Source organism: Oryzomonas japonica (assembly GCF_008802365.1).
Classification (GTDB): Bacteria; Desulfobacterota; Desulfuromonadia; order Geobacterales; family Pseudopelobacteraceae; genus Oryzomonas; species Oryzomonas japonica.
In genome coordinates, this window is the sequence record NZ_VZQZ01000002.1 from 346,028 (window position 1) to 459,804 (window position 113,777).

At 56.5% G+C, this 113,777-nt stretch carries 115 protein-coding genes (2 of these 115 running past the window's edge); 49 read left to right on the forward strand and 66 right to left on the reverse strand.

The window, feature by feature from the left end; translation table 11 throughout:
• A protein-coding gene (gene amrB, locus F6V25_RS04835; RefSeq protein WP_151127486.1) for an AmmeMemoRadiSam system protein B crosses the window boundary here: on the forward strand, positions 1–742 show its 3' portion. It extends 62 nt beyond the left edge of the window; the window shows 742 of its 804 coding nt (coding positions 63–804); the start codon falls outside the window, past its left edge; it ends in the stop codon at positions 740–742.
• Here amrB and F6V25_RS04840 read toward each other — a convergent pair whose 3' ends face one another.
• Entirely contained in the window at positions 743–1,363 is a 621-nt protein-coding gene (locus F6V25_RS04840; RefSeq protein WP_191966077.1) for a DUF2269 family protein, read from the reverse strand.
• Between the two features lie 430 nt (positions 1,364–1,793).
• Here F6V25_RS04840 and F6V25_RS04845 point away from each other — a divergent pair, with 430 nt between their 5' ends.
• Positions 1,794–4,331, forward strand: coding sequence for a bifunctional aconitate hydratase 2/2-methylisocitrate dehydratase (locus tag F6V25_RS04845; protein ID WP_151127488.1), 2,538 nt, complete (start codon positions 1,794–1,796; stop codon positions 4,329–4,331).
• 129 nt (positions 4,332–4,460) lie between these two features.
• On the opposite strand, the gene F6V25_RS16930 is transcribed toward F6V25_RS04845, so the two are convergent.
• Positions 4,461–4,625: a hypothetical protein gene (locus tag F6V25_RS16930; RefSeq protein ID WP_191966078.1), complete on the reverse strand. Its 165-nt coding sequence runs from the start codon at positions 4,623–4,625 to the stop codon at positions 4,461–4,463.
• A 112-nt stretch (positions 4,626–4,737) separates the two neighbouring features.
• Between F6V25_RS16930 and F6V25_RS04850 the strand changes: the two genes are divergently transcribed.
• The 8 genes from F6V25_RS04850 (at position 4,738) to F6V25_RS04885 (ending at position 10,168) form a co-directional block, all read left to right on the forward strand.
• The gene (locus F6V25_RS04850; RefSeq protein ID WP_151127489.1) at positions 4,738–4,986 is read left to right on the forward strand and encodes a TIGR03905 family TSCPD domain-containing protein; all 249 of its coding nucleotides are present in this window, start codon (positions 4,738–4,740) and stop codon (positions 4,984–4,986) included.
• A 208-nt stretch (positions 4,987–5,194) separates the two neighbouring features.
• Positions 5,195–6,466: an Hsp70 family protein gene (locus F6V25_RS04855; protein ID WP_151127490.1), complete on the forward strand. Its 1,272-nt coding sequence runs from the start codon at positions 5,195–5,197 to the stop codon at positions 6,464–6,466.
• A 46-nt stretch (positions 6,467–6,512) separates the two neighbouring features.
• Positions 6,513–7,103 (forward strand): RNase H family protein, encoded by a 591-nt coding sequence (locus F6V25_RS04860; RefSeq protein ID WP_151127491.1) that lies wholly within the window; start codon positions 6,513–6,515, stop codon positions 7,101–7,103.
• Positions 7,087–7,272, forward strand: coding sequence for a hypothetical protein (locus F6V25_RS04865; RefSeq protein ID WP_151127492.1), 186 nt, complete (start codon positions 7,087–7,089; stop codon positions 7,270–7,272). The genes F6V25_RS04860 and F6V25_RS04865 overlap by 17 nt, the downstream gene beginning before the upstream one ends.
• A 5-nt stretch (positions 7,273–7,277) precedes the next feature.
• Entirely contained in the window at positions 7,278–7,538 is a 261-nt protein-coding gene (locus tag F6V25_RS04870; protein WP_151127493.1) for a GIY-YIG nuclease family protein, read from the forward strand.
• 103 nt (positions 7,539–7,641) lie between these two features.
• Positions 7,642–9,081 (forward strand): glyceraldehyde-3-phosphate dehydrogenase, encoded by a 1,440-nt coding sequence (locus F6V25_RS04875; RefSeq protein ID WP_151127494.1) that lies wholly within the window; start codon positions 7,642–7,644, stop codon positions 9,079–9,081.
• 109 nt (positions 9,082–9,190) lie between these two features.
• Complete coding sequence (locus F6V25_RS04880) at positions 9,191–9,556, forward strand: hypothetical protein (protein WP_151127495.1); 366 nt, start codon at positions 9,191–9,193, stop codon at positions 9,554–9,556.
• Positions 9,557–9,844: 288 nt separating this feature from the next.
• The gene (locus F6V25_RS04885) at positions 9,845–10,168 is read left to right on the forward strand and encodes a c-type cytochrome (RefSeq protein ID WP_151127496.1); all 324 of its coding nucleotides are present in this window, start codon (positions 9,845–9,847) and stop codon (positions 10,166–10,168) included.
• Positions 10,169–10,265: 97 nt separating this feature from the next.
• Here the strand turns inward: F6V25_RS04885 and F6V25_RS04890 are convergent, their stop codons facing one another.
• Complete coding sequence (locus F6V25_RS04890; protein WP_151127497.1) at positions 10,266–11,204, reverse strand: cation diffusion facilitator family transporter; 939 nt, start codon at positions 11,202–11,204, stop codon at positions 10,266–10,268.
• A 243-nt stretch (positions 11,205–11,447) separates the two neighbouring features.
• Between F6V25_RS04890 and F6V25_RS04895 the strand changes: the two genes are divergently transcribed.
• From F6V25_RS04895 to F6V25_RS04910, 4 genes are all read left to right on the forward strand, one after another.
• Positions 11,448–12,236, forward strand: a complete 789-nt coding sequence (locus tag F6V25_RS04895) for a dienelactone hydrolase family protein (RefSeq protein WP_151127498.1) — start codon at positions 11,448–11,450, stop codon at positions 12,234–12,236.
• A 61-nt stretch (positions 12,237–12,297) separates the two neighbouring features.
• Positions 12,298–13,236, forward strand: coding sequence for an NADP-dependent oxidoreductase (locus F6V25_RS04900; protein WP_246166963.1), 939 nt, complete (start codon positions 12,298–12,300; stop codon positions 13,234–13,236).
• 18 nt (positions 13,237–13,254) lie between these two features.
• Positions 13,255–13,635, forward strand: a complete 381-nt coding sequence (locus tag F6V25_RS04905) for an HIT family protein (protein ID WP_151127499.1) — start codon at positions 13,255–13,257, stop codon at positions 13,633–13,635.
• A 177-nt stretch (positions 13,636–13,812) separates the two neighbouring features.
• The gene (locus F6V25_RS04910; RefSeq protein ID WP_151127500.1) at positions 13,813–14,991 is read left to right on the forward strand and encodes a methyl-accepting chemotaxis protein; all 1,179 of its coding nucleotides are present in this window, start codon (positions 13,813–13,815) and stop codon (positions 14,989–14,991) included.
• Between the two features lie 78 nt (positions 14,992–15,069).
• Here the strand turns inward: F6V25_RS04910 and F6V25_RS04915 are convergent, their stop codons facing one another.
• From F6V25_RS04915 to F6V25_RS04925, 3 genes are all read right to left on the reverse strand, one after another.
• Complete coding sequence (locus tag F6V25_RS04915; protein ID WP_151127501.1) at positions 15,070–16,017, reverse strand: AEC family transporter; 948 nt, start codon at positions 16,015–16,017, stop codon at positions 15,070–15,072.
• A gap of 177 nt (positions 16,018–16,194) precedes the next feature.
• A complete protein-coding gene (locus F6V25_RS04920) occupies positions 16,195–17,964 on the reverse strand; it encodes a M3 family oligoendopeptidase (protein WP_151127502.1) in 1,770 nt (589 codons plus the stop codon).
• Positions 17,965–18,066: 102 nt separating this feature from the next.
• Positions 18,067–18,708, reverse strand: coding sequence for a DUF3047 domain-containing protein (locus tag F6V25_RS04925; protein WP_246166964.1), 642 nt, complete (start codon positions 18,706–18,708; stop codon positions 18,067–18,069).
• A 116-nt stretch (positions 18,709–18,824) separates the two neighbouring features.
• On the opposite strand from F6V25_RS04925, the gene F6V25_RS04930 reads away from it, so the two are divergent.
• Positions 18,825–19,721 carry a selenium metabolism-associated LysR family transcriptional regulator gene (locus F6V25_RS04930; protein ID WP_151127503.1) on the forward strand — a complete coding sequence of 299 codons (897 nt, stop codon included), beginning with the start codon at positions 18,825–18,827 and terminating at the stop codon, positions 19,719–19,721.
• A 139-nt stretch (positions 19,722–19,860) separates the two neighbouring features.
• Here F6V25_RS04930 and F6V25_RS17365 read toward each other — a convergent pair whose 3' ends face one another.
• Complete coding sequence (locus F6V25_RS17365) at positions 19,861–19,965, reverse strand: RCKP-type rubredoxin-like domain-containing protein (protein ID WP_149305731.1); 105 nt, start codon at positions 19,963–19,965, stop codon at positions 19,861–19,863.
• Between the two features lie 135 nt (positions 19,966–20,100).
• Between F6V25_RS17365 and F6V25_RS04940 the strand changes: the two genes are divergently transcribed.
• From F6V25_RS04940 to F6V25_RS04975, 8 genes are all read left to right on the forward strand, one after another.
• Positions 20,101–20,280, forward strand: coding sequence for a YrzE family protein (locus F6V25_RS04940; protein ID WP_151127504.1), 180 nt, complete (start codon positions 20,101–20,103; stop codon positions 20,278–20,280).
• Between the two features lie 475 nt (positions 20,281–20,755).
• Positions 20,756–21,133 (forward strand): hypothetical protein, encoded by a 378-nt coding sequence (locus F6V25_RS04945; protein ID WP_149305733.1) that lies wholly within the window; start codon positions 20,756–20,758, stop codon positions 21,131–21,133.
• A 266-nt stretch (positions 21,134–21,399) separates the two neighbouring features.
• Complete coding sequence (locus F6V25_RS04950; protein WP_151127505.1) at positions 21,400–22,158, forward strand: 3',5'-cyclic-nucleotide phosphodiesterase; 759 nt, start codon at positions 21,400–21,402, stop codon at positions 22,156–22,158.
• A 17-nt stretch (positions 22,159–22,175) separates the two neighbouring features.
• On the forward strand, positions 22,176–22,943 hold the full coding sequence (locus F6V25_RS04955; RefSeq protein ID WP_151127506.1) for an ABC transporter permease: 768 nt from the start codon (positions 22,176–22,178) through the stop codon (positions 22,941–22,943).
• Between the two features lie 80 nt (positions 22,944–23,023).
• Positions 23,024–23,530 carry a nitrous oxide reductase accessory protein NosL gene (locus F6V25_RS04960; RefSeq protein ID WP_151127507.1) on the forward strand — a complete coding sequence of 169 codons (507 nt, stop codon included), beginning with the start codon at positions 23,024–23,026 and terminating at the stop codon, positions 23,528–23,530.
• A 102-nt stretch (positions 23,531–23,632) separates the two neighbouring features.
• A complete protein-coding gene (locus tag F6V25_RS04965; protein WP_246166965.1) occupies positions 23,633–24,214 on the forward strand; it encodes an SCO family protein in 582 nt (193 codons plus the stop codon).
• The gene (locus tag F6V25_RS04970; RefSeq protein ID WP_191966079.1) at positions 24,211–25,938 is read left to right on the forward strand and encodes an ABC transporter substrate-binding protein; all 1,728 of its coding nucleotides are present in this window, start codon (positions 24,211–24,213) and stop codon (positions 25,936–25,938) included. The genes F6V25_RS04965 and F6V25_RS04970 overlap by 4 nt, the downstream gene beginning before the upstream one ends.
• A 25-nt stretch (positions 25,939–25,963) precedes the next feature.
• Entirely contained in the window at positions 25,964–26,446 is a 483-nt protein-coding gene (locus tag F6V25_RS04975) for a nitrous oxide reductase accessory protein NosL (RefSeq protein ID WP_246166966.1), read from the forward strand.
• Between the two features lie 35 nt (positions 26,447–26,481).
• On the opposite strand, the gene F6V25_RS17470 is transcribed toward F6V25_RS04975, so the two are convergent.
• On the reverse strand, positions 26,482–26,709 hold the full coding sequence (locus F6V25_RS17470; protein WP_191966080.1) for a hypothetical protein: 228 nt from the start codon (positions 26,707–26,709) through the stop codon (positions 26,482–26,484).
• 49 nt (positions 26,710–26,758) lie between these two features.
• On the opposite strand from F6V25_RS17470, the gene F6V25_RS04985 reads away from it, so the two are divergent.
• The 5 genes from F6V25_RS04985 to F6V25_RS05005 all read left to right on the forward strand — a co-directional run bounded on the left by F6V25_RS04985 (position 26,759) and on the right by F6V25_RS05005 (position 31,035).
• Positions 26,759–27,895: an ABC transporter permease gene (locus F6V25_RS04985; RefSeq protein ID WP_151127510.1), complete on the forward strand. Its 1,137-nt coding sequence runs from the start codon at positions 26,759–26,761 to the stop codon at positions 27,893–27,895.
• A gap of 2 nt (positions 27,896–27,897) precedes the next feature.
• Entirely contained in the window at positions 27,898–28,626 is a 729-nt protein-coding gene (locus F6V25_RS04990; protein WP_151127511.1) for an ABC transporter ATP-binding protein, read from the forward strand.
• Complete coding sequence (locus F6V25_RS04995; RefSeq protein WP_151127512.1) at positions 28,623–29,624, forward strand: hypothetical protein; 1,002 nt, start codon at positions 28,623–28,625, stop codon at positions 29,622–29,624. The genes F6V25_RS04990 and F6V25_RS04995 overlap by 4 nt, the downstream gene beginning before the upstream one ends.
• Before the next feature lie 119 nt (positions 29,625–29,743).
• A complete protein-coding gene (locus tag F6V25_RS05000; protein ID WP_151127513.1) occupies positions 29,744–30,688 on the forward strand; it encodes a class 1 fructose-bisphosphatase in 945 nt (314 codons plus the stop codon).
• 32 nt (positions 30,689–30,720) lie between these two features.
• The gene (locus F6V25_RS05005) at positions 30,721–31,035 is read left to right on the forward strand and encodes a hypothetical protein (RefSeq protein ID WP_246166967.1); all 315 of its coding nucleotides are present in this window, start codon (positions 30,721–30,723) and stop codon (positions 31,033–31,035) included.
• 79 nt (positions 31,036–31,114) lie between these two features.
• Here the strand turns inward: F6V25_RS05005 and F6V25_RS05010 are convergent, their stop codons facing one another.
• A complete protein-coding gene (locus tag F6V25_RS05010; protein WP_151127514.1) occupies positions 31,115–32,161 on the reverse strand; it encodes an HD-GYP domain-containing protein in 1,047 nt (348 codons plus the stop codon).
• Entirely contained in the window at positions 32,158–32,349 is a 192-nt protein-coding gene (locus F6V25_RS05015) for a hypothetical protein (RefSeq protein WP_151127515.1), read from the reverse strand. Before F6V25_RS05015 ends, F6V25_RS05010 begins: the two co-directional genes overlap by 4 nt.
• A 446-nt stretch (positions 32,350–32,795) precedes the next feature.
• Between F6V25_RS05015 and F6V25_RS05020 the strand changes: the two genes are divergently transcribed.
• The 3 genes from F6V25_RS05020 to hisS all read left to right on the forward strand — a co-directional run bounded on the left by F6V25_RS05020 (position 32,796) and on the right by hisS (position 37,911).
• Positions 32,796–35,168 carry a DNA internalization-related competence protein ComEC/Rec2 gene (locus F6V25_RS05020; protein ID WP_246166976.1) on the forward strand — a complete coding sequence of 791 codons (2,373 nt, stop codon included), beginning with the start codon at positions 32,796–32,798 and terminating at the stop codon, positions 35,166–35,168.
• 93 nt (positions 35,169–35,261) lie between these two features.
• Entirely contained in the window at positions 35,262–36,623 is a 1,362-nt protein-coding gene (locus tag F6V25_RS05025) for a GGDEF domain-containing response regulator (RefSeq protein WP_151127517.1), read from the forward strand.
• A gap of 43 nt (positions 36,624–36,666) precedes the next feature.
• A complete protein-coding gene (gene hisS / locus F6V25_RS05030) occupies positions 36,667–37,911 on the forward strand; it encodes a histidine--tRNA ligase (protein WP_151127518.1) in 1,245 nt (414 codons plus the stop codon).
• Between the two features lie 36 nt (positions 37,912–37,947).
• On the opposite strand, the gene F6V25_RS05035 is transcribed toward hisS, so the two are convergent.
• From F6V25_RS05035 to F6V25_RS05065, 7 genes are all read right to left on the reverse strand, one after another.
• Positions 37,948–38,157, reverse strand: a complete 210-nt coding sequence (locus F6V25_RS05035; RefSeq protein ID WP_151127519.1) for a hypothetical protein — start codon at positions 38,155–38,157, stop codon at positions 37,948–37,950.
• Between the two features lie 76 nt (positions 38,158–38,233).
• On the reverse strand, positions 38,234–38,515 hold the full coding sequence (locus F6V25_RS05040) for a chorismate mutase (RefSeq protein WP_149305744.1): 282 nt from the start codon (positions 38,513–38,515) through the stop codon (positions 38,234–38,236).
• A gap of 51 nt (positions 38,516–38,566) precedes the next feature.
• Complete coding sequence (gene nadB, locus F6V25_RS05045) at positions 38,567–40,168, reverse strand: L-aspartate oxidase (RefSeq protein ID WP_151127520.1); 1,602 nt, start codon at positions 40,166–40,168, stop codon at positions 38,567–38,569.
• A gap of 175 nt (positions 40,169–40,343) precedes the next feature.
• Positions 40,344–42,377, reverse strand: coding sequence for a bacteriohemerythrin (locus F6V25_RS05050; protein ID WP_151127521.1), 2,034 nt, complete (start codon positions 42,375–42,377; stop codon positions 40,344–40,346).
• A gap of 86 nt (positions 42,378–42,463) precedes the next feature.
• A complete protein-coding gene (gene clpB, locus F6V25_RS05055; protein ID WP_151127522.1) occupies positions 42,464–45,091 on the reverse strand; it encodes an ATP-dependent chaperone ClpB in 2,628 nt (875 codons plus the stop codon).
• A gap of 92 nt (positions 45,092–45,183) precedes the next feature.
• Positions 45,184–46,344, reverse strand: coding sequence for an HD-GYP domain-containing protein (locus F6V25_RS05060; protein ID WP_151127523.1), 1,161 nt, complete (start codon positions 46,342–46,344; stop codon positions 45,184–45,186).
• On the reverse strand, positions 46,334–48,505 hold the full coding sequence (locus tag F6V25_RS05065) for a HEAT repeat domain-containing protein (RefSeq protein WP_151127524.1): 2,172 nt from the start codon (positions 48,503–48,505) through the stop codon (positions 46,334–46,336). The genes F6V25_RS05060 and F6V25_RS05065 overlap by 11 nt, the downstream gene beginning before the upstream one ends.
• Before the next feature lie 180 nt (positions 48,506–48,685).
• Between F6V25_RS05065 and malQ the strand changes: the two genes are divergently transcribed.
• The 3 genes from malQ to pgsA all read left to right on the forward strand — a co-directional run bounded on the left by malQ (position 48,686) and on the right by pgsA (position 51,466).
• Positions 48,686–50,182, forward strand: coding sequence for a 4-alpha-glucanotransferase (malQ, locus tag F6V25_RS05070; protein WP_151127525.1), 1,497 nt, complete (start codon positions 48,686–48,688; stop codon positions 50,180–50,182).
• A gap of 140 nt (positions 50,183–50,322) precedes the next feature.
• On the forward strand, positions 50,323–50,868 hold the full coding sequence (locus F6V25_RS05075) for a lytic transglycosylase domain-containing protein (protein WP_151127664.1): 546 nt from the start codon (positions 50,323–50,325) through the stop codon (positions 50,866–50,868).
• Between the two features lie 4 nt (positions 50,869–50,872).
• The gene (gene pgsA / locus F6V25_RS05080; protein ID WP_151127526.1) at positions 50,873–51,466 is read left to right on the forward strand and encodes a CDP-diacylglycerol--glycerol-3-phosphate 3-phosphatidyltransferase; all 594 of its coding nucleotides are present in this window, start codon (positions 50,873–50,875) and stop codon (positions 51,464–51,466) included.
• A 130-nt stretch (positions 51,467–51,596) separates the two neighbouring features.
• Here the strand turns inward: pgsA and F6V25_RS05085 are convergent, their stop codons facing one another.
• Both F6V25_RS05085 and F6V25_RS05090 read right to left on the reverse strand, forming a co-directional pair.
• On the reverse strand, positions 51,597–52,256 hold the full coding sequence (locus F6V25_RS05085; RefSeq protein WP_151127527.1) for a general secretion pathway protein GspB: 660 nt from the start codon (positions 52,254–52,256) through the stop codon (positions 51,597–51,599).
• A 12-nt stretch (positions 52,257–52,268) separates the two neighbouring features.
• Positions 52,269–53,960 (reverse strand): ExeA family protein, encoded by a 1,692-nt coding sequence (locus F6V25_RS05090; RefSeq protein ID WP_151127528.1) that lies wholly within the window; start codon positions 53,958–53,960, stop codon positions 52,269–52,271.
• Positions 53,961–54,105: 145 nt separating this feature from the next.
• Here F6V25_RS05090 and F6V25_RS05095 point away from each other — a divergent pair, with 145 nt between their 5' ends.
• On the forward strand, positions 54,106–55,143 hold the full coding sequence (locus tag F6V25_RS05095; protein ID WP_151127529.1) for a KamA family radical SAM protein: 1,038 nt from the start codon (positions 54,106–54,108) through the stop codon (positions 55,141–55,143).
• On the opposite strand, the gene epmA is transcribed toward F6V25_RS05095, so the two are convergent.
• The gene (epmA, locus tag F6V25_RS05100) at positions 55,124–56,032 is read right to left on the reverse strand and encodes an EF-P lysine aminoacylase EpmA (RefSeq protein ID WP_151127530.1); all 909 of its coding nucleotides are present in this window, start codon (positions 56,030–56,032) and stop codon (positions 55,124–55,126) included. The two genes, F6V25_RS05095 and epmA, sit on opposite strands and share 20 nt — an antisense overlap.
• A 218-nt stretch (positions 56,033–56,250) precedes the next feature.
• On the opposite strand from epmA, the gene F6V25_RS05105 reads away from it, so the two are divergent.
• Together F6V25_RS05105 and F6V25_RS05110 are read left to right on the forward strand one after the other, a co-directional pair.
• The gene (locus F6V25_RS05105) at positions 56,251–57,015 is read left to right on the forward strand and encodes a substrate-binding domain-containing protein (RefSeq protein WP_151127531.1); all 765 of its coding nucleotides are present in this window, start codon (positions 56,251–56,253) and stop codon (positions 57,013–57,015) included.
• 164 nt (positions 57,016–57,179) lie between these two features.
• Positions 57,180–59,630 carry a methyl-accepting chemotaxis protein gene (locus F6V25_RS05110; protein WP_191966082.1) on the forward strand — a complete coding sequence of 817 codons (2,451 nt, stop codon included), beginning with the start codon at positions 57,180–57,182 and terminating at the stop codon, positions 59,628–59,630.
• A 97-nt stretch (positions 59,631–59,727) separates the two neighbouring features.
• On the opposite strand, the gene efp is transcribed toward F6V25_RS05110, so the two are convergent.
• The 5 genes from efp to F6V25_RS05135 all read right to left on the reverse strand — a co-directional run bounded on the left by efp (position 59,728) and on the right by F6V25_RS05135 (position 63,655).
• Entirely contained in the window at positions 59,728–60,291 is a 564-nt protein-coding gene (gene efp, locus F6V25_RS05115) for an elongation factor P (protein ID WP_149305757.1), read from the reverse strand.
• Positions 60,292–60,381: 90 nt separating this feature from the next.
• A complete protein-coding gene (gene infA / locus F6V25_RS05120; RefSeq protein WP_149210216.1) occupies positions 60,382–60,600 on the reverse strand; it encodes a translation initiation factor IF-1 in 219 nt (72 codons plus the stop codon).
• 121 nt (positions 60,601–60,721) lie between these two features.
• Entirely contained in the window at positions 60,722–61,558 is an 837-nt protein-coding gene (locus F6V25_RS05125; RefSeq protein WP_246166968.1) for a hypothetical protein, read from the reverse strand.
• Positions 61,536–62,879 (reverse strand): MFS transporter, encoded by a 1,344-nt coding sequence (locus F6V25_RS05130; protein WP_151127533.1) that lies wholly within the window; start codon positions 62,877–62,879, stop codon positions 61,536–61,538. Before F6V25_RS05130 ends, F6V25_RS05125 begins: the two co-directional genes overlap by 23 nt.
• Before the next feature lie 59 nt (positions 62,880–62,938).
• Complete coding sequence (locus tag F6V25_RS05135) at positions 62,939–63,655, reverse strand: hypothetical protein (protein WP_151127534.1); 717 nt, start codon at positions 63,653–63,655, stop codon at positions 62,939–62,941.
• A 219-nt stretch (positions 63,656–63,874) separates the two neighbouring features.
• On the opposite strand from F6V25_RS05135, the gene F6V25_RS05140 reads away from it, so the two are divergent.
• The 9 genes from F6V25_RS05140 to F6V25_RS05180 all read left to right on the forward strand — a co-directional run bounded on the left by F6V25_RS05140 (position 63,875) and on the right by F6V25_RS05180 (position 70,214).
• Positions 63,875–64,264 carry a hypothetical protein gene (locus F6V25_RS05140; RefSeq protein WP_151127535.1) on the forward strand — a complete coding sequence of 130 codons (390 nt, stop codon included), beginning with the start codon at positions 63,875–63,877 and terminating at the stop codon, positions 64,262–64,264.
• Between the two features lie 130 nt (positions 64,265–64,394).
• Positions 64,395–64,682: an AP2/ERF family transcription factor gene (locus F6V25_RS05145; protein WP_151127536.1), complete on the forward strand. Its 288-nt coding sequence runs from the start codon at positions 64,395–64,397 to the stop codon at positions 64,680–64,682.
• A complete protein-coding gene (locus F6V25_RS05150; protein ID WP_151127537.1) occupies positions 64,679–65,716 on the forward strand; it encodes a replication initiation factor domain-containing protein in 1,038 nt (345 codons plus the stop codon). Before F6V25_RS05145 ends, F6V25_RS05150 begins: the two co-directional genes overlap by 4 nt.
• Positions 65,717–65,792: 76 nt before the next feature.
• Entirely contained in the window at positions 65,793–66,035 is a 243-nt protein-coding gene (locus tag F6V25_RS05155; protein WP_151127538.1) for a hypothetical protein, read from the forward strand.
• 152 nt (positions 66,036–66,187) lie between these two features.
• On the forward strand, positions 66,188–66,451 hold the full coding sequence (locus F6V25_RS05160) for a hypothetical protein (protein WP_151127539.1): 264 nt from the start codon (positions 66,188–66,190) through the stop codon (positions 66,449–66,451).
• A 532-nt stretch (positions 66,452–66,983) separates the two neighbouring features.
• Positions 66,984–67,199 (forward strand): major capsid protein, encoded by a 216-nt coding sequence (locus F6V25_RS05165; RefSeq protein ID WP_191966083.1) that lies wholly within the window; start codon positions 66,984–66,986, stop codon positions 67,197–67,199.
• A gap of 71 nt (positions 67,200–67,270) precedes the next feature.
• A complete protein-coding gene (locus F6V25_RS05170) occupies positions 67,271–68,632 on the forward strand; it encodes a hypothetical protein (RefSeq protein ID WP_151127541.1) in 1,362 nt (453 codons plus the stop codon).
• A gap of 1 nt (position 68,633) precedes the next feature.
• Positions 68,634–68,975, forward strand: coding sequence for a hypothetical protein (locus tag F6V25_RS05175; protein ID WP_151127542.1), 342 nt, complete (start codon positions 68,634–68,636; stop codon positions 68,973–68,975).
• Positions 68,976–68,987: 12 nt separating this feature from the next.
• Positions 68,988–70,214 (forward strand): zonular occludens toxin domain-containing protein, encoded by a 1,227-nt coding sequence (locus F6V25_RS05180; RefSeq protein WP_151127543.1) that lies wholly within the window; start codon positions 68,988–68,990, stop codon positions 70,212–70,214.
• Positions 70,215–70,783: 569 nt separating this feature from the next.
• Here the strand turns inward: F6V25_RS05180 and F6V25_RS05185 are convergent.
• Together F6V25_RS05185 and F6V25_RS05190 are read right to left on the reverse strand one after the other, a co-directional pair.
• Entirely contained in the window at positions 70,784–71,290 is a 507-nt protein-coding gene (locus F6V25_RS05185) for a DUF2726 domain-containing protein (protein ID WP_151127544.1), read from the reverse strand.
• Positions 71,291–71,299: 9 nt separating this feature from the next.
• On the reverse strand, positions 71,300–71,626 hold the full coding sequence (locus F6V25_RS05190) for a helix-turn-helix domain-containing protein (protein ID WP_191966084.1): 327 nt from the start codon (positions 71,624–71,626) through the stop codon (positions 71,300–71,302).
• Positions 71,627–71,876: 250 nt separating this feature from the next.
• On the opposite strand from F6V25_RS05190, the gene F6V25_RS05195 reads away from it, so the two are divergent.
• Positions 71,877–72,230 (forward strand): hypothetical protein, encoded by a 354-nt coding sequence (locus F6V25_RS05195; protein WP_151127546.1) that lies wholly within the window; start codon positions 71,877–71,879, stop codon positions 72,228–72,230.
• Positions 72,231–72,400: 170 nt separating this feature from the next.
• Here F6V25_RS05195 and F6V25_RS05200 read toward each other — a convergent pair whose 3' ends face one another.
• Positions 72,401–73,840: a sensor histidine kinase gene (locus F6V25_RS05200; RefSeq protein ID WP_151127547.1), complete on the reverse strand. Its 1,440-nt coding sequence runs from the start codon at positions 73,838–73,840 to the stop codon at positions 72,401–72,403.
• A 191-nt stretch (positions 73,841–74,031) separates the two neighbouring features.
• On the opposite strand from F6V25_RS05200, the gene F6V25_RS05205 reads away from it, so the two are divergent.
• Positions 74,032–74,511 (forward strand): methylglyoxal synthase, encoded by a 480-nt coding sequence (locus tag F6V25_RS05205; protein WP_151127548.1) that lies wholly within the window; start codon positions 74,032–74,034, stop codon positions 74,509–74,511.
• A 99-nt stretch (positions 74,512–74,610) separates the two neighbouring features.
• On the opposite strand, the gene F6V25_RS05210 is transcribed toward F6V25_RS05205, so the two are convergent.
• From F6V25_RS05210 to F6V25_RS05380, 35 genes are all read right to left on the reverse strand, one after another.
• Entirely contained in the window at positions 74,611–75,918 is a 1,308-nt protein-coding gene (locus F6V25_RS05210) for a phenylacetate--CoA ligase family protein (protein WP_151127549.1), read from the reverse strand.
• Between the two features lie 23 nt (positions 75,919–75,941).
• Positions 75,942–77,663, reverse strand: a complete 1,722-nt coding sequence (locus F6V25_RS05215) for a proline--tRNA ligase (RefSeq protein ID WP_151127550.1) — start codon at positions 77,661–77,663, stop codon at positions 75,942–75,944.
• A gap of 105 nt (positions 77,664–77,768) precedes the next feature.
• The gene (gene ispG / locus F6V25_RS05220) at positions 77,769–78,815 is read right to left on the reverse strand and encodes a flavodoxin-dependent (E)-4-hydroxy-3-methylbut-2-enyl-diphosphate synthase (RefSeq protein ID WP_151127551.1); all 1,047 of its coding nucleotides are present in this window, start codon (positions 78,813–78,815) and stop codon (positions 77,769–77,771) included.
• A 138-nt stretch (positions 78,816–78,953) separates the two neighbouring features.
• A complete protein-coding gene (gene glyA / locus F6V25_RS05225) occupies positions 78,954–80,201 on the reverse strand; it encodes a serine hydroxymethyltransferase (RefSeq protein ID WP_151127552.1) in 1,248 nt (415 codons plus the stop codon).
• A gap of 118 nt (positions 80,202–80,319) precedes the next feature.
• Complete coding sequence (rpiB, locus tag F6V25_RS05230) at positions 80,320–80,772, reverse strand: ribose 5-phosphate isomerase B (protein WP_151127553.1); 453 nt, start codon at positions 80,770–80,772, stop codon at positions 80,320–80,322.
• A gap of 1 nt (position 80,773) precedes the next feature.
• Entirely contained in the window at positions 80,774–82,006 is a 1,233-nt protein-coding gene (fabF, locus tag F6V25_RS05235; RefSeq protein WP_151127554.1) for a beta-ketoacyl-ACP synthase II, read from the reverse strand.
• Between the two features lie 96 nt (positions 82,007–82,102).
• A complete protein-coding gene (acpP, locus tag F6V25_RS05240) occupies positions 82,103–82,336 on the reverse strand; it encodes an acyl carrier protein (protein WP_149305771.1) in 234 nt (77 codons plus the stop codon).
• A 101-nt stretch (positions 82,337–82,437) separates the two neighbouring features.
• Entirely contained in the window at positions 82,438–83,175 is a 738-nt protein-coding gene (fabG, locus tag F6V25_RS05245; RefSeq protein ID WP_149305772.1) for a 3-oxoacyl-[acyl-carrier-protein] reductase, read from the reverse strand.
• Positions 83,176–83,233: 58 nt separating this feature from the next.
• Positions 83,234–83,668 carry a 3-hydroxyacyl-ACP dehydratase FabZ gene (fabZ, locus tag F6V25_RS05250; protein ID WP_151127555.1) on the reverse strand — a complete coding sequence of 145 codons (435 nt, stop codon included), beginning with the start codon at positions 83,666–83,668 and terminating at the stop codon, positions 83,234–83,236.
• Positions 83,669–83,690: 22 nt separating this feature from the next.
• Positions 83,691–84,617: an ACP S-malonyltransferase gene (fabD, locus tag F6V25_RS05255; RefSeq protein WP_151127556.1), complete on the reverse strand. Its 927-nt coding sequence runs from the start codon at positions 84,615–84,617 to the stop codon at positions 83,691–83,693.
• A gap of 69 nt (positions 84,618–84,686) precedes the next feature.
• Positions 84,687–85,670 (reverse strand): beta-ketoacyl-ACP synthase III, encoded by a 984-nt coding sequence (locus F6V25_RS05260; protein ID WP_151127557.1) that lies wholly within the window; start codon positions 85,668–85,670, stop codon positions 84,687–84,689.
• 11 nt (positions 85,671–85,681) lie between these two features.
• On the reverse strand, positions 85,682–86,719 hold the full coding sequence (gene plsX, locus F6V25_RS05265) for a phosphate acyltransferase PlsX (protein WP_151127666.1): 1,038 nt from the start codon (positions 86,717–86,719) through the stop codon (positions 85,682–85,684).
• Positions 86,720–86,747: 28 nt separating this feature from the next.
• Positions 86,748–86,933: a 50S ribosomal protein L32 gene (gene rpmF / locus F6V25_RS05270; RefSeq protein WP_149305776.1), complete on the reverse strand. Its 186-nt coding sequence runs from the start codon at positions 86,931–86,933 to the stop codon at positions 86,748–86,750.
• Positions 86,934–86,981: 48 nt separating this feature from the next.
• Positions 86,982–87,524, reverse strand: a complete 543-nt coding sequence (locus F6V25_RS05275) for a YceD family protein (RefSeq protein ID WP_151127558.1) — start codon at positions 87,522–87,524, stop codon at positions 86,982–86,984.
• A gap of 102 nt (positions 87,525–87,626) precedes the next feature.
• Complete coding sequence (aroE, locus tag F6V25_RS05280; protein WP_151127559.1) at positions 87,627–88,490, reverse strand: shikimate dehydrogenase; 864 nt, start codon at positions 88,488–88,490, stop codon at positions 87,627–87,629.
• A 4-nt stretch (positions 88,491–88,494) separates the two neighbouring features.
• A complete protein-coding gene (locus F6V25_RS05285) occupies positions 88,495–90,384 on the reverse strand; it encodes a glycosyltransferase family 117 protein (protein WP_151127560.1) in 1,890 nt (629 codons plus the stop codon).
• Positions 90,381–91,391, reverse strand: coding sequence for a lysylphosphatidylglycerol synthase transmembrane domain-containing protein (locus F6V25_RS05290; protein WP_151127561.1), 1,011 nt, complete (start codon positions 91,389–91,391; stop codon positions 90,381–90,383). The genes F6V25_RS05285 and F6V25_RS05290 overlap by 4 nt, the downstream gene beginning before the upstream one ends.
• Position 91,392: 1 nt before the next feature.
• Complete coding sequence (locus tag F6V25_RS05295) at positions 91,393–92,367, reverse strand: bifunctional riboflavin kinase/FAD synthetase (RefSeq protein WP_151127562.1); 975 nt, start codon at positions 92,365–92,367, stop codon at positions 91,393–91,395.
• A 36-nt stretch (positions 92,368–92,403) separates the two neighbouring features.
• Entirely contained in the window at positions 92,404–94,767 is a 2,364-nt protein-coding gene (gene recG / locus F6V25_RS05300) for an ATP-dependent DNA helicase RecG (protein ID WP_151127563.1), read from the reverse strand.
• Between the two features lie 272 nt (positions 94,768–95,039).
• Positions 95,040–95,609, reverse strand: a complete 570-nt coding sequence (gene thpR, locus F6V25_RS05305) for an RNA 2',3'-cyclic phosphodiesterase (protein ID WP_151127564.1) — start codon at positions 95,607–95,609, stop codon at positions 95,040–95,042.
• Positions 95,610–95,729: 120 nt separating this feature from the next.
• Complete coding sequence (locus tag F6V25_RS05310) at positions 95,730–95,930, reverse strand: DUF1858 domain-containing protein (RefSeq protein WP_151127565.1); 201 nt, start codon at positions 95,928–95,930, stop codon at positions 95,730–95,732.
• 38 nt (positions 95,931–95,968) lie between these two features.
• Positions 95,969–96,445 (reverse strand): transcription elongation factor GreA, encoded by a 477-nt coding sequence (greA, locus tag F6V25_RS05315; protein WP_149305785.1) that lies wholly within the window; start codon positions 96,443–96,445, stop codon positions 95,969–95,971.
• An 87-nt stretch (positions 96,446–96,532) separates the two neighbouring features.
• A complete protein-coding gene (carB, locus tag F6V25_RS05320) occupies positions 96,533–99,784 on the reverse strand; it encodes a carbamoyl-phosphate synthase large subunit (RefSeq protein ID WP_151127566.1) in 3,252 nt (1,083 codons plus the stop codon).
• Between the two features lie 23 nt (positions 99,785–99,807).
• On the reverse strand, positions 99,808–100,134 hold the full coding sequence (locus tag F6V25_RS05325; RefSeq protein ID WP_151127567.1) for a DMT family protein: 327 nt from the start codon (positions 100,132–100,134) through the stop codon (positions 99,808–99,810).
• Positions 100,131–100,628: a hypothetical protein gene (locus F6V25_RS05330; protein WP_151127568.1), complete on the reverse strand. Its 498-nt coding sequence runs from the start codon at positions 100,626–100,628 to the stop codon at positions 100,131–100,133. Before F6V25_RS05330 ends, F6V25_RS05325 begins: the two co-directional genes overlap by 4 nt.
• A gap of 20 nt (positions 100,629–100,648) precedes the next feature.
• Positions 100,649–101,551 carry a radical SAM protein gene (locus F6V25_RS05335; protein WP_151127569.1) on the reverse strand — a complete coding sequence of 301 codons (903 nt, stop codon included), beginning with the start codon at positions 101,549–101,551 and terminating at the stop codon, positions 100,649–100,651.
• Between the two features lie 168 nt (positions 101,552–101,719).
• Complete coding sequence (carA, locus tag F6V25_RS05340; protein ID WP_151127570.1) at positions 101,720–102,841, reverse strand: glutamine-hydrolyzing carbamoyl-phosphate synthase small subunit; 1,122 nt, start codon at positions 102,839–102,841, stop codon at positions 101,720–101,722.
• Positions 102,838–103,200, reverse strand: coding sequence for a DUF488 domain-containing protein (locus F6V25_RS05345; RefSeq protein WP_151127571.1), 363 nt, complete (start codon positions 103,198–103,200; stop codon positions 102,838–102,840). Before F6V25_RS05345 ends, carA begins: the two co-directional genes overlap by 4 nt.
• A gap of 18 nt (positions 103,201–103,218) precedes the next feature.
• The gene (locus F6V25_RS05350) at positions 103,219–104,493 is read right to left on the reverse strand and encodes a dihydroorotase (protein WP_151127572.1); all 1,275 of its coding nucleotides are present in this window, start codon (positions 104,491–104,493) and stop codon (positions 103,219–103,221) included.
• Positions 104,494–104,651: 158 nt separating this feature from the next.
• A complete protein-coding gene (locus F6V25_RS05355) occupies positions 104,652–105,584 on the reverse strand; it encodes an aspartate carbamoyltransferase catalytic subunit (RefSeq protein WP_151127573.1) in 933 nt (310 codons plus the stop codon).
• 12 nt (positions 105,585–105,596) lie between these two features.
• The gene (gene pyrR, locus F6V25_RS05360) at positions 105,597–106,133 is read right to left on the reverse strand and encodes a bifunctional pyr operon transcriptional regulator/uracil phosphoribosyltransferase PyrR (RefSeq protein ID WP_151127574.1); all 537 of its coding nucleotides are present in this window, start codon (positions 106,131–106,133) and stop codon (positions 105,597–105,599) included.
• Between the two features lie 203 nt (positions 106,134–106,336).
• On the reverse strand, positions 106,337–106,768 hold the full coding sequence (locus F6V25_RS05365) for a VOC family protein (RefSeq protein WP_246166969.1): 432 nt from the start codon (positions 106,766–106,768) through the stop codon (positions 106,337–106,339).
• The gene (locus F6V25_RS05370; protein WP_151127575.1) at positions 106,765–107,496 is read right to left on the reverse strand and encodes a cytochrome c biogenesis CcdA family protein; all 732 of its coding nucleotides are present in this window, start codon (positions 107,494–107,496) and stop codon (positions 106,765–106,767) included. The genes F6V25_RS05365 and F6V25_RS05370 overlap by 4 nt, the downstream gene beginning before the upstream one ends.
• Before the next feature lie 10 nt (positions 107,497–107,506).
• A complete protein-coding gene (locus F6V25_RS05375; RefSeq protein WP_151127576.1) occupies positions 107,507–108,025 on the reverse strand; it encodes a TlpA disulfide reductase family protein in 519 nt (172 codons plus the stop codon).
• A 43-nt stretch (positions 108,026–108,068) separates the two neighbouring features.
• The gene (locus tag F6V25_RS05380; protein ID WP_151127577.1) at positions 108,069–109,037 is read right to left on the reverse strand and encodes a polyprenyl synthetase family protein; all 969 of its coding nucleotides are present in this window, start codon (positions 109,035–109,037) and stop codon (positions 108,069–108,071) included.
• Positions 109,038–109,220: 183 nt separating this feature from the next.
• Between F6V25_RS05380 and F6V25_RS05385 the strand changes: the two genes are divergently transcribed.
• Positions 109,221–110,627: a DEAD/DEAH box helicase gene (locus F6V25_RS05385; protein WP_151127578.1), complete on the forward strand. Its 1,407-nt coding sequence runs from the start codon at positions 109,221–109,223 to the stop codon at positions 110,625–110,627.
• Positions 110,628–110,861: 234 nt separating this feature from the next.
• Here the strand turns inward: F6V25_RS05385 and F6V25_RS05390 are convergent, their stop codons facing one another.
• The 3 genes from F6V25_RS05390 to recQ all read right to left on the reverse strand — a co-directional run.
• Entirely contained in the window at positions 110,862–111,698 is an 837-nt protein-coding gene (locus F6V25_RS05390; RefSeq protein WP_151127579.1) for a zinc-ribbon domain-containing protein, read from the reverse strand.
• A 62-nt stretch (positions 111,699–111,760) separates the two neighbouring features.
• On the reverse strand, positions 111,761–112,186 hold the full coding sequence (locus F6V25_RS05395) for a thiol-disulfide oxidoreductase DCC family protein (protein ID WP_151127580.1): 426 nt from the start codon (positions 112,184–112,186) through the stop codon (positions 111,761–111,763).
• Positions 112,187–112,218: 32 nt separating this feature from the next.
• Positions 112,219–113,777, reverse strand: the 3' portion of a protein-coding gene (recQ, locus tag F6V25_RS05400) for a DNA helicase RecQ (RefSeq protein WP_151127581.1). It continues 247 nt past the right edge of the window; 1,559 of the gene's 1,806 nt are visible here — the last part of the coding sequence; its start codon lies off the right edge, out of view; its stop codon occupies positions 112,219–112,221.

Here is a 113,777-nt window from a genome sequence, read left to right on the forward strand (position 1 = left end):
TATTTTGGCCGAGTTGGTCCCGCATGTGTCAAAAAAACGGCGCGTCTTGGGCATCGTCGCGCCCCATGCCGGTTACATTTACTCCGGGGCCATTGCCGGCAAAGTCTATGGCCGGATCGCCATACCCTCCACCGTCGTGATCATAGGCCCCAACCACCACGGCGCGGGAGCGGCCGCCGCCCTCTATCCCGAGGGGGAATGGCTGACACCCCTCGGCTCCATCGCCATCAACCCGCGTCTCAATGCGCTGTTGCAGCGCCATGTCCCCTTTGTGGAGACCGACAGCAGCGCCCATCGTTTCGAACATTCCCTTGAGGTTCAGGTCCCCTTTATTCAACATGCGCGTTCCGACGCCACCATGGCGGCGCTTTGCCTTGGCCATGGCGATTTTCCGGCAGTGCAGGCGATCGGCAAGGGGATTGCTGCGGCAGTACGGGAGTATGGCGGGGACGTGCTGATTGTGGCCAGTTCGGACATGACCCATTACGAATCGGCCGATTCGGCTCGGCGCAAGGACGAGTTGGCGTTGGCGCGTGTCCTCGCCTTTGATCCGGAAGGTTTGCTGAAGATCTGCCACAGTGAGCACATTACCATGTGCGGCGTGGTTCCGGCGGCGGTCATGCTGGTGGCGAGCCGCGAATTGGGGGCCACTCAGGGCGAACTGGCTGCCTATGGAAACAGCGGCGATATTACCGGAGACAACAATCAGGTGGTGGGGTATGCGGCGGTTTCGGTGTGGTAGTCAGGGGGACTGATTGGCATTGAGCGAGCGTCGCGCATTGGCTGCGATCCTGGCGCGCAGGCGTATGGCCTTTTTGGTGGTACCAAGAGGCATGAGATGCTGCAGGTCGTGTTCGCCCGTCAAAAGTTCCAGATCAGGCTTGAAGATCGATACGATCACCAGCAGGACCAGGGCTGCTATCTGCAGGGAAACCGCAACGATTCCTTTGTGGAAAAGCTGCTGGTAATCGACGCTCTGTGTCACGTCGTCCCGAAGGATGTCCGAAAAGTGCGCCAGATCCCTCATCCAGGGATTGAGGTAGGCTATCCCCACATAGATGACAGCCAAGGTTCCGACCCACTTCATGATTACCCAACCATGCTTGAAGAAACCCCATTTTGATGTAAGGCAGAGGAATGCGCCGCTCAGAAGCGACAGGGCGGCCGCCGGTCCTATGAGCACATCGTCGATGGTCGTGATGGCGGAATTGAAAGCGAACAACTCGTCGCCATTAATGGTGCGCCGGTCGTTGTTGAGGATTATCACAACGGCCGATACGCCGCCGACCCAGGCACATGAAGCAAAGGTATGAAGGGTTCTCAGCAGGAGCTTTGCCCTATGACTGTACAGAAGCTGCATCATGCAGTGTGTTCCTTCCCGGGTGCAAACAGCGGATATGTCCATTCAGGGTTACTAATGAGCAAGGACAGTGCCCATATTGAAGGTATGCGGTTTACGTTTTAACTGTCCATTATTGCTAGATATTTAATTATTATATAAGTATTCCGTTTTCATTATAAAGAGACTATAGTGGCACACTAATGACTGCAAAGCTTGCCTCGAAGATTGGTAATGCGTGCCTCAAGGTGGTGGTCTGGCTGGTTTTTGTTGCTTGCAATAATTTGTGAGACGTGAGTGGCACACTAATCTTTGGAGTGATATTTGAAACGATATGGGGCTGTAACCAATTGACATTGGCCAATTTGAAGTGTATACAGTATGCATTTTACGAATGAAACGTGATGCAAAGACAAATAACGACCGAAGTATATATCCCAAAGGAGGATGTCAGATGATCGAAGCCTATTTAGCTCACGAAAAAGAACGGGCGGCTCAGGGAATCCCCGCCTTGCCGCTCACTCCCGAACAGACCGCCGAGCTGTGCAAGTTGCTGGTCAAGCCCCCCAAGGGAAAAGAACAGTTCCTGCTCAACCTGATCACCAACCGCGTTTCCCCGGGCGTTGACCCGGCTGCCAAGGTCAAGGCCGAATTCTTGGCCGAGGTCGTCAGCGGCAAGAAAAAATCTTCCCTGATCGATCCGGTTGCCGCCATCAAACTGCTCGGCACCATGATCGGCGGCTACAACGTGGCACCACTGGTAGAGGCCCTGAAAGACAAAAAACTGGCCGGCGAGGCCGCCAAGGCGCTCTCCCACATCACCTTGGTGTATGACGCCTTCGACGAGGTAGCGGCAATGGCCAAGGCCAAAAACGCCGCAGCCGCCACGGTGCTCAAATCCTGGGCCGATGCCGAGTGGTTCACCAGCCGTAAAGGCGTGCCCGATACCATCAAGGTCAAGGTCTACAAGGTGGACGGCGAAATCAATACCGACGACTTCTCGCCTGCCGGCGACGCCTGGAGCCGCCCCGACATCCCGCTGCACTCCCTGGCCATGGGCAAGACCCGCTTCAAGGACGGCCTTGCCACCATCGCCAAGTTCCGCAAGGAAGGCTTTCAAGTCGCCTTCGTGGGCGATGTGGTCGGCACCGGCTCGTCCCGCAAGTCGGCCTGCAACAGCGTGCTCTGGGCCATCGGTGACGAGATTCCCTGCGTGCCCAACAAGAAGACCGCCGGCGTGATCATCGGCGGCGTCATCGCCCCGATCTTCTTCAACACCGCCCAGGACTCCGGCGCCCTGCCGCTCAAGGCCGACGTGACCGGCATGAAAACCGGCGACGTGATCGTGATTGACACCAAGAAAGGGGTCATCACCGACGAAAAGGGGAAGAAAGTCCTCTCCAAACTGACCATCACCCCCAACACCGTGCCCGACGAATTCCGCGCCGGCGGCCGCATTCCGCTTATCATCGGCCGCGCCGTGACCGACAAGGCCAGGAAGGCCTTAGGCCTCAAACCGACCACGGCCTTCACGCTGCCGGATAACCCCAAACCCAAGGCAAAACAGGCGTACTCACTGGCCCAAAAGATGGTAGGCCAAGCCTGCGGCGTGGACGGCATCCTGCCCGGTACCGCCTGCGAGCCCAAGATGACCACTGTCGGTTCCCAGGACACCACCGGCCCCATGACCGCCGACGAGTTGAAGGAACTGGCCTGCCTCAAGTTCCAGGCCCCTCTGTATATGCAGTCCTTCTGCCACACCGCTGCCTACCCGAAGCCGGCCGACGTCAAGATGCACAAGACCCTGCCCGGTTTCACGGCAGAGCGCGGCGGCGTAGCCCTGCGTCCCGGTGACGGCGTGATCCACTCCTGGCTGAATCGCCTGCTCCTGCCCGATACGGTCGGCACCGGCGGTGACTCCCATACCCGCTTCCCCATCGGCATCTCCTTCCCGGCCGGTTCGGGCCTGGTGGCCTTTGCCGGTGCCATGGGCTTCATGCCGCTGGATATGCCCGAATCGGTCCTGGTACGCTTCAAGGGTAAGCTCAACCCCGGCATCACCCTGCGCGATGCGGTGAACGCCATTCCCTACTGGGCCATCAAACAGGGGCTTCTGACCGTGCCCAAGAAGAACAAGGTCAACATCTTCAACGGCCGTATCCTGGAGATGGAAGGGCTGCCCGACCTGACCGTTGAGCAGGCTTTCGAGCTGACCGACGCCGCTGCCGAGCGTTCGGCCGCCGCAGGCTGCATCCAGCTCTCCGAAAAGTCCATAGCCACCTACCTGAAATCCAATGTGGCCTTGATGAAGAAGCTGATCGCCGACGGCTATCAGGATAAGAAAACCTTGCAAAACCGCATCAAGGCTGTTGAGGCATGGCTCAAGAAGCCGAGCCTGTTGAAAGCCGACAAGGGGGCCGAGTACGCGGCGGTAATCGAGATCAACCTGGCGGATATCACGGAGCCGATCCTGGCCTGCCCGAACGACCCGGATGACGTCAAACTGCTCTCCGAGGTGGCCGGCGACAAGATCCAGGACGTGTTCCTCGGCTCCTGCATGACCAACATCGGCCATTTCCGTGCCGCCGCCGAGATCTGGCGCGGCAGCAAGTTCAACCCGGATGTGCGCACCTGGATCTGCCCGCCGACCCGTATGGATCAGCAGCAGCTCAAAGACGAGGCCTACTTCTCGGTCTTCAGCGCCTTCGGCGCCCGCATCGAGATCGCCGGCTGCTCGCTCTGCATGGGCAACCAGGCCCGCGTGCCGGACAAGTCCCACGTCTACTCCACTTCGACCCGCAACTTCGACGACCGCATGGGTGACGGCGCGCGCGTCTACTTAGGCTCCGCCGAACTGGGAGCAGTAACGGCGCTCATGGGCAAGTTGCCCAAACCTTCGGAATATATGAAGATTTACAAGGAAAAGATCGAGCCGAACAAGGAGAAGATCTATCGGTATCTGCAGTTCGACGAGATGCCCGAATACAAGTAGGGTAGTGTGAGGAAATGCTTGAGGCTGAAAGGCCGATGGCGTACTATGACCCCCCGTTCCGGCTTGCCGGGGCGGGGGGTCATGTTTCCTTTTGTCCTAAATTTAACCGTGAGCCGGCAGGATTAAAAATCAGTCCTGGTTACGCCGCAATCTCAACACGAACAGATAGGTGATGAGCAGAACCGGGAAGGTCGAAAAGGAAGCCGCCAGGTTGCCCGCAAAGAGCTGCCAGGTGGCAAAGCCCACCAAGCAAAGGACAAAAACAAGAAGGATGATCATGCTGATTTTATTCATTGGGGTCCGCCGGTAGTTAGAATGACAGGCACGGCTAGTGATAGCACACCACCGGCAGAAGCACAAAGAGATACAACAAAACAATCCATTCGATGACAGGAGATGTGCAGTAATGAAATTCAGCTATAAAACGGACGGCACCTGCAGCAAGCGGATCGATATTGAGGTGGAATCAGGCATTCTCGTCAGCGCCGATTTCATCGGCGGTTGTTCCGGCAATTCCCAGGGGGTGGCTGCCCTGGTCAAGGAAATGCCGGTGGCGGAAGTGGTGCGCCGCCTGAAGGGGATCGCCTGCCAAGGGGATACGTCGTGCCCCGACCAACTGGCGCGGGCCTTGGAAGCGTCTGAGCAGATGAAATAGCGGCGTAATCGTCAATCCGTTGTTGCGCTGTAGAAAAAAGTCGGTGTGGAACCTCTGTCCCCATACACCTCCGCTCCAACACCTCCTCCTTACCTTTTTTTACGTAGTGCATCGCAAAAGTGCTTGAAGCTGAAAAGATGATGGCGTAATGTGCGTACCCCCGCGGCTTGCCGGGTGGAGGGTACGTTTGACGGTGAGGAGTTTACAAGTGCAGATCGTATTCGGTATCGACTTTGGCACCACCAATTCAGCGCTTTCGGTGTACCGGAACGGCTCGGTCGAGGTGGTTGCCGTCGATGGCACCGACCGTAGCGGAGAGTTGATGCGGTCGGTACTCTATTTTAACGAGGAACACGAGATCTATGTCGGGCAGGAAGCCATTCGCCAGTATGTGAGCGACGGGGCCTGCGGGCGCTTCATGCAGTCGATCAAGACCTTTCTGCCGAACACCAGTTTCGACAGCACCGAGGTGTTCGGCAGACGCTATGCCATCGATGACTTGGTGGCGATCATCTTGAGGAAGATCAAGGCCCGGGGCGAGGAGCATGTGGGCTGCCCCGTGGAGAGCGTGGTGCTGGGACGGCCGGTGGTGTTTTCCGCGGACCCGGAGAAAGACGCCGTGGCCGAGCAGCGCCTTGAGCGGGCCGCCCGCAAAGCCGGCTTCAAGAACATCTGGTTCCAGTACGAACCGGTGGCGGCGGCGCTGGCCTTTGAAGAGACGTTACAGGCCGGACAGGAGCGGATCGTATTCATCGGCGATTTCGGCGGCGGCACGTCGGACTTCTCGGTGATCCGCGTCAAGGGGGGCGCCTTTGCCCGCTCCGACCGGCGCAGCGATGTGCTCTCCCTAGGAGGCGTCTATGTGGCCGGGGACAAGTTCGATTCCCAGATCATGTGGGACAAGGTGGCGCACCATTTCGGGCGCTATGCCCGCTACAAGACCATGGGCAAGGATGAGTGGGTCACTGTCCCCAAGAGCATCATCTACACCCTATGCCAGTGGCACCGCATCCCGCTGTTGCGGTCGCGCAAGACCAGGGAACATATCCGGGTGATCAAGGGCACCACCGATGACCGCCAGGCAATAGAACACCTGGAGAACATCATCGGCGACAATTACGGTTTTTTCCTGTTCCAGGCCATCGAAAAGGCCAAGTGCGAGCTTTCCGACCGGGAACAGACCCTGATCAGCTTCCGGGAACGCGATCTGTGCATCGACGAGAAAATCGGCAAAGGGGAGTTCGAGGCGATCAATGCAGAAAATATTCAGCAGATTTCCGACTGCATCGATGAGGTCGTGGCTCGATCCGGGCTGGCGCCGGCCCAGATGGATACGGTCTTTCTGACGGGGGGGACCTCGCGGATTCCCCGCATCCAGGCCCTCTTTGCCGAGCGGTTCGGCCGGGAGAAGCTGGACAACCGGGACGCCTTCACCAGTGTCGTCCATGGCCTGGGGTCCAGTGTGCCGCTGTTTGTCTGATATAATTGACCGTGTTGAAGCACGGCCATTGGGGGTGCTCCGTTTGATGAACAGTTGTGCCCTTTTTACGGATGTGAGCCTGAACCCCCAGCGTAAACTGGGCGTCGGAGGCTATCTGCTCGTTCCCGCATCGTTTTTGGAAAACGAACCGTACGGCATCGGGCAGGACGATGTGTCAGCGCAGCTCAAAATAAAGAGATTTGCGGAGACGTCATCCACCACCCTTGAGGTCCAGACCGTCCTGTGGGCGCTGGAACAGGTGTCGGATGGTCTCATTGACCCGGCTGGCGGAAAGCTGGAGATCTATACCGACTCCCAGTGTGTTGCCGGGCTGTTGGGGAGAAGGGCCGCCCTGGAACAGAACGATTTTATTGCGAAACGCTCGGGGCGGCTGTTACGCAATGCAGCTCTTTATCGCGCATTTTACGCTGCGCACGACCGGATGGGGTTTCGGGTGAACAAGGTATCCGGGCACGCTCCTGCCTACTCCCACAATACTATCCACCGGATCTTTTCCCATGTCGATCAAGGGGTGCGGAGAGCGCTGGGCCTTTGGCTGGATTCCCCTGCGCTCCCCGGTCCATCAGCATCCCGGCACGGCGAATACGAGGTGGCACATCATGGCAATGACCGTTGAAATCAAGAACAACAAGCTCTGTATCGAGATCGACCTGGAGAAACCAACTCCGTCGTCATCCGGCAAGACCCTTGTGGTGGCCAGTACCCGCGGCAACGCCGTCACCACCGCCTACGTGGACGGCAAACCGATCACCATCGGGCTGAACGCATACATCAACAAACAATAAGCCTTGTGGAATGGCACGTCTACATCATCCTCTGTTCCGACAACTCTCTCTACACCGGGGTTACCACGGATATGGAGCGGAGGTTCCGCCAGCACGCGGCGGGGAAGGGCGCCAAGTATTTTCGGGGGCGGCAGCCGGTGCGGGTGGTCTATCTCGAGGGTAACCACAGTCGCTCTTCCGCCGCCAGCCGGGAACTCCGGATCAAGGCCATGGATCGGACAGAAAAATTGAGTCTGATATCCGGATTTACTGCGATTCCCCTGTGACTAAATGCTTGAGACTGCGCGCTCGATGTCGTAAAATGACCCTGCCCGGGCCTGCACGGGCGGTTTTTTGTAACCTATTTCAACCAGCAAAGGTGCATATTCCATGAATCGACAAAAACCCGAAATCCACCTCAAAGAATGGCAGAGGCAGGAAGCCGTTGCCGAGGGCATGTTACCGGTCATCGGCCGGCTGTACCGCGAACACAACATCGTGTTGACCGTCTATGGCCGCTCGCTGGTGCACGGAACGGTGATCGACCTGCTCAAGGCCCACCGCTTTGCCCGGCTCACCCTGGACGGCGAGCTGACGGTACTGGATACTCAACCGGTGCTGGAGGCCATAGCCAAACTCGATCTGGCTCCGGCCCGTATCGATCTGGGCAAACTCACCGTGCGCTTTTGCGCCTCGGGCATGCCGGTGGATGCCTTTGTGGCTCAGGAGCTCGCCTCCGTCAATACCGGCAGGACCTCGCTCCTGGCCGAACCCCAGGATATCGTGCTCTACGGCTTCGGCCGCATTGGCCGGCTCTTGGCCCGCATCCTGGTCGACAAGGCCGGCAGCGGCGAGAAACTGCGCCTGCGGGCGGCCGTGGTGCGCAAGGGGGGGGACGACGATCTGGTCAAGCGTGCCAGCTTGCTGCGCCGCGATTCGATCCACGGCCAGTTCAACGGCATCATCACCGTGGATGAGGAAGAGAACGCCATCATCGCCAACGGCAACATGATCCGCATCATCTATTCCGACGCGCCCGATTCGGTGGATTACACCCAGTACGGCATCAGCAACGCCATCCTGATCGACAACACCGGCAAGTGGCGTGACCGGGAGGGGTTGTCCCGCCATCTCAAGTCCCCCGGTATCGAGAAGGTCATCCTCACCGCACCGGGCAAGGGGGATATTCCCAACGTGGTGGCCGGGGTCAACAACGAACTGATTACCCCCCAGGAACGGGTGTTCTCCGCCGCCAGCTGTACCACCAACGCCATCGTGCCGGTCATGAAGGCGATCAACGACCGCTTCGGCATCGTGCACGGCCACATGGAGACCTGCCACTCCTACACCAACGACCAGAACCTGATCGACAACTACCACAAGGCTTCGCGCCGTGGCCGCAGCGCTCCGCTGAACATGGTCATCACCGAAACCGGGGCGGCTAAGGCGGTGGCCAAGGTCATTCCCGATCTGGCCGGCAAACTTACCGGCAACGCCATCCGGGTGCCGACCCCCAACGTTTCCCTGGCCATTCTCAACCTTGAACTGGGGCAACAGGTCACCGTTGCGGAGATCAACGACTACCTGCGCGGTATCTCGCTGGACTCACCCTTGCAGAACCAGATCGATTTCACCAATTCCCCGGAGGTGGTCTCCAGCGACTTTGTCGGCTCACGTCATGCCGGCGTAGTGGATTCCCTGGCCACCATTGCCGAGGGGAACCGTTGCGTCCTCTATGTGTGGTACGACAACGAATTCGGCTACAGCCGCCAGGTGGTCCGCATGGTGCAGAAGATGGCCGGCCTGGAACTGCCGACTATGCCGTGCTGATCCCGGTAATGGTTACCCTTCGCCATTGCTGAATGGACAGAGGGGGCAGGTCGCTTTTTTCGGGGGGCCTGCCCCCATCTGGTTACGAGCGGGAAAAACGGGTGCACACATGAAACGCCTCAGGCTGGAACAGAGAACGTCACCGTTGCTTCCCCGGAGGGATTTTCTGGTACGCCTGGGGTGGTATTGGTTGTTTGGCTGCCTGTTTTTGGCGTTTTCGTTGGGTATTGGCACCATCGGCTATCACATTACCGCTCATCTGAACTGGGTCGATGCCTTTCTGAACGCCTCGATGATCCTTACCGGCATGGGACCGGTCGATAAGCTCGAAAGTGCCGGCGCCAAACTTTTTGCATCCTTCTACGCCATCTTCAGCGGGGTTTCATTCCTGACGTTCTGCGGCGTTCTCTTTACCCCCATCTACCATCGTTTCATACACCGCTTCCATCTCGACCTTGGTGATAGGAACCTTTGACGGCGTCGGGGCCTTTTTTTCAGCAGGCCCATAATCAGTGGCAGCCCCTAAACCCTCCCCGACGTTCAAAAGCCGTCGACGACTACAGGCCGGCAGCATCCCTCCGTTTGCCACATGTCAAGTATCTCTACGACGGACCATACTTCCTACCCACCAAGACAGGCTTATACCATCGCTCTCCAGGTCAATTTTAAAAGGAGCGAGGACCTTGAGATATGAGTATATTGTGCTATCGTCAATCTATGGTTTGATGGAATATCGCTAAGTAAGCACAAGGAGATATCGCCTATGAAAAAGAGTCTCGTAACAGTGGTACTACTCTCGGCCGGAGCCTTAGCCATAAGCGCGCAGGCGGACATGGAGGGGAAGCTGGATGCCAAGACGGAGTTTGAAAAACACTGCGCCGTATGCCATCCCGGGGGCGGCAATACCATTAACCAGGCAAAGCCGTTGAAAAAGGCAGCTCTTAATAAAAATGGCATCAAGAGTTGGAAGGACATTGTGGCAAAGATACGCAACCCCGGGCCGGGCATGACCAAGTTTGGCAAAAAGGAGATGCCCGATAAGGAAGCGAAGGTAATTGCCGAGTACGTTTTAAAAACCTTCAAGTAGCGAAATTAGGGCAGAAACCGCCGGGGGAACGGCCAAAATCGGTTCGTTTCCCCGGCGATTGAGGAAGACACCATGGGTGGCGTGTAACCCGCTGGAATTATACTATTGAGGACGTGTCAATCTTCGGACACGCCACGGCGCATCGTTCACACCCGCCGGGGCAGGGTTCGATATGCACCAGGGTATGGCTGTAGGGCAGGCATCGCTCGATGTCTGCCGTGATCTGATGGGCAAGAGTATGCCCTGCTTCCACGGTCATCTGTTTCGGCACGACCAGATGCATGTCGATATGGCGAATATGACCGGCCTTGCGGGTGCGCAGCTTGTGATACTCGATAAAACGACCTTCGTAGCGATCCATAACGTCGTGAATCCTGGCCTCCTCGTCATCGGGAAGCTTGACGTCAAGGATGTGGAAGAAGGCTGTCTTGGTGAGATCCCAAGCGGCTTTGATAATCAGGAACGCCACGGCGATGGCAACGATCGGGTCAAGCATGGCGATGCCGGTGAGTTTGATGGCGGCCAGCCCCCCCAGTACGCCGACAGAGGTGTACACGTCGGTCCTCAGGTGCAAGGCATCGGCTTCAAGTGCCACTGAATCGGTCTTGGCCGCCACGCTCAGCAGATGCCGGGAGACCAGGTAGTTTGCCAGGGCAGACACAGCCATCACAGCAGCACCCATTCCCAGACTCTCGATCTCTACGGTCCCCGTTTTCAGCTTATGCACCGCCTCCAAAATGATATAGACGCCAGCGCCGAAGATCAGGACCGCTTCGATGGTTCCGGCCACGTTTTCGATCTTGCCGTGACCGAAGCGGTGATCGTCATCGGCAGGTTTGCCCGCCTCCCTGACCGAAAACCAGGCAATGATTGCGGCAATCAGGTCAATGCCGGAATGTACCGCTTCCGAGATAACGCTGACCGACTGCATCGCGATGCCGACGATCAGTTTCAACAGGATCAGTATCGTATTGGAGGCTATGGACAAGGCCGCGGCTCTGTTTTTCGCCGCCAGGACTTCGGGGGATTGAATCATTGTGGTACTCCGGCTTGCAAGTATGGATTGGTGTTTTTCAGCGGTTCCGTGGGAGGATTAATGCTTCTTGTGACTTATTAGCATAATTTCGTTGACGAGATCAATCCGTGGATAACGATTTTGATGCGGAAACGTATGGCCAGGCCGGGTGCCAAGATGGGAAAGCACCGCAATTGACCAAGCCGCCGCATGGTATATAATAAGAGCGAATGATCGATAATCAACGCAGTAAAGGAGAATACCATGTTGAAACAGATCATAGTTGCAGCGGCTCTCACCTGTTGTGCAGCCTCTGCCGAGGCTGCCGTCAAGACCAAGGTCATAGAATATAAGCAGGGAGACACCGTGTTGGAGGGATACCTGGCCTGGGACAACGCCAAGGTCGGTAAACGCCCCGGGGTGCTGGTGGTGCATGAGTGGACCGGGCTTGGCCCTTATGTGAAGAAACGGGCCGAGATGCTGGCAAAGCTGGGGTATGTGGCCTTTGCGGCCGACATCTACGGCAAGGGGGTGCGCCCCGCAACTCCCGCCGATGCCGCCAAGGTCGCTGCCATCTATAAGGATGACCGGCCTTTGATGCGTGCCCGCGCCAGGGCCGGGTTGGAGGTTTTGAAAAGCCAGAAATTGGTTGATCAGAAACGCCTTGCTGCCATCGGGTATTGCTTTGGCGGCACTACCGTGCTGGAACTGGCCCGTGATGGTGCCGACCTGAGAGGCGTTGCCAGCTTCCATGGCGGTCTGGCTACGCCCAAGCCCGAGGATGCCAGGAACATTAAGGCCAAGATCCTGGCGATGCATGGCGCCGATGATCCCTTTGTAAAGGCGGATGAGGTCGCATCCTTCCAACAGGAGTTGCGCGCCGCCAAGGTGGACTGGCAGTTCATCAGCTATGCCAATGCGGTACACAGCTTTACCAATCCCGAGGCCGGAAACGACAACAGCAAAGGTGCCGCCTACAACGAAAAGGCCGACAAACGATCATGGGAGGCGATGAAGCTGTTCTTCTCGGAGATTTTCAAAGAGGGTAGATGAACTTTCCGCCAGTCGGATGGTGACATTTTTCACGAATGGGGCGCTCAGGAGGAAAAAAGATATGGAAACCATGAAATCGGTGCGCATTCACGCATACGGCGGCCCCGAGGCACTTGTGTATGAAGATGCGCCACTGCCGCAGCTGGGAAAGGACGAGATCCTGGTTCGCGTCCATGCCGCCGCGGTCAACCCCGTGGATTGGAAAATCCGCGAGGGGCACCTCAAGGGGATGCTCGACAGCCGCCTGCCGTTGATCCTGGGCTGGGATGTGTCCGGGACGGTGGAGGCGGTGGGCCCGGAGGTGGTCCGCTTCAAGGCGGGGGATGAGGTATTCAGCCGCCCGGATATCGCGCGGGACGGGGCGTATGCCGAGTTCATCGTCATCAGGGAGAATGAGGCGGCGTTCAAGCCGCAATCCATCGACCACCTGCACGCTGCCGCCATCCCCCTTGCCGGTCTGACGGCGTGCAAGTCGCTCTTTGCCGCCGCCAAACTCTCAGCCGGGCAGACCATACTCATCCATGGCGCGGCAGGAGGGGTGGGAACCTATGCCGTGCAGTTGGCGAAATGGAAGGGCGCCCATGTCATAGCCACCGCTTCCGAACGCAATCACGACTACCTGCGCGAACTGGGCGCCGACGAGGTTATTGCCTATCAGAACGTGCGCTTTGAGGACAAGGTCCGGGATGTTGACGTGGTCTTTGACACCATTGGCGGAGAGACCCAGACCCGCTCCTGGAACGTGGTGAAGCAAGGGGGCGTCCTGGTCTCCATCGTCAGTCCCCCGTCGCAGGAAGAGGCAGTGGCCCGCGGCGTGCGACCGGAGTTTGTCTTTATCCAGCCCGATGCGGCGGAGTTGTCGGCGCTTGCCAAGCTGGTGGATTCGGGAAAGCTCAGGGTCATGGTGGAGGCGGTACTGCCCCTCGCCGAAGCGCGACGCGCCCAGGAGCTGAGCCAGAACGGCCATACGCGGGGCAAGATTGTCCTGAAGGTGCGATAATCTCGAAACGGATCGAATATGCTGGGATTTGAGAAGAAATGCCCATTCTGTTCCGATGAAATACAACACCGCATCCTGATGGAGCAGGGGACGGTGTTTGCCATTGAAGACCTCTACCCGGTCACCCAGGGGCACCTGCTCGTCGTTCCCCGCCGCCACACCCTTGATTACTTCACCATGACCGACGAGGAACGTTTCGACGCGCAACAGATGTTGCTTGCACTCAGGGAGCAGATCATGCGGTATGACTCCACCGTCCAGGGGTTCAACATCGGCGTAAACTGCGGCCCGGTCGCCGGCCAATCCATTCTGCACGCCCATATTCACCTGATCCCGCGTCGTGAAGGAATCGAATTGTTCAACAAACATTTCGATTATCTCAGAACAAGTCATTCATAACTCCTCCCACGGCCATGTCGGCCATCAAATTTCCTTCAGATTGCGGTGTAAGTCCAGGAGGCATACTCTCGTCATATAATTGTATGAATTTTTTTTAACATATTGAAATTGCTGTTGAATATCAAACGGTTTTGATGTAAACATGATAAAAAATAAAAATTGCGAGAGAAGACGTTTATGAATGCTCTTCAGGATTATTATTTTCGCCTCTCCATCAAGATGCGAATTGCCCTGCTCTGCTCGTGTTACAGCATCTGTATGATCGCCTTGACCGTTCTGGCCCGTTCCGACTCCTGGATGGTGCGCTGGGGGGCGCTGGGGCTCTTTATCGTTCTGGGTGCTTTCTTCGGCTTACTGAATATCCTGGGCATCGGAAGCTCCATTGACCGGGTTATTGCCTACCTTCAAACCATGGCCAACGGCGATCTGTCCCAGAATATCGCCGCCAAGCGCAATAATGAGATCAGCCTGATCATCAAGACCATAGGCGAGTTGCAGCGGAATATGCGCTCGATGATTTCCGCGATTCAATCCACTTCGGAAGGGTTAAACAAGGCGGCCGGCGATCTGCGCCGGACCTCCGAGGGGATGGCGGTCGGCGCTGAACAGGCGGTGGGGCAGTCGGCTTCGGTGGTGAATGCGGTTGAAGACCTGACATCGGTCAGCTCGGATATTGCCCGGAATTGTCAATTGATGTCCAGTAAAGCGACGGAGACAAAGGAATCCACCCGGGATGGCGAGCGGACCATCGACGCCATGTCCCGGATGATGACGGAGATCGGCTCGCTGGTGAGCGACACGACCCGTGCAGTGGAGTCGTTGGGTAACAATTCCCATCAGATCGGTGAGATCGTGGGTACGATCGAGGATATTGCGGACCAGACCAACCTGCTGGCCCTGAACGCGGCCATCGAGGCGGCCCGCGCCGGCGAACAGGGGCGCGGGTTCGCCGTGGTGGCGGACGAAGTAAGAAGCCTGGCGGTGCGCACGACAACGGCAACGCAAGAAATTCAGAAGATCATCGCCGTGCTGCAGAATGACGTTAAGAACGTCGTCGATTCCATGGGACAGAGTTCACGGAGTGTCAAAAACGGTGAACAGGGGGTCCAGCTTTCCAGCCAAGCCATATCCGATATCAAGTCCCACATCGAGGTCCTGACCGACAGTGTTGCCCAGATTGCAACCGCAATCGAGGAACAATCAGCCACCACCGCCGGTGTCAGAAACAACATCCGGGCGATCAGCGACGTCATCGACACGGTTTCCCAAGGTACCAGGGAAACCGACCTATCGGCATCAGGGCTGACGAGTTCGGCGATCGAACTGAAAACCCTGGCGAGCAGGTTCCAGGTGTAAAGAGTCCCGCCTGCCGGGACGGTACGATGTCTCCCGTTTTCACTTCCGACGAAGGCGTTGCCATCTGGCACGCCCACATCACCACAAATGCAGATTAATGGTCTTTTCTCCAAGCGCAACTTGGAGCATGGCGATTACCAACGGGATAGTAAGCAGCGAAAGCGCCGTGGACAGGAATATGCATCGTGATGCGAGTTGGGTGTCGCCATCGAATTTTTCGGCGAACATGGCGGTGTTGGCCGCCGCAGGCATTGCCATGCTCACGACGCAAATCCCCAGGACCATCCCCTTGATTCCCAAAAGCGACAGGACCGCCAGGACCAGAAGCGGTACGATCAAAAGGCGTACCGCACTGCCGTAGTAGATTGCCAGGCCGGAGAAGAGATCGCGCAGCCGCGTATCGGCCAGGGATGCGCCGACGACGATCATGGACAGGGGAGTCGTGGTCGCCCCGACCAGTTCGCAGGCCTTGAGCAGGGGCGTGGGGAGCTTGATGGAGCCGATGAAGATGACCAGTCCGGCGGCAACCGCCAGAACCCCCGGATTGATGAGTGCCTTTTTGAGCGCCTGCGGCCCCTTTTCCCCGGTAAACAGCATTACACCCAGACTCCAGAGGGCAATGGTGAAGGGTACGCCAAAGATTGAGGCGTAGAAGATGCCGATTTTTCCGTACAGGCTTTGCAGCACCGGATACCCCATGAAGGCGCTGTTGGAGAATATGGTCATAAAACGCAGCACGCTGCGCGTTTCCTGGGGATGGCGCCGAAAAAACAGGCCGCTGATGAGATAAAGAGCCACATGCAGGGCGAAGGAGACCATGAGGAGTTTCATGGCGGTGGCAAGCATCTCCCGGTTGAAGTCAAAGGTAAAGGAAACCAGGATCATCAGTGGGAGGGTCACATTGAGAATCAGTTCGGTGATGGCCCGGTTGGCGGCCGCGTCCATGAATTTTCTGCGGCGGGCGTAGTAGCCTGCTGCCATGATCAGAAAAAGGACCAGCACTTCCGTGACGATGTCGGTCTGCATACGGTAAATCTCCTATTGAACGCCACTCCAGGGGGAGTCTGCGGCGGGTGCTGCCCGTTGTTTAAAAACAGAGGCGTACCTCTTGGTACGCCTCTGTTTTTTCCTCCGCGTGCGCCTCGTATGGCAACCGACTCAGAGCGATTTTCAACAACCTGCTCATGCAACACGGTCCATGAATCAGACGATCTCCCGCAACTCTTCAATCAAGTCCTTCAGGACGTCATACCCCTTCTGCCAGAAATCTCCCGCGGTAATGTCGATCCCCGCCAGACGGGCCGTGTCGGCCGGCGGCAGTGCCCCTCCCGACTCCAGCAGGCGGCGGTAGCCCGGCTTGAAACCGTCGCCCTCTTCGCGGTATTTCTGGAACAGCGCCAAAACCAACAACTCGGCAAAGGTGTAGGAATAACAGTAAAAACGGCTGTGAATAAAGTGGCTGATATAGCTCCACCCCCAGCGGTAGGCGGGGATGGACTCCACGGAATCACCGAACAGCCGGTTATTCTCCTCCAGCCAGATTTCCGCGATGCGGTCGTTGGAGAGCAGGCCGGCCTGCCGCTCGTTATGCAGGCGCAGTTCGAAGCGAGTCAGCACGGTCTGGCGGAAGGTGGTGGCGATGATGTCCTCGATCTTGGCGCACAATAAGGATTTGCGCACCGCCGGATCGGTTTCTTTTTCAAGCAGCATGCGGGTCAACAGCATTTCGCCGAATACCGACGCGGTTTCGGCCAGGGGCAGCGGGGCGTGGTAGTTGAGCATGTTCTGCTTCTGGGACAGGACGAAATGCAGCCCGTGGCCAGCCTCGTGGGCAATGGTGGCCAGATCGCGCAGGGTGCCGGTATAGTTGAGCAGCAGAAACGGCGGGGATTGGGGCGAAATGCCCATGGCAAAGGCCCCGCCCGATTTCCCGGTACGCGGCAGCACGTCCACGCGTCGTTCGTCGAAAAATGCCCCGACAATACGGCCAAAGTCCGGGTCGTACTGGGCGTAGGACGAAACCACCATGGCACGGGCTTCGTCAAAACCATACTGTTTCTCCGCTTCAGCCACCGGGGCGTACATATCGCAGTTGCGGATCTTGTCCATGCCGAGCATCTTGGCCTTGAGACGGAAATAGTCCTGGGCGAGACCGTAGTTGGCCTCGGTCACGCTCATCAGGTGCTCCACCGCCTCATCCGGGATTTCGTTGCCGATGTTGGTGGGCTGGATCGGCGTGGCATAGCCGCGCAACTCCATCTCCTGGCCGTGGTCCAGTGCCATGTTGTTGAACACCGCGTTGAACACGATGCCGTGCTCGGCGTGACGTTCCAGAAAGGTGGTCTGGGCCCGGAAGCGCACATCCGCAGACGGGTGGTGCAGCAGCGAGAGCAGCTCCTCGCCGGTGAAATCCCGCTCCTCGCCGTCCAACTCCATCCGGTAGCTGAAGGATGCTGACAACTCGTCGAACAGTTTGGTGAAGGCGTTCACGCCAGTCAGGTCCTTGCGGGTCAGGAGCCGCTCCTCGTTTTCCTTGAGACTGTAGGGGCGGAATTTACGGATGCCGGCCAGGAAGTGAACATAGGGGGCCGCCTCCGGCAGGTTGCAAAGTGATTCGAAACTCCGGTCGTCCAGGTGCATCAATTCCAGGTCAAAGAACAACAGTTGCTGCGACAGGCTGCTGCCTAGTTCGGAACAACGCTGCGCCAGGGCGCGGTTGGTTTCGTCGGCCGAATCCGCGGCAAACAGCAGGTGGGCGTAACAAAACGGTTTGGCCATGCGTACCTGCAAGGCTTCATACTCCTGGACGGCCGTCAGGATGGCTGCGCTGTCCAAATCTGCTATCTTTTCGAAATAGCGCTCGCGGAAGGCTGCGGCCAAGGTGCCGAATGAGGCGAGGTCGTTTTCCAGTTCGGGCGAATCCGGTGCGGGGTAGAGCAGGGCGGTGTTCCAAGTCAGATCGGTTTGAGACATGTGGGGCTCCATTGGTTGTTTTTACCTACGCCAAATGATTTACTAATGAAGAAGATACCCTGTTGGACTGGCGGCGTCAAGGCGAGGCGCTCCTTCGAGGCCCTACTTGTTCGTGGAAAGGGTGATATCGCCATACCAGGCCGTTGCCTCACCTCCGGTATTGTCGGTATCGGTCATGATGGCGATGGCGTCTATCTCGTGGGGCTCGCCCCCGAACAGGCGACGGTAGTCGGCCAGGATGTCCCGTTCCTCGTTAATCCAATGTCCGACCCGTTCAGGGCCTGATTCCACGGCCAGCATCATGGCGTGGGAGGTAAAGGCGTTGGGTCTGGAGTCCCCCTTGGCCAGGCGGTTGGCCCATATGTAATTTAGAGCCTTGGTCCGCCAGAGGAGGCGACTCGAAAAGACCACATAAATCCGTGCCGCGTAATCGTCCCCGTTTTTGGTGGTTTCATCGCCGTTTTTCACGATGCCGCCCACCTTCCACGACCAGCGCAGATAGCGGAACTGTTCCGGATCAAGTTTCACCTTTCTGAACAGCCCCGACGCCGTTCCCCTGCTGGCGGCCTTGACGACGGTCCGCCCGGCATCCTGCACCAGCGAATAATCGGTGGTGCCTTTGAAGATCTTGCTCTCCCAGCCGTGCAACCCCTCGGAGGAAAATGCGCCGACATGATACTCGGTTGCCTGGGCGGCGGTACAGAAAGCGGTCAGTGCCATTGCCAGCAGAATATGTCCGGTCACGGGGTGTTCCCTCCCTGAATAGATACTGGATACCAGTAATTTATCTTGAAACGTACACCGGTATTTTGTAAATTACCGATTATGGTTATCGTAATTATAAATAGAGGTGATCTTCCATGACCTTAAAACAGCTCGAGGTATTCGTTGCCGTCGCCGAAACCCGCAGCTTTTCCCGGGGTGCCGACAAGACCTGCATCACCCAATCAACCGCCAGCCAGCATATCCAGGGCTTGGAGGAAGAATTGGGCATCAGGCTCTTCGACCGGGGCAGGGGAGGGGCCCTTCTGACCGAGGCGGGCAAGCTGCTCGTGGGGCGCGCCCGGAAAATCCTGGCCGAATGCGACGAGTCCCGCTCGGCGGTGCGCCGTTTCGTCGGCATGGAGGATGTGGTGCTGCGCGTCGGTGCGAGCAATACCCCCGGGACCTGTCTGATCCCAGCGCTCCTTGACCAATTCCACAAACGATACCCCCGCGTCCGGTTGGAGGTGTTGCAAGGTGACAGTACGTCGGTCATTGAGCAACTGGTCAACGAGGAGGTCGAACTGGGGTTTATCGGCGGGCGCTTCAATGACGAACGGATTCATTTCGAAGCCTTGGGCGAAGACACCATTGTGTGCGCCGTTTCTTCCGATATCGCTGCAAAGAGCAAGCACAGCCTCAGCCAGGCTGAATTGTGCAAGGTGCCGCTGATCGTCCGCGAACAGGGATCGGGAACGCAAAAAGCGGTCTATGACGCCTTTGCCGGAACTTGGATCAACAAAGAGTCGTTGCGTATCGTCGCGGTGCTCGGCAGTAGTGAAGCGATCAAGCGTGCTATCCTAAACGGCACCGGTTATGCCTTTATTTCCAGCATGGTCATTGCGGAAGAGCTTAATCATGGACAACTGACAACGGTCAGAATCCCCGGGCTGAATATTTCCAGGACATTCTATGCCGCCCGGCGGGACGGCAGAGAACTCTCGCCGGCCGCTGCCGCCTTCTGGGATCTTATGCTCTCCCGTTGGAAAAGATGATCGTGAAATAAAATATCTGATTTTATCGAAAAACAGGCCGTCGACAGGTTGATGAAGAATATCGCCGATGTGGATGTAACGCAAGAGCAGGTAGGAGCCCGGGGCGGCTCACTCGTTTGGAGCCCCCCGGGGATGCCGGCTACTCAGCCTTGACGAACTTTCCCTTTTCTCCGCATTTTTCGCACTTTTGGGGTTTGCAACGCCCCTCCTTGGTAAATCCGCAGACACATTTCCAGGTTGCCATCGTGTATCACCTCCCGGTTTTGTTGTGGTCCCGCCCGACCAGGTTTCATCTGAAAACACCCGTTGTGCCCGGATTGAAAAACGGTTGGCGAGTGCTATAGTTGTAAAATAATAGCCCGTTATTTGCGAGGAAAAAATGAGCGAACTGGCCTTCCTGTTGTTACTATTCGGCTTGCCTGCCGCCGTCGGATTTTATATGGCTCGAAGGCGCGGTAAAAACCCGTTTCTCTGGGGGGTATTATCGGGAATATTCCCCTTTTTCCTAGTGGTTCTCCATATGCAGCACAAACCGCTGGACAAAAAGAATACCCCCTAGCATTCGATCTAATCCTGCTTTCTTCTGCTGGGAACAGGGCCGGGCACCTCTGCCCCAGTCTCTCCAGCCCCATCAAGATGCCCTTGAATCATGTCCGTTTATTCCATCTCGCATGCGCACTTGGCCGGTATGTTGCCGGTCTATAAGTCGGTTAAATGACGTTATTGTTTTTGCATGTTATCTGGAACAATTTTGTTCTGTCGCCAATATAGAGGCATAAGCTGAGTATGCTTTTTAATAATATGCGCTATATGACCATATCTACGCACATTTGCCGTCCATTTCGCGCAATAAGGTCCCACACGTGGAGATATATTTATGAGATGAACTGGCCGGTCATATGTAACAAGCCGTAATAGCGAGGTTTTGAGCATTGTTTAAAAAAGTTGTACACCTGAAGCGGTTTGGGCGGAATTTTGCAATATAAACAAAGCAAGGTTTCAGCAGCACCAAGACCATACGATGGAGATTTACCATGATGTCGACGTTAACGGCCCTTATGATGACATTGCTTACCATGGTCACATTCTGCATGATCCCCCGCATCGGCTTCGACTGGTTGCGGTTCAGGGAATACGCGAAAGAGGATGATCGGGAAAAGCTCCTCATGCTTCAAAGGCAGGAGAATGGATGGGTTATCCGCCACTTGGCCTGCGCGCTTTGTGCCGTTGCGCTGGTCGTTGCCATGAAAACCTGCCCAAATCTTGGACAGCCCGAGCGATTGGCTGCCGTCACGGCAGTCTATGCGGTGATTTCATTTTGCTTTGCCCTGGTTGAATCGATCCTGTCCCAGAGGATTTATCAGTTTACCGTGAGCCGCATGGAAGCGGTCAAGCAGCGGAGCGATGATTAGGCCGCCACCCAGCCTGACAAACAAGCCATCGCAAGCCCCCCCGAAAAATTGATTCCGGGGGGGCTTGCCTTTTCAGAAAGCTGCGACATCCCTTTCACTGGCGAATCTAATGAACTCTTCCAATTTACTCTCGCAGATTTGTTGTTACAATATGCGGTGGGTGGGAAGAAACTATCGCCCGGGCTTGACGCGGAGGGCGACAATGATACAGAATGCGGTCCAACGGTTTTCTTGCGCAGGAACAGGGCCACACGGAGAGGGGATACATGAAATTACGGGTATTGGGGAGTGCTGGGGCGGAATTTCCCGGCTTCAGACCACCGGCCTTTCTGGTCGATGACCATCTGCTGCTGGATGCCGGCACCATCGGGGCGGTGCTGACCGCAGAGGAGCAGTGGGGCATCCGGCACATCTTCATCACCCACGCCCATCTCGATCATATCCGCGCCATTCCAGCCTTGGCCGACAATATCATCGTACAAAACCTGCGCCAGACCGTCTTTGTCCACGCTATCCCCGATGTCATCGCCGCCATGCGGGAGCATCTTTTCAACGGCGTGATCTGGCCCGACTTCACCAGCTTGCCGGACCGGGACGCCCCGGTCATCTCCTTTCAGCCCCTTGAGGCCGGAGCGGTTTCCGTTGTCTCAAATTACGAGATACGAGCCGTTGCCGTTGATCACACGGTCCCTGCGGTCGGCTATCGTGTCAGCCACGGGGGAAAAACGCTGGCATATACCGGCGATACCGGCCCGACCGAGGAGTTCTGGCGTTGCGTGGACGGCATCGATGCCCTGATCGTCGAGGTGTCCTTCCCTGACAGCATGGAGGCTTTGGCGTTGACGACCAAACATCTGACCTCGTCTCTGCTGCGCATCGAACTGAAGAAGATCGGGAATCTGCCCCGCCGTATCCTGATCACCCATCCCAAACCCCAATACTACGATACCATCCGCAGGGAGCTCGAAAACCTTGCCATGGAGGAGATTGAACTCCTCCATGATGGCGCCGTTTTCGAGCTTTGACTTCGGAGCCGCCGTCCATGTTCACCGCACTGGGCCGCTGGGCCATCATACGTTTTTCCATCGTTGTGGATATTCTTTTCACCATTGGGCGGGCGGGCAAGAGTATTCTGGTCTTCGAGGGACGAGCCGCAGTCCGTTCGGTCTTCCTGAAACAGATTTATTTCACCGGCCTGGAGGCATCGGGCATCATCATGACCATCGCTCTGATCCTGGGCACCGTCATCATTACTCAGGTGGTCAGTCTGGTGGGGGATAACGGTTTTCTGACCGGAAAGATTTTGGTGTGGGTCGTGCTGCGGGAACTGGCGCCGCTCTTGACCGCCATCGTCGTCATTGCCCGAAGTGGAACGGCAATCGCCGCCGAACTCGGCGCCATGAAGATCAACGGCGAAATCGAGTCTCTGGAGATGATGGGAATTCCCGGCGAACACTACCTGATTTTTCCTCGCATCGCAGGAGTTACCATTTCTATGGTCATCCTGACCGTCTATTTTGTCCTGACGGCGTTTATCGGAAGTTTTCTGATCGCCTCAGTGGGCTGGCACATCCCGTATGAACAGTTCATTCAGGGGATTCTGACAGCACTCGGGGTTAAAGAGGTTGTGGTCCCTCTTCTCAAATGCGTGCTCTTCGGTCTCTGCACCTCGGCCACCTGCTGTTGCTTTGGCCTCAGCGTTGACCGGAGCGTTACTGAGATTCCCCAGGTCGCCACCAAGGGGGTCATGTTCAGCCTGTTCGTCGTTTTTTTCATGGATGCGCTGGTTACCTATATTTCGTCGCTGTAGCCATCCACCGATTATTACCGTGAATGGATCGTTTTAAGGCTGCAACGCCATCAATCCATATTTCGGAAAGGAAAGACCGTATGAAGACACGCCTCGTTTTAGCCGGTATCATTGCGGGCATCACTCTGGCTGCAGGCCTTGCCCTGGGCGCGGAACAGCAACACGGCGGACACCAACACGCGGTTGCAGCGGATGCCAACGTCCCGGCCGATGTGAAGCTGCACAACGATTGCGCCCATTGCGGGATGAACAGGGGAAAGTTCGCCTACTCCCGGATGCTGGTGACCTATGCCGATGGGAAAACTGCCGGCATCTGCAGTTTTTATTGCGCCGCCATCGAGCTCAAGAACAATAGGGGCAATGCAGTCAAATCCGTTCAGGTCGGCGATTACAACTCAAAGGTACTGATCGACGCCGAGAAGGCCTTCTGGGTGGTCGGGGGCGATCAGCGAGGCGTGATGACCAAAACACCCAAATGGGCCTTTGCCGGAAAACAGGCTGCCGAGGCATTCATCGGGAAACATGGCGGTAAACTGGCGACCTATCGGGAGGCGTTGATTCTTGCTGAAAAAGATGGAGCGAAATGACCGGTGCCGTGCTCTGAGCCCAGTGTATTCATTTAGCTATTGTTTTATTCCGTTTTTTGAATACTATGCTTCCATCATAGCCTGTACCCGGAGGTGTGCTACGTGCCCAAGAATACCCTGATCTCCCTGTTCGCGTTCTTCCTGTTGGGGCTCATGCCGGCCCTTGAACCTGCCGGCGCCGCCGATGCAAAAAAATATCAACGCACCATCGAGGCCTATGCCATCCCGGATGTGGTTCTGGTAAACCAAAACGGCACGAAGGTCCGGCTCAGGGAGGTGCTGAAGTCCGACAAGCCGATCATTGTGGATTTCATCTTCGGCACCTGTACAACCATCTGCCCCATACTCTCGGTTGGTTATGCCAATCTTCAACAAAAACTCGGCGCCAACTCCCGGAGCGTCCACCTGGTTTCCATCTCCATCGATCCCGAAAACGATACCCCGAAGGTCATGAGGGACTACCTGAAACGATACCGGGCAAAGCCGGGGTGGGATTTTCTGACCGGGTCACGGTCGGACATCGACAAGGTCATGTATGCCTTCAACGCCTATATCCCAAACAAAATGTCCCATTACCCCCTGACCCTGATCCGTTCGCCGCGGGACGGCAAATGGATCAGGATTTTCGGGCTTCTCAGCAGTTCGGAATTTATGAATGAATGCCAAAAGGTAGGGATACGATGACCTCGAGAGGGATGTGGCGACATGGTCGCAGCTTTGTCATCAGCCTCCTGGTCCTCATAGCGGCCGTTGGTCCCCAGGTATGTCCGGCCCAAAATTCAGCGGGCTCTCCAGCCGCGGAGAAAATTCGTCTTGGGGAGCAGATGTATCGCGAGGGAATTCTGCCATCGGGTGAACCGCTACGGGCCTATGTCAAAGGCGATATTCCGGTTCCTGGGACCGCCTTTTCGTGCGTCAGTTGTCATCTGCGCAGCGGGCTCGGTTCGGTGGAAGGGGGCGTTTTCACGCCGCCCACAAACGGCGACAAACTCTTTCAGCCGTTCCAGCTTCTCTTCAAGGGGCTTGAGCAGAAGTATTTCCCCTTGCCCCCCCGCCGGCCGGCCTATACCGACGCAACCCTGGCCGAGGTCATTCGGAGCGGAGCAACCCCCACGGGAGGGACGCTGAACGATGTCATGCCCCGGTACCTGCTTGAAGATGAAGACATGGCGCTCCTCCTGTCGTACCTGAAAGGGTTGTCATCCCACTACTCCCCCGGTGTTTCGGCTACGACGCTTCACTTTGCCACGGTTATTACGGACGAGGTCAGCCCTGAAGAGCGCACCGCCATGCTTGCCCCCCTGGAACAATACATCGCCATCAAGAACAACCAGGCCAGGGCTTACCGGGCTCCGGGAAACAAGTCCCGGCAGATGGCGGAAAACATGCTCGTTTCCAAGGAATTGGCGACCCGGACCCTCACCCTGTCCCGTTGGATACTGAAAGGCTCTCCCGAGACGTGGCGAAAACAGCTGGAAGAGTATAACCGCAAGGATCCGGTGTTTGCCCTATTGGGAGGGGTTTCTTCTGGCGAGTGGAAGCCGATTCACGATTTCAGCGAGGCGAACCGGATTCCCTGCCTTTTTCCCATAACCAACCTCCCGGTGATCTCCGAAACCGACTGGTATACCCTGTATCCTTCAAAAGGGTATTATCAGGAGGGCGAGGCAGCAGCACGGTACCTCCATACCGATGGAGTCTTACCCCAAGGCGCAGCGGTGGTGCAGATCGTGCGGGATTCTCCTGAAGGCCGGGCCCTAGCGGCGGGGTTCAGACAGACGTGGCTCGATTCGGGCAATGGGGCGCCGCTGACAGTCCTGCTGAAGGCGGGACAAACGGTAACCAAGGAGATCCTGCGCAAGGCAACGGGGAAGAAAAACGTGGCGGTTGTTATGGTGTGGGATGGGCCTGAGTGCGTACCGGCATTGCAATCATTGGTGACCGCAGGTAAAAGGCCGTTATCGCTGTTTGTCTCGGCGCGCTACCTGGGGGAAAAGCTCTGGACGCTCCCGGAGCAGATTCGCCCGTTCACCTATATCTCCTATCCGTACACGTTTGCCTTGAGTGTGACCTACTCGGCCATGGGGAACGCCAAACTTCAGGAGGATCAGCGTCAAGCCTTGGGCCAGGCGGATGTTACAATAAAAAATCATGCCCAGGAGATTGCAAGTCTGGACACGACCCTCACCCAGATCGTGACCATGGCGCTGATGGACCTGAGGGGCAATTATTATCGGGACAACTTCTTCGATGTCATCGGCATGATCGCGGATCAGCCATCCTCGGTGTTTGGACGTTTGAGCTTCGGGCCGGGGCAGCGCTATGCGTCGAAGGGGTGCTACATCGTGCAACTCACCAAAGGCCCCCGGCCGGAGCTTGTCAAGAAGAGCGGGTGGGTGATCCATTAACCCTTGGCCCCCAAAGGATGGTTCCATGTTGAAACTGCTCCGCCCCATGATGCCGGTTCTGTTCTTATGCTTGTTTACCGCTCCCCCCACCTTCTCCGCCGGCCAGGCACCGGCATTGTCCGTGAAAGACAAATGCCCGGTGTGCGGGATGTTCGTCTCCAATTATCCCGACTGGGTCGCGACAATACAGTTCAATGATGGAACCCATGTGGCCTTCGACGGTCCCAAAGATTTGTTCACCTATTACCTGAACCTCAAAAAATACAACCCGGGCAAACCCCAGAGCGCCATCGCGGCGATTCGGGTAAAGGACTATTACTCACTCGCAACGATCGACGGACGCACGGCGTATTACGTGATCGGAAGCGATGTCTATGGTCCCATGGGCAAGGAACTCGTGCCGTTCGCCAAGCTCACGGATGCCCGCGGCTTTATGGTCGATCATCGGGGCACAAAGGTCGTGCGCCTGAACGAGATCACCCCGGCCATCCTGAAATTACTGGAATAGCCGGTCCAAGGGCAACTACCATGCGCAAATCCGACCTATTCCTTATCTTTACGGCATGTTGCGGCATCATATTCATCTTGATGCTGCTGTATAGCCACCATGATCAGGCAACGGCACACGCCGAACTCTGCGACCGTGCCAGGCTGGCCCGTGAGTTGATGCTCACGGACCTGTGCCTGTTCACGGAAGCGCGCTATACGCGCCACCCGTCCATGGCCGACCTTCACAGCCCATTTCAGGATCACCCCTTCAGCCTGGAACATTTTCCCTCCGGGTCGTTTATCTCGCCGCCGGCACTGTCTGAGAGGTAACATGAAAACGTCCCTGAACCGCCACCGGAACATCATCGACTTTGCCCTGTCATCCCTGCTGCGCCGCAAAATGAAAAACTTTTCCCTGTTAGCGGTCTATACCCTGATCATATTTGTGATCGCCTCGCTGCTCTTTTTTGTCAACGCCTTGAAGCGCGAAGCGGCGCTTGTGCTCGCCGACGCCCCTGACATGGTGGTCCAGCGCCTGATGGCGGGCCGGCATGACCTGATACCGGCGGCCTATGCGGAAAAGATTCGTGCCCTTCCCGGGGTGAGTACGGTAACCCCACGCCTGTGGGGTTATTACTACGATCCGGTTTTCGGCGCTAATTATACGCTTACGGTACCGCCGCGACCTGCCGTCGAGCCGGGCAACATCCTTGTCGGCGCGGAGGTCTCACTGAATCAGCGCGTGAGGGTGGGGGACATGGTGGCCTTTCGCACCTCGGCCCACATCCCCCTCCTGCTTACGGTGAAGGGGATCTATCCCGCCGCATCCAATCTGGTGGCGGCCGACTTGGTTGTCATGTCGCCCGAGGATTTTCAGGCGATGTTCAACCTGCCGGCAGACCGAGCCACCGACCTGGCCGTCACCGTGGCCAACCCACGAGAGCTGGCCACGGTCGCCGCAAAGATCGTGGAGTTTTTCCCCGACACCCGTCCCATTCTGAAGAGCGAGATGCTGCGGACCTATGACGCCATCTTCGATTGGCGCGGCGGCATGATGGTGGTTATTCTTACCGCTGCGGTACTCTCCTTTGTCATTTTCGCCTGGGACAAGGCAACCGGCCTTTCCGCGGAAGAACGCCGGGAGATCGGCATTCTCAAGTCCATCGGCTGGGAAACGGCCGATGTGCTCTATCTCAAATTCTGGGAGGGGATCGTGATCTCCCTGAGCGCGTTTCTGCTGGGGGGGCTTCTGGCTTACGGCCATGTATTCTTCTTCTCCGCGTCGTTGTTCGAGCATGCCCTCAAGGGCTGGGCCGTGCTCTATCCGAAATTCAAGCTGGTGCCGGCGGTGGACAGTTATCATCTTGCCGTGCTGTTCTTCCTGACGGTCCTTCCCTACACCGTGGCAACCATTGTCCCCGCCTGGCTGGCAGCCACGGTCGATCCCGATGCCGCCATGAGGTCGTAACCGTGATCGAACTCTCCCATGTGACCAAAAGTTATAATGTCGGCAGGAACAACCAGTTTACCGCCGTTGACGACGTCAGCCTGAGCATTGAATCGGGACAACTCACGGTCTTCAAGGGACCGAGCGGCTCCGGCAAGACCACGCTCCTCTCCCTGGTCGGCTGCATGAGCCGCCCCAGTTCGGGCCGTATCCGCCTGCACGGTATCCGTCCGGCATTTCTGGCTGCGGAAGAGGGGAACGACGGATTCGACATATCCAATCTGCCCGAGCGGTTCCTGACCGAGATCCGGCGTACCACCTTCGGTTTCATCTTTCAGCAGTTCAACCTGGTACGGGGTATCTCCGTACGGGAAAACGTTATGCTCCCGGCCTATCCAACCACGGAAAGCCATGCCGCCTTCCAGGCGCGCGCCGAAGAACTGTTGCGGCTCTTCGATATCTCGCGCCATGCCGCGTCACGGGTGGAATGGCTTTCGGGCGGCGAACTCCAACGGGTCGCCATCGCCAGGGCGCTGATCAACAACCCGGCAGTGATCATTGCCGATGAGCCGACCGCACACTTGGACAGCAAGCTTTCCCGGGAATTTATGGAGATTGTCGCCCTCTTCAAGGGACAGGGCAAGACCGTGCTGATTGCCAGCCACGATCCCATTGTCTACGATTCCCGCCTGGCCGACCGGGTCGTGGAGATGCGGGACGGCCGCATAACCGTAAGCGGGCCGGAACCATGATGCAGCACCCCGCCATACTGGCGCTGCTGATCTCGTCGCTTTTGATTTCCGGCATGTTGCTGTATGCGGCCTGGTATGGAGCCCGCATCATCCGTTCGTGGAATCTGCACAGTGGCAGCGAACTCCAGTTGCAACTGGAACGGCGCACCTACCTGATTTCGTCCATTCTCGGCTATGCGCTGGTATTTCAGGTGCTCTCGCTGTTTTTCTTTATCTTTACCGCCGACACGCTGCACAGCCAGTTTACCGGTGCCATGTGCGCGGCAGGTAGCCTCAACGCAAACGGTTACGGCTATCCAACGTTTTTTTTGAAGATTGCCACCTGTCTCCTGGCCGGTGTGTGGCTGGTCATCAACCATGTGGATGCCCGCGGCTACGACTACCCCCTCATTAAGGTCAAGTATGGTTTCCTTGTCATCATACTTATGCCGCTGGTGCTTATTGAAACCATTGTGCAATTCAGATATTTTCAAGGACTGCACGCCGATGTGATCACATCCTGCTGCGGAAGCCTGTTCAGCGTGGGAAAAGGTACTATCGGCGGCGACCTCGCCGGGTTGCCGGCAGCTCCCATGGAGTGGGCCTTCTACGCCTGTCTGGCTCTGGCCCTTGTCAGCGGTCTCTTCGTTTGCTTGAAGGACCGTGGAGGCTATGTTTTCTCGGCTGCAAGTGCCCTTCTGTTCACCGTTTCTGCAACATCCCTGGTTTCCTTTATCTGCCTCTATGTCTACGAACTGCCGTCTCACCATTGTCCGTTCTGCATTCTCCAACAGGAGTACGGATCTGTGGGATATGTTTTCTATGGAAGCCTCTTCGTCGGCGGGGTGGCTGGGATGGGGGTGGGCGCACTGATGCCGTTTCGCAACCATGCCTCACTTTCCCGCATTATTCCGGCAACCCAGCGTCGGCTCTCCGTGCTTGCGCTGGTGTCATATCTGCTCTTTGCCCTGATCGCCTCATACTACCTTGTTTTTTCACCACTCCGGCTCTTTCCCTAGCTTTTTTTGCCGCCAAGGCCCGGTTCGACAGGCTTTTAGTATTGCTAAAAACGGCTATTTACAGTATGGTTCCAACGTTGCAACATTCAAATAAACGTGACTCAGTGTGGAGGTCGGCAATGTCCAGCGAACCAGGAAAAACCAAATTTCAGATAGATCTGCGCGCGCATTTGCGCGAACAGAACATCAGCGACAACTTGGTTCATCTGATCTGTGAAATCGCCGAAGCCAGCAAATATGTCATCAATGCGGTGCGCACCGGCGATCTGGGGGTTGCGGGGACCTCGAACCTCTATGGCGAAGAGCAGTTGGCCCTGGATGTGCTCTCCGATCGCATCATGCGCAAGCGTCTGATTCATTCCGGTGTGGTGTGCAACATCGCTTCCGAGGAGATGGAAGAAATCTATCAGGTCACCAGTAATCCCCAGGGGATGTTTTCAGTGGCGTACGATCCCTTGGACGGCTCGTCGCTGGTGGATGTGAACCTGGCCGTGGGAACCATTGTCGGCATCTACCAGGGGTGCGACCTGCTCCAGCCGGGGCGCAAGATGGTCGGCGCCATGTATATCCTCTACGGACCGCGGGTTTCACTGGTTTACTCCATCGGCAAAGGGGTCTACGAATTCACCATGAACCAGTTGATGGAGTTCACCCTGACCAGGGAGGATGTCCAGATGAAACCGAGCGGGGATATCTACGCCCCGGGCGGACTGCGCAAAAAATATACGGAAGAAAATGATCGTTTCATCCGCCATCTGGAGGATAAAGGCTCGAAATTGCGTTATTCCGGTGGGTTCGTGCCGGATATCAATCAAGTGCTGATGAAAGGGAAGGGTATTTTTATGTACCCGGCCCTCACGGACAGCCCCAATGGCAAACTGCGTCTGCTTTTCGAACTCAACCCGATGGCGTATCTCATCGAACAGGCCGGCGGAGCGGCTACCAACGGAAAAATTCCTATCCTGGACATCGTGCCGGATGGTCTGGACCAGCGCGCCCCGGTTTACATCGGGAGCCGTGAAGATGTGGAAAAGGCTGGCGAGTTCCTGGACGGTCACGCATAAAGAAAACGTGCAGAAACAAGGGAGGACGGGTCGTGCCAGGCAAAGACGACATCGAAGAAAATGTAGTGGTGAAGCCGGTACAGCGGCTGTGCAGCGAAATCCAGTTGTTCGACCTGTGCGAACGGGAGCGGTGCGATTATAAGCAAGGTCGTTTCTGCACCAACGGTGAGTTGCTGATGCGCTTTGAACGTATCTCCGAAAAAGACGATACGCGCCCTCTGACGATTGACTCCTACCGGTCCGAAGGTCAGGGGGATGGCGACGATCTGGACGAAGATGTCTATGGTGAAGGCGATGCCCTGGACGACCGGGACGACGATGATCTGGACGACTGGGAGGACGACTGAACTAGAGCACTTGGGGATAGAGAGGGAAAAGAGGGGGATGGCTCGCGCCGTTCCCCTCTTTTAGTAAAACATCATGGAATCAGATGAACTTTTTGCCGGAGCATTCTTCCCACTGGCTGCGGGCCAAGGAGAGGAAGAGGTCGGCAATGTCGGGGTCGAACTGACTGCCGCGGTAGGTGCGCACCTCGCTGCTAACGGCATCGAACGGGAGCGCCTTGCGGTAGGGGCGGTCTGAAGTCATGGCATCCAGTGTGTCCACCACGGCAAAAATCCGCGAACCGATAGGGATCTGCTCGCCCTTGAGCCCCTTAGGATACCCGGTGCCGTCAAAACGCTCGTGATGGGTGAGGATGACCTCTGCCGGACCTTTCAGAAAACCGATCTCGGATAAAATGGCATATCCCACCTGGGGATGGCGCCGCATCTCTACCCATTCACCGTCATCCAGAGGGCCTGGCTTGAGCAGGATATTGTCCGATATGCCGATCTTGCCGATGTCGTGCAGCAAAGCTCCCTTGGCCAACTGCTCAAGATCGTTTCCATGAATCCCCAGCTTTGCGGCCATGAGTGAGGTGTAGTTCATCACGCGCTCCGAATGAGAGCCAACCTCCTTTTCCCGAGCATCCAGCGCCCTGACCAGGGCGGTCAGGGTATGGTCATAAGCCTTGTGCAACTCGTTCATGGTGCGGCGGATCTGCTCGGTCTGTTCCAACACCTTGAATTCAAGGCTGATCTGGTAGTTTTTCCTTTCGATGGCAAGATCGCGTTTTTCTATGAGATTTTTGACCGTCAGGAACACGCGGTTGATGCTGAAAGGCTTGGATATGTAATCGTCCGCGCCGAGGTGGATGCACTCCAAAGCGGTGTTCATATCGGAGAGCCCGGTGACCATCAGAACCGCAATGTCGGCATCGACCTTTTTGATGTCCCTCAGCAGGTCAACGCCGCTTCTGCCCGGCATCATAATGTCGGAGATAACCAGAACAATCGGATGCTCACTCAGAATGGCGAACGCCTCATCAACATTGGAGGCCAGATGGCAGACATAGCCTTCTTGGAGAAGCGCCGAGGCGAGCAGCTCTCTGATCATTTCCTCGTCATCGACAATCAGAATGTGTTCATTCATGAAAGGTCTCCGTTCGTTTCGCTCCAGGGAGTGGCTCTGATGTGTTCGGTAACGATCTGCGACAACTCAAACGGGTTGTACTTCAGTCGTCCGATAGTCTCCATTTTCTGGGCTTTGCCAATCTTGAACGGTAGGCCGAAAAATGGTTGAGAAGCGGGGAGCAACTCATAAAACATGCCGAACGTCATGGAAGCTCCGAGCTGGATAGCGGCCATCTCTGGTTGACGCTGCCGGATTCGATACAACGCAGGTTGGCCGTGGTAATGGCTTCGGTCAAGGTAAGCCGATGTCGCCAGCTGATCTCGGCACTCCGGCAGGAACGCCCCAGCTCAGCGGCAGCCAAAAACATCGATTTTGTGGAATGAGGCTGATCAGGGACCATGGATCCTCGGGACTTTCTTCGCGCCGGTGTATTCCCCATTACATATCTACCATCCAATCGCCATGTTTTCAAGTGGGCGGCATAATATTGTATCTCTGGCGGTATTCTGGTATCTTTTTTTTGACTGTAATCCCTGTGGTTATTGTCATGGGTGCCGGAAATCCTCTCTGGAGATGAACCGATGTGTTACCGCTCACATTCAGTGCCCCCTCCATGCTTCGGCGCCATCCGCTACTGATACCCTTCTGGGCGATGGCTGTCGGCCTCTGTCTGGCGGATAGACGTGCCATTGCCGTGCCGTTTAGCCTCCTGGCCGCTGTTTTCTGCTGTTTGCTGCTCAGTTGTCTGATAAAAACACCCATTGTATATCTCCTCTGCACTACAGCCTTTTTCTTTGCCTTGGGACTCCATTCCCTGGGGCCTTACACAAATCCTGCCATCCCGGCAAGCGATATACGCAACTTTGCCGCACGCACCCCGGCCATTGTGGAGGGGGTGATAGATTCACGTCCAACGACCACCTCCCGTGGAAGCAGTTTTGTGCTGCGGGCAGAAGGGGTTTTCAAGGAAGGGGGCACTGTCCCCGCCTGTGGCAGATTGATGATTTCTCTCGATGGGGGTGACGTCACCTTGGCACGGGGCGACCGGGTCCGGTGCGCCGCGCGAATCGCACTACCGCATAGGCTTGGACTTCCGGGGGAATTCGACTATGCGCGTTACCTGGCCTATCAGGAAGTGTCGGCCACGGGGCGGGTCGCGACACCGGACGGGATCATCCTGATTCGCGCCGCCGCCGAAGATTCGCTCTTGCGGCGTATGGATCTCATCGCGCGCCGTCTCGGCGATTTCATCAGGATTGCGGTCCCGGACCGGGAGCGGTCATCGGTTCTCATAGCCCTCCTGATCGGCGACCAGAAAGGTATCCCCGACGACCTTAACGACGCCTACACGAGGGCTGGCGTAAACCACATACTCTCCATTTCAGGTTTTCATGTGGGCATCATTGCCTGGTTCATGGTCATGGCAACCCTGTTCCTGGCGACCCGTTCCGAATTCCTGGCACTCCAGCTCGACCTGCGTCGTACGGCGCTGCTGATCGCGTTGCCGGTCATGCTGGTCTATCTTTTCCTGTCCGGCGCGGCACCTGCAACCTCCCGCTCGGTCATTATGTTGGCAGCCTTTGTCCTGGCGCTCCATGCCGAGCGAGAAACCGATCCGCTCAATGCCTTGCTGCTGGCAGCCTTTCTCCTGGTCGTCCTTATCCCCCCCTGTCTGTTCGATCTTTCCTTCCAGCTCTCTTTCCTGGCCCTGTGGGGCATCGTCATCGCTGTCCCGCCGGTCATGGAACGCCTCAGAGGAGTGACGAGGGGTTGGCAGCGTAACCTCGTGCAGTTTGTCGTCGTATCCTGCGCTGCGTCGTGCGCCACCATGGTCCCGGTTTTGTTCTATTTCGACCAAGCCTCGCTCAACGGCATTGTCTCAAATTTTCTGATTGTGCCGATCCTTGGCTATGGAGCGGTGCTGACCGGCTCCAGCGCCCTGCCGTTCGTCTATCTCTTTCCGCCCGCGGCCCGGGTGCTGTTATGGTGTGCGGCACAACTCACGGCGCTCTCCAACTGGCTGGTGGCTTTGTTCGCACGGCTTCCGCTCTTTTCCTTTCACGGCATTACCCGTCTGGACATGGCATGTTTTATCTGCTTCATGGTGTTGGTCACCTTCCTGCACCGCTCCCGAAGGACGTTCGCACTCTGTGCCTTGCCGCCCCTGGTGGCGGTTGCGGCGCACCTGAACACCCCTGCCGCGGCTGACGGACGTCTGCACATCACCATGCTCAGCGTGGGGCAGGGGGAGTCGCTACTAATCCGTTCTCCCAACGGCGAAACCATGTTGGTGGATGGGGGAGGGTATCTGCATGACAACGGCCGTGACTTTGGCCGCCAGACCCTGGGGCCGGCTCTGTGGAAGCTCGGCGTGCGCAGAATCGACCGTTTGGTGTTGACCCACAGTCACCCCGACCATATAGGCGGCATGCCGTTCATTGTCCGCACCTTCCCGGTGCGTGAATTCTGGGAACCGGTTCAGGGTGGTGTTGGCGACCAGTATGAGCAGTTGCAGGCAATTCTGGCCGAGCGGCGCGTTCCGAGCCGGCGTCTGGCCGCCGGCGATGCATTCGTCTTTGGCGACGGTATCGAACTGACGGTGCTCTCTCCACCGCGCGGCGCTCTTCCCCGGCGGCCGTCCGATGACGAGATGGGAATGAACGATGAGTCGTTGGTTTTTCGACTCCGTTTTCGCTCGTTCAGCATGCTTTTCACCGGCGATGCCGGTTTCCCAGCCGAGGAGCGAATGCTGGCGGACAAGGGCAATTTTGCCTCCACCGTACTCAAAGTGGGACATCATGGCAGCCGCTACTCCACGTCGGAGATACTGCTCGACAAGGTCTCGCCATCCGTGGCCCTGATCTCGGCCGGCCGAGGCAACAGTTTCGGGCTTCCGGCCCGGCAGACTTTGGATCGCTTGGGGCGGCGCGGCATTCATGCCTGGCGCACGGACCGTGACGGCACCATAGAATTGACCAGCGACGGCGAGGGGTGGAGTGTAAAAGCCCCCTATGGCACGGAGTAATTGTGCAACAACAAGATAAAGCAATTTGACATGGCTTGCGTAAATGCGGTAAAGAGATACTAACAGCATTTTACGCATCCACGGGCCCACTTCATGGAAAAAATCCTTGTTATAGAAGACGATCGTTTCTTTCGTGAGACCTTCTCCGACTTGTTGCAGAAGGAAGGGTATGACGTGGATTGCGCCGGCGGCGGCGGAGAAGGGCTCGAGATGCTTGCCGGGAAACGCTACGATCTGGTGATTACCGACCTGATCATGCCCGAGGTTGACGGCATGGAGGTACTGTCCCGCGTCAAGGGTTCCAACCCCGATATCGACGTTATCATGGTGACCGGCAACACCGACCTGGAATCAGCCATTTTTGCACTGAAACACGGCGCACGGGATTATCTGCTCAAGCCGGTCAATCCTGACGAGTTCCGTCATTCCGTGGCTCTGTGCATACAGCAACGCAGGCTTTTGAACGAAAACGAAGAGCTCAAGAAGATGGTGAGCCTGTTTCAAGTCAGCCAGACCATCGCCAGTTGCCTTGAGCTGGAGCGGATTTACCATCTCATGGTCGAGGCGGTGGCGCGCGAGGTCGGCGTTGGCCGCTATCTTGGTTTTTTTCAGGCCGACAGTCAGCTTGAACTGAAAGAGGTACGTGGGCTTACCTCCGATAGCGCCGAGCATTACCGCAAGATTGTCCAGGCCGCGCTCCCCGAAAAATTGCCGACAAGCCATCAGATCGACATGCTTGCACTTCCTGGCGAGGCGGATAATGAGATCGAGGAGGCCTGCCTGATATACGTCTGCAACCGGGGAATGCTCCACGGGGTGATCGTACTGTTCAATGAACCAGGACATCGTCTGCCCGATATCCAGCGTGAGCGGAAAAACATCCTTTTTCTCCTGGAGCAGTCTTCACAGGCCTTCGAGAATGCCGAAACCTATTCCCGGGCCAAAGATATGCTCTTCATCGACGACCTGAGCGGTCTGTTCAACCACCGCTACTTGGAGGTCGCCCTCAATCAGGAGTTGAAACGGGTCGAGCGCTACTCGTCGCATCTTGCCGTTCTGTTTCTTGATATCGACTCCTTCAAGAGCGTCAACGACACCTATGGCCATCTGGTCGGAAGCCAGGTGCTGCGGGAAATGGGTGCCCTGGCGCAAAAAGCGGTGCGTGAGGTCGATGTGGTGATCCGTTACGGCGGCGACGAGTTCACGATCATCCTGGTAGAAACCGGATGCGATATTGCGCTCATGGTGGCCGAACGTATTCGGAAACGGATCGAATCCCATGTATTCCTTGCGCCGGAAGGCTACAATATCCGCCTGACCTGTAGCATCGGTTACGCCTGTTGCCCCGATGATACCCTGTCCAAGTATGAACTTCTGGAAATGGCCGACAAGGCCATGTACTCCAGCAAGTCCAGCGGCAAGAACTGCGTCAGCCATTTTTCATTCACTTCCTGAACCATTTTCATCATACGTTTATCTTACTAAACCGAGGATACCCATGTCCATTACGGCAATCAAAGGATTTAACGACATCCTTCCGACAGAATCGGAGCGATGGCAGTATATAGAACAGGCCGCGCGCCGCGTTTTCGAACTGAACGGTTTTTCCGAAATACGCGTGCCGATCATGGAAAAGACCGAGCTGTTCTGCCGCTCCATCGGCGACGCCACGGACATCGTCGAAAAGGAGATGTATACCTTTACCGACAAGGGGGATAACAGCATTACCTTGCGCCCCGAGGGTACGGCCAGCGTCATGCGGGCCTTTATCGAGCACAAGCTCTATGCCCAGGACCCCGTGGCCAAGCTGTACTATTTGGGCCCCATGTTCCGTTACGAACGCCCGCAAAAAGGGCGCTACCGCCAATTCCACCAGATCGGCGCCGAGATCACCGGTGTCAACGCTCCCCTGGCCGATGCCCAGGTGCTGAACATGCTGGTTCAATTCTTCCGGGAGATCGGCCTTGACGAACCATCCCTGCAGATAAACTCCCTGGGGTGCCCCGAATGCCGGCCCGCTTACCGTGCCGCACTGGTGGCATTCCTTGAGGAACGCCTTGACCGTCTCTGCGAGGATTGCAAACGGCGCTTCACCACCAACCCCCTGCGCACCCTGGACTGTAAGGTGCCGGGGTGCGTCGAGGCCACAGCCGGCGCGCCGTCCATGCTGGATCATCTCTGCGGCGATTGCTCCGACCACTTCGCCAGCGTCAAACGCTACCTGGACTCCACCGCCACCCCCTACAACATCAACCCCCGCATGGTGCGCGGCCTGGATTACTATACCCGCACCACCTTCGAACTGGTGACCAGCCTGTTGGGGTCCCAATCGGCCGTGGCCGCGGGCGGGCGCTACGATGGCCTGATCTCCCAATTGGGCGGACCGGCCATCCCCGGCATCGGCTTTGCCATAGGATTCGAACGTGTGGCCCTGCTCCTGGGAGATAAGGATTTTTCCCGCCAGCCGGACCTGTTTATTGCCACCATGGGGGCAGGGGAGCGTGATTTTGCCTTCCGGCTGATGCATGAACTGCTGCGGTCGGGGGTGCGGGTCGAGATGGATTACGAAGGCAAGAGCCTGAAGAGCCAGATGCGACGCGCCGATAAGTTGGGTGCGCGTTACAGCGTGGTTATCGGCGAGAACGAGGTTACTTCAGGCAAGGCATTATTTAAGCGGATGGAGGATGGGGAGCAGATAGAGGTCCCTCTGAAATGCGCTGATATCGTGAATATGGCGGCATAACGAAACGGCGGGGTGACCCGCCGTTTTTATTTCCGATTAATCGTCCTTCTTGATCCGCACCACCTGGCTTACCCCCGGCATGGCCTCGATTTCGTGGTCGTTCAGGGTATCCGTATCGCCGATGACGCCGATGATCGTCCGGTTGGCCCCGGTTGATTGATGAATATCGAAATCGCGGGTGATAAGATATTCCTTTATCTGATCAAGAGTCTCATCTGGTGCATGCTTTTTCATTATAATAAGCATTTTAAGCCCACTCCTTTCATCTACCACTTTAAAAAACAACGCTGTTTCCGCACAGCTTGCATCTGCGACGAAGCGGTTATGCCTTCTCTTCCGCATGCGACATGATGCGTTCCAGCCGACGCGATTCATCCACAACCCTCTCGAAAAGCCTCACAATTGCCCCATCGTCAAGGGGGCCGGGGTTTTCGTCCTTCATGCGGGCGAAGATGCGTTTTTCGCGACTCGGATCAAAGACCGGCAGACTCAGTCCCTTCTTGAGGTGGCCGATCTCCAGGGCGAGGCGGGCACGCTCGTTGAAGATGCGTAGCAATACATCGTCCAACAGGTCTATCCTTGTTCGGATTTCATTGATATCCAATGGTTTCTCCTCAGTACTGAAGAATAAGAGGCATTTCGGTTCGGTAAAAAATCAGAATTGTTTCTTGATGAACGAATCCTTTTTGCCATTGACATCGTCCCGCTCCGGATAGTCGATATTGTAATGCAGGCCGCGGGATTCCTTGCGCATCTGGGCACAGGTCACGATCAACTCGGCAACGGTCGCGATATTGCGCAACTCGATCAGGTCCGAAGTGACGATGAAATTCCAGTAGTACTCCTCGATCTCGTCCTGGATCAGCTTGATGCGACGCATGGCACGTTCAAGGCGCTTATCGGAGCGGACGATCCCCACATAGTTCCACATGCTGCGCCGGATCTCATCCCAGTTCTGGGAGACCACAACCATCTCGTCGCTATTCGTGGCGGTGCCCGAGTCCCATCTCGGCAACTCAGGGTGACCGTTGGACAGTTTCTTCACCGCCTGGATGGCATGGCGATAGGCCTTGCCGGCATAGACCGCCGCTTCCAACAGTGAATTGCTGGCCAGGCGGTTGGCCCCGTGCAGCCCGCTACAGGCGGCCTCTCCGATGGCATACAACCCGGGGATATCGGTCTGTGCGTCGGTGTTGACCGCCACGCCGCCGCACAGGTAGTGAGCCGCGGGCACCACCGGCAGCCATTCCTTGGTCATGTCGAGCCCGAATTCCATGCAGGTTTGGTAGATATTCGGGAAACGGCTGCGCACGAAATCCGCCGGCTCGCGGGTGATGTCCAGAAAGACGCAGTCGTCGCCGCTGACCTTCATCTCGTGGTCGATGGCGCGAGCTACAATGTCCCGGGGCGCCAGGTCCTTGAGCTTATGGTATTTCTCCATAAAGGCCGTGCCGTCCCGGCGCCGCAGGATGGCCCCTTCGCCGCGCACCGCCTCGGAGATCAGAAACGACTTGGCCTGGGGATGGAAGAGGGTGGTGGGGTGAAATTGCATGAACTCCATATTCGCGATGGTAGCGCCGGCCCGGTAGGCCATGGCCACGCCGTCGCCCGACGCCACGTCGGGGTTGCAGGTGTAAAGGTAGACCTTGCCGGCTCCGCCGCTGGCCAGCAGGGTGATTTTGGATGAAAAGGTCTTTACCTCGCCGGCGGTAATATCCAGGGCATAGGCCCCCAGACAGCGGTTCTGTTCCACGGGGCGGCGTTCGACCTTGGATTGGGTGATCAGGTCGATGGCGATGTGATTTTCGTACACTCTGACATTGGGGTGCTGGCGGACCGCCTCCACCAGGGCCCGCTCTATTTCGCGGCCGGTGATATCCTCCGCGTGCAGGATGCGGCGGGCGCTGTGGCCGCCTTCGCGGGTCAGGTCGTAGGCTTGGCTACCGCTGCCGGTAGTGAATTTGACGCCCCATTCGATCAGGTTGCGGATGGTCTGGGGGCCTTCCTCGACCACCATACGCACCACATCCTCATGGCAGATGCCGGCCCCCGCCACCAAGGTATCATTCACATGGGCGTCAAAGGAGTCCTCGGTGGAAAAAACCGAGGCAATACCTCCTTGGGCATACTTTGTGGCAGATTCGGAAATATCACGTTTGGTTACAAGGACGACGCTGCCATGGTCGGCAGCCTGGAGGGCAAAAGAGAGTCCGGCAATACCGCTGCCGATGACGAGAAAATCACTTTCGATAAGCATAACGCACTGTCCCTTCTTGTTTGTATACGCGAAATTTTTGAATTATTCTCCTGTGGGGAAACTTTGTCAAGCGGAGAGGGACCGAACAATAAAAATGGGTGCAACGAACAAAGCCGTACCTGGGTGAGCAGGTACGGCTTTGTTCCCGTGTCGGTAACTCTTCAACGCCGATCTTTTATTTGAGCCCTTTCTTGTTCAACTGGGGGCCGTAACGCTTGTCGAGTCCCTGGATATGGTTGACCAGCCAGCTTTTCAGAAAACTCATGACCTCCTGGCTCAGGGCTGTACCGGCCCGGTACTTGTTTTGAATATCTGCGACCTGTTGCACCAGGGCTTCATGGGCGCGTTTTTGCTCATCGTAACCAGCGTATCCCGCGTCCTGCATCAGGCGCTCCTCGTGGGAAAAATGGGTTTTGGTGTAGGCGACCAGTTCATCCAGAATGGTGCCGATGGCATCCTGGCCCCGGCCGGAGCGCATGGCGCCATACAGGTTGTTGATGATTTCGATCAGACGTTGGTGCTCCTTGTCCATGGCGGGGACGCTGACGCTGTAGCTGGCGCTCCAGTTGATCAACTTGTCGTTTGCGGCAAGTTTGAACTGCCCCACCAGCCGTTGCAGTTCGTCCGAAAGCCGGGAAAGCTGGTGCGCGGTGGTGGAAGTGTTGCGGGCGCCTTCCACCGTATTTTGGGCTACATTGGTGATCTGGTGGATATTGGTGCTGATTTCGCCGGTAGTGGCGGTCTGCTCTTCTGCGGCCGTTGCGATCTGTTGCACCTGTAGATTGACCGCATTGATCTCATCCTGGATCTTCCGCAACGCCTCGCCCGAACGGGCCGCCTCTTCGGTTCCCTGCTCGACTTCGGCAACACCCTCTTCCATCGCAGACACGGCGCTCTTGGTCTCCTGCTGGATGGCCTTGATCATTTGCCCTATCTCCCGGGTGGCCTTGGTCGTCCGTTCCGCCAAGGCGCGCACTTCATCGGCCACAACGGCGAACCCGCGTCCCTGTTCCCCTGCCCGGGCGGCCTCGATGGCTGCGTTGAGCGCCAGAAGGTTGGTTTGATCGGCAATATCCTCGATGGTGCCGACAATCGCACCTATCTCGTCGGAACGTTTTCCCAGGGCTTCAACGGTTGTGGCCGAAGACTGGACACGCTCGGCGATGCGGTGCATGACGGAGATCGAATTTTCCACCACGCCGGCGCCGTGGTCGGCAGCCTTATTGGCACGCTGGGCGCTTTCCGCCGCAAGTTGGCAGTTCTGGGCAATGTCTCCCGATGTTGCCGACATCTCCTCGCTTGCGGTTGCAACGCCTATGGACTGAGCGGCAACCTCTTCCGCACCAGAGGCCATCTTTTCCGCATCGGATTGCATCTCCGACGAGGAGTTCGAAATCTGGGTCGACGAATCGGCCAGGGTGCCGATCATCTCCCGCAGGCTATTGACCATCTTCTCGAAAGAACGCGCCAGTTGGCCGACCTCGTCCTCGGAATCGATCCGGACCTGGACACCCAGGTCCCCCGTGGCGACAAGCTCGGCATCGGACGCCAGGCGACGCAGCGGTGAGCAGATCACCCTGACGGTGACCAAAGCGAGTACGACGCCGACGATCAGCCCGAACATGACGAGCATGATGATCAAGGTGCGCGTCATGGAAGCCACCTGATGCACCTGCTTGACGCCGTTATCGGCTTTCTTCTGGTTGTAAACCTGCTGATCGCCCAGGATCTTATTTGCCTGATCGTACAGCTTCTTTCCCTCGCCACGGGTCTGCTTCTGCGCTTCCTCAAGGTTACCGGCCCTGATCAGGTCCAGCGCCTTATTGGCGGAAGCCGCATATGCCTGCCACACCGAGTCGAAGGTGGCAATCTGTTTCTTTTCCTCATCTGTCAGGTTAAGCTTGACATAGCTTTCCCGTGCCGTTTTCAACTCGTCCTGCATCTTGACCATGCGGTCGCTGTAACGTTTGAAGTCCTCTTCCGTATTCGGCAGGTAAAACTGCAACTCGGAGCGCCGGTAGGTGTCCACGGTGTTCCGCATCTTTGCCAGCTGCGACACGCTGGGCATGAGATTCTGCCCCATGTCGTCGGCCACCCCGGTTACGCTGGAAAGTCTTGCAATGGACAGGGTGCCGACCAGGATCATTAAGATCAGGATCGTGGCGACCGTTCCGAGGATCTTGGTGCCGACACTGACATTTTTGAACATAGGTGCAGTTCCTCCCGGTGGCTCAAGTAAAAAACGATTCGACGGATTGTATAACCTTTTTTAAAAATATCAAATCAAATCGGGATTCATGGTGCGGTATGCGTTTCAGCTTCCCCGCTGACATCCAAAGCGCCATCCTTGACCTGCACCCGCAGTTTGCTCCCCTCCGCCACATTACCGGCAATGATGGCGCGCGCCACCCGGGTCTCCAGCTCCCGCTGCAGGTAGCGTTTGAGCGGCCGGGCGCCGTAGACCGGGTCATAGCCGGCCTGGGCGATGAAGCGCTTGGCCTCGTCGGTGATCTCAAGGGTTATGTGGCGATCCTTCAGTCGTTCCTTCAACTGCTCCGCCAGGAGGTCGGCGATGCGCACCACCTCATCCAGGTGTAACGGCTTGAAGAGTACGATATCGTCCACGCGGTTCAAAAATTCGGGACGGAAACTGGTGCGCAGTTCGTTCATAACGGCCTGGCGGGCGTCTTCCCGGATATCCCCATCGGGGGTGATGCCCTCCAGCAGGTACGGGGCACCGATGTTTGAGGTCATGATGATGACCGTATTCTTGAAGCTGACCATGCGTCCGTGGCTGTCGGTGACCCGGCCATCGTCCAGGATCTGCAGCAGGATATTGAAGACATCGGGATGAGCCTTCTCGATCTCGTCAAACAGAAGAACGCTGTAAGGCTTGCGCCGGACCGCCTCGCTCAATTGTCCCCCCTCCTCGTACCCAACATAGCCGGGAGGTGCACCGATGAGGCGCGATACGGCGAACTTCTCCATGTATTCCGACATGTCGATGCGCACCATGTTGTCTTCCGAGTCGAACAGGGCAGCGGCCAGGGTGCGGGCAAGTTCGGTCTTGCCAACCCCGGTGGGTCCCAGAAAGATGAACGAACCGATGGGACGCCGCGGGTCCTTGATACCGGAACGGGCGCGCAGCACGGCATCTGTCACCAGTCGGACCGCTTCGTCCTGGCCCACCACCCGCTGATGAAGGATATCCTCCAGGCGCAGCAGTTTTTCCCGTTCCCCCTCCACCAGTCTCGTAACCGGGATACCGGTCCAGTGGGCCACGATCTCGGCAATTTCGTCTTCGGTGACCTCCTCCCTCAGCAGTTTCTGCCCCCCCTGCTTTTCGCTCAGGGCTGCCTCTTCATTCTTCAAAGCGGTTTCCAGCCCCGGCAGTTCGGAATATTTGAGCTTGGAGGCCTGCTCCAGATTGTAGGAACGCTCGGCCTGCTCGATGTCGCGGCGAGTTTTCTCGATCTGTTCCCGCAGCCCCTGGATGCGCTGGATGGCTAACTTTTCCGTGTCGTAGCGGGCCCGCATGACGGAGGCCTTCTCCCGGTCAGAGGCCAACTCCCTGCGGAGCGCCTCCAACCGCTCCCGGCTGGCCGGGTCCTTCTCCTGTTTCAGAGCCTGTTCCTCGATCTCCAACTGCATGACCCTTCGGGATATGGTATCCAGTTCGGAGGGGAGCGAGTCGATCTCGGTACGGAGCATGGCGCAGGCCTCGTCCACCAGATCGATAGCCTTGTCCGGCAGAAACCGTTCGGTGATGTAGCGGTTGGAGAGGGTGGCGGCCGCCACCAAGGCATTGTCCTGAATCTTGACGCCGTGATGCACCTCGAACCGCTCCCTAAGCCCCCGCAGGATGGATACCGTGTCCTCCACGGAGGGCTGCTCCACCAGGACCGGCTGGAAGCGGCGTTCCAGGGCGGCATCCTTCTCGATATGCTGACGGTACTCGTCAAGGGTTGTGGCGCCGATGCAGTGCAGTTCCCCCCTGGCCAGCATCGGTTTCAGCATGTTGCCGGCATCCATGGCGCCTTCGGCCTTGCCGGCCCCCACGATGGTGTGCAGTTCGTCGATAAAGAGGATGATGCGTCCCTCGGCCTCCTTGACCTCGTTCAGGACCGCCTTGAGACGCTCCTCGAACTCGCCGCGGTATTTGGCCCCGGCCACCAGGGAGCCCATATCCAGGGCAAACACCGTCTTGTCCTTGAGCCCCTCGGGCACATCGCCCCGCACGATACGCTGGGCAAGGCCCTCCACGATGGCGGTCTTGCCGACCCCCGGCTCGCCGATCAGCACCGGGTTGTTCTTGGTCTTGCGCGACAGGATACGGATTACCCGACGGATGTCCTCATCCCGGCCGATGACCGGATCGAGTTTGTCGCTCCTGGCCATCTTGACCAGATCGCGGCCGTACTTTTCCAGGGCCTCGTAGCTGGCCTCCGGGTTGGCGGAGGTCACCCGCTGGTTGCCGCGCACGTCGGTCAGGGTTTTGAGAAATTTTTCCCGGTCGATGCCGGCCTGCTTGAGTATCCGGCCGGAAGGGAATTTGTCCCCTTCACCCAGAAGCGCCATGAAGAGGTGCTCTACCGAAACATACTCGTCCTTAAGCCGCTTGGCCTCGCTCTCGCCGGCCACCAGGATGCGCGACAGCCGCTGGGAGACGTAGATCTTGCCCGGCTCCGCTCCGGGGCCCGAGACGTGGGGACGACGGTCCAGTTCCGCCTCGACCTCCTTTTTGATCGTTTCGGGGCGGATATCCATCCGGGTCAGCAGGCGGGGCACCAGACCATCCTGCTGTTCCAGCAATGCCCAGAGCAGGTGTTCGCCGTCCACCTCTACGTGGCCGCTGGTTACAGCCTTGTTCTGGGCCTCTGCAAAAGCTTCCTGGGATTTTTGCGTCAAACGGTTGAAATCCATGATTCGTTCCTTCGAATAAAATAGAATGTGCTGCTCTCTACATAGTTTAGGTAAGCACAGAAGCGGGGAAAGTCAAGAAGGGGAGGGGGAGATTACGAGGAACGACGCGCGTCAACCATGCGCTTGAGTATGTTCAGAAAATTTCGGGCCAGGAGGGGGTGGAAATCGCTCCCGGATCTGTCCATGATCTGGCCGACGATGGCCCGCAGGTCCACCGGGGCACGGTACGGACGCCGGGTCCGCATGGCATCGAAGAAATCGGAGATCATGGTGATCTGGCTGCACAGGTTGAGGCGTCCCCCTTCTGGCGCCGCGGGATAGCCGGATAAATCGTACTTCATATGATGCTCGTAGGCGGTCACCACCGCCAGGCGGGGAACGCCGGGAACTTCCAGGAGATGCCGGGCGCCCCGAACCGGGTGCCCCTCCAACAGCTTGAACTCCTGGGGGGTCAGTTTGTCCTTCTTGATGAGAATCTCCTCGGGAATGAAGAGTTTGCCGATATCGTGCAGCATGGCGGCAATGCCGATATCGTGCAGCATCTGTCCTTCGATGCCCAGGGACATGGCCTGGGCCAGATTGAGGATGCAGACATTGGCGGAATGGGTGAAGGTGTACTCCTCGTCGCTACGCATGGTTGCCATGACCAGACGGGATTCGCCCTCCTGCCGGAAGGCGGCGATAAAACCGGACACGATCTCGACGATACCGGTCACCTTCATCTTCTGCTTCTTTTTCAGCGCACTGTAGATCTCTGTGAAACGGGCCAACTCTTCAGCCGGCAGGTCCTGCAGGGGAATGGGGCCCTGAGCGCCGTCTCCGTCGGACGAAGCGGCATATCCGTCGCCGCTTCCCTCACTGAGTTCCACTTGGCCGAAACGGATATGTTCGCTGGAGGTTAAAGCGGCCCTCCCCATTTCCTGACTGGCTAAAGCAGCGATGAGGGTGATGATCTCCTCGCGGTCAAGCCCCTCGATGAATTTCACATGACCGACCCCCCTGGATTTGAGTACCTCGGCAAATCGGTTCATGAAGAGGCTGAAGGAGGGCGGTTCACCGTTGATAATCAACTCATCCTCGATAACCGTGAGTGATATCTGCCGGGAGATGCCAAGGGCCGCGCTGATGCCTTTAAAGGCCGATTCGGCCAGACGGGCCACCTGAGGATGCCCCATGGTGTAGAGCGCGGCATTGGCGGTTGCCGAGAGTAGCGAGCGGATGGATTCCTGTATGATGAGGCTTTCACTGTCCATCGGATTTTATCCTGACGGTCCGTAGGGACTCTTCGGCCTGCCGCGCCAATTCGTCGCTCCCCTTGGCGATCTTTTCCAGGATCGGCAGAACGCTGGGAGGAGGATACCCTTCAAGGGAACGGACGATGTCGAGTTTGAGGCGGGTGAGCGCCTTGGCCCGGATCAGGTTCACGGAGCCCAGAACCTTGAGTAATTCGGGGAGGGCCTCCTCCCGCCCCATCTCTTTCAGGGAGGAAACGGCGGTACTTTTCAGCTCGATATCCAGTTGCGAAAGACCGCTTTTGGCGACAATTGCCAAAAGTTTCCTGAAAACATCAGGGGAACGGCTCTTCTCGGCCATGCCGATGGCCGCAAGCCGGACCTCCTTGTCGTTGCTCTCCAGGTCCCGCAGAAGCTGGCGTTCTGCAACCGGATCGTTATAGGAAAGCAGGGTGCGCAGGGCATCCTGCCGGACTTTGGGATTCATGCTCATAACCAAGGGCCGGAGGTGGGGGACGATTTCGGGATCGTCCAGGGAACGCAGCATGATGAGCAAGTTGCGCAGATAATACCAGCGTTGGTCGTCAAGGCGCGCCAGGATCGACTCCTTGGCGGCAGGGCCGAATTCCAGGAGGCAATCCATCATAAAACGCCGCAACGACATATTTTCTTCCTCGGCCAGACTATCCAGAAGCGGCCCGATGAACGGGGTTCCGATCGTTTCCACCAACAGGCGGATATCCTCAAAGCGGCTTTTGCCCCAGGTGGTAAGACCATTGAGGACCTCCTCCAGAAAGTCGCGACGGCAAAATTGTTCCGCGAGGTGTTCCCTGAATGCCGGGGGAAGGGCAGGGGAGTTTGCCTGTTCAATGATCCCAAGCAATTGATGGTAATCGCCGGTCTGGAGCAGATAACCGCACATATCCCCCAGGTTCTTGGCGAGGCTCTCCGTTTCCGCCGGGTCGTCCGCGGCAGTCACGAGACGCAGGATGATCTGGCCGACGCAGTTTTCCAGCCAACCGGCCTGCATGGTTTCCCGCAAGAGACCGAGTTCCTGGCGGGAGGAGGAAAACGCCATGCCGGAAGAGGGACGTGGCAGAGCCGTCACCCCGCCGTCCTGGAATCTCGGCTCCTCCGCAGCATGCTCGCTGAAGATGATGCGTAATTTTTCCTGTGCATCATCTTCAGCAATTTGGGAAAAGGGCAGCGAATCGTGAGCCCCGCTGGCAGAGTGCAGGGACAACCGTTGCAGGAGCGTCATGATTGCCGGCGAAACCGTGACCCTGTTGCTGCCGATATCGTCCAGAATTCCTGCAATCACCTGGTCTGGCATGTGTCCGAGGATGTCTTCGAGTGCTGAATGTGTACCCAACGCGCCGATATCGAAGGATTTTGATAGGAATGTGCGACGGAGGTCGGGGTCCAGGTTCGCCACAAAGGCTGCAATCCGGCTACCGGGAATGTGACGGTTGGTGGCATCTTCCCGGCCCCCTTCTTCCGGTTCGATCAAGTCGGCGAAGATGTCGATGTACTCGTTGTCCTCGTCGGCACCCGATTCGCGGTACCGGCGGTTCAAGACCTGGGCCAGCTGTTTCGGGTCAATCCCGGCCGCATCGTCCGCATCGCCGAAGCCGAGCGAACCTCCCAGCAATTCGCGGGCAAACCGTTCCCAGAGCCCTTCGCCGGATTGTTCCATCTTCAATGAGCCGGTCAGGGCATCATCCTCGGTGGCGCTGAACAGGTCATACCGGATGGCGCGCATGCCAAGGGCGGTGATGTGCGACTGCTCCCAGACCTTTTCGATCCCACCCTGAGCGCTGAGTTCCTCCCGTTTGAGTCCCAGAATCAGGTTAAAGCTCTTGAGCTCTTGGACGTTCAGGCCCTTGTGGAAGATCAAGGCGCCGATGCCGTGCTCGAAAAGCGCCCCGGCAAAATCGCGAAAGACAAGATTCGATTTGTCGAGGGAGGCGTTCTCCACCAGCAGGGCATTTTTTGCGGCGGCAACGACGATTTCGTCATGCGCCTTCATTAATTGTGCGTACAGAGCAACCACCTTGTTCAAGGAGGCGTTGATGATAGGGTGCCCATCGGGATAGGACTTGAAATAGCGGAGCGAGATATTGAGCTCGATGATCAGGGACGCCAGAAGCCTAGTATCGATAGTGCCGGTCGGTATGTCCAAGGGCTGTTTATTCATAGGGCCGTAGAATAGATGAGAGGGAAATGATTCGTAATGTAAAAACTATACCCGAAAGATGCCGATAATTGTATTGTATTTTAATGTATGTCAAAATATTGATTTTATTTGCAAAGTCAGGTTGTATATGGCTTAATCGCATCAATACGCTTCAGGGGGCACACAATGCTGAAGAGACGGAGTTGCGGGGTCCTACTTCATCCAACATCGCTTCCAGGACACGACGGCATCGGCACGCTGGGAGACAATGCGCGAAAGTTCGTGGATTTATTGTCAACCATGGGGATGAGTTACTGGCAGGTGCTCCCTCTGACCCCGCCCGCCTGCGGCAACTCCCCCTATTCATCATTGTCGGCCTTTGCCGGCAACCCCCTCTTGCTGGACCTCCATCAGCTTGCCCAGGAAGGAGACCTGCCGCTTGAGGTGGCCTGCAGCCTCTTTCCCGAAGAGCGGGTGGACTATGGGGGCGTTTCCGATGTGAAGCTCGGCCTGCTCCACCAGGCCGCGGCAACCTTCCTTGCCGCCGAAAGAAGCTCTCGGACCGAGGAGTTCTGGCATTTCTGCAATACGACACCCTGGCTGCACGATTTTGCGCTTTTCATGGCGCTCAAACAACATTACAAGGGAAAAAGCTGGCAGAAATGGCCCCGGGAAGCGGCGCTGCTGACGGCGGAAACCTATGAAAAGGCTTCGCTGAAGTTGGGGCCTGAAATTGGAGCCCAGAAATATCTGCAGTGGCAGTTTTTCCGCCAGTGGCAAGCTTTGCGGTCATATGCCGCAAGCCGGGGGGTCTCGTTTATCGGCGACATACCTATCTTTGTGGCCTATGATTCGGCAGATGTCTGGCGCAACCGCGACCTCTTCCTGCTTGACGGCCAGGGTAAACCGACCGCCGTTGCCGGCGTGCCGCCCGATTATTTCTGCAGGACCGGCCAACTCTGGGGTAATCCGCTGTATGACTGGGAAATATTGGAGCGGCAGGGATTCAATTGGTGGGTCGAACGTTTCCGCCATGCATTTGCGCTGTTCGACGGTGTGCGCATCGATCATTTTCGCGGTTTTGAGGCGGCTTGGCAGGTGCCCGCCAATGAACACACGGCAGAGCGGGGCGTGTGGGGGGCCGGGCCGGGAGGACGCCTGTTCGAGGCGGTTCGGTCGGCACTGGGAGAGTTACCCATTATTGCCGAAGATCTGGGGGTCATCACCCCCGAGGTTGAGGCATTACGTGACCGTTTCGGCTTTCCCGGCATGAAGATTCTGCAATTTGCTTTTGATTCCGGTCCGGCCAACCCCTATCTGCCCCACAATTGTGTCAGAAACTGTGTTGTCTACACCGGCACCCACGATAACGATACTACCCTGGGATGGTATTCCAGCCAGGATGAGCACCACCGTAGCCTGGTACGGGACTATGTCGGCTCGAACGGGCGCGATATTGTCGCAGATATCATCAGGACGGCCTTGATGTCCGTGGCCGATACTGTTGTCATACCGTTCCAGGATATCCTCGGCCTGCCGGGTACAGCCCGCATGAATCTTCCCGGTACGGCATTCGGAAACTGGGAGTGGCGTTTTTCCTGGGATATGGTCCGCCGAGGCTTGGCGAGCGAGATGGACAGCAGGTTGGAACGCTACGGCCGGCGTCGCGGGAGCATGCCGTGACCGGTACCATGTCGATTTGTTCTTGAACAATTCATACTTATTTGGGATTATGAAAAATTATGCGACTCGATCAAATCATCAGCAGGAAGAGGATAGCCTTCTGCGTAGTGGCAGGAGTGTGGTTCGCGAATCTCCCGGTCATGCCCGCCCATGCCGATATCTATCGCTATGAGGATGCGGAAGGGATCGTCCACTTTACCGATGCCCCCACGGACAAACGCTTCAAGGTCTTCATGCGCGACCTCAAAAAGGACCGGCAATTACGCACAAGATTGAAATTCGCCGCCTCGGTCAACCCGGCGGAATACGATCATATCATCAAGACCTATGCGGATAAGTACGGGGTCAACCAGTCACTCATCAAGGCGGTCATCCATGCCGAATCCGGATACAACCCCAACGCTGTTTCCCCCAAGGGGGCCAGCGGCCTGATGCAACTCATGCCAGGAACCGCCAAATCCCTCAAGGTCAGCAACAGCTTCGATCCGAAGGATAATGTGGAAGGTGGGGTGAAATACCTCCGTTTTCTGCTGGACACGTTCCGCGGCGATGTTTCCCTGGCCGTGGCCGCCTACAACGCCGGACTGAACAAAGTGGCCAGATACGGGGGCATCCCTCCGTACGCCGAAACCCGCACCTATGTCAACCGGGTGCTATCTTACATGCAATCCTACCAGGCGAACTGAATTCATGACGACGCGCACATCCCATCCCATACTCAATATCCCCAATATCCTGACCATGCTCCGGATCGCTGCCATTCCGCTCATGGCGTTTCTGCTCCTTGCGCCGGACCAGCAGGCGGGTTTCTGGGCCGCGGCGGTTTTTGCCCTGGCGTCAATCACTGATTGGCTGGACGGCTACCTGGCGCGACGCATGGGGATTGTCACGGTGTTCGGCAAGTTTCTCGACCCCATTGCCGACAAGTTGATCGTGATGGCGGCCTTGATCATGATCCTCCCCTTTGGGAGGGTGCCCGCCTGGATGGTGCTGGTGGTTTTGGGGCGTGAGATCATTATTACCGGACTGCGAGGGATCGCGTCGAGCGAGGGGATCGTCATTCCTGCCAGCGATCTGGGCAAGTTCAAGACGATCTTCCAGATTGTGGCTATTCTGGGGTTGGTGTTGCATTACGATTACAACTGGCTGTTCGGGATCGACAATCCGTTGGTGCATGTCAACATGCATAATGTGGGGATGTTTTATCTCTGGATCGCAACCCTGCTGACCATTTGGTCGGGGGTGGACTATCTGGTGAAATTTGTCAGGGTGATCGTGCGCTGACGGTTGGAAAACAGCAATTCTACCACAAAACCGCAGAGAAGCAGAGGAAATCACAGGGCTTTTCAACGATTCTCAAATCCGTCTTTGAAATATTTATCTCTATGGCTCTGTGGCACATGTTTTTTCCGGGTTAATTGGACTTGCCCAGGGGGACATCGAACTTCTCCCCCCCATAGCTGAACCGAATGTGATCCTTCCCGATATCTTCGACCTTTACCCCTTCAACCGTTGCCCCAACAAAGACCGTGTTCCCGTTGACCACGGCAAGGCTGTCGGCGCTGCCGAAATGGTAGGCGATACCGTCCACCCTGAGGGTGGGGATACGCTTGGACGGCGCGGGCGGTACGGTAACAACCGGCGGCGCCACGGCTCCCGGCTTCGCTTGTCCCGCCGTTGCAGGCATGGCGGCACGGGTATGTTTGGGAGGCTTGGCATGGGGCACGGCCACGGAAACCGGGACCGGTGCATCTTGTGCCTGGCGGCGCGGCCGGTCGGCCGGTACGACCTTCACCGGGTCTTCCGTAACAGCCGCCCTGGGGGGGATGGTGCGCTCCGGCGACGTGACATTGGGTGCTGCGGTGCCGGCCGGATTGGCCCCGCGTTTCACATACAGGTACGTAAACAGGGAACCGCAGATGAAGAACAGAACCGCCAGCAGGGTAACGTTGCGATAGGGGAACCGGGACGAGCTTCCGCCACGCAGGATTTCCGTATCGATCTTGAGGGCGTCCGGTGTCCGGGCCGATTTTTCTTCTTCCAGCTTTTTCAGCGCTTTGAGGATGGAACTCATCTGTTTACCCGATCAATTTCCCTTAAGGGAAGGGATGTTGGCGTTTTTATCGTACGACACAAGCGCAGCTAGGGTCAGTTCCCCCACCAGATCGTCCACGGCGATGCCGTGAGAGTGCTGAAACTCCCGCACGGCCGCGGCGGTTGCATCGCCGTAGATGCCGTCGAATGGCCCATGGTACGGCCCGGCCTGTTTGAGGAGCCGTTGCAGGGTTCCGATTTCATTCCGATGCTCTCCGGGCGTAATTGTGACCGGAACGCGGCCGATATTTTTCCAGACAAGATAGAAGGTCCCGTTTACCAGGGAGGCCAATTCCTTCTTCTCGATAGTGCCCTTGCCGAACAGGGCGGGGGAAACGGTGACGCCATCGCCGCGAACCGCTGTCACGGCAAGGCAGTAGGGCCCCAGTTCGCCCGATACCCTGGTGACCGCCAGGAAGGGAAGACCAAAACGGATAGCCTCGTCAAGCGTTCCCTTGAAGGGGGTCAGGCGCAGTCCCCGCTTGGCGGCAAGACGCGAAAACGTATCCGGGGTTGTCAGCCGGACACCGACCGCGCCGTAGGATTGCCCCCGCCACCGGCCGATGAGGGCGTTCAGGGCATGCAGATGGGTGCTGACCTGATCGTAGGAGAGGAGTTCCTGCTCCACGCTGGAGATCCGGCGGGCAGCCGATGCCGATAGCGGTGGTGTCTTGACGGACGAACCGCCTGCTTTGGCAGGTGGTTTTGCATCGGGCGGCTCCGTCGTTGCTGGGGCAGGGGAGCGGGCCAGCAGGCTCTGTCCCACGTGCAAGAGGCGACCGGACTGCCACTGTGCAGCCCAAAGCGCCAGGAACATAACTATAATGACGGCAGCGATCATCGTTGCCATGTGCCGTGGCGCAAACCGATTCCGCGGCAGATTGAGAATCTCCCTGATGGCTCTGCTGATGATGCCGGCGCTGATGTCCCTGCGCTCGTCGCCGTAGGCGATCAGGAGAGCCCGGTCGCAGAGAATGTTGATCATGCGGGGAACGCCGCGGGTATAGAGATATATGTATTTGATGGCGTAACGGCTGAAGGAAACCCCTCCGCTTTCGCCGGCCACCTCCATGCGATGGCGGATATAGGCGCGGGTTTCATCCATGCTGATCGGGCTGAGCCGGTAGCGAACGGCTATTCGCTGATTGATCTGGCGCAGTTCCGGTTTGGACAACAGGTGTTCCAACTCAGGTTGCCCGGCGAGGATGATCTGGATGAGTTTATCATCCTCGGTCTCCAGGTTGGAGATCAGCCGGATCTGTTCCAGGGTTGCCGGATCGAGGTTCTGTGCCTCGTCGATGACCAGAACAACGGTCCTGCCGTTGGTGTTTTCCTCCAGCAGAAAACGGTTCAGGACCGCCAGGAGTTCATTGGCATAAGGACTGCTGGCGTCGATACCGAACTCGTTGTTGATACTGCGCAGCAGTTCCACGCCGGTCAGGCTGGGGTTGAAGATCAGGGCCGTTCGGTAGTTCTTGTCCTGAAGCTGCCCCAACAGGGTGCGCAATACCGTGGTCTTGCCGGTGCCCACTTCGCCGATCAGCTCAATAAAGCCGTAGTGGCTGTTGATGCCGTACAGAAGATGGGCGAACGCTTCCTTGTGATGTTTGCTGAGGAAGATAAAACGGGGATTGGGCGTCAGGGTAAACGGTTTTTCTTTGAATCCGAAATATTTGGTGTACATGGATACCGCCGTCGTGCAGCACAACAGATGATTTTAATCTGTTGTATATTTCACATAATATGGTTATTTTCAAGACAATTCGGTCTTGCAGACGGATTGCCGTCCCCCGCGAATCGATTCAACCTCAACCGGAAAGCATAATCTCATGAAATACATCAACTACTCAAGTGTAACCATTGACAAACTCACGATAAATAAATCACAACTCCCGGCTATAAGGTCGGTGGCGGTCCGCTATCCGTTCCTGGTCTCATCATCCTATGCCGGACTGATTCAAGAGCCGGGCGATGCCATCTGGCGCCAGTGCATCCCGGATGTGCGGGAGCTTGAGGATGACGGCCAGCTTCCCGACCCGTTGGCCGAGTCGTCCCTCAGCCCGGTTCCCGGTTTGATCCATCGCTACCCCGACCGGGTCGTGTTGCTCGTATCGAACCGCTGCCCAGTGTACTGCCGTTTCTGCATGCGAAAGCGCCATGTAGGGTGTGGGGATCAACCTCCCGGCACTGAGCGCCTGGAGCAGGCAATGGCCTACATCGGGGCGACACCGGCCATCCGGGATGTGACGCTTACCGGCGGCGACCCGTTCATGCTCGACGATGCTTCCCTGTACGACATCCTCACCCGTCTGCGCGCCATCGCACACGTTGGCATAATCCGCATCGGTACCCGCATGCCGGTCACCCTGCCGGAGCGCGTGACCCCGGAGTTGTGCGCCATGCTGAAGCGCTTTCATCCGCTCTACGTCAACACCCATTTCAACCATCCCGCAGAGATCACCGCTGCATCGACGGCCGCCTGCGGCCTGCTGGCTGATGCCGGTATCCAGATGGGCAATCAGACGGTGCTCCTGAGGGGGGTCAACGACGACATAGCGACCATGCGCGAATTAATGACGGGGCTGCTGGGCATCAGGGTACGGCCATACTATCTTCACCAGATGGATTTGGTCAAAGGCACGGCTCATTTCCGCACGCCCCTGGCCAGCGGCCTTGAGATCATCCGGGCGTTGCGCGGTCATATCTCGGGTTTGGGGGTTCCCCACTACGTGATCGACCTGCCGGGGGGCAAGGGAAAGGTGCCCATCTTGCCCGATCAATTTGAGCGGGACGGCGACGTGGTGTTTCTGACCACCTACCGTGGCGAGCGGGTTGCCTACCGAGACATTATAGCTCCTCCGGCGTAAAGGCGATAACATCGTCGATTCTGTCCGCGTCGGCGCAGAGCATGACCAGCCGGTCGATGCCCAGTGCAATTCCGGCGGCTGGCGGCATATCCCCCAGATCGGCCAGAAACGGTTCCGGGAGGGGGAGGGACGGGAGCCCGGACCGGAGCCGTTTGTCGTTGGCCTCCAGAAAGCGCGCCCGCTGTTCCCGGGGATCGTTCAGCTCGCTAAAACCATTGGCAAGCTCCAGGCCTCCGGCGTACAGCTCGAACCGCTCCCCGACTGTCGGGTCGCCCGGTTTGAGGCGGGCCAGAGAGGCCGCTTCGGCCGGATAATCCATCAGGATGGCCGGCACATCCTGCGGCAAGGCCGGTTCTATGGCGGTAACCATGATCTCGTCGAATGTGCCGTCGTGGAGAGCCGCCTCCATGGTTGTTCCGCCGAAACGCTCGAACGCCTCGCGGACCGTTATCCGCCCGATACCATTATTTACCTCGATCCTGCGTCCCCGGTACGACAGCGTTGTCCCTCCGCAAACCGTTTCAACAACAGATTTCAGCAACTCCTCGCAGTCTCTCATGAGAGCAAGATAGTCGCCATCGGCCCGGTACCACTCCAGCATGGTGAATTCCGGCACATGCCTCCTGCCACGTTCATTGCTTCGCCAACAACGACAGATCTGGAAGATATTCCCATACCCACGGCACAAGAGCCGCTTCATACAGATTTCCGGCGAGGTTTGGAGGTGGCAGGTATCGGAACGATAGGGCTCGATATGCTCTTCGGGGGCGTTGGCCGGAATACGGTGCGGGGTCTCGACCTCCAGAAATCCGCGTGAACGGAAAAACTCCCTGATAGTTTGAATTACGCGGGCCCGCAGGTGGAGATTAGCCAGACGAGATAACGACATGATCCATCCTTTTTATGGAATCAGTTACACCACAAGACTAGCACAGCCCACCCCACCCAACAAGCTCAACCGGTCATTCGATACCGTAAACACCAATAATCAGACTAAGTTTCATTTTTACATGCATTTAGCTTGAAAAGCCGTCATTTCTAGTATAAATTTCTCATTAGATTGTACCATCATGACTGGGTAGATACCACAGAGGGAGGGGCCACAACATGAAGAGGATCGTACTTGCACTGGCTTTTGTAACGGCTGTTATGGCAGGAGGCACCAACACGGTTCACGCGGATGAGATAAAGGTCGGCGGCGGCGGCGCGCCAATCGACAACTTCATCCGTCCGGTTCGCGACAGCTTTGAAAAGAAAACCGGCAACAAGATCAACATCGTCTTTACCAGTGCCACCATATCCTTTAAACAGTTGGCCAACAACGAGATCGATATGAGCGCTGCCGGCTCGACCTTCGACGAACTCCTGGCCAGCGCCAAAAAAGACGGGCTCGATGTCAAGGACCCGGCTGCCTATCATCATACGGTCATCGGCCAGGGCAATATCTATGTTGTGGTCAACAACAACAATCCGGTGGCAAAACTGACCGGGGAGCAGGTCAAGGGGATCTTCACCGGCAAGCTTTCCAACTGGAAGGAAGTCGGCGGCAATGATGCCCCCATCATCGTCGTCCTGAGTAACCAGAATCCCGCAACCATGGGGTCGTTCAAAAAACTGGCTCTGAATAAGGAAGAGTATGCCAAGGACGTAATCGAGGCGGCCAAATTCGAGGACATCAGGAATGTCATCGCCTCCAACCCCGAAGCTGTTGGGTTCGGCCCCTATTCGATCATCGATGCAACGGTCAAGAAGGTGGAGACCCCTGACTACGCGCGCCCCATCATCGCCGTGACCAAGGGGAAACCTTCCCCGAAGGTGCAGCATTTGATCGATTACATTAAGGGCGAGGGTAAGCAGTTCACCAAGAACTGAGGGGTATCTGCCGAGAGCGGAGCAGAAATGCCCCGCTCTTTCATTCATTTCTTTGCTCGTTTTCCCAATAATCCATCAGTTTCATTTCCCGCTGCATCAGCACGGACACACGGTTGTTATGCGTGCGATGCATGTACGGAGCGAGACCTGCCAGGGGCACTTTCATGACGATCAAAACCAAATTGACGCTGAATGTCGTTATTGTCATTATTATCATTGCCGTAGTGGCTGTCGGCAGTATTGTAGGTATGAGCTTTATAAAGACAAAACTCCAGTATCTGACCCAACGCAGCACCCCGTTCCAGATGCGGACGGTTGAATTCCAACGTTTTATCCAGAGCGCCACAGCATCCCTTATCAAGGTGGAGACATCCCGCAATCAAACGGAATATGGCGCGGCCAAGCCCGCCGCCGAAAAAGCCCTGGCAGAAGTAAAAACCGCCCAGGAAAATCTCGAGGCGCTTTCCAGCGATACCAAGAACCAGACCTATGACGAGTTTGTTGCCGTGGCAACCGACATCTACTCCGTGACGGAGAGCAAGCTCAAAGCCGAGGCCGAGGCCAGCGCCGCCAGCAAAACCATCATCGACAAGATTCGCGAAAGCAACCTGAAGCTGCGAGAGCTTGACAAGAAGATTCAGGGGCTGCAGAAAACATCCTCGTCGTTGTACTCAAAATCCATCGAAACGACGAAGACGGTATCAAGCAAAGTCCGCGGCATCGAGATGCTTAAATTGTCGCTCAAGGACCTGCAACTGAACCTCTTCGACCTGCAGAGGGCGACAACGAGGAAGGCGCTCATCCTGGCCCAGGGAAAATTCAACACTTCCCTCAACAAAACCCAGCAGAATGACTACCTCAAAACTTCTTCACACCTGGCGGGCGAACTCCACCAGATTACCGTTAAATCCGCCGAGTTGACCAAGTTGCTCAACGCATCCATTGCTCAGGCCACCGCCGATACCTCCAACCGGGACACCCTGGTCAAGGAGGTCAACGACAAGATCGGTGCAATGATGCTCGTCATCGAACAGGAGATGACGACAGCAGGCGAGACCTACAATACGGAAACCGGACGCCAGGGAGGGCTCTTCAACCAAAATAGCACGGCTACCGGAATCCTCGTGGATAATTCGGAGCTTATCTCGCTCGGACTTACGGTTGAGGGTATGTCGTCGCGCCTGTTCACCCTGGCTACGGCCAAGGAGGTAACCGATGCCGAAGGAGAAATTCAGCGCACCTTTGTCCGCATCGACAAGCTGCGGGGCGAACTGGACAGAAAACTGACTAGTGTGCGAGCCCATCAGGAGGTGCAGATCCTGCGCGGCGTTGCAACCAGCCTCGCATCCATCAGAAATCTGCTCTTGGCGAAGGACGGGGTAATCTCCAAGATCCAGAACAGGATCGCCATGGAGGCGAAGGCTGCCGCCGTAACGGTCAAAATGAACGAGATTGTCTCCAAACAACTGGAACGGGGGAAAAGTACCGTCAGTGTTGCCCAGGGCGACCAGGAAAAAGCGATCCTCACCGTCAACAGGATGGTTAACTTTACGACGCTTCTTATCGTCGGCATCAGTATCGGTGCAGTGATATTCGGCATCATATTCGGCATTTGGGTTTACCACTCCATCTCCCGGCCGTTGAACACCCTCCAGCGGGTTTCCAGCAGCGTGGCCAACGGAGAGTTGAACACCGATATTTCCGGAGCTGGAACTGATGAAATCGGTAAGGTCCAGGAATCCATGGCCGTCATGGTCGGCAATCTGCGCGATATGGTCGCAAAGATCAAATCGGCGACCTTCAGCCTGGCGAGCAGTTCCGATCAGATGTCGACCACCTCCACCTCCCTGGAAAAGGGAGCCGGGGAACAGACCGCCCGCATCGAACAGTCGGCGGCGGCCATCACGGAAATGTCCCAGACGACACTGGAAGTGGCGCGAAATACTGCCGAGACATCCGAAGCTGCGGAAAACATGAAGCGAATCGCCATGGATGGCAAAAACGTGATGCAGAGCACGATGACGGAATTGATGTCGTTTGCCGACATGGTGAAAGATGCGTCCCAAAAGGTAGAGGATCTGGGGGCGCAGTCGGAGGAGATCAACAACATTGTCACGCTGATCAAGGATGTTGCCGATCAGACCAATCTGCTGGCGCTCAACGCGGCCATTGAGGCGGCCCGCGCCGGCGATATGGGACGAGGATTCGCCGTGGTCGCCGATAGCGTCCGGAAGCTGGCGGAACGCACGACCGAAGCCACGGATGACATCGCCCGCACCATCACCAAGATGCAATCCAGCGTCACGGAGTCTGTGGGCTGTATGAAAACGGAGCGTGAATCGGTAGAGAAGGTTCTGGAACACGTCAATCAGACCCTGGCATCCATCGACGGCATAGTGACCTACGTGGGCCAGGTCACCGACATGGTCCAGCGTATTGCGGTGGCCACGGAGGAGCAATCATCCACCTCCGAAGATGTGTCGAAAAATATGAACGAAATAGCGGGTATCACCCGGAATATTCAGGGCTCATTCACCGATATCAAAAATTCGTCGGTGAGCCTTTCCGCACTCGCCTCGGAACTGAATGTCATGGTCGAGTGGTTCAAGGTGTAGCTGTTTTGCAGGTGAGAACGCAACAAAAAGCCCCGTCTTTTCAGGCGGGGCTTTTTGTTGCCGTGTGCTAAAGGGAAAATTTTGCGCTGTTGTACGGTTATCCTTTAACGCGGGTGGAATACTCACCGTTCCGGGTGTCGATGGTAATCAGTTCACCCTCGTCGATGAAAGGCGGCACCCTGAGGACGTATCCGGTTTCCACCGTGGCGGGCTTGGAATCGTTGCCGCTGGTATCCCCCTTGGCCCAGGTCTCCGTCTGGATGACGCGCAGGTTGACGAAGTTGGGAAGCGCAACGCCGATGGCCTTTTCACCGAACAGCATGACATCCACCTTGAGGTTTTCCAGCAGGAAGTTTTTGGCATCGCCCATGGCCTCTTCCTCCATGACGACCTGTTCGTAGGTCTGCTGATCCATGAAGGTGTAGTGGGTGCCCTCTTTGTAGAGGTACTCCATCTGGCGCTCCTCCAGGCTGGCAGGTTCGAAGGTTTCTCCGGAACGATAGGTGCGGTCGAGGATGGTTCCGTTGATCATGTTGCGCATCTTGGTCCGATAGAGCGCCTGGCCTTTACCCGGTTTGGTAAAGTCAAAGGCGATGACGATGTAGGGATCACCGTCGAGAGTAATCTTCAGCCCCTTTTTCAGATCTGCTACTGTGTACATTCGTTCCTCACTGAAATAAATTGGGTATTCGAAATACGACAAAGCCCATCTTGAGGACGGGCCATCGTACCAGCCGGCTCGTAGGGAGGGTTATTTGGCGCGATAGGTGATCCGGCCGCGGCTCAAGTCGTAGGGGGACAGTTCGACCGTCACCTTGTCGCCGGGAAGTATTTTGATGAAGTATTTTCGCATCTTACCGGAAATATGGGCAAGGACTACATGGTCGTTTTCCAATTTGACACGGAACATGGCGTTAGGCAGTGGCTCGATGACGGTTCCTTCTACTTCAATCGCTTCTTCTTTGCTCATACCGAAGGGGACTCCTCATGTGTTCATATGTTACGAAACTTTCTTACATTACTGACAGTCTCGCAAAATTGCAAGTCCAATTACGCTGATTTGCTCAATTATCGATGCTTTTGCTGAACCCTTACGGGAGGTTAATGGTCAATTGCGTGGTGATCGCCGGTTTTCCGCCGGGTATGGCACCGTTGTCCGCCGGGGAAAGGCGGTAGAAAGGATTGAAAATAACCATGCCAACCAGCAAGGCAACCTGTTTGGAAAAGGCCCAGCTGCCGGCAAAGCTCATCTCCCCGTTGGGGTTGTTGCCCCCCATATATTCCACGCCAAGCCAGAGCTTATCCGAAAGCTCCGTGATTGTGCGATCCCAGGACACCAGAATGCCGCTGTTGTTGCGCTTGGTGTTGGCCGGCGTCGCCAAGGCGCGTTCAGACCCGTAATATCCGCCGCAGGTAAGCCGGCCAACCAGCGGCAGGGTTTTGGCAGCCAGGAGGTAGGCAATGTTCTGCCGCGTGGAGATCCCATCCTTGATTTCCGGCTTGTCGTATGTGCCGAGATTGTACATACCGACGGCAAAGGCGGGTGAACCATTGGCAACCGCATTCTCGACAGTGGCCAGCTTCACGTTGAAGGAGAAGGGGTGGGTATCGGCCTTGGAACCGGTGCCGGTTGTGGTGTAATCAACCCCCGCCTCCAGTTTGAGTCGTTCCCAGGGAAGCAGGCCGGTTACGACACCGACATTGTACAGGGAACCTCCAGCGTCGGGCGCGTCCGATAACCGGGCATAATTGCTGATATTGACAGCGACTTCCTTGAGCGCCTTGGCATCGGTTGACGGGATATTGATCTGCGCCGTGGGGCCGGCTAGGGCAGGGCTGCACGAAAGGGACAGAACCGTGGCTGCCATCGTCATCAGACGCGCCAGGGGTATCATCGTGGCCGGCCTATCGAGTATGTTCTCGTTCATGCTGTTCTTCCCCCTGTGCCAACGGCCGTCCGTTGGCAACGTCCATACCGAGTGTGATTTCACGGATAATCCCCATGCGAATATAAATCGGACGGATCTTCTCCCGGATTTTGGGGAGGTTCCGGGCAAAAATCCCCGCACCGACCAGACAAAAGCCTGCCCCGATCAACAACGTGTACCGGACGCCGACGATGTCGGCCATTGCCCCGGCGCCGAGACTCCCGAACGGCGCCATTCCCATGAAGGCCATGGTAAAAAAGCTCATGACCCGTCCCCGTTTATCCTCTTCAAGGATGGTTTGGAGTATGGTGTTGCACGACGCCACCAGTGTGATGGAGCCAAACCCCGCCATGGCGAGTGCGAAAAGGGAGAGAGGGAGATAGCTCGACAGGGCGAACAATGCGATGCCCACGGCGAAGAGGATGACGGCCAAAACGATTATCCTGCCGAGCCCCACAACATTCCTGCGGGAAGCGAGGTACAGCGTGCCGATGAGCGCGCCGCAGCCGGCCGCGGTCATGAGAAAGCCAAAGGTATGGGCGCCGCCATGGAGGACCTCCTTGGCAAAGACCGGGATGAGAACGATATAGGGCATCCCCATAAGGCTTACAAAAGCTACAAGCAGCAGAATACTCCGTATCGGGCTAAAGCCGAAGGCATAGCTGAACCCTTCACGGAGCTCTTGTATGACATGCCGTTGCCGGAGGCGGGGAGGGCGGGGCGCGATTCGCATAGCTGCGAGCGCTATAATGACTGCCAGGTAGCTGACGCCGTTGATAATGAAACAGACACCTTCGCCCGCCGACGCAACGAGGATTCCGGCAACGGATGGCCCAATGAGGCGGGCGCCGTTCACCATGGAGGAATTGAGGGCAATGACGTTGCCAAGATCCTCCCGATGTTCGACCAACTCCACGACAAAGGATTGGCGTATGGGAATCTCGAATGCCGTGATGGTGCCAAGGAGAAGGCTGAGCAGAACAATCAGCCAGATCTGGGCGAAACCAGCCAGGACGGCGGTTGCCAAAAAAGCGGCCTGGAACATGGCAAACGTCTGATTGATCATGAGAAGGCGGCGCCGATCCCAGCGATCGGCCAGCACGCCGGCGACAGGAGCTATGAGGAGGGTGGGGATCTGGCTGGTAAAACCGATAACACCAAGGAGAAGGGCCGAGCCGGTCAGACGGTAGACGAGCCAGCTCATGGCCACCTGCTGCATCCAGGTGCCAACGAGGGATATCCCTTGGCCGGCAACGAAAAGCTGGTAATTCCTGGAGCGCAATGCCCTTAGCAGGCCATGTTCACGGGAGTTTACGCCCACGATTAGCAACCCTTAGGGGACATGATAGCCCCACATCCTGTACGTTGGCATCGAAAGCGTTATTTTTTGAATATTTTCTCAATAATATCGACTTGATCGACCACGGCTGCGGCCAGTTTGCCATATTCATCGGGGGTTTTCGCCACTTCAAAGCGCTTCATGATTTCGGCAAACTTCTTTACTTCCTTTATCCCGCCGCGTGCTGTGACTTGCGGAATCAGCTGTTGCCATGCCAAGTGCAGCTTGGAAACCGTGTCGGAAAGTTCGAAAACGTTTTCAGTCTCCGCGAGTATCTCCAGCTTGCGGCCGCAAAAGCCAATGACCGCAACGTTTATCGGCGTAGCGGCACTACTGGTTTCTGCCAACCGTGCGCCGAGCAGCATAATCTTGTTTGCTGATTTCATTGAAACTATTCGGTCTTGTGCGGCAACGGCCCGCTCAAGATCCGATGTGGCGCCCATAAGATTTTTATAGTAGGGCATATCCTTGTCGTGCATGATTCCAGAGATGGATTGTTCAGCTTTAATAATAGAATTAATTTTTTTATCGAGATGCTTCCAGTGGTTTGTCTTGGATTTCTCGTAAATATCCCTGGCGTTGCCGATCAAAATTTCAAATTCGTTCACAGAGGCGTTAGGAACTGGCAGATTGGCAGCAGCGATGGCCCTGAACTGCCCGGCAAAACAGACCGGTACACCAAAAACGAAAGTGGTCAGCAACAAAATTACAACCACTCTGGGAATGCCATAAACTTGAACCAACTGTTTTTTATTCATATATCTTTCACGACTATTCTGCCAAGGCAGATAATTTTTGTGGTTGGTGCAACCGTACAACGAAAGGTCACATCAAATATTATTACGCTCAATCATCGTATTTTTCAAGGGGGGTTATATTCTGAGCGGCCGGGGTGCGTCGTTGGACGTTACAGTCACCCTTAAGTAAATGTCCCATAAGTTATATTATGTAAAGTACAGCTTATGGAGGCATTTAACGTGAAAACAAGTATTTTGGAATTAAAACTTAGTTCATCACTTCAAGAATACCGTGTAACGTATGAAGATGACAGGCCGATCATCCATATTTCGCAAGCTCGTTGGTACTGCCTCGGTAGTGGTAATCCCGTAACTTATCCAAATGTCATGGTTTATTGCTATACCTGCGGCGGTTACATCAGCGAGGCTGTAGACCTTGGAGATGAGTTCCACCGCTGCCCCTTCTGTGGTCAGGTTTACGACCATGCTCCCGCAAATTATTATCGTCCTCCGGCTCCCCCCACACATAAGACCGTTTCACATACCCTTCCATCTGGCCGGGTCGTTCGCCGTCGGGTTCCCCTCGATCAGTCGGATAGTCAACTCGATTTGTTCGGAGGTGGCCGATGAACATGATCGAGTGTCCTTGCTGTGGCTCTGTAATTCGTCGCTTCGATTCGGCATGCTTCTATGGTGAAGCTACCTGTTTTCCGTGTGCTGCTTGGGCCTCTGGTATTTTTGCGCTTGGGGGGTCTCCACGGTGAATATCCTTAATCGTAAACCTTTAAAATTTCGCAGTTCTGCGACTCGTGATCTTTGTCAGGCTTCCAAGCGCTCCTCTTTGAAATTCAAGTGTGGCAATAAGACTGGCTATTTTGGTGTAAAGCTCCGTACTGATGGCCGTTTTGATGCTTATATTTCTGTTGACGGTAAAAAAATATACTGTGGTATGTCCTCAACTGCTGCGGGCGCTGCTATCGCTTATGATCGCAAGGCAATTGAAATATTTGGTGAACTGGCGGTTTTGAATTTTGGAGGTTTTGAATGACGAGCCCCCGGTCAAATGACAAGGGGGCGGAAACTATATCCGCTCCCGCTGAAAACAGGGTCTTGATAGATTTTTTGTCCTGGAGCCTTAAGGTTAATGACCCTATAGATGCCCTTAAGATGTCGGGTTTTGATGTTAATCTGTTTACCCAATGCGATATCGGGGGCAACGGCTATAGGAAGTCATATCGCTATGGCAATATAGTCTGTTTCTATGACGGTAACGATGGCATGGGCTGTCACATATCCATGTCCGGTCAGGGGTGCCGTCAATTCGAGCAGCTTGACGGCTCCGCCCATTGCTGGGAATACCTCCTCCATGATCTGTTTGCCCATGAGGCAAATTTCGCCCGTATCGACATTGCTATGGACAACGTCGACGGTCGACTCTCTTTGCCTCGTATTCGTCAGGCCGTCGCAACAAAGTCAGTCCGTAGCCGCTTCAAGCGCTACAGGAAAAACATGGAAGGTACGCTCTCTCGCAATTCACAGGAGCGTGACTCTGAAACGATCTATTTCGGCTCCCTGAGTTCCCGTATTTGTATAAGGTTTTATGATAAGGCGGCAGAACAGGAAAAGAAGAACGATCTTCCTCCCGGCTCTCTCGGTCATTGGGTCCGTTGCGAATTGGTGATACGCAAGGAACGTGCACAAGAAGCCGTTAAACATATCCTCAACGGCGTCGATGTTCCGAAGCTCGCATGTAGCGCCCTGAACAACTATGTATCCATCGTCAAGGTTACCAGCGAAAATCTCTCTCAATGCAAAATGCGCCGTTGGTGGGCTGCATGGCTTTCCACCACGGAAAAGCTCAAGCTTACTACCCAAAAGGCTCAAAAATTCGTACTTGACATAATGATGCACGTCGAGCGTCAATATTCTGCAAGTTTCGCCATGATTAAGAAGTATTTAGGCTCTGCCCGTTTTGTGGACTTTATGCACGGTCTTATTGAGGATGGCCGGGATAAACTGGGTAAAAAGCACGACTTGATAATAGCTGCTTCACGTGCTCCGGCATTAGATTTGCCCTTCTAATATGATAAATAGGGCATCCGTAAAATCTCGTTGTTGAGTTTAAGCCAACACTATTGAGTTACACACTGGAGTCTGTATGCAAAAACTACCGCCGTCTGAATTTCGCTTCGGCAACTATGGCGCTGATATCCCGTTTGATATCTATATGGACACTGGGAAGCTTATTGAGTGGATGTCCGCACGGGCGGTAGGATACGGTACGGAGTCGGAGTACAGACAAATTCCCGGACAAGTCGCAGTGATGTTTGAGTTAGAGGATTTTGGTAGGTACTGGTCACATATTCCTGACTATATTTTCAACGAGTTCTTAATGATGTGAGTAAGTGGTTTACTCAGCCGTCAACGACTTATTACGGATACCCGATAAATATATATGTTTTATATTAGTTTATCATGTTGAATATATAAGCACCTTCTGTGGTATACCATTTTACACAAGATACATACTACTTGCGTAAAAAGGGGTACATCATGGGAATGGTAGTTGACAAGGCGCGTATCACTGGTATTTACGGCAGTTTCACAACCTCAAAAAGTGGCAAGCATTTCCTTGCCATTGTCTCTCCCGGTCCCAAAATCGACAAGGTACGGGTTGAGCAGGTTCCTGCTATTCCTGAAAATGTCGTTTTCGGCACTCCTGTCAACGTCGCCATGTTGGAAGCTGAACAGAAATTTCAAGACTTCAACGGCTCGTTCTCGACCGCCAAGGCCGTTCAGGTTCTTCCGGTTAAGTGACTTTCGACCCGTTTGTCATAACGGGTAATCCCGTGTTTGACGCGTTTTTCAGCCTGACGTTTGTTTTTGTCATGGTTTCTGTAGGCCCGTCGCTCCTGTTCAAGCTGTTTAAGTGGTGATCTATGTCTTATGACCTTCTAGCGGCCTATTTAACGCCAAATCAGTTTTATTCACTCTCCGGCCTTGCCGGCATCGTTTGTGCCGCTCTAGTCGGGATAATCTGGTCTAGGGGGCTTTAAACTGTAGTTTAAGGGGGTGGTGAAATGTCCATGTACTTTTGCAGTCATTGTGATGAATTTCTTGATTCCGAATTTGACGATTTAGGCGAAGAGAAGGTTTATGTCCTCTGCGATGATTGTAGAGATATGGGGTTTGGTGAAGACGATGATTAGCATCGACCTTTCCCTTTATTGGGTTTGCGTAGGCGCTGTTGTGGTAGCACTGGCCAGTGCGTGGGGCTTTCGGCGCGTGAAAGCGCTTCTTTCACGATAACTGCTTTTGGGCATACAAAATTACTATGGAGGTTTTTCCCATGTTGAAAAAGCTTGCTGGTCTGTTTCTCGCAATTTGTACTGTCATCGGCACCGCTCTTTCGAGCTTTGCCGCCATGTCTGCTGCTGACATCACGGCAACAACCACCGGCATCAGCGATGCTCTGACGCTGTTCTATACCATCGGCGGCGCGATTCTGGTCGTCATGGCCTCCATCTGGGGCTTCCGCAAGATTCAGGGGCTTCTGGGCCGTTAATCCCTACGGCCGTAATAATTGGGGAGGGTTCGCCCTCCCCTTTTTTGTATCTTTCGTGATCGGTGGACATTATGCGCAAATTTATTATTTCAGTCCTGTTGATCGTTACCCTCGCGACCTCGTCAAATGCTTTTTTCCCCTTGGCTTTCCCTGCAATTCCTACCGCCCTGTACTACGTTTCAGCTGGTGCTCATGCTGCTCTATTAGCTGGACTGGCTTATTATATGACCGCCGGTGCTTCAAGCCAAGTTTCTGCCTCTGGCTCTATTTCTCGTCCATCAAATGCTGCTTGGATTGATTTAACTGCTTCACCTCCGGCTTTAAATACTAAGTCACTTTCTGCTAATATGAGTTATTCTGATCTTATTGCGCTATCTGCTGACAAATCAAAATATCCTTTGACTAATTCTGCTCTTTATCAGGTTCCTGATTGTTCACCTAAGGTTTCATCTAAGGTCGGTGATGTTATTTCAACTCCGTCTGGTTATCATACTGTTACAGGCATCCTCTTTAGTTCTAGTATCTCTAACACTTACGCTAATATTACTACTTTTATATCTCCTTATGATGTTGAGGTTACTGGTGCTAAAGATAGTTATGCTAAAGGGCTTGCTTTAGATGTCAGATTTTCCTATGGTTCTCCTGTTGCTCCCACACCCCCTTCACAGCCTGCTACTCCTGCACAAGTTTCTCAACGTCTTGCTGCTGCCGGTGTTCCCGGCCCGGTTAAATCCGCTTTACAATCTGAGCTCGATAATATGTTTCGTGACCCTAATTATGTTCCGACCTTTACGGATGATACTACCGGCCTTCCTGATATCCCCCCTGACCCTTCCCATGTTGCGACACCTGCCCAGGTCGCCACATATAATGCTAACGGTCAAGCTGCTGCATCTGCTCAAGCTGCCGCCAGTTCTTCCGGTGCTGCTGCCAGTTCCGCTCAAGGTTCCGCTGATAATGCAAAGAATGCTTATATTGCTTCCGGTGGCGACCCTGCTACTGGCGCCGGTGGCGACCCCTCTCTTTATCAAAAGTATCTCGATGCTAAGTCTTCTGCTGATAAGGCTGCGGCTGACGCTGCCGCTGCTCAAGCTGCTGCTGATAAGCTCGCTGCTGAACAGACAAAGGATGCTAACGTTACAGCTCCTGGGGTTCCCGCTGACAATACTTATAATACCGATGTTACTGCCCCAGATAAGAAGGATATTAAAAGCCTTCTCTCTTCGCTTCTTTCCAGTTCTCCGCTTGTCTCAATGGTCAAATCTTTCACGATCACAGCCACCGGTGACCCTGTTATCCATATTGGTATGGTTTATGGTCAAGATTTGAGTTTTGATTTTAACCGATATACTTCAACGTTTTCGGCACTTGGTGGCATTTTTTTAATTATCTGTCATGGGTTCGCAATTCTCGTCATTTTCAAGGGGTGGTGATATGCAAGTTCTTCTAACGTTCCTTGGTTCCGTTTTAGGTAAGATTTTTACGGACGGTGTTATCAAGTGGATTGCCGTTAAAACTCTATCTGTTTTCCTGTTTACTACTGTTGTTCCTATCATATTAAATAATTTTCTGTATGACATTATAGAAATAGTTCTTAATTTCGCTACATCACAAATCGGTAGTAGTGGTAGTTTAAATGGTGCAATGAGTTTCGATGGATTATTAGGATGGTTTGTAACTGTTTTTAGGGTTCCTGAATGTCTCAGCGTGCTTATTTCTGCTCTTGTTCTTCGCGTTATACTGTCAATGATACCGTTTGTTAGGCTAGCGGGTTAAAAGGGGGATTTTATGAACTGTGCTGTTGTTGGTGTACCGGGTACTGGCAAGACTTATTTTATGGTTCAATACTTGAAAAAGCATTTTACCTATAATGAGTTTTTCAGGGAATTCACTATAGCTAAAAACATTCTCATTCTTACTAATATAGATGGCCTTAAACTCTACGGTCCGTCTTGCTGGAATATTGAAAGTCCAGAATTATTAGGCGACCCGTCCAGTGGTATCAAGGGTAAGTTGACCCGCGAAGAGTTTTTCACCGTTGATAACATGAAAAGAATCATGGAAAATACGGGCAAGACAAACATTGTCCTTTGTATCGATGAAATCCAGCGTGATCAGTATTTCCCTCTCGGCTACAAGGACAAAGATGTTCTCTTCATGTTCGCTTATCACAGGCATATTGGCATGGATATTATTCTCGGTACTCAAGACCCCGCTTTGATCTGCCGGGCTGTTTTGGCTCAATTCGAATATTTGGCTCATGGCACTCTCCGGAGTAAAAAGTTTTTTGGTGCCATGAGCTATAAATTCACGGATAACAAGGGCAATTACATGTATTCCCAGACGTTGCGGACTGACAAGTCAGTTTTCAACGCATATCAGTCGCAATCGGTTCAGGAAATACGTGCTCCTAAAAATGCGATCATTCATTGGGTCGTGGTGGTCGTTGTCCTCTTGGTCGTTGCCGGAGGTCTGTTTAAAACGTCCCTTGCCATTGTTGCCGAAAAGGCAAAGCCGAAACATCCTGTTGCTCGTCCTGCTGCCGCTTCGATTCCTGCGCCTGCTGCTTCTTTACCAAAAACCGCTGCTGTTCAGCCTGTGGCGTCTTCTTCACGTGTTCCCCCGCCTGTCATACCTCCGTCTACTCCTGTCGCTGCATGGCGTTCCTATGACGTTCAGGGATACATTTCTACGGGTGGGCGATCTTACTATCTGGTGAATGGTCATTACTTGGACCCTACCCGGTGCCGTCATTACTCTTCGGTAACACATACCGTTGAATATTTCAGTTTAGAGCCATTGGCAGACAGCCGCTCTGTCGGCGGCGGGCGGCCAATGGCGTGGGGTTCGTCGTCGGAATCGACGGCGAAAGGTGAGCCGTTAGGTGAACCGGCCCCGGATAAGCCCAAATTGTCGAACATTCCAGAATTTAAACCGGGTGTCGATGATTATCGTTCTCCTACTGGTGTTGACTGGAAACATGACCAAATTCGGAATGCGGGTAAGTCGTTCTGATTGCCTATTTTGATCTGAAATATGTCATTTTAGATCTGATCGGTGCCATCGATTTCCACTTTTCTTGATATTTCGCAAAGGTAACTAGACTCGACACAAGATGATTAGACATTAATGCTAAGTGAGGTTGTAATTGTAATATGTATTTTACACATTACAATCCCTAATTTTTCTATGTCCGGTTAAATATCAGCATGTTACAAGCTTAACCCGCTGGGGTTATAGTTATAACTTGTTCAATTCCATTTCGTTAAATGATTGATTTGGTCTACCGTTCTTTTATGAATGTTCTAAATTCCTTCGGAAATAAGCCGATAATAAGTTGACTTGTAACCATCTAATATTAAACGTGATATCGATAATTATGATTTGTTTTCAGTCTAAATATCTTTAAGAATTCACATTTCTTGCCCATTTCTCTGAGTCTGATATTTGGCTGTCCTCATACTGCTGAGTCAAAGACAAACAACCGCCTTTCGCTTCGCTCGGCCATGCAACCGTGATCTGTCGTGTTCACTGTCGCGGGGCTGTCTTTCCCCTCTAGTCCATGTCCATCTGTGTCCTAAAAACTACGCTTTTCCTCTTTGGTTTATCTTGGATAGCTTTTCTCTTATCTCGCTTATGGTATATCCCTGCTTAACAGTAAAATGGACAATTGGTATTCTTGCTGACGCTAGCGCTTTATCTATAAGGTCGTCACGATCGGCTCTGTCCTTCCGTTCGTGCGTTTTATCGTCAAGTTCAATAACTCCTAATGGTATAAGGTCGGCGGCTGAGCATATTAAAAAATCTACATGCTTTTTGTCGATCATATTTCTTGCGGTTGTACGTTTGCTTGCTGTGAGTCCTTTTGCTGGTGTCATAATATCGCCAACTCTTACTTTTCCGAAAACTCGGTAGCGTTCTCCTATTGCCTGTTCAAGAACGCCTAAAAATGATCGTTCCGCTGGTGTGAAGAGAGTGCTTACCTTCGTGAATTGTAGATCGGTTCTGTTGCTCGGCTTTTTGTTCTTTCCTGCTGCTAGTAGGCCAATGACAATTAAAATTATAATAATCATTCCAATAAATAAATTCATTGTCTCCCCTTATGCCACGTGTTTTCCTTGTTCCATCTTCTTCAATCTTTCAAGCCGTTCCTCTTTCTCAATGCAAACCAGTGCGCTCTGGAGTGTGTCGGGCTCCATTCCTTCAAGTGTCTTTACAATCGCTTCAATCCGCTTGTTGGGGTGTTCTGTCGGTTTTCCTCCGAATACGATTTCAGCTAGCATTGTAAGTGTCTTGCTTGGTTCGCACCTCCCCTTGAGTATTGCTGATATGTGTGTATTTGATATCCCTAGCTTTTCTGCTATGTCCTTTTGTTTCAGTTCTTTCCTCTTCACCATTTTGCCAATGTCATAAAAAATTCCCGTCATGGCAATTTCTCCTTGATAAAATTCTGTCATGGGATTATATAAAACACATATTACATTCCATGGAGGTGCATTATGAAGCGTTCTCGCGTCTTACCTGTCTGCCTTAGTGAAGATGAATCTGCCCGCCTTGAGTCCCTTGTGTCTTCATACAACTGTTCCGGCCAGCGTGTTACAAGGTCTGACATTATCCGTCACGGCCTTGGACTCGTCCCGATTCAGCCGGTACTTTTTCCGTTCCCGGTTGCGGCCCGTGGATAGGTCAATCCGTTACAGGGTCGTTTCCCGTGGCACGGAGGCCATCGTCCTTTTAGTTACGCTTCCTGAAAACCTTCTTAGCCGTGTTACTGATTTTTTCGACATGAAGGAACGGCAGATTCCTTCCCTACCCTCCCATGACGTTGAAAAAAACATGGCTGCTTATGCCCTACGTTGCGAGCAAACTGCTTGCTCCGTCTTTGACAAGGAAGTCCTTTCCGCTGACAGTCCTTGCTCTGCCATTTCGTCCTCTCTCGCCATTATTCATGAGGTTATTCCAAATATTTCTTATGCTAATCTTAAGACTATTTTAAGGAAAGCTGGCCGCCTTAAGGGTACAGGTTTATAGCCTTTCTGTCAATTTTCAGACCCCATTCGTTATATTATGTAAAGTACATCTTATGGAGCATTTAAACATGAAATAAAATACTTATGCTTAATTTATTAATCAATCACTTCGAAAATACCGTGTAACGGGGTGGAATGACAGACCCATCTATTCTTTCTAAACAAAAACGCTTAATCACTTTGGCAAACATTTTGAGAGAAGCCCGCCGGCAGTTCTATCCTGAATTCAGCGCCATCCCGATGGTTTAACGCCGTCAGCTTGCCGGCCATGTTCTTTTCAATGATCACCTTCGACATATACAAGCCGATGCCGGTGCCCTTGTCCGGCCCTTTCGTGGTAAAGTACGGATCAAAGATCTTGTTGCATAAGCTCTCATCAATGCCACCGCCGTTATCATGCACCGTAACAACCGAAAGATCATTGTCGCGGAAAGCCTGGATGGTAATCCGGGGCTCATGAACGTGCCTCTCCAACAGGACATCCTTGGCATTGCTTATGATATTGAGCAATACTTGGGAATATTCATTCTTGTAGCCAACGGCTGTCACGTCGGGGTCGAGGTGCAACTCGGTCGTAATGTAACTATTTTTCAAGGCGGCGTCGATAAGCCCGACAGCCAGTTGCACCGCCTTGGCGACGGAGAATACGCGTTTCTCCTTGTCCTGTCGAAAGAAGTTGCGGAAGTCATCGATGGTAACGGACATGTGGTGGATGATCTGCATGGCGTTGGCAACTTCCCAGTCGAACTCCTCCCCACTGATTTCCCCCGACTCTTGAGCAATTTGCAGATTCTGTATGATGAGTCCCACATTATTAAGCGGCTGGCGCCATTGGTGGGCGATATTATTGACCATCTCTCCCATCGCCGCCAGACGGCTTTGCTGGAATAGCATCTGATTCCTCTGGCTAAGTTCAATGACGGTTTCTGCCACGCGTTTTTCAAGAGATTGGTTAAGCTTTTCAAGCTGCCGGCTTTTTTGCGAAAGCGTGTCTTGCACCCGTTTTCGCTCCGTGATGTCATGGATGATCGCCCACATTGCAAACGGGTTTCCCTGGTCGTCGCGAACAAGTTGAGCCCGCAGTTCTATCGGGAAAATTGTGCCGTCTTTCCTCCGGTATTCCTTTTCATAAATATCGGAATACCCCCTGGGGATAACCTGTTCATCAATAATTTTACGTTCTAACGAATGCCATTTTTCGGGCGTAAGCTCCTCGTAGGTCTTTGAACGCAACTCTTCAGCTTCGTATCCGAGCATGGTGCGGAAAACTTCGTTGTATTGCAGTATCCTGCCGGTCATATCGACACTGGCAAAGGCGTCCATCATCCCCTCATAGAGAAGGCTGAACAGCATGTCCCTGTTCTTTATCACCTCCTTGAGTTGCCTGGATTCCAAGAGGTATCGGCTGATAAGTTGATACAGGAGTGCCCCGGTGATGACGACGAAGAAAAAACCTTTAAAGACTGAGATTCGCACCAACGTGGCTGGATCGGTTATGATGAGGCCCAGAATTGTATCGGAACAATAAATCCATAAACAGCTGAAAATTGCGTAAATCGCAATGATTTTGAGCAGATCATAACGATCTGTTTTTTCGAGACCACTCTTCATGGTGCCACCTTGCCGACGGCCGAGCAATTAAAACCAACCATGTTATATTAAATAAAATTAGGATACATGATATCATACCAAACAAAAAGTCCCTGTCCAAAATTTTGCATATCCCAACAGGTTATTTTTCATTGGTAAATGGGGTGAAAATATGCTGGTATGCGGGAAATAAGAAAAGGAGGCAGGGGTAGATGACTACGAAACAGCCAAAGGATAAGGGCCTCATTCCGTGTAAACGGATTGCTCTCGTCGCACATGACAATAAAAAGCATGATCTCATCGAGTGGTCCCTCTTCAACCGGGACTTGCTGGCCCAACACAAGCTTTACGCCACGGGGACCACGGGGACATTGCTGGAAGAAGCGCTCCGAATCCCCATCACCAAATTTCAAAGCGGCCCTCTTGGCGGAGACCTGCAGATTGGCGCCAAAATCGCCGAGGGCGAAATTGATTTGATCATTTTTTTCTGGGACCCGCTGGAACCTCAACCCCATGACCCGGATGTGAAGGCGCTCCTGCGGATTGCCGTTGTCTGGAACATTCCCGTGGCATGCAACCGCACCACTGCCGATCTCGTTATATCATCACCACTCATGTCGTCGGGGTATAAACGGACCATCCCTGATTTCAAGGAGTACCGGGACCGTTTTCGCAACTCAAAGGGGAACTGATCCGGGTTGTTTTTCATTTTTGCCCGCAAAAAAGCGGGTCATGTGTATATAGAACATGACCCGCTCGTATTCAGCAATGGAAGAAAAGTATTCAGACCATCACAACTGGCGCCTGTCAATGACGCGGTTGGCCTTTCCCTCGTTGCGCGGCAGGCTGTTGGGCTCCACCAGCTTGACGGTGACGCCGACCCCCAACACCGTGTCGATCTTCTTCTCGACCATCTCCAAAAAAGCCCGCTGTTTTTTCATCTCATCAAAGAAGATATGCTCCGTGACCTCGATGCTGACCTCAAGGGTATCCATGGCACCCTTGCGGTCAACCACCAGTTGGTAATGCGGTTCGCACCCCTCGATGGCCACCAGCACCTCTTCGATCTGCGACGGGAAGACGTTGACCCCCTTGATGATCAGCATATCGTCGGAGCGGCCCATGGTCTTTTTCATCCGCACCGTGGTCCGGCCACACTCACAGACGCCATAGTCAAGACGGGTAATGTCCCGTGTCCGATAGCGGATCATGGGGAAGGCTTCCTTGCTGATGGTCGTCAGCACCAGTTCGCCCACACTTCCCGGCGGCAGTACTTCACAGGTCTCGGGGTTGATGATCTCCGGGATAAAGCCGTCCTCGGAGATGTGCATGCCGCATTTGCAGCGGCATTCCCCGGCAACACCGGGGCCGATGACCTCCGACAAGCCATAGTTGTCCGTAGCGCTGAGGGAAAGACGTGACTCGATCTCCCGACGCATGGCCTCGGACCAGGGTTCGCCGCCAAACAGACCCACCTTGAGGGATAAGGTCTTGGGATCAATGCCCTGCTTTTCAATGCGGTCGGCAATGTTGATGGCATAGCTCGGCGTGCAGACCAGAACCGTGCTCTTGTAATCCTGCATGATCATGATCTGCTTGTCCGTGTTGCCGCCGCTCATGGGGATGACGGCGGCGCCGATGGTTTCCGAACCGTAGTGCAGGCCAAAGGCGCCGGTGAACAGGCCGTAACCGAAGGCGATCTGCACCACGTCGTCAGGGGTGACGCCGGCCGCAGTCATGAAACGAGCCACCAGGTTCGACCATATCTTGAGGTCGTTTTTGGTATACCCCACCACCGTCGGTTTGCCGGTCGTACCGGATGACGAATGGATGCGGACCACCTCTCTGAGCGGTACGGCAAACATCCCATAGGGATAATTGAGCCGCAGGTCCTCCTTGGTGGTAAAGGGGAGCTTTGCCAGATCGGAAAGGGAAGTGATATCCTCGGGAACAATACCCCGTTCGTTGAACTTCGTCCGGTAACAGGTTACGTTTTTATAGACGCGGTTGAGGGTCGCCTGGAGCCGCTCAAGTTGGAGCTGTTCTATCTCGTCCCGGGGCATGCATTCATGCTGGGGGTCCCAAATAGTATTCTGCATCACGACCTCATACCCGTTTAATTTCAGACCAAGGCCGCGTCGACAAGTTGCTTGATCCTGGCGATACCCTCTTCAACCGGCAGCAGGAGTACCTCGCCGGTTTTGCGGATTTTGACCTCGACCTTCCCTTCGGCCAATCCCTTGCTGCCGACCACAATGCGCAGCGGGATACCGATCAGGTCGTTATCCTTGAATTTGACGCCCGGACGTTCGTCACGGTCATCGAACAGCGTCTCCACCCCCAATTGTACCAGCTTCGAGTAGATTTCTCCGGCCGCGGCCATGACGTCGCCATCCTTGGCGTTCAGGGCCACAACGGAGCAATGGAAGGGCGCCAGGGGCAACGGGAAGATGATGCCGTTCTCGTCATGGTTCTGCTCGATGGCCGCTGCAACCGTCCTGCCGATGCCGATGCCGTAGCACCCCATGAAGATGACCTGTTCCTTGCCGTCGGCATCCAGGTAGGTGGCATTGAGGGCGGTGGAATACTTGGTGCCCAGCTTGAAGACATGCCCCACCTCGATACCGCGCCACATCTCAAGTTTTCCCTCCTGGCAGCGTGGGCAGGCATCGCCGGCCACGACCATGCGGATATCGGCAAAGCGCTCGACCGAGAAATCCCGTCCCGGGTTGGCATTGATGAAATGCATATCCTTTTCATTGGCGCCCATGGCGACATTGGCCATGCCCTCGACGACCAAGTCGGCAATAACCGTCACCTTTTCCTTGAGCCCCAGCGGGCCGAGGAAACCGATCGGCGATCCGGTGATGCGCAGGATCTCCTCTTCGGTCGCCATTTCGATTTCGTCCCACCCCAGGCTGTTCTTGAGTTTGATCTCATTCAGCTCGTGGTCGCCCCGCAACAGCGCCATGACGAACTCGCCACTGCCCGAAGCGTACACCAGGGTCTTGACCGTCCTGTCGGCGGTCAATTTCAGGAAGGCCGCAACATCGGCAATGGTTTTCATGTCCGGCGTCGCGATCTTCTCCAACGGCAGCAACTCGCCGGCCGGCACCGATGGCAGCGGCCGCGCCTCGGCCTTTTCCACGTTGGCGGCATAGCGGCAGGAGTCGCAGGAGGCGATGCCGTCCTCGCCCGAATCAGCCAGAACCATGAACTCGTGGGAGAACGACCCGCCAATGGTGCCCGAGTCCGCTTCAACGGCACGGAAATTCAGTCCGCACCGTTCAAAAATGCGGATATAGGCCTGGTACATACGGTCATAGGACTCGTCCGCGGCGCTGCTGTCCACATCAAACGAGTAGGCGTCCTTCATGATGAATTCGCGGCCCCGCATGAGGCCGAACCGGGGGCGGATCTCGTCGCGGAACTTGGTCTGGATCTGGTAGAAATTGATCGGCATCTGCCGGTAGCTCTTGATCTCGCGGCGGATCATGTCGGTGATGACCTCTTCATGGGTCGGCCCCATGCAGAACTCGCCTTCCTTGCGATCCTTGAAGCGCAGCAACTCCTTGCCGTAAAAACTCCAGCGCCCCGACTCCTGCCAGAGTTCGGCCGGTTGGACGCTCGGCATGAGCAGTTCGATGGCCCCGGCGCGGTCCATCTCCTCGCGGACGATGTTCTCGAACTTGCGGATGGAGCGCAGCCCCAAGGGCAGGTAATTGTAGATACCGGCGGCCAGCTTGCGGATCATGCCGGCACGGAGCATCAATTGATGCGACACGACCTCGGCATCGGAAGGGGTTTCTTTAACCGTGGGGATGAAATAACGTGAATAGAGCATTCTCACCTCAGAGGATGGTATAGTCGAACAGGTTGTATTTTTCGAGCAGTGCCTTGAGCAGCTCCTGACGGAACAGCTTTACGCCGTTCTCCGGCTGGGACTCTCTCAGAGCTTGTCTATCTCTTCCAACAGGGCGTCGGCCAACTTGTCTTCCGGCACCTTGCGGACGATCTCGCCGTTGCGGAACAGGAGCCCCTCCCCTTTTCCACCGGCAATGCCCACATCCGCCTCACGGGCCTCTCCGGGGCCGTTGACGGCGCAACCCATGACTGCGACCGTAATCCGCTTGTCCACCCCTTGGAGTCGGCGTTCAACCTCTTCGGCGACCTTGATCAGGTTGATCTGACACCGGCCGCAGGTGGGGCAGGAAACAAAATTGACGCCGCGCTGGCGCAAGCCGAGGCTTTTCAGGATCTCGTACCCTACCCTGACCTCGTCCAGTGGATCACCGGTCAGGGATACCCGCATGGTGTCGCCGATACCGTCGGCGAGCAGGATGCCGAGGCCGACCGAGGACTTGACCGTCCCGGAAAAGATGGTCCCGGCCTCGGTGATGCCGATGTGCAGGGGATAGTCAACCCGTTCCGAAAGCAGGCGGTAGGCGGAAACCGTCTTCATCACATCCGAAGCCTTAAGGGAGATCTTGATCTCCTGGTAGCCCAACTCCTCCAGAATGCGCACGTGGCCAAGGGCGGATTCGACCATGGCCTCGGCCGTGGGATGGCCAAAGCGCTCCAGCAGTTCCTTTTCGAGAGAGCCGGCATTGACGCCGATCCGGATGGGCACCCGGCGTTCAGCCGCCGCCTTGACCACCTCGGCCACCTTCCACTTGTCGCCGATATTGCCCGGATTGAGCCGCAGCCCGTCTATGCCGCCATCAAGCACCTGCAGGGCCAGCTTGTAGTCGAAATGGATGTCGGCGATGACCGGGATCGGGCTCTCATGCTTGATCTTGCCCAAGGCCACGGCCGCATCCATGTCGGGAACGGCGCAACGGATGATCTCGCACCCGCCGGCAGCCAAACCGGCAATCTGGGCAAGGGTGGCGGTGACGTCCCGCGTATCGGTGGAACACATGGATTGGACCACGCAGGGGGCGTCGCCACCCACGGGAACCGATCCGACTCGTATCTGTCTGGTTAGCTTTTTCATAACTGTGCATACTAGCCAAAGAGCGGGAGCAAAGTCAAGGAAGACGAGTGAATCAGGCGTCGCTGTCCCCTATCAGAACAAAAAAAGACCCGCCGGTTGCCCGACGGGTCTTGACCCCAGAAAATAACGGTCCCTTCCCTACTTCAGCCGGTTGGCATAGAGCGGGAACCGCTTCATCATGGTATTGACCTGCACCTTGATGGCGGCCAGTTTTTCGTCGTTGTCGATATTGGCTATGGCATCGGCGATAAAGGTAGCCACCTGTTCCATTTCCGCTTCCTTCAGGCCGTGGGATGTGGCGGCCGGCGTTCCGATCCGGATACCGGAGGTGACGAACGGGGAACGGGTCTCGAAGGGAACGGTATTCTTGTTGACCGTAATACCAGCCTTGTCCAAGGCCGCTTCAGCCGCCTTGCCGGTGATTTCGGTACCGGAGAAATCGACCAGCATCAGGTGGTTGTCGGTACCGCCGCTGGTCAGCTTGAAACCGCGCTTCATCAACGCCCCGGCCAAGGCCTGGGCATTCTTCACGATCTGCTGCTGATAGACCTTGAACTCCGGCTGAAGGGCTTCCTTGAAGGCCACCGCCTTGGCGGCGATGACATGCATCAACGGGCCGCCCTGGATACCGGGGAAGATCTGGGAATTCAGGTTTTTGGCAAGTTCTTCACGGCAGAGGATCATGCCGCCGCGCGGGCCGCGCAGGGTCTTGTGGGTAGTGGTGGTCACGTAATCCGCGTAGGGGATCGGGCTGGGGTGCACCCCAGCCGCCACCAGGCCGGCGAAATGGGCCATATCGACCATGACCACCGCCCCGACCTTGTCGGCAATGGCGCGGAACGCTGGGAAATCGATGATGCGGGGATAGGCGCTGGCGCCGACCACGATCATTTTCGGTTTGTGCTGCTCTGCCAGGCGTTCCACCTCGGCGTAATCGATGGTCTGGGTTTCGGGAGAAACACCGTAGGGCACGATATTGAACAGTTTCCCGGAGAAGTTGACCGGGCTGCCGTGGGTCAGGTGACCGCCGTGGGAGAGGTTCATGCCCAGGACGGTATCTCCCGGCTTGCAGGCGGCAAAATAGACCGCCATATTGGCCTGGGAGCCCGAGTGGGGCTGAACATTGACATGTTCGGCGCCGAACAGCTCCTTGGCGCGCTCGATCGCCAGATTTTCGACCACATCCACCTGGTCGCAGCCGCCGTAGTAGCGCTTGCCCGGATAGCCCTCGGCGTATTTGTTGGTCAGGATGCTACCCTGGGCCTCAAGCACCGCCTCGGAGACAAAGTTTTCCGAAGCGATCAGCTCCAGGTTGTACTCCTGGCGTTCGGTCTCGTGGCGAATGGCTTCGGCAACCTGGGGGTCAAATTGGTCGAGAATCGACATGGTGTGTCTACTCCTTCGTGGGATGGATTCAGTCAGCAGGGGGTTGAAAAACAGGGAGCGGGACTTGTGGTCAAGTCCCGCTGTTATCTATCATTATCTCATTGTATCGAAAAGAGAATCAACTACAACGATATTTTTCTTCCAATTGGGCGATCTTGTCCAGCCGTTTCTGATGCCGTCCCCCCTCAAAGGAGGCGTCCAGCCAAGCGGTTACCAACTCCTGAGCGGTTGTTTCGTCAATCACCCGCCCCCCCAGCACCAGAACATTGGCGTTATTATGTTCTTTTGCCATGCGGGCCATGAAGGCATCGGTCACCAGTGCGGCGCGAATACCGGGCACCTTGTTGGCTGCAATGGAGATACCGATGCCGGTCCCGCAGACCAAAATGCCGGCATCAGCCTCGCCGTGGGCGACCAGGAGCGCCACCCGCTCGGCAAAATCGGGATAATCCACCGAATCCTCTGAATTGGTGCCGGCATCGGCAACCTCGATATCCCTGCCCTGCAGGAAGGGGATCAGAGACTGTTTCAGGCCATAGCCGCCATGGTCACTTCCCAGTGCGATTTTCATGTCAGACCTTTTTGAAAAGCAGTGAGGCGTTTGTGCCGCCGAAACCGAAGTTGTTGCTCATGGCGTATTCGATCTTGGCTTCGCAAGCGGTGTTGGGGGTGTAATCGAGATCGCATTCCGGGTCCGGCTCCTCGTAGTTGATGGTCGGCGGAATCACACCCTTTTCAAGGGCCAAGCAGCTGAAAACCGCCTCGATGCCCCCGGCAGCCCCCAGGAGGTGGCCGGTCATGGACTTGGTCGAGGAAATTTTCACCGCACCGGCATGGTTGCCAAAGACGGTCTTGATGGCCATGGTTTCGTACAGGTCGTTCATGGACGTCGAGGTGCCGTGGGCGTTGATGTAGCCTACTTGTTCGGGGTTGACGCCGGCGTTGGCGAGCGCCATTTTCATGCAGCGCGCCGCCCCTTCGCCATCCGGTGCCGGAGCGGTCAGGTGATAGGCGTCGCCGGTCAGGCCATAGCCGACAACCTCGGCATAGATCTTGGCGCCGCGTTTTTTTGCGGCCTCATACTCTTCCAGGATCACGATGCCGGCGCCTTCGCCCATGACAAAGCCATCACGGTTTTTCTCAAAGGGGCGCGAGGCGGCCTGGGGATCGTCGTTACGGTCGGAGAGAGCCTTCATGGCGGAAAAGCCTCCGATGCCAAGGGGGGTTATCGTTGATTCGGTTCCCCCGGCGATCATGGCGTCGGCGTCGCCCCGTTTGATAATGTGGTAGGCATCGCCAATGGAATGAGTGGCGGTTGCGCATGCCGAAACGGATGAAATATTGGGGCCCTTTGCGCCATATTTGATGGAGATGTGGCCGGGGGCAAGGTTGATGATCAACATCGGGATGAAGAAGGGGGAAATTTTCTTGTAGCCCCCTTCAAGCAGTGCCGCATGGTACTTCTCGATGGTCGGCAGCCCGCCCAGGCCGGCACCCACGAGCACCCCTACCCTCTCGGCGTTCTCCTCCGTGATGGCCAGACCGGAGTCCTCCATGGCGAAGTGAGAAGCTGCCAGCGCATACTGAATAAAGAGATCCATCTTCTTGATCTCTTTCTTTTCAATGAAATCCTCGGGGTTGAAGTCCTTGACTTCACCGGCTATGCGCACCGGCATGGCCGAGGCGTCAAAGCGGGTGATCTGCGCGATGCCGGAACGGCCGTTGATAAGCGCATCCCAGTTTTTGGCATTGCCGCATCCCAGAGGAGAAACGACCCCAACACCGGTAATTACGACTCTTCTCATAATTGTATGCTCCTGGTAGATAATGACGGGTTGGAACCGGATAAACAAAAAGAGGGGAGTGTCTCCCCTCCCCTGTTTCGTAGTCGGTCTTCCGTATTAGCCGTGCTCGGTAATGTAGTCGATGGCGTCCTGTACGGACTGAATCTTCTCGGCATCCTCATCGGGGATTTCAATATCGAATTCCTCTTCAAGTGCCATGACCAGTTCGACGGTATCCAGGGAATCGGCACCCAGGTCATCCATGAAGGATGCCTCGGGAACGACCTGAACCTCTTCCACACCCAGCTGTTCTGCAACTATTTCCTTTACTCGCTTTGCAATGTCAGACATCTTTCACCTCCGTGTTGTAGTAACCCGTAACAGGTCGTAGTCGATTTGAGCTACAGCTTCTTAACAATGAACGAATCAAAAGTCAAAGATTTATTTATTGCCTACATGTACATTCCGCCGTTGACGGAAAGCACATGCCCGGTGATGTAGCCGGAAGCCTCGCTGGCGAGAAAGACCACCGCATTGGCGATATCGTCGGCGCTGCCCAGACGTTCCAGGGGGATCTGAGCGGTCAGTTCGGCCCGCACCTTGTCCGAGAGGGCATCGGTCATGGCGGTGGCGATGAAACCAGGGGCAACGGCATTGACCGTGACGTTGCGTTTGGCCAGTTCCCGGGCGTTGGACTTGGTAAGCCCGATCAGGCCGGCCTTGCTGGCGCAGTAGTTCGCCTGCCCCGCATTGCCCATCTGGCCAACCACCGAGGCGATGTTGATAATCCGGCCGTAACGCTGCTTGGACATGACCTTGAACGCGGCACGGGTACACAGGAACGCACCCTTCAGGTTGACCGTAAGCACGGCATCCCAATCCTCCTCCTTCATCCGCATGAGAAGGCCGTCACGGGTAATGCCGGCGTTGTTCACCAGAATATCGACCCGACCAAAGGCCTCCGTGGCGGCATCGATCATCCGCTCCACATCCGCAGGTACGGTAACGTTCCCCACAACCCCCAGGGCCTTCCCACCGGCAGCCTTCAATTCGGCAACAATGGCATCGGTTGCGGCTTGGTCCATGTCAACGGCAACGATCGTAGCGCCTTGTGCGGCCAGCGCCAGGGCGATACTCCGGCCTATTCCACGGGATGCACCCGTGATGACGGCGATTCTGTCCTTCGGCATTAGTAGCTACTCCTTTCTTCTTTCAGCAGCGCAGGACGCTGAAGTGAGTACATAGTGTCTATTTATCGGCAAACGTCGCCTTCAAGTCCGCCTCGGCGACAAGCTTGTCCGCTACCAGCACCTTGCCGCTAAACTTCCATATGCCCCGTTTGCAGCCGACAGCCTCAAGTTCAAGGCGGAGCTGATCGCCGGGGACGACCGGCTTGCGGAAACGGGCATTGTCGATACCCACGAAATAGGTGACCTTGGAGCGGGCACTTGCGTCGGACGAGACATAGGCCAGAACTGCGGCTACCTGGGCCATGGCCTCGATGAGCAGGACCCCCGGCATGACCGGGTGACCGGGAAAGTGCCCCTGGAAGAACGGCTCGTTGATGGTGATATTCTTGATGCCGACGATACGCTTGCCCGTTTCCACCTCTTCAATGCGATCCACCAGCAGAAAAGGGTAACGATGGGGCAAGATCTTCATGATTTCGTTGCAATCGAGCATAGCTTCCCCTTGAGTGATTAGCTTACTCGGTCAACGTCTTCAGGCCGGCACTATCCTCAATATTTGCTATTTCCACCTCTTTTGAAATCCGCTTCACCAGCCCCGACAGGACCTTCCCGGGACCGATCTCCACAAACCGCGTAACCCCCAACTCGACCATACCCGTCACCGACTGCTGCCATAAAACCGGAGCGCAGACCTGGGTCACCAGGAGCGGCTTGACGCGGTTACTGTCGGCATTCGGGGCGGCATCGGCATTGGCGACCACCGGTAACACCATCCGGTTGGCCGCTACGGTCTCCAGCACCCCGGCGAGCCGTTCGGCAGCCGGTTGCATAAGGGCGCAATGGAAGGGGGCGCTGACCGGCAGCAACAGGGTTTTCCGGAAACCGCGCCCCTTGGCAATCTCGATGGCGCGCCCCACGGCGCTGCTGTGGCCGGCGATCACGATCTGGCCGGGCGAATTAAAATTGGCCGGCGCAACGACCTCTCCCTGAGCCGCCTCGCGGCAGATATCCTCGAGCACCTCCCGTTCGATGCCCAGCATGGCAGCCATGGAGCCGGTGCCGACCGGTACCGCTTCCTGCATGAAGGTTCCCCGTGCCCGAACGGTCCTGACGGCATCGGCAAAGCCAAGCGCCCCGGAACAGACCAAGGCCGAATACTCGCCAAGGGAGTGGCCAGCCAGATAGTCGGCCCGGAGGCCGGTTTCCTGCTCGACCACCCGCAGGATAGCGATGCTGGCGGTCAGTATGGCCGGTTGGGTCGTGGCGGTCAGCTTCAATTCTTCTTCGCTGCCGCTAAAACAGGTGGCGGACAGCTTAATGCCAAGGGCGTCGTCGGCTTCTTCAAAGACCCGGCGGGCAACGGGAAAGGCCTCGGCCAATTCTTTGCCCATCCCCGGATATTGCGATCCCTGTCCAGGGAATATGAAAGCGGTTTTACTCATGAGAAATACCTTTCAATGAATAAAAAATCCTTTTTCCCGCGTCTGATCCGTATTCGTGTGGGGAGCAGTCTACCAGCGAACCAGGGCGGAACCGTAGGTAAAGCCTCCGCCAAAGGCATCCATCAAGACGATGTCGCCAGCCTTGATGGCGCCGGAACGGTTTGCCTCGTCGAGGGCGATCGGAATTGATGCGGCCGACGTGTTGCCATAATGGTGAAGATTCACAAACACCCGTTCCTCGGGAAGCCCCAGGCGTTTGGCGGTTGCGTCGATGATGCGGCGATTGGCCTGGTGGGGAATGAACAGTGATATATCGGAAGGCGACATGGCGTTTGCCGTAAGGGCGGCGGTGGCGGCCTCTTCCATGGCCCGCACGGCGTGTTTGAAGACGTCGTTCCCCTCCATACGGATATAATAGAGACGCTCATCGATTGTGCGCGGATTGGAAGCGGGGTTCCTGCTCCCGGCGCCGGGCAGATAGAGCTGGTCCCAGTGGGAGCCGTTACTGAATATGTGGGTGGAGAGGATGCCGTTCTCACCCTCGCAGGCCTCCACGACCGCGGCCCCGGCACCGTCTCCGAAGAGGATGCAGGTGTTGCGGTCGCTCCAGTCAACCACGCGCGACAAAACCTCGGCTCCGATGACCAGGGCCTTCTTTGCCATACCGCTGCGGATATAGGTCGTGGCGATGGACAGGGCGTACAGAAAGCCGGAGCAGGCGGCAGAGAGATCGAATGCCGTTGCCTTATGCGCTCCAAGCTCTTTTTGCAGGATGCACGCGGTTGCCGGAAAAGGGAAATCCGGGGTCACGGTACCGAGGATGATCAGATCGAGCTCATCAGCTCCGATCCCGGCCATGGCAAGGGCGCGTCTGCCGGCTTCGGCGGCAAAGGTAGAGGTATATTCACCCTCGGCGGCGATTCGGCGTTCTTTGATGCCGGTCCGGGTCGTGATCCATTCGTCACTGGTTTCAACCATCTGTTCCAGGTCGCGATTGGTAAGAATTTTATCCGGCAGAGAGGAACCGGTTCCGGTTATCCGGGCTCCCGACATGGTTTGCTCCTTCATGCGACTGCCTGTGTTTTCAGGTTGTCGCGCTGCATGTTGACCATGCTGTTTTCCGACAGTTTTTCCGCCACCCGTTCGGTGACACCGCTTTTGGCGTAGTCATGGGCAAAGCGTACGGCGTTTTTGATCGCCTTAACATTGGAACCGCCGTGACAGATCATGCCCACGCCATTGATGCCCAGCAGGGGAGCACCGCCGTATTCGGCATAGTCAACGATCTTTTTGAAACGACGGAATGCGCCGTGCACGAAGAGATACCCGAGTTTCGACACCCAGCTCTTAACGATCTCTTCCTTTAACATCGTGGCCGCTGCTTCCGCAAGCCCCTCGGACAGCTTGAGCACGACATTCCCCACAAAACCGTCGCAGACGACCACCTCCACCGTTCCCTTGAAGATGTCGCGCCCCTCCACATAGCCGGCGTAATTGAGCGACGTTTCCCTCAGGATGGCGTTGGTTTCACGAGTCAGTTCATTGCCCTTGGAATCCTCCTCGCCGTTGGACAGCAAACCGACGGCCGGGTTGGTGATCCCCATGGCATAGTGGGCATAGACCTCGCCCATGATGGCAAACTGGGCCAAGTGTTGCGGTTTGCAATCAACGTTACCGCCCACATCCAGCACGAGGGTCTGTCCCTTGAGGGTAGGAAAAATCTGGGCGATGGCAGGCCGCTCGATACCGTTGATACGCTTGAGCACGACCATGCCTGCCGCCATGGTGGCGCCGGAGTTTCCGGCGCTGACTGCAGCGCAGGCCTTCCCCTCCTTGACCAGTTCGAACGCCAGACGTACGGAAGAATTTTTCTTCTTGCGGACGGCATCAGAGGCAGAGTCGTGCATCCCCACAACTTCACTGGCATGGAAGATGTCGATATCCAGACCGTTTGTCTGATGCTTGGTCAATTCGGCCTCAAGCCTGGCACGATCACCCACCAGGGTTATCGCTATTCCAAACTCACGGCAAGCGGCAACGGCTCCGGCGACTTCCACGGATGGGGCGTTATCCCCTCCCATTGCGTCAACGGCAACTCTCATCATTCCCGGTAGTAACACGGATGGCTGCTTACTGGGCCGAAGAGAGATCGATAACTTCTTTGCCCTTGTACGTGCCACACGTCGGACATACCCGGTGGGGAAGCTTGGGGGATTTGCACTGTGGGCAGGTCGAAACCGACTGGGTCGTCAGGAAATCGTGAGCCCTTCTCATATTTTTCCGGGATTTGGAGGTTTTCTTCTTGGGTACTGCCATGTCGATTCTCCTTTTTTCGGTGGAACGGCAACGCCGTCACCTTGGTAATTATCGGGAAATTTTGAAATTCCTCAGGGCGCTGAACTTGAAATTAACTTCATCGCTCCCACAGGAACAGTCTCCCTGGTTCAGGTCTATCCCGCACGTCGGGCACAACCCCTTACATGTTTCACTGCAAAGCGGCTTGAACGGAACCTCCATGGCGACCTGTTCTTCGATTTCATGGGTAAGATCTATCTCGTCGCCGCTGTAGGTGGCCGAGACAAGGTCCTGATCATTCAACTCGGTCTCTTCTTCATCGTTTTCCTGGCTTGCTGGGCCTTTGCGGAAAAAAATCGTAAAGTTCGATCCGATCTCTGTTCCATAGGATGCGAGGCAACGGGAACAGGTGAATGTTGCCGACACCGTGACGTTGCCCGCAACCCGCAGATGGTCATATTCGCGCACGGCATTGATCTGGCCCCTGACAGGGCCATTGAAAATGCACGTCCCGTCGGCCTGCATCCCCGAAAGCACCGGAAAGGTATCCACCGGCTCATCTACCTCTACAGTAAGCGCTTTCTCCTGAATATGGTCAACACTGATTTTCATGTATCAATCCGCATCCATCGCCAAACAACAGCGCTTAAAATAGAAAGCTAGTTAGTATATGCAACGCGACTTGTTTGTCAAGACAATTACAAAGAAACCGAGTCAGAATGCGCATATTCCGGCCAGGATGTGCCTCATTAGACCCGGCGGCGGCAGATTCCCGGTCCAGATACGGAAAGCCAGTTCCCCCTGGGCCGCCAGCATCCCCAGTCCGTTGGCGTGGCGCAAGCCCAGCCGCCGGGCTTCATGGAGCAACGGCGTGACCGGAGGCGCATAGACCATATCGTAGACCACGCCGGTTGGGGGCAACGCCCCAAGGTCAAGACCAGCAATGACTTCGTTGTTCATGCCCAGCGACGTGGTATTCATCACCAGGCCGGCCTCACGAAGCGAAGTCGTCATCTGCTCGCCGTATTCGGCGACCATGAGGGCGACATCGGGGTAGCGCGCACCCATGGTTGCGACCAAGGCTGTGGCCCGCTCTCTGCTGCGATTGGCAACGATGACCCGCCGGGCGCCGGCCCGGCAGATGGCGGCCACGGCGCCGCGGGCCGCGCCACCGGCGCCGATAATGACGACAGTACTCTGCTCGGGAATAAAGGCACATTCCTCGGCCAGCGATCGGACCAGTCCGTCGCCATCGGTGTTATAGCCTATCAGGCGGCCATCCTCGTTGTTGACGGTGTTGACGGCACCCGCAGCAACGGCGCTTTCGTCGAGTCCATCAAGATACGGTATGATGCCGATTTTGTGGGGGATGGTCACGTTGACCCCCTTGACACCGAGGGCTCGCAGGCCGGCAACAGCCTCACCCAGGCCTTCCGGCCGAACATCGAACGGGACATAGACCCCGTCAAGACCGCCCGCTTGCATGGCCGCATTCTGCATGGCCGGGGAGAGGGAATGGCGCACGGGGTGCCCGATAATGCCGAAAACCTTGCTGGATCCGTTCAGAGAGGCAACCACACCGTCACCTCGCCATGCCGTAGCGCATGAGCACCTGCCGGATATTGGGCTGCATCTCGGGCGAGATCTGTCCTGCCATGGTCAGCATCCGCATCCCCTCCGTGGGCCGGCCCACACTGAGCAGAAAATCGCCGGCCTCAAGATAGCTGTTGGCATAGATCAAGATTGCCTTGCCGGTATCCAGATCCAGGAAGGATATCTTCTCCAGAATCCCCCGGTTGTTGTAATTTTCCCAAACAGAGATGTCGGGCAGCCCCCCGGGTTCGGAACTGCGGCGCATACGGTAGACAAGCCCTTTTTGGACCGGTATGAATTCACTGGATGTGATCGAGTAGCGGGTCGAAAAATCTATATACACCGGCCGTTGACTGATCTGCTCGGCAATGGCCATGCGCAGGCAGACTTCAGGGTCCATGGCCTGAACATCCATTCTTTTCAGGGTGGAATTCCGGAATACCCGCGGCATGGAGTCAAGATACCAGCCGAACACCAGATGGGGCGTATGGGGCAGGTCCACATCCTCGCGCATCCGCTCAACCCCTTGCAAATACCAGAGCGGGAAGGCGCCGCTATCGCCCCAGGTGAACATGATCGTATTCTGGGGCAGCGACCGCAGGGAGTTGGTGGCATAATCGTAGGCGATATAGTTGTCGTGCTGGTCGTTCTCGTAATAGTTCACGGCGCACAGGGATACCGGCAGCGCAAAATACATCACCGTCACCAGGAGATACACCCGCAGGTCGTAGCGTTCGGGAAGTTTTGCCCTATGCAGCGCAAACCCGAGCAGATGAAACAACCCGACACCGATCAGCACGGCGCTCAACAGGTAGAGCGGGGTAAAGAACTCCTCGGTCAGAAAGATGGTTTCATTCGGCGTATTGAAGTAACCGGCTATGACGGCAAGGAACGTAATAACGCCGGCGAGATAGGCGATGGCCACATCACGCTGCCGCCGCCAGAGGCAAACCAGGGCCAGGATCACCAACGCCCCCCCAAGCCAGGTGAATTCGTGGGGGATGTTGAATGCCTTGATTTGAGCCCACCACAAAGAGGCGTCACGCGGATGGGGTTCAGCCGGATACCCTTTGCGCAGGAAATGCCACATGAACTGCCCATAGGTTTTGGGGTCGCCCCAGTTCAGGAGGGGATTCTGGGTTGCCCGCAATGGCAGGTAGAGGTGTATGGAAAACCCCAGCAGGGCAAAGGCCGTGGCCAGGATCAATTCCTTGACCCTCAGAACCATGCGCCAGTCAGTCAGCACGATCAGCAAAAACCATGACGGCAGGAGCAGAACGACCGACTGGTGGGCCGCCATGCTCATCCCGGCCAGAAAGGTGCACGCATAGACATAGGCCGGCCGTTCACTGCCGTTTTTGTAGTGCTCGCGCCACTTCAGCAGCAGGAGAAAAATAACCGCCGTGATAAAGGCGAGCAGGGGATAAGGCTTATCGTGGTTGGATTGGAGCCAGAGCCGCGGGGTGACACCGAAGGCGAGTGCTGCGGCCAGTCCAGCGGCTTTGACGGCAAAACCGGCAAAACGCTCCTGTTCCACAATCCGCTCATCCTTAAGAATGCTGAGTGTGAGCAGATAAACGCTCATGCAGGCCAGGGATGACGAAAAGGCCGTGGCCATATTGATGCGAAAGGCGATGTTGCCGAACGGCAACCAGGTAAAAGGCTTGGCATACATGAGAAACAGGGGGTAACCGGGCGAGTGGGCCGACCCCAGGGAGTAGGAGGCGGTCAGAAACTCACCGCTGTCGAAAAAGGTCACCGAGGGGGCCAGGGTCGCCATGTAGAGCCCGAACGGTATGGCGAAGGCCAGGATCAGATACGGGTCCACGCATTCCGGGAACAGAAATCTCCAAAATACGAATGAGAATTTTTTCTTCATGAAGCCTCACCAGCCTTTCGAACCGAATTAAGCGATATTCCGCCGCTCCAGAGGTGGTAAAATCCGGCGATGATAACCGGGAAAAAAGCCGTGCCGTGAATGATCAGGGCAATGCTGACCGAGGTGACGTCGGCAATGCCGAAGGCCGAAAGCCCCTTGAAACAGGCGTAATGGTAGGTGCCGATAAAGCCGGGTGAGGCCGGCACCATGACGGCAAACACCAGCAACACCAGAATGAACATGGAGGCGGTAATGGGGAGATGAATACCGAACCCCCGAAGCGTCATGTCCACCGGCAGCACCGCAAACATCCAGATGAAAAACGATGACGCCAGAATGGCCAGGATATGCCCCCCCTTGCGGGACAACCGGATACCGGTGATGAACGAGCCCAACAGCGGGATGAGACGCTCGCTCACCCTTGTGGGAAACGGTTTCAGCAGCCACGCCACCAGATTAAGGGTCCGCATGGTCTGCCGCTTCAGCAGATAGAGGAACACGAGCACGCCGCAGTAGAGCAGGAACATGGCCACACCGCCGGCCCGCAGCGCCGTTTCGGCGTCGGCCATGTTGCCGGGCAGGTGCAGGGTGAACAGGGTCGCCAGGAGAATCAGGAGCACCGTGAATCCGTCGAACAGCCGGTCAATGACCAGGGACGCGAAGACCGCCGGCGTCTCCAACCCCTCACGCCGGGCCAGGACATAGGCACGCACAAACTCCCCCAGCCGGGCCGGGAGCAGGTTGTTGGCCATATAACCGATGATGGTCGCCGGATAGAGCGATGCCAGCGGAATCGTTTTTTCGGAGATCAGCAGGTAACGCCAGCGCACCGCCCGCAGGAAATAACTGATAAAGGTAAACAGCACCGCCAGCGCGATATAGCGGTAATCCACCATCAGCAGGGCCGCGCCCAATTGCTGGAAATTGATTTTCCTGAAGAGCAGCGCCATAAAAAAGACGCTGATGCCGATCCCCAGCCAGAACTTCACATCAAAGGTGCGTTTCACGTCATTCTCCGATCCGTTCCGGGGAAAACAAGGGCTTGATCAGGCTCTGATCGGCCGCGGCCAGGATTGATTTGGTGGTAGCCACATCCTGCTGAATGGCCGTGATGAGCGCAGCGACATCCGGGAATTTCATTACCTCCCGCAAACGCTGCACAAAGCAGATAGCGATTTCATGGCCATAGAGTTGGCCGGAAAAGTCAAGCAAAAAGGCTTCGATGGTCCGCGCTCCGCCTTCGAAGGTCGGGTTGTTGCCGATGTTGCAGGCGCCTTGCAGGATGCGGCCATCTACGGCAACCATGACCGCATACACGCCATCGGGGGGAAGCAGCTCATTGCTGGTCGAGATATTGGCGGTGGGGAACCCGAGGGTCTGGCCGATCTCCCGACCATGCACGACCGTGCCCGAAATGACGTGATACCTCCCAAGAATGCCGGTGGCCTCCGGCATATCTCCGCGGCTGATGAGGCGGCGCGCCAGACTGCTGCTGAAAATGGTGCGCCCCTCCCCGACCGGGCTGATATCCTCCAGGGTAAATCCGTATTCTTTCCCAAGCCGTTCCAGGGTTTTCTGGTTGCCCTGGCGGTCCTTCCCAAAGGCGTAATCATGGCCTATGATGATATGGCGCATCCCCAGGCACCCCATGAGGATGTCGCGCACGAACGCCTCAGCCGGCATCCGGGAAAATTCGGGGGTGAAGTCGATCGCAGCCAGGCAATCGACACCCGTTTCGGCGATCAGGGCCTTCTTCTGGGCAAACGTGGTGATCAGCGGAGGAGCGTTTTTAGGCGCTAACACCGTCAGCGGGTGCGGTTCGAAGGTGACCACCACCGCGGGGAGGCCCCGCTGGGCGGCCGCTGCTTTCACCTGCCGAAACAACTCGGCATGGCCTCTATGAACTCCATCGAAATTACCAATAGTTACAACTGAACTATCAAAGTTTTTCTTTAAAACGTCCGAACCTGTCAGTACACGCATACCGCAAACATCCTATTCACCAGCGAGAAGTAAAAACTACCCGATCAACGCCAACTCCAGCCGCTGTCCCCAGCGGCGGAGCAACTCTTCCTTGAGGGGGCCATGGCCCACCGCCGACAACTCGGGGTCCTGCTCCAACAGCCCGAACGCCGCCTGGCGGGCCTGTTCCAGGATGCCCCCGTCCCGCAGGATATTGGCCACCCGGAAATCGGGCATACCTGACTGGCGGATACCGAGAAAATCGCCGGGACCGCGAATCTCCAGATCGGCTTCGGCAATACGAAAGCCATCGTTGGTCGACTCCATGACCCGCAGCCGCTTTTCGCCATCATCGGAGAATTTGCCGGCGGTCAAAAGGATGCAGCGGGACCGTGCGCTGCCCCGTCCCACCCTCCCCCGCAACTGGTGCAGTTGGGAGAGACCGAAGCGTTCGGCATGCTCGATGACCATGACCGTGGCGTTGGGGACATCGATTCCCACCTCGATAACCGTGGTGGACACCAGGACGTCCAATTCCCGGGCCTTGAAGGCCCCCATAACGGCTTCCTTCTCATCCGGCGCCATGCGGCCGTGCAGCAGGCCGATGCGCAGATCGGGAAACACCGCCTGGCTCAAATGTTCGGCCATCTGGCTGGCCGCCTTGAGGTCCGATTTCTCGGACTCCTCCACCAGGGGATAGATGACATAGGCCTGCCGTCCCTGGCGTACCTCCTCGCGAATTGCGGCATATACCTGCGGCCGCCGCGATTCGAAGGCTATTCGCGTCTCTACCGGTGTGCGGCCCGGCGGCAGTTCGTCGATCACCGACAACGACAGGTCGCCGAACAGGGTCATGGCCAGGGTCCGGGGAATCGGGGTGGCAGTCATCACCAGGATATCGGGGTTGGCGCCCTTCTTCCTGAGAATGCCGCGCTGCAGGACACCGAAACGGTGTTGCTCGTCGATGACTCCCAACCCCAGGCGGGCAAATTCGACCTTATCCTGGATGACGGCATGGGTGCCGATGACGATCTGGGCGCTGCCGGACGCCACGCGCCCCATGGCTTCCGACTTGGCCTTGCCCTTCATGCCTGCGGTAATCAACGCTGTTTCAACGCCTAATTCTTTGCAAAAGCGATGGATGGTATGCCAGTGCTGTTCAGCGAGGATCTCGGTCGGGGCCATGATGGCCACCTGATAGCCGTTTTCCACTGCGATCAGCGCCGCCATCAGCGCCACCAGCGTCTTGCCGCTCCCCACGTCCCCCTGCACCAGCCGGTGCATGGGATGCGGCGCCATCATGTCCGCCTTGATCTCGGACAGGACCCGGCGCTGGGCACCGGTCAGCTCGAAGGGGAGCATCTTGGCCAACTGTTTGGTGTAGCGATGGGTCACCTGGAAGGCAATCCCCTCCTCCAGGGTCACGCCGCGCTTCTTCAAGGCCAAGCCCAGTTCCCAGAAGAAGAACTCGTCAAAGGCAATGGCCCGGTGAGCGGGGGTGCTCCCCTGGTTGAGGTCGTCCAGCCCGGCTTCAGGCGGCGGCAGGTGCAGCTCCCGCACGGATTGCCGCAGGCCGGGCAGCAGCAGCGGCTTCAGGATGGGCGCGGGGATGAGTTCCTGGAGCGAACCGAGGAAACCGTCCACCACCTCCTTCATCACCCGCCGCATGACCTTCTGGCTCAGCCCTTCGGTCAGGGGATATACCGGTACGATCCTGCCGAAGTTGACCGGGTCGGCATCCAGGATATCCTGGATGTCCTTGCCCTCCTCAAGCCATTCGACGTCTGGGTGGTGTACTTCCCGCTGGTAGCCGAATTGAGTGACCTCGCCGACGAAGACGCCGGTTCGGCCCGCCTTCCAAACCCGCTTCATGAAGGTGGGGTTGGCGTTGAACCACTTCAAGGTAATGGAGCCGCTGTCGTCCGCCACCAGGGCCTCGAAAAAACGTCTTCCCCCTTTGGTGGCCGCGATATCGGCCGACAGCACCTTTCCGGAAAAGACCGCACTGAAACCGGGCTTCAAACGGGCAACAGGGGTCAACTCGCGGCGGTCCTCGTAGCGATGCGGCAACAGGTACAAGGCATCCTCGACGGTCGCAACGCCGCGTTTTTCCAACAGTTCCGTGAGCTTGGGACCAACTCCCTTGATGAACTGCATGCGGGTCTGGAGGTTCTTGCGGGCAATAGCCTCCTTCAGCGTAGCGCCGTCATCTTTGGCGTAAGACCTCACCGGTGCAGGGCTTTCCACCGCCTCTTTCGGGGACGCGGCACAGCGGGAGACGTCCCCTGCCCCACGAAGCACCAGTGCTCCGCCCGCCTCCACCTCAACGGAAACAACGCCGCCCGGTCCGATACCGAGATGGTTAAGCAAGTCGGGAGGGATTACCAGGGCGTTATTGGACGAAAGCGTTACCTTCGGCACAGGACAACTCTCAACTCCGGTGCGGTCCGGGCCGCCTTTCCGGAAAGGGGTGCGGGGCTGGCAATGGTTATGGATGCTGAATAGCCTGGGCCGATATCCATGGTAAGATGGCAACTTTCCAGAATCGCGCTGAAGTTTATGGAGTTAGAGATAATTCGGCATTTATACACCATAACAGCGCCAAAATCCACATCAAACGGGGCACGCCCGCCTCCCCGGCCAGAGAGGGCATACTTCCGGAAACAACCGGTGGGAATAAGGACACAGGGAAATCAATTTTCCTGCAGGGCCCCGCTGGCCGCCGTGTCCGCCAAGAGGGTAAACCCTTTTACCGGCGTATGAATGGCCCCTTGGGGCGTCAGTCGACTTTGAAAGAGCAAGAACTCCCGAACGTCAATCGGCGGAAACTCCAGCGTGCGGTGACGCGCAAGAAACGCCTCCACCTCACGGGGAGCGGGCAGCTTGAGGCGAGCAAGGGTGACGTGGGAGAAGAAGGGGCGTTCCTCCTGGGTGATAGCGCAAGCCACCGCCGCTTCACGCACCAGAAAAGCCAGATCGTCCAGCTTTGGCTCCGGTTCCAGCCCGGCCCAGAGCACCCTGGGCCGGCGAAGGTTGGGAAAGCAACCGGTGCCGCTGAACCGGAGAGTGAAACCGGGCGCCCGAATCGTCGCCAATGCCCCGGTCAACTGCCTGAGCGTGGTGTCGTCCACCTCTCCGAGGAAAGCCAGGGTCAGATGGAGCTGGTCGGCTGGCACCCAGCGGCTACCCGGTATCCCGGTGCCCATTCCTTCCAGTTGCCTCTTGATCTCACCAGGCAGTTCGATGGCGATAAAGAGTCGCATGGCGACCTCCCTTACGCTCAATCTTTACCGTTTTGATTGTACACGCTTCATTCCGGAAACGCAAAAAGCCCCAAGGGAATGTTCCCCGGGGCTTTTTGCAATAATCGGCCTGGCGGTGAATCAGGCGATGGCCGCGTTCAGATCCTTTACCAGCGTATCCACATCGATACCGTGGGCATTGGCCCCCTGTTCGAGGCTTTCATTCTGGGCGCCCATGCAGCCGATACATCCCAGGTTGTACTTCTGCAACACCGCGACGGCGTCGGGATACATGCGCATAACTTCAAAAAAGGTCATATCCTTCGTAATCGTACCAGCCATTGTCGTCTCTCCTTGCAAAAAGGGGGATGCCCCGCCCTTTACTCGTACTTGATGTCGATGATTTCGTATTCCTTGGTTCCCGATGGGACCATCACCTTGACGGTATCGTCAAGCTTGTGGCCGATCAGCGCCTTGCCAACGGGAGACGTGCACGATATCTTGCTCAGCTTGATATCCGCCTCATCCTCGCCGACGATCTTGTAGCACACCTCTTCCTCGGAGGCGGTGTCGTACAGGGTGACGGTGGAGCCGAACACCACCTTGTCCGGTTTCATGCCGGAAAGGTCAACCACATAGGCCCGGGCCAGCTTGCCATTCAACTCCTGAATGCGTCCTTCGATAAAGGCCTGACGGTTTTTAGCGGCGTCATACTCGGCATTTTCCGAGAGATCGCCGTGACTGCGTGCCTCGGCAATGTCTTGAATGACCTTGGGACGTTCCACGCGGATCAGGCGTTTCAACTCTTCCTGGAGCGCTTCAAAACTTTCTTTTGTCAACGGTATGGAATGGGACATCTACTATCGATCTCCTGAACACATAAATTAGTGCCGCTATTGCACAAGCACACAAAACAAATCGGCGGGAGGACATGCCTCCGGCCGCTATTCTTCCAGATATTCCTGCAGGGTCTTGACGTCCAGATCCTGGGCTTTCAGGGCAAGGATGCTGTCCACTGCCGCCTTGGCGCCGGCCACCGTGGTGTAATAGGCAATGCCGTGCATCAGGGACTCGCGGCGAATGGAGAAGGAATCTGCCACGGCCTGGGCTCCATGGGTCGTGTTGACCACCAGGCTGATCTCGTCGTTCTTAATGGCGTCAACCACATGGGGACGCCCCTCGGCAACCTTGTTGATCCGGCGGACCGGAATCCCCTTTTCTTCCAAAAACGCGGCGGTGCCGCCGGTCGCCCAGATTGCGAAACCATTTCTATACAACTTTTCAGCTGTGGTTACAACATGTTTCTTGTCGGCGTCCCGTACACTGATAAAGGCATTGCCGGTCAACGGCATCTTCACATTGGCCCCCAGTTGCGACTTGGCAAAGGCCTTGGCGAAGGTGTCGCCGATACCCATCACCTCGCCGGTGGACTTCATCTCCGGCCCCAGAATCGTGTCCACGCCGGGGAACTTGACAAAGGGGAATACCGCCTCTTTGACCGATATGTGTTTCGGCACAATGTCGCCATGCACACCCAACTCCTTGAGGCTTTTGCCGGCCATGATCCGGGCCGCTATCTTTGCCAGGGGGCGTCCGGTTGCCTTGGAAACGAAGGGCGCGGTGCGTGAAGCCCGGGGATTGACCTCCAGGATGTAGATATCGCCATTCCTGACGGCGTACTGCACGTTCATGAGCCCCTTGACGTTCAGTTCCAGGGCCATCAGGACGGTCTGGCGGCGAATCTCGGCCACAGTATCGGCGGAAATGGAGTACGGCGGCAAGGAACAGGCCGAATCGCCGGAATGGATGCCGGCCTCCTCGATATGCTCCATGATCCCGCCCATGACGACCTCGCTGCCGTCACAGAGGGCATCCACGTCAATCTCGATGGCCTCGTCCAGGAACTTGTCGATCAGGATGGGGTGCCCGGGCGATGCCTGAACGGCGGTGGTCATGTAACGCAGCAGGTTTTCCGCGTTGTAAACGATCTCCATGGCGCGTCCGCCCAGCACGTAGGATGGGCGCACCACGACCGGGTACCCGATACGGTTGGCGACCTTCTCGGCCTCCTCAAAAGAGCGGGCCGTGCCGTTCTCGGGTTGGCGCAGCCCCAGCTTATGGAGCATTTCCTGGAATCGCTCCCGGTCTTCAGCCCGGTCGATGGCATCCGGCGAGGTACCGATGATCGGCACGCCCGCTTTTTCAAGCGCCACCGCCAGCTTGAGCGGTGTCTGGCCGCCAAACTGCACGATCACGCCCACCGGGTTCTCCTTGGCTACTATCTCCAGCACGTCCTCCAGGGTCAAGGGTTCGAAGTAGAGCCGGTCCGAGGTGTCGTAGTCCGTGGAAACCGTCTCCGGGTTGCAGTTGACCATGATGGTCTCGTAGCCGTCCTCGGCCAAGGCAAAGACGCCGTGCACGCAGCAGTAGTCGAATTCGATCCCCTGGCCGATGCGGTTGGGGCCGCCCCCCAGGATCATGATCTTCTTGCGGTCCGTCGGCTCGGCCTCGCACTCTTCCTCATAGGTCGAGTACAGGTACGGGGTATAGGCCACGAACTCGGCGGCGCAGGTATCGACCCGCTTATACACCGGGCGTACCCCCAAAGACCAGCGCAGGGCGCGCAGCGCATCTTCGCTCATCCGCCAGAGCTGCGCCAGGAATTTGTCCGAAAAGCCCATCTGCTTGGCTTCGCGGATGATCTGTTTAAGATCGTCTTTGCTAGAATCCTTCGGCTCAACCAGCTTCAGCCGTTCCTCCATCTCGATGATCTGGCGGATATTATGCAAAAACCAGGGGTCGATGGCGGTTTGCTTGTGGATCTCGGCAACGGTCATGCCGCTGCGCAAGGCGTCGCCCACGTACCAGAGCCGCTCCCAATTGGGGGTGCGCAGCTTCTCTATCAGCAGTTGCTGCTCCTTGACGGTCAGAGCCCGGCGTGTTTCGGCATTCAGGTCGAACAGGCGCGACTCGAAACCGGAAGAACCGATCTCCAGGGAACGGAGCGCCTTTTGAAACGACTCCTTGAAGGTACGGCCGATGGCCATCACCTCCCCTACCGATTTCATCTGGGTGGTCAGGATGGCATCGGCGGCCGGGAACTTCTCGAAGGTGAAGCGGGGTATCTTGGTGACGACGTAATCGATGGTCGGTTCGAAGCAGGCCGGCGTCTCGCGGGTGATGTCGTTGGTGATCTCGTCCAGGGTATACCCCACCGCCAGTTTGGCGGCGATCTTGGCAATGGGGAAGCCGGTGGCTTTGGAGGCCAGAGCCGATGACCGGGAGACGCGCGGGTTCATCTCGATTACCACCAGGCGGCCGTTCTGGGGATTGATGCCGAACTGGATATTGGAGCCGCCCGTATCCACGCCGATCTCGCGGATGATCTTGAGGGCCGCGTCACGGAGAATCTGATATTCCTTGTCGGTCAGGGTCTGGGCCGGGGCGACCGTGATGGAGTCGCCGGTATGCACCCCCATGGGATCGAAGTTTTCGATGGAGCAGACAATCACCACGTTGTCGGCCGTGTCGCGCATCACCTCCAGTTCATATTCCTTCCAGCCGATGACCGACTCCTCCACCAGAATTTCGTCGGTGGGCGATGCGTCGATGCCGGCCAGGGCCATCTTTTCGTACTCTTCCATGTTGTAGGCGATGCCGCCGCCGGTGCCGCCCAGAGTGAACGAGGGGCGGATAATGGCCGGGAATCCGACCGCCTTGACGACTTCCATGGCCTCCCGGTAGTTGTGGGCCAGACCCGAGGAAGGAACGGCCAAACCGATTTTTTCCATCGCCTGTTTAAAGAGAGTGCGATCCTCGGCCTTCTTGATGGCCGGCAGCTTGGCGCCGATCAACTCCACGCCGAATTTGTCCAGGACACCCGCTTCGGCCACCGCCACGGCGGTGTTCAACGCCGTCTGGCCGCCCAGGGTGGGCAGCACGGCATCGGGACGCTCCCGCTCGATGATCTTGGCCAAAATATCGGGGGTCACCGGTTCGATGTAGGTACGGTCGGCAAAATCCGGGTCGGTCATGATGGTGGCAGGGTTGCTGTTCAACAGTACCACCTCGAATCCCTCCTCCTTCAGGGCCTTGCAGGCCTGGGTGCCGGAGTAGTCGAATTCGCAGGCCTGACCGATGACGATTGGGCCGGCTCCGATGATGAGAATTTTCTTGATGTCGGTACGTTTCGGCATATATGCATGACTCCTTCTCGTGATTAGCGAAATATGAAAAAAACGGCTCCAGCCAGGCAAAAACCGGCCCAGAGATAATTCCAGGTCAGGGTGGTGCCCATGTACAGTACGGCAAAGGGTACAAAGACCGACAGGGTGATGACCTCCTGCATGATCTTCAACTGAGCCAGGGAGAAACGGCCGTAACCGATGCGGTTGGCCGGCACCTGGATCAGGTACTCGAAGAATGCGATCCCCCAGGAAACCGCCACGGCGATCAGCCAGTGCCGGGTACGCAGGTTCCTGAGATGGGCATACCAGGCAAAGGTCATGAAAATATTGGATACTATCAGCAGTCCTATCGTTCTCATCCGTTCATATCCGTCCGGGACAGGGTTACGATGGTCAGAAATTTTTTCAACAACTGGACATGCTCCTGATCGAAACGCATCATCGCCTTGAAGATCTTTTGTATGGAATCATCCGCAAATCTGACGACGCTTTCCATGTGCAGATCGGCAAGTGATTCCTCCATCTCGATGGCCCGCGACAGGGCCGTTTCGAGATCGGGGGGCTGCTGCCGGACATGGGACAAAAGCATGCCCAACTTGTGGCATACCCTTTCCGCTCGCTCGGGATCGATCGCTACGGCAAAGTCCACATTGCGATAGAGCCGGTCGGCAAGCTCGAACTGCCGGAGGTGATTTTCCTCCTCAAGCGCTGTCTTGTGCCACAGTTGCGCTGCATCGCCGTTCTCGCGAAAGAGCTCGCTGTAATAGTGATAGAGTTCCGCGGTTTGGGCCTCTATCCTGGCGCAGATTTTAAAGATAAGGCAATGATCCGCATAGTTGCTCGTGGTGTCCATCGCCGTTATGCCCCCTTCGCTCAATCCTGCACCCAGCCGTTGTCCAGATCGAACTCTTCCAGTGCTTCCAGCGCCTCATCGTACTCGTCATCGGTGAGCTTGCGGCCGAGTACCGGCATGCCCACGGCCTGGTGGGCCGGGAAGTACTGACGCATCAGGGAGATATGGGTTGCCGTCCCCAGGTTTCCGGCAATCCAGGACAAGGTTTTACGCGTTTCCGCCAACCCTCCCGGCAGTACCAAATGACGGATAATCAACCCTTTGACCGCCAAACCTTCATCGTCAAGCTTAAGATGCCCCACCTGCCGGAGCATCTCGGCGACAGCCGGCCGGTTGATGTCCGCATACCCCGGGGCCGAGGAGATACGTTCGGCGGTTCCGTTATCGGCATACTTCATATCCGGCAGGAAGACATCCACCACACCGTCCAAAAGCGCCAGGGTATCAACCTTCTCGTAGCCGCTGGAGTTCCAGACCAGGGGGAGCCGGAACCCCTGGGGAATGGCCAGATAGAGCGCAGCCAGGATCTGGGGCACGTAGTGGGTGGGGGTGACGAGATTGATGTTGTGCACACCCCGTTGTTGGAGCTTGAGTATCCGATCTGCCAAGACCTTTGTCGTTATCACCTCGCCGTTGCCCATCTGGCTGATGGGGAAATTCTGGCAGAAGCGGCACTTCAGGCTGCACCCGGTGAGAAAGATCGTCCCGGACCCCCGGCTGCCGGAGATGGGCGGTTCCTCGCCGTTGTGGACATTGGCCGAAGCGATTGCCGGATGCGCCCCGGCGCCGCAGATTCCCCGCTCCCCCTGAAGGCGGTTCACACCGCAGTCGTGGGGGCAGAGGTCGCAGGCGGCCAGACGGGCGTAGGCCGTCCGGACCCGTTTCAGCAACTCGCCGGATTGATAGAGCGTCAAATAGTTCATGGTTATTTCTTCGTTACGGTTGCCTTTGGCAGTCGCTTTGCCATCCGGTTGTCGATTTTGCGTCAGATCAAGGCTGTCGAGGTATCACGCGGAGGCGTAGCAGCGCTATGCCGCACAAACGATGCCGAAGACTTACGCCGATCTGGCGTAAAAGCGGCAACCGTGTTTCTAGCGATACTTTTCCATCATCTCCACAAACCTTCCGAACAGATACTGGGAATCGTGCGGTCCCGGCGAGGCTTCGGGGTGATGCTGTACCGAGAAGATCGGCAGGTCGCAGTGGCGAATTCCCTCTACAGTCTGGTCGTTCAGGTTCTCATGCCCCAGACAGGCCACAGCGCCCAGGGAATCGAGATCAACGGCAAAACCGTGATTCTGGGCCGTGATCTCGACCTTGCGGGTCGCCATGTCCATGACCGGCAGGTTGGAGCCGTGGTTACCAAAGGGAAGTTTCACTGTCTTGCCCCCCAGGGCCAATCCCAACAATTGGTGGCCAAGACAGATGCCGAAAATCGGTTTTTTGCCGACGAGCTTGCGCAGGTTTTCGATCACGCCGGTCAGCGGCTCAGGGTCGCCCGGACCGTTGCTGAGGAAGATGCCGTCCGGATTCATGGCCAGCACCTCTTCGGCCGGGAACGCGGCCGGCACCACGGTCACGTCGCAGCCGGCATCCACGAGGCAGCGCAGGATGTTGTACTTGATGCCGAAATCGAAAGCCACCACCTTGTAGTTGAGGGTGGCGGGATCAACCGTGGCATAGCCCGTCTCCAAGTTCCACAGCCCCTCGGTCCAATGGTACGGCTTGTCGCAACTGACGCCGCTGGCCAGATCCAGGCCGGCCATGCTGGGGACGGCCCGCGCCTTTTTGACAAGGCTCTCCCGGTCGAAATCAACCGTGGAGATAATCCCGTTTTGGGCCCCCTTGTCCCGCAGATGACGGGTCAGGGCGCGGGTGTCGAGCCCCTGGATGCCCACCACGCTGTTTTCCTTGAGGTACGCGTCCAGACTCATGGTGGCGCGCCAGTTGGAGTAGCAGTCCATATACTCCTTGACGATAAAACCGGAGAGAAAAAGACCGCGGCTCTCTATATCCTCGGGGTTGATGCCGGTGTTGCCGATCTGGGGGTAGGTCATGGTGACCATCTGCCCCTTATAGGATGGATCGGTCAGGACCTCCTGATAACCGCACATGGAGGTGTTGAAAACCACTTCACCTGTGGCCTCGCCGCCGGCTCCAAATGATCTCCCCTCGAAAATGCGCCCATCGGCGAGCGCAAGGACTGCTCTCATACGTGTGACTCCTTTTGATAAGACTCGATGACTTGCTTCAGAACCACTGCATTGTTCCGGTCGCTATCGCGCGCGGCAAACAGCAGGGTTATGGTTGTATCGTCCGCTTCGTTGCGCAGTTGCTCCACCAGGGGGGCATGTTCCCGGAGCTCTTCCCGGTAACGGCTGCGGAACTCCTCCCATTTTTCGGGGGCATGGCCGAACCAGCGGCGCAACTGGTCGCTGGGTGCAATATCCTTGAGCCAGGCATCTATCCGCGCCGCGTCCCGGGAAATCCCCCGTGGCCAGAGGCGATCGACCAGAATGCGCTTACCGTCCCCCGCGTCCGCTGGTTCATACACTCGCTTGAGCTGCAGCATGGCGTCCTCCGCCGTTTATTACCGGGAAAAAACCACTGCGCCGCCCCGGATGGTGCAGGCCGCCGCCCCTTTCATCTTCCAGCCGATAAAGGGGGTGTTCCGGGACTTGCTGACCAGCTTTTCCGTCTCCACTGCCCACGCGGCGGCGGGATCGATTACGGTCAGGTCCGCCACCGCGCCGACGCGGAGACTTCCGCGTGAGATGCCAAGTATTTTCGAAGGATTACATGACATCTTTTCAACTAACTGATTAACGGTCAGAATGCCGTCCTCTACCAGTTTCAGGGAGAGCGGCAGCGATGTCTCCAAACCGATGATGCCGTTCAGGGCTGCATTGAACTCCACGTCCTTTTCATCCAGATGGTGTGGCGCGTGATCGGTGGCGATGCAGTCGATGGTACCGTCCCTGAGCCCCTCCTTGATGGCGGCCACGTCATCGGCCTCGCGCAGCGGCGGGTTCATCTTGGCGTTGGTGTCGTAACCGCGGACCGCGTCATCGGTCAGGGTGAAGTAATGGGGCGCAGTCTCGCACGTGACCTTGACGCCGCGGGCTTTGGCCTCGCGGATGATGCGCACCGATCCCTTGGTGGAAACGTGGGCGATGTGGAGCGGCGAATTGGTGTATTCTGCCAGCATCACGTCACGGGCCGTGGCGATATCCTCGGCAACCCGGGGAATCCCCTTTAAGCCGAGTTCCGTGGAGGTAAAGCCTTCGTTCATGACCCCCTCCCCCACCAACGCCAGGTCCTCGGCATGGGAGATGACCAGAATGCCGATGCCGCGGGCATATTCGAGGGCGCGGCGCATGAGCTCCGCATTGGCGACCGGCCTGCCGTCGTCCGAAACCGCAACACAACCGGCTTCTTTCAACTCGCCCATCTCGGCCATGCGCTCGCCGCCCATGCCGTAGGTGATGCAGCCGACCGGAAAGACGTTGCAGAACCCTTCAGTGTTGGCCTTATTGATGATATAGCTGGCCACGGCCTTGTTGTCGATGGCCGGCTTGGTATTGGGCATGCAGGCCAGGGAGGTGAAACCGCCCGCTGCCGCTGCCTTGGTGCCGCTGACGATATCCTCCTTGTACTCCAACCCCGGATCGCGCAGATGCACGTGCATGTCTACCAGTCCCGGCACCACGTATTTCCCGGCAACGTCGATGGCGTGCACGCCGGCCGGCGCCTTCAGATTAGTGCCGATCTCCTTCACAACCCCGGCTTCAACCAGCACATCAGCCACCTCGTCCAACCCCTGGGAGGGATCGATCACCCGGCCGTTCTTGATCAAAAGATTCATATGGTCACCCCTAAATGATAGGTTTGTGTATTTCCTTGAAGCGGTCGATTTTTCGTCAGATCAAGGCTGTCGAGGTATCGCGCGGAGGCATAGCAGCGCTATGCCGCACAAACGGTACCGAAGACTTACGCCGAGCTGGCGGAAAAGCGGCCGTTTCATCACTCCAGCTCACCGCCGCATACGTGGTAGAGCATGGCCATCCTCACCGCCACGCCGTTCTCCACTTGTTTGAGGACATGGGACTGGCTGCCGTTCACCACGTAGGAGGACATCTCCACGCCGCGGTTGATGGGACCGGGGTGCATGACCATGGCTCCCGGCTTGGCCAGCTTGAGGTTTTCGGGATTGAGCCCGAAGTAGCGGGAGTATTCCCGGGCATTGGGCATCAAGGTCTTGCCCTGGCGCTCTTGCTGAATACGCAGCATTATAACCACGTCGGCATCCTGAATGGCTTCCCTCATGGTAGTGCACACCGTAACGCTCCCCAGCTTTTCGACCGCCGGCGGCATCATGGTCGGTGGGCCGGCCAGGTAGACGTGGGACCCCATCTTGGTCAGTCCCTGGATATCGGAGCGGGCCACCCGGCTATGGGTAATGTCGCCAACAATGGCCACCTTGAGGCCGTCCAGCCGGCCGAACCGGTCCCGTATGGTCAACAGGTCCAGAAGCCCTTGTGAAGGATGCTCATGGGCGCCGTCACCGGCGTTGACCACCGAGCAGGTCACCTTTTTGGCCAGATGGTAATGGGCGCCGGAAACCGCATGACGCATGACGATGATATCCGGTTTCATGGCCAGGAGGTTCAGGGCCGTATCCGCCAGGGTTTCCCCCTTGGTGGCCGAACTGGTAGAGGGGGAGATATTGACGGTATCGGCGGAAAGCCGTTTGGCGGCTATTTCAAAGGATGTCCGCGTGCGGGTCGATGCTTCGTAAAACAGATTGATGATGGTCTTGCCGCGCAGCGTGGGGACCTTCTTGATGTCGCGGCTGTTGATCTCCCGCATGTTTTCGGCCGTCGCCAGGAGCAACTCCATATCTTCCTTGGTCAGGTCCCTGAGCGCAATGATATTCCTGTGTTTGAACTCTGCCATGCCCCCTCCTCCCTATTTTTCAAGAACAACTTCGAGCGGCTGATTCTGCGCGCTGAATACGACCTGAACATTTTCCTTCGAACTGGTCGGCACGTTGCGCCCGACGAAATCGGCCCGGATCGGCAGTTCCCGGTGTCCCCGGTCGATCAGCACCGCCAGTTGGATGCATTCCGGCCTGCCGTGGTCCATCAGGGCATCCATGGCGGCCCGAATGGTGCGGCCGGTGAAGAGCACATCATCCACCAGGACGACCTTTTTCCCTTGCAGCGAAAAGCCGATCTCCGTTTTTCCCACCGGCAGACGGGAGGTATGGTTCTTGATGTCGTCGCGATAGAGGGTGATGTCAATCGCCCCCACCGGAATCGCGGCCCCCTCAATCATCGCAATGGATTGTGCGAGTTCCTCGGCCAGGAAAGCCCCGCCCGAGCGGATGCCGATCAGAACCACATCCTGCACCCCCTTGTTCCGCTCCAGGATCTCGTGGGAGATGCGGGTCAACGCCCGTTTGATGCCGCTTTCATCCAGCAGTACCGTCAGATTGTCCGCCATGGTCGGCCACCTTTCCGTGAGACACAAAAAAAGAGCCTCACCACGCATGCGGCAAGACCCTTCGATATATGATTCGCTTCGGTCATCTGTGTAACCCTTGCCAACCTCTCGGGTTGGATTAAAAGGTAGTGTGTATGTTGTGGTCGGAGACTACCACTCTCTGTAGTCAAGGTCAAGGATAATTGATCGCAGGGACGCCCCATCTACGAGCCGGACTTCTTTCTCTCTTCAATCGGTTCGTCCAACACCACCAGATAACCGTCCGGGTCAAAGCACCACAACTCCTTGATGCCGTAGGGCTTGACTTCAAGGGGGTAGAGGAGTTCCAACCCCTCCTCCACGATGGCCTCGCTGATGCCTTCGATATCGTCAACCCGAAAATGCAGCGTCATGCCGATACCACGGGGGAACATGCTGAAACGGGGTTCAAGCATTGGATGGGACCTTATGACGTCATCCTCTTCCACGAAGATCAAGGCCATGTTGCCCATATCCATCACCAGGTAGTCCGGGGCTCCCGGGGAGGTAAAGGAACGCTGTACCGGCAACTCCAGTATGCCGGCATAGAAGGCTTCGGTCACCGATAGTTGCGACACGGCAAGTTGCATGGAGTGCCGCGCCCGGTGAATCTTCACTCAATCCCCTTGAAGAGCATGCTGGCATAACCGGATAGGCGCGCAAGGCCGTTCGTATAGATCAGGATCCCGACCAGCACCAGGAAAAGGCCGGTACAGATCTCGAATACGCGAATAAACTTTTTGAACCGGTTGAAGACGGTCAGGAATTGATGCATGGCCAGGGCGGAGAGGAAGAACGGGATACCCAACCCCAGGGAATATAGCAGCAGCAGAATGATTCCCTGCATGATGCTGCCTTCGGTGGCGGCCACCATCAGGATCGAGGCCAGGATCGGGCCGATGCAGGGGGTCCACCCGGCGGCAAAGGCGATACCCACCAGGAAACTTCCCACATACCCCGTCGGCTTTTGGTGAAGCTGCACCCTCTTCTCGCCCATCAGGAAATGAAGCGGCACCAGCCCGGTTACATGGATGCCGAACAGGACGATCAATACCCCGCCGACCTTGCGCACCGCCCCGATATGCTCCTGGAGGAACGAGCCGACAAAGGTTGCCGAAGCGCCCAACAGTACGAATACCACGGTAAAGGCAGCAATGAAGGCAAGGGCGTGCAGCATAGCCTTGCGGCGGACGATGTGAGACGGATGCTCGGCCTGCAGATCGGCAAAGGAGAGACCGGTGATATAGGTGATATAGGAAGGGATCAACGGCAGGACACAGGGTGAGAGGAATGAAAGCAGCCCGGCGATGAAAGCGCCTACATATGTGACATGCTGGGAATGCACGGCAAGACTCCTATTTCGTCAACCCTTCCAGATAGGACAGGATATCGGGGGAATCCCACGCCATCGGGCCGATAACCTTTTTCAAGAGGATACCATTTTTGTCGATGACAAAGGTTTCAGGTACGCCGGTTATGCCATATGCCTTGGCAGCGCGGTTATCTGGATCGGTATAGGCAGGCAGGCTGAATCCGCTGGTCTTGAAAAACGACTCGATCGCCGGCTGGCCCCCCTCGTCGATGGAAACCGCCACCATTTGAAACGGTTTGCCGGCCATGGCGCTGTTGAGCTTCATCATGGAAGGAATCTCCTCGCGGCAGGGGGGGCACCAGGTCGCCCAGAAGTTGAGGACCACCACCTTGCCCCGCAGGTCCGAAAGGTTCAGCGGCTTGCCGTTCAGGGAGTTTACCGTGATCGCCGGGGCCGGGCTGTTTTCCTGGAGCGGAGCCGGGGTTTTGGCTGTTTCCTTTTTGGTACATGCCGTAAGCGCCACCACTGCACCCAGAACGACGAGACACAGAAACCGTTTCATGTATTCCTCCAAAAATTTGCGGTACGTGGCAGTCGGGAAAGAGTCAGCGGCTGCGGGTAACCACATAATCGGCAAGCTTCGTCAGGGCATCCCTGAGCGGCGACGGGGCAAACAGGTCGAGGCGTCCCTGGCTTGCGGCAATGTAGCGCCTAGCCGCCTCCACGGTATACTCGATGCCGCCGTACCGCTTGACCAGGCCTGAAACCTCGCGGAATTCATCCAGCGACATCTCGTCCTTTTCCACAACCACTTCGATAACGGAGCGTTCTTCGGCGGTACACTGGCGCAGGGTGTGGATCAGCGGCAGGGTGATCTTGCCCTCTTCCAGGTCATGGCCGATACTTTTGCCGAACTCCTCCTCGGTGGCCGTGTAATCCAGGAGGTCATCCATGAGTTGGAAGGCGATTCCCAACTCCATGCCGAAATCGGCCATGGCTTTTTGCCGGTCAGCCGGAACAGCCCCCAGGATCGCCCCCGCCTCGCAGGCAGCCGACATGAGGATGGCGGTCTTGGCGCGCACAACGCCGATGTAACGTTCTTCCGTCAGATCGAGTTCGCCGGTGGAGAGCAGTTGCATGACCTCTCCCTCGGCAATAATCGTGGTGGCGCCGGAGAGCACCCGCAGGATATCAAAACTGCCGACGCCGACCATCAGGGAAAAGGATTTGGAGAAGAGAAAATCACCGACCAGCACCGAGGCCTCATTGCCCCATAGGGTGTTGGCCGAGGCGATGCCCCGGCGCAGGGTGGCGCTGTCAACCACATCGTCATGCAGCAGTGTGGCGGTATGGATGAACTCGATCACGCTTGCCAGAGGAACCGCCTTGTCCCCCTGATAGCCGCAGAGCTTGGCGGCGAGCAGCAGCAAGGCCGGACGGACGCGTTTGCCGCCGCTGGACAACACGTATTCCCCGACTTTGCGGATCAGGGGTACGTCGGATTCCAGGTCTTTGCGAAATTGCTGCTCGACGAGCTTGAGTTCGTCTCCAATGATGTTCAGGGCGGCCTGCATCTGGTGGTTTCCTTGAAGTGAAGTTTTGTCATACTAATGGAATGAAAAACGGTTTGTCAAAGCATTTCTGGCCGCCGCACCGCGCAAATTCTTCATGTTTCCATTGCCAGACGCTACGTCACGGTATATGGTATGGAATTAGTAGCAATCAGATATTTTTGAGTAACACGAGGAAGTAGACTAATGCGATTCGACGAACTTTCAATCCCTGAAGAGGTCCGGCAAGGCATCCGGGACGCTGGTTTCAGCGAATGTACCCCTATTCAGGAACAAACCCTGCCGCTCACCCTTGGCGGGAAGGATGTGGCCGGTCAGGCCCAGACCGGTACCGGCAAGACCGCCGCTTTTCTGATCACCCTGTTTACCCGTCTTTTGGAAAACAAAGATAAAAGTACGCACCAGCCGCGGGCACTGATCCTGGCACCAACGCGGGAACTGGTGGTCCAGATCGAGGAAGATGCACAACTGTTGGGCCGGCACTGCGGCCTGGTCACCCAGGCGATTTACGGCGGGGTCGACTACATGAAACAGCGGAGCGCCCTGCTCGAAGGGGCCGATGTAATAGTCGGCACCCCGGGCCGGCTGATCGATTATCTGAAACAAAAGGTCTATTCCCTCAAGGGGATTGAGATGCTGGTGATCGATGAGGCCGACCGCATGTTCGACATGGGCTTTATCGCCGACCTGCGTTTCATTCTGCGGAAGCTCCCCCCCTACGACAAACGCCAGAACCTGATGTTTTCGGCCACCCTCAGCCTGCGGGTCATGGAGCTTGCCTACGAGTTCATGAACATGCCGCAAAAGCTCTCGGTCACGCCCGAAAAGATGACCGCCGAGCGGGTCGAACAGGTTTTATACCACGTCTCCCGCAAGGAAAAATTCCCTCTTTTGCTGGGATTGCTCCGCCGCACCGGGATGGATCGCACCATGATCTTCATCAATACCAAGCGTGAGGCCGAGTACCTGTTCGACAGGCTGAACGCCAACGGTTTTCCCTGCCGCGTCATCTCGGGCGATGTGGAACAGCGCAAACGCATGCGCATCCTCGACGATTTCAAGCAGGGCAAGCTCCCGATCCTGATCGCCACCGATGTCGCCTCACGCGGCCTGCACATCGAGGGGGTCACCCACGTCATCAATTACGACCTGCCTCAGGACTGCGAGGACTATGTCCACCGCATCGGCCGCACCGCACGGGCCGGTTCCGAAGGCAAGGCCATCTCCCTGGCCGATGAGGACGGCGCCTTTTTCCTGGAAGCCATCGAGGAGTATATCAAGGACAAAATTCCTACGGAGTGGGCTGAGGACGAGTTGTTCGTCAACGACTACGTGCGTACTCCACGGCCCAAACGCAAGCCGCTCGAGGCCAAAACCGGCGGCAGCCGGGGCCGGGGCGGTGAGCGGACGGCTCGTCCCGCGAGGAGCGGCAGCGTAAAACCGAAACCTGCGGCTGCGGCAGCCCCCCCCTCTCCCATCGCCGCTGCAGAGGGCGCAAACGGAGAAGCGCCGGCTAAAAAACGCCGCCGCAGACGCCGCAAACCGGGTGAAAAAGCGGAACCGGGAAGTGCTGCCGCCCCCCAGGCAGAGTAGCGGCCCGGCCACCCCACTGAAGAGCAAAAGCCCGTTGGAATCGTCTCCTACGGGCTTTTTTTGTTTGCCTCGCCAACCGGCAAACAACTATGGGAACTCTCCAAGAGCATGCTGCCCCCCGGATAGGTGAACAGCATCACAAATACCCCGCGATCCCCACCCATGCCGTTGTCCGCCCCCAAGCCGGCCCCATCAGCCTGACATGCAGCAGAGCAGCCATATCATCTTTACGGGTTACCGTTTTACGACAGAGGTTATGCGACGATCGGAGAGAAAACGCACCAGCAGAAACAGGGGGATGCACCAGAGGGCCGACATAAGGGCGATATTCACCACCTCGCTGAAGTAGCCGCTGACGGCGTGTGGTATCGGTTCCATCACCCAGAGGACGAATCCTCCGATAAAATAGAGCGGTATGAAAAAGATTGTAGCCCACAGCAGCCGGGACAGCACCGTGAGCGATTGCGCGTTCCGTTTCATGAACAAGACCGCTGTCGCCAGAAGGGCAAGGCCATAGAGCGACTTGGCCCAGGGCAGTGCACCGTAGTGCAGGAAAACGTACCAGGCCGATACCGGTTCGTCCCGTTGGGCCGACAGCTGTGCCTGGATGTCGCCGCCATGATACTCCAACACCCCCCAGAGCCCCATGCCCAGCACGATTACGGCGGCCAGGGAGGCTCCCCAGCCGATCAGATTGACCGGGTGCAGCGTCTCGACAAAATCGGCGACTACGGTTGTTTCCGGCTCTGGCTGTGAAGGCGCCGCGTCGTGGGAGAATTTTTTGCCGAGCAATTCCTGATCACGGAGGCGCTGAACCTCTTCCCGCCGCCGCTCCACGAAGGCCTTGACGACGACCCCGCATTTGGGGCAGGTGGAGAATGATTCGTCCCCAAAGGTGCTAAAGCTGCATGACGGGCAGGTATCCACCAGGAATGCATTGTTTCCGGCGCGCGGTTTCCTGATGGTGAAGCCGTGTTTGCAACGCGGGCAACTCAGAAAACGCCCCTGCTCCGAAATTTCATGGTCAGGAACGGTGCCGTTTGCATTGCAGTTGGGACAGACAATCTTCATGTATCGCTCTGGTATGAAAATTATTTACCGGTGGACCGGTTTCAAACGAAAACTGGATGCCGCTACCCAAGCCTGTGTCTGCCGATTTTGCAACTCCCATCGGCGCAGGCAGCGCTTTGTTTGGGCAAAAACCGACGAATCCGGGCAAAAAACCGATAGCCCAATCGGGCAATGGTGGCAAAACCGGGCAGAGATAGTACGGTTGCGAGAATACCATAGACTGTCGAAGCCGGAAAGGCCCGCCAGATAGCCCCAAAGGCGTCTACCCCCCGATAGACCATGTTGTTCCGGTCAATGGCATGCAACTGATACATGAACTCGGCCAGAGGGATGCCATAGGCCATGGGATCGAATTCCGGAGCGCTGATATCGATGAATTTCAGCTTCCCGCCTTTGTCCTTGACACGATAGTGTGCCATTTCCGAACTGCACACCGAGCAGGAACCGTCATAGAAAACACGCAGGGGAAATCGGGGAGCAATCTTCACAAGACCTCCTTCGGCACGTCGGGCGCAGGGCACTAGCTGTCGGAGAGATCGGCCTCTCCGCGGATCTCCCGCAGGAATGCCGCCCCGTAGCGGGCCAGCTTGTGCTTCCCTACCCCACTGATACGCGCCAGGCCATCGTCATCCACGGGGCGATAGGCGGCCATCTCCACCAGGGTGGCATCCCCAAACACAACGAAGGGGGGCACCTGCTGTTCATCAGCCAAGCGCTTGCGCAGCATACGCAACCGCTCGAAAAGCTCCCGGTCATACTCCAACTCGCCCCTGCCCCGTTTCGGCTCCTTCTTCGCCACCACCCTGACCCGCGGCCGGGCCAGCACCACCTGCTCTTCCCCCCGTAGGACCGGTTTTGAACGAGCAGTCAGGTGCAACACCGAGTAATTGCCCACATCCTGCTCCAGGTAGCCCAGGTGCAGCAGTTGGCGCATGAGCCCCCCCCAGGCGTCCTGGGACAACTCCTTGCCGATGCCGTAGGTGGAGAGCCGATCATGCCCCAGACTCTGGATGCGTTGACTGCGTGAGCCGCGCAGCACCTCGATGACATGCCCCATGCCGAAGCGCTGTCCGACCCGGTAGACGCAGGAGAGGGCCTTCTGGGCATCTTCGGTGGCATCGTAGCGTTCCGGTGGGCTCTGGCAGACATCGCAGTTGCCGCAATCCTCCTCCAGATGCTCGCCGAAATAGCCCAGGAGGACGCGGCGGCGACAGGTAAGCGCCTCGGCAAAACCGACCATGGCGTTTAACTTGTGGAGCTCGATCCGTTTCTGGTCCGGGTTGCCGCCATTTTCGATCAAGGCCCGGGAGATGGCGATGTCGCCGTAACCGAACAGGAGCAGCGCCTCGGCCGGCAGCCCATCCCGGCCGGCGCGGCCGGTTTCCTGGTAGTAACTCTCGATGTTCTTCGGCAGGTCATAGTGCACCACAAAGCGCACATTGGGCTTGTCGATCCCCATGCCGAAGGCCACGGTAGCCACCACCACCCGCAGGTCGTCCCGTTGAAAGGCGTCCTGGGTCTGCTGCCGCTCCCTGTCCGAAAGGCCGGCATGGTAGGGAGCAGCCTTGATACCGGCCTCGGCCAGACGTCCCGCCAACTCCTCCACCCGCTTGCGGGAAAGGGCATAGACGATCCCGGCCTCATCGGAACGTCCCTTGAGAAAGGTGCTCAACTGCTGGAACGGTTTCTGTTTTTCCAACACCGTGTAGCGGATGTTCGGGCGGTCAAAACCGGCCACGTGACAAACGGCCTCCGTCAATCCCAAACGCCCGATGATATCGGTGCGTGTCTGGGGGTCGGCGGTGGCGGTCAGGGCAATCAGCGGGATTCCGGGAAACAGGTCCCGCAGCCGGCCGAGTTGCACGTATTCCGGCCGGAAGTCATGTCCCCACTGGGAGACGCAATGAGCCTCGTCAATGGCAAACAGCGCGATGTCCAGATCCTTCAAACGGTCCAAGAAACCATCGCTCATCAGCCGTTCCGGCGAGACGTACAGCAGGTCCAGTTGGCCGCCATGAAGACGGGCCAGCACCTGCCGGGCCTCAGCCTCCTTCAGCGAAGAATTGTAGAGCGCGGCAG

Excerpts from the sequence above, each read along its gene's own strand:
- carB (WP_151127566.1), bottom strand. The coding sequence starts at position 99,784 with ATGCCGAAACGTACCGACATCAAGAAAATTCTCATCATCGGAGCCGGC.
- F6V25_RS05390 (WP_151127579.1), bottom strand. The coding sequence starts at position 111,698 with ATGAAGATTGTCTGTCCCAACTGCAATGCAAACGGCACCGTTCCTGAC.
- F6V25_RS05010 (WP_151127514.1), bottom strand. The coding sequence starts at position 32,161 with ATGAATGAACACATTCTGATTGTCGATGACGAGGAAATGATCAGAGAG.
- F6V25_RS04970 (WP_191966079.1), top strand. The coding sequence starts at position 24,211 with ATGACCTCGAGAGGGATGTGGCGACATGGTCGCAGCTTTGTCATCAGC.
- F6V25_RS05295 (WP_151127562.1), bottom strand. The coding sequence starts at position 92,367 with ATGCGTGTACTGACAGGTTCGGACGTTTTAAAGAAAAACTTTGATAGT.
- plsX (WP_151127666.1), bottom strand. The coding sequence starts at position 86,719 with ATGAGAGTTGCCGTTGACGCAATGGGAGGGGATAACGCCCCATCCGTG.
- F6V25_RS05025 (WP_151127517.1), top strand. The coding sequence starts at position 35,262 with ATGGAAAAAATCCTTGTTATAGAAGACGATCGTTTCTTTCGTGAGACC.
- clpB (WP_151127522.1), bottom strand. The coding sequence starts at position 45,091 with ATGGATTTCAACCGTTTGACGCAAAAATCCCAGGAAGCTTTTGCAGAG.
- F6V25_RS17365 (WP_149305731.1), bottom strand. The coding sequence starts at position 19,965 with ATGGCAACCTGGAAATGTGTCTGCGGATTTACCAAGGAGGGGCGTTGC.
- F6V25_RS04890 (WP_151127497.1), bottom strand. The coding sequence starts at position 11,204 with ATGATTCAATCCCCCGAAGTCCTGGCGGCGAAAAACAGAGCCGCGGCC.
- F6V25_RS04860 (WP_151127491.1), top strand. The coding sequence starts at position 6,513 with ATGAACAGTTGTGCCCTTTTTACGGATGTGAGCCTGAACCCCCAGCGT.
- F6V25_RS04915 (WP_151127501.1), bottom strand. The coding sequence starts at position 16,017 with ATGCAGACCGACATCGTCACGGAAGTGCTGGTCCTTTTTCTGATCATG.
- acpP (WP_149305771.1), bottom strand. The coding sequence starts at position 82,336 with ATGTCTGACATTGCAAAGCGAGTAAAGGAAATAGTTGCAGAACAGCTG.
- F6V25_RS05330 (WP_151127568.1), bottom strand. The coding sequence starts at position 100,628 with ATGGACACCACGAGCAACTATGCGGATCATTGCCTTATCTTTAAAATC.
- pyrR (WP_151127574.1), bottom strand. The coding sequence starts at position 106,133 with ATGGCGGACAATCTGACGGTACTGCTGGATGAAAGCGGCATCAAACGG.
- glyA (WP_151127552.1), bottom strand. The coding sequence starts at position 80,201 with ATGTCGATTCTCGACCAATTTGACCCCCAGGTTGCCGAAGCCATTCGC.
- F6V25_RS05200 (WP_151127547.1), bottom strand. The coding sequence starts at position 73,840 with ATGAAGAGTGGTCTCGAAAAAACAGATCGTTATGATCTGCTCAAAATC.
- F6V25_RS05310 (WP_151127565.1), bottom strand. The coding sequence starts at position 95,930 with ATGGCTGGTACGATTACGAAGGATATGACCTTTTTTGAAGTTATGCGC.
- F6V25_RS05190 (WP_191966084.1), bottom strand. The coding sequence starts at position 71,626 with ATGACGGGAATTTTTTATGACATTGGCAAAATGGTGAAGAGGAAAGAA.
- rpmF (WP_149305776.1), bottom strand. The coding sequence starts at position 86,933 with ATGGCAGTACCCAAGAAGAAAACCTCCAAATCCCGGAAAAATATGAGA.
- epmA (WP_151127530.1), bottom strand. The coding sequence starts at position 56,032 with ATGTCGTTATCTCGTCTGGCTAATCTCCACCTGCGGGCCCGCGTAATT.
- F6V25_RS05165 (WP_191966083.1), top strand. The coding sequence starts at position 66,984 with ATGTTGAAAAAGCTTGCTGGTCTGTTTCTCGCAATTTGTACTGTCATC.
- F6V25_RS05000 (WP_151127513.1), top strand. The coding sequence starts at position 29,744 with ATGTCCAGCGAACCAGGAAAAACCAAATTTCAGATAGATCTGCGCGCG.
- F6V25_RS05355 (WP_151127573.1), bottom strand. The coding sequence starts at position 105,584 with ATGGCAGAGTTCAAACACAGGAATATCATTGCGCTCAGGGACCTGACC.
- F6V25_RS04960 (WP_151127507.1), top strand. The coding sequence starts at position 23,024 with ATGAAGACACGCCTCGTTTTAGCCGGTATCATTGCGGGCATCACTCTG.
- rpiB (WP_151127553.1), bottom strand. The coding sequence starts at position 80,772 with ATGAAAATCGCACTGGGAAGTGACCATGGCGGCTATGGCCTGAAACAG.
- F6V25_RS05380 (WP_151127577.1), bottom strand. The coding sequence starts at position 109,037 with ATGCAGGCCGCCCTGAACATCATTGGAGACGAACTCAAGCTCGTCGAG.
- F6V25_RS04845 (WP_151127488.1), top strand. The coding sequence starts at position 1,794 with ATGATCGAAGCCTATTTAGCTCACGAAAAAGAACGGGCGGCTCAGGGA.
- F6V25_RS05375 (WP_151127576.1), bottom strand. The coding sequence starts at position 108,025 with ATGAAACGGTTTCTGTGTCTCGTCGTTCTGGGTGCAGTGGTGGCGCTT.
- F6V25_RS05345 (WP_151127571.1), bottom strand. The coding sequence starts at position 103,200 with ATGCTGCAGCTCAAGCGAGTGTATGAACCAGCGGACGCGGGGGACGGT.
- F6V25_RS16930 (WP_191966078.1), bottom strand. The coding sequence starts at position 4,625 with ATGAATAAAATCAGCATGATCATCCTTCTTGTTTTTGTCCTTTGCTTG.
- greA (WP_149305785.1), bottom strand. The coding sequence starts at position 96,445 with ATGTCCCATTCCATACCGTTGACAAAAGAAAGTTTTGAAGCGCTCCAG.
- efp (WP_149305757.1), bottom strand. The coding sequence starts at position 60,291 with ATGTACACAGTAGCAGATCTGAAAAAGGGGCTGAAGATTACTCTCGAC.
- F6V25_RS04985 (WP_151127510.1), top strand. The coding sequence starts at position 26,759 with ATGAAAACGTCCCTGAACCGCCACCGGAACATCATCGACTTTGCCCTG.
- fabG (WP_149305772.1), bottom strand. The coding sequence starts at position 83,175 with ATGCCGAAGGACAGAATCGCCGTCATCACGGGTGCATCCCGTGGAATA.
- F6V25_RS05085 (WP_151127527.1), bottom strand. The coding sequence starts at position 52,256 with ATGAGTTCCATCCTCAAAGCGCTGAAAAAGCTGGAAGAAGAAAAATCG.
- F6V25_RS05075 (WP_151127664.1), top strand. The coding sequence starts at position 50,323 with ATGCCCGCCCATGCCGATATCTATCGCTATGAGGATGCGGAAGGGATC.
- F6V25_RS04885 (WP_151127496.1), top strand. The coding sequence starts at position 9,845 with ATGAAAAAGAGTCTCGTAACAGTGGTACTACTCTCGGCCGGAGCCTTA.
- F6V25_RS04950 (WP_151127505.1), top strand. The coding sequence starts at position 21,400 with ATGAAATTACGGGTATTGGGGAGTGCTGGGGCGGAATTTCCCGGCTTC.
- F6V25_RS05155 (WP_151127538.1), top strand. The coding sequence starts at position 65,793 with ATGCAAAAACTACCGCCGTCTGAATTTCGCTTCGGCAACTATGGCGCT.
- F6V25_RS05015 (WP_151127515.1), bottom strand. The coding sequence starts at position 32,349 with ATGACGTTCGGCATGTTTTATGAGTTGCTCCCCGCTTCTCAACCATTT.
- F6V25_RS05035 (WP_151127519.1), bottom strand. The coding sequence starts at position 38,157 with ATGCTTATTATAATGAAAAAGCATGCACCAGATGAGACTCTTGATCAG.
- F6V25_RS05170 (WP_151127541.1), top strand. The coding sequence starts at position 67,271 with ATGCGCAAATTTATTATTTCAGTCCTGTTGATCGTTACCCTCGCGACC.
- F6V25_RS05350 (WP_151127572.1), bottom strand. The coding sequence starts at position 104,493 with ATGAATCTTTTGATCAAGAACGGCCGGGTGATCGATCCCTCCCAGGGG.
- F6V25_RS05175 (WP_151127542.1), top strand. The coding sequence starts at position 68,634 with ATGCAAGTTCTTCTAACGTTCCTTGGTTCCGTTTTAGGTAAGATTTTT.
- F6V25_RS04905 (WP_151127499.1), top strand. The coding sequence starts at position 13,255 with ATGCTGGGATTTGAGAAGAAATGCCCATTCTGTTCCGATGAAATACAA.
- F6V25_RS04930 (WP_151127503.1), top strand. The coding sequence starts at position 18,825 with ATGACCTTAAAACAGCTCGAGGTATTCGTTGCCGTCGCCGAAACCCGC.
- fabZ (WP_151127555.1), bottom strand. The coding sequence starts at position 83,668 with ATGCTCGATTGCAACGAAATCATGAAGATCTTGCCCCATCGTTACCCT.
- nadB (WP_151127520.1), bottom strand. The coding sequence starts at position 40,168 with ATGCTTATCGAAAGTGATTTTCTCGTCATCGGCAGCGGTATTGCCGGA.
- F6V25_RS05285 (WP_151127560.1), bottom strand. The coding sequence starts at position 90,384 with ATGAAGAAAAAATTCTCATTCGTATTTTGGAGATTTCTGTTCCCGGAA.
- F6V25_RS05185 (WP_151127544.1), bottom strand. The coding sequence starts at position 71,290 with ATGAATTTATTTATTGGAATGATTATTATAATTTTAATTGTCATTGGC.
- fabD (WP_151127556.1), bottom strand. The coding sequence starts at position 84,617 with ATGAGTAAAACCGCTTTCATATTCCCTGGACAGGGATCGCAATATCCG.
- F6V25_RS05105 (WP_151127531.1), top strand. The coding sequence starts at position 56,251 with ATGAAGAGGATCGTACTTGCACTGGCTTTTGTAACGGCTGTTATGGCA.
- F6V25_RS04910 (WP_151127500.1), top strand. The coding sequence starts at position 13,813 with ATGAATGCTCTTCAGGATTATTATTTTCGCCTCTCCATCAAGATGCGA.
- F6V25_RS04920 (WP_151127502.1), bottom strand. The coding sequence starts at position 17,964 with ATGTCTCAAACCGATCTGACTTGGAACACCGCCCTGCTCTACCCCGCA.
- F6V25_RS04955 (WP_151127506.1), top strand. The coding sequence starts at position 22,176 with ATGTTCACCGCACTGGGCCGCTGGGCCATCATACGTTTTTCCATCGTT.
- F6V25_RS04900 (WP_246166963.1), top strand. The coding sequence starts at position 12,298 with ATGGAAACCATGAAATCGGTGCGCATTCACGCATACGGCGGCCCCGAG.
- malQ (WP_151127525.1), top strand. The coding sequence starts at position 48,686 with ATGCTGAAGAGACGGAGTTGCGGGGTCCTACTTCATCCAACATCGCTT.
- F6V25_RS04940 (WP_151127504.1), top strand. The coding sequence starts at position 20,101 with ATGAGCGAACTGGCCTTCCTGTTGTTACTATTCGGCTTGCCTGCCGCC.
- F6V25_RS05060 (WP_151127523.1), bottom strand. The coding sequence starts at position 46,344 with ATGGACAGTGAAAGCCTCATCATACAGGAATCCATCCGCTCGCTACTC.
- F6V25_RS04850 (WP_151127489.1), top strand. The coding sequence starts at position 4,738 with ATGAAATTCAGCTATAAAACGGACGGCACCTGCAGCAAGCGGATCGAT.
- F6V25_RS04975 (WP_246166966.1), top strand. The coding sequence starts at position 25,964 with ATGTTGAAACTGCTCCGCCCCATGATGCCGGTTCTGTTCTTATGCTTG.
- F6V25_RS05215 (WP_151127550.1), bottom strand. The coding sequence starts at position 77,663 with ATGCTCTATTCACGTTATTTCATCCCCACGGTTAAAGAAACCCCTTCC.
- F6V25_RS04865 (WP_151127492.1), top strand. The coding sequence starts at position 7,087 with ATGGCAATGACCGTTGAAATCAAGAACAACAAGCTCTGTATCGAGATC.
- F6V25_RS05090 (WP_151127528.1), bottom strand. The coding sequence starts at position 53,960 with ATGTACACCAAATATTTCGGATTCAAAGAAAAACCGTTTACCCTGACG.
- fabF (WP_151127554.1), bottom strand. The coding sequence starts at position 82,006 with ATGAGAAGAGTCGTAATTACCGGTGTTGGGGTCGTTTCTCCTCTGGGA.
- F6V25_RS05205 (WP_151127548.1), top strand. The coding sequence starts at position 74,032 with ATGACTACGAAACAGCCAAAGGATAAGGGCCTCATTCCGTGTAAACGG.
- infA (WP_149210216.1), bottom strand. The coding sequence starts at position 60,600 with ATGAGCAAAGAAGAAGCGATTGAAGTAGAAGGAACCGTCATCGAGCCA.
- hisS (WP_151127518.1), top strand. The coding sequence starts at position 36,667 with ATGTCCATTACGGCAATCAAAGGATTTAACGACATCCTTCCGACAGAA.
- F6V25_RS05180 (WP_151127543.1), top strand. The coding sequence starts at position 68,988 with ATGAACTGTGCTGTTGTTGGTGTACCGGGTACTGGCAAGACTTATTTT.
- F6V25_RS05050 (WP_151127521.1), bottom strand. The coding sequence starts at position 42,377 with ATGTTCAAAAATGTCAGTGTCGGCACCAAGATCCTCGGAACGGTCGCC.
- F6V25_RS17470 (WP_191966080.1), bottom strand. The coding sequence starts at position 26,709 with ATGTTCCAGGCTGAAGGGGTGATCCTGAAATGGGCTGTGAAGGTCGGC.
- F6V25_RS05125 (WP_246166968.1), bottom strand. The coding sequence starts at position 61,558 with ATGAACGAGAACATACTCGATAGGCCGGCCACGATGATACCCCTGGCG.
- F6V25_RS05335 (WP_151127569.1), bottom strand. The coding sequence starts at position 101,551 with ATGAACTATTTGACGCTCTATCAATCCGGCGAGTTGCTGAAACGGGTC.
- carA (WP_151127570.1), bottom strand. The coding sequence starts at position 102,841 with ATGAGAGCAGTCCTTGCGCTCGCCGATGGGCGCATTTTCGAGGGGAGA.
- F6V25_RS05275 (WP_151127558.1), bottom strand. The coding sequence starts at position 87,524 with ATGAAAATCAGTGTTGACCATATTCAGGAGAAAGCGCTTACTGTAGAG.
- ispG (WP_151127551.1), bottom strand. The coding sequence starts at position 78,815 with ATGAAAAAGCTAACCAGACAGATACGAGTCGGATCGGTTCCCGTGGGT.
- thpR (WP_151127564.1), bottom strand. The coding sequence starts at position 95,609 with ATGCGACTCTTTATCGCCATCGAACTGCCTGGTGAGATCAAGAGGCAA.
- F6V25_RS05260 (WP_151127557.1), bottom strand. The coding sequence starts at position 85,670 with ATGTCGGGAGCCCGGATAACCGGAACCGGTTCCTCTCTGCCGGATAAA.
- F6V25_RS05160 (WP_151127539.1), top strand. The coding sequence starts at position 66,188 with ATGGGAATGGTAGTTGACAAGGCGCGTATCACTGGTATTTACGGCAGT.
- F6V25_RS04875 (WP_151127494.1), top strand. The coding sequence starts at position 7,642 with ATGAATCGACAAAAACCCGAAATCCACCTCAAAGAATGGCAGAGGCAG.
- F6V25_RS04840 (WP_191966077.1), bottom strand. The coding sequence starts at position 1,363 with ATGATGCAGCTTCTGTACAGTCATAGGGCAAAGCTCCTGCTGAGAACC.
- F6V25_RS04895 (WP_151127498.1), top strand. The coding sequence starts at position 11,448 with ATGTTGAAACAGATCATAGTTGCAGCGGCTCTCACCTGTTGTGCAGCC.
- F6V25_RS05210 (WP_151127549.1), bottom strand. The coding sequence starts at position 75,918 with ATGCAGAATACTATTTGGGACCCCCAGCATGAATGCATGCCCCGGGAC.
- F6V25_RS05325 (WP_151127567.1), bottom strand. The coding sequence starts at position 100,134 with ATGAGAACGATAGGACTGCTGATAGTATCCAATATTTTCATGACCTTT.
- F6V25_RS04945 (WP_149305733.1), top strand. The coding sequence starts at position 20,756 with ATGATGTCGACGTTAACGGCCCTTATGATGACATTGCTTACCATGGTC.
- F6V25_RS05385 (WP_151127578.1), top strand. The coding sequence starts at position 109,221 with ATGCGATTCGACGAACTTTCAATCCCTGAAGAGGTCCGGCAAGGCATC.
- F6V25_RS04995 (WP_151127512.1), top strand. The coding sequence starts at position 28,623 with ATGATGCAGCACCCCGCCATACTGGCGCTGCTGATCTCGTCGCTTTTG.
- F6V25_RS05020 (WP_246166976.1), top strand. The coding sequence starts at position 32,796 with ATGGCTGTCGGCCTCTGTCTGGCGGATAGACGTGCCATTGCCGTGCCG.
- F6V25_RS04880 (WP_151127495.1), top strand. The coding sequence starts at position 9,191 with ATGAAACGCCTCAGGCTGGAACAGAGAACGTCACCGTTGCTTCCCCGG.
- F6V25_RS05135 (WP_151127534.1), bottom strand. The coding sequence starts at position 63,655 with ATGAATAAAAAACAGTTGGTTCAAGTTTATGGCATTCCCAGAGTGGTT.
- F6V25_RS05095 (WP_151127529.1), top strand. The coding sequence starts at position 54,106 with ATGAAATACATCAACTACTCAAGTGTAACCATTGACAAACTCACGATA.
- F6V25_RS05150 (WP_151127537.1), top strand. The coding sequence starts at position 64,679 with ATGACGAGCCCCCGGTCAAATGACAAGGGGGCGGAAACTATATCCGCT.
- pgsA (WP_151127526.1), top strand. The coding sequence starts at position 50,873 with ATGACGACGCGCACATCCCATCCCATACTCAATATCCCCAATATCCTG.
- F6V25_RS05110 (WP_191966082.1), top strand. The coding sequence starts at position 57,180 with ATGACGATCAAAACCAAATTGACGCTGAATGTCGTTATTGTCATTATT.